Annotated in this window: 79 protein-coding genes and 1 tRNA gene (1 of these 80 cut by a window edge); 36 read left to right on the top strand and 44 right to left on the bottom strand. The window is 47.6% G+C overall.

The features are described from left to right. Positions 1-128: 128 nt before the first annotated feature. The 7 genes from rplI to rnr form a co-directional block, all read right to left on the bottom strand. A complete protein-coding gene (rplI, locus tag DEU30_RS11140; protein ID WP_034822523.1) occupies positions 129-581 on the bottom strand; it encodes a 50S ribosomal protein L9 in 453 nt (150 codons plus the stop codon). A 41-nt stretch (positions 582-622) separates the two neighbouring features. Continuing rightward, a complete protein-coding gene (rpsR, locus tag DEU30_RS11135) occupies positions 623-850 on the bottom strand; it encodes a 30S ribosomal protein S18 (RefSeq protein ID WP_011235166.1) in 228 nt (75 codons plus the stop codon). 10 nt (positions 851-860) lie between these two features. Next, a complete protein-coding gene (priB, locus tag DEU30_RS11130) occupies positions 861-1,160 on the bottom strand; it encodes a primosomal replication protein N (protein ID WP_011235167.1) in 300 nt (99 codons plus the stop codon). 24 nt (positions 1,161-1,184) lie between these two features. Continuing rightward, positions 1,185-1,535 (bottom strand): 30S ribosomal protein S6, encoded by a 351-nt coding sequence (gene rpsF / locus DEU30_RS11125; protein ID WP_011235168.1) that lies wholly within the window; start codon positions 1,533-1,535, stop codon positions 1,185-1,187. Between the two features lie 137 nt (positions 1,536-1,672). Next, complete coding sequence (locus tag DEU30_RS11120) at positions 1,673-2,104, bottom strand: signaling protein (RefSeq protein ID WP_114982152.1); 432 nt, start codon at positions 2,102-2,104, stop codon at positions 1,673-1,675. After that, positions 2,094-2,840, bottom strand: a complete 747-nt coding sequence (gene rlmB, locus DEU30_RS11115) for a 23S rRNA (guanosine(2251)-2'-O)-methyltransferase RlmB (protein WP_110013988.1) — start codon at positions 2,838-2,840, stop codon at positions 2,094-2,096. Before rlmB ends, DEU30_RS11120 begins: the two co-directional genes overlap by 11 nt. Continuing rightward, positions 2,837-5,146: a ribonuclease R gene (gene rnr / locus DEU30_RS11110; protein ID WP_114982153.1), complete on the bottom strand. Its 2,310-nt coding sequence runs from the start codon at positions 5,144-5,146 to the stop codon at positions 2,837-2,839. The genes rlmB and rnr overlap by 4 nt, the downstream gene beginning before the upstream one ends. Before the next feature lie 194 nt (positions 5,147-5,340). Here rnr and DEU30_RS11105 point away from each other — a divergent pair, with 194 nt between their 5' ends. After that, a complete protein-coding gene (locus DEU30_RS11105) occupies positions 5,341-5,697 on the top strand; it encodes a hypothetical protein (protein WP_114982154.1) in 357 nt (118 codons plus the stop codon). Positions 5,698-5,734: 37 nt separating this feature from the next. Beyond that, positions 5,735-6,322 (top strand): hypothetical protein, encoded by a 588-nt coding sequence (locus DEU30_RS11100; RefSeq protein ID WP_114982155.1) that lies wholly within the window; start codon positions 5,735-5,737, stop codon positions 6,320-6,322. Between the two features lie 69 nt (positions 6,323-6,391). Here DEU30_RS11100 and DEU30_RS11095 read toward each other — a convergent pair. After that, positions 6,392-6,477: transfer RNA gene (locus DEU30_RS11095), tRNA-Leu, on the bottom strand. 197 nt (positions 6,478-6,674) lie between these two features. Between DEU30_RS11095 and DEU30_RS11090 the strand changes: the two genes are divergently transcribed. Then, entirely contained in the window at positions 6,675-7,184 is a 510-nt protein-coding gene (locus DEU30_RS11090; RefSeq protein WP_114982156.1) for an RDD family protein, read from the top strand. Between the two features lie 23 nt (positions 7,185-7,207). Here DEU30_RS11090 and lptG read toward each other — a convergent pair whose 3' ends face one another. Together lptG and lptF are read right to left on the bottom strand one after the other, a co-directional pair. Further along, positions 7,208-8,278: an LPS export ABC transporter permease LptG gene (gene lptG, locus DEU30_RS11085; protein WP_114982157.1), complete on the bottom strand. Its 1,071-nt coding sequence runs from the start codon at positions 8,276-8,278 to the stop codon at positions 7,208-7,210. Then, positions 8,278-9,387: an LPS export ABC transporter permease LptF gene (lptF, locus tag DEU30_RS11080; RefSeq protein WP_181396972.1), complete on the bottom strand. Its 1,110-nt coding sequence runs from the start codon at positions 9,385-9,387 to the stop codon at positions 8,278-8,280. Before lptF ends, lptG begins: the two co-directional genes overlap by 1 nt. Positions 9,388-9,520: 133 nt before the next feature. On the opposite strand from lptF, the gene pepA reads away from it, so the two are divergent. Genes pepA through DEU30_RS11065 form a run of 3 tightly spaced genes read left to right on the top strand, consistent with a single transcriptional unit; the run spans position 9,521 to position 14,334 of the window. After that, entirely contained in the window at positions 9,521-11,026 is a 1,506-nt protein-coding gene (gene pepA / locus DEU30_RS11075; protein WP_011235176.1) for a leucyl aminopeptidase, read from the top strand. A 1-nt stretch (position 11,027) separates the two neighbouring features. Further along, on the top strand, positions 11,028-11,477 hold the full coding sequence (locus DEU30_RS11070) for a DNA polymerase III subunit chi (protein WP_114982158.1): 450 nt from the start codon (positions 11,028-11,030) through the stop codon (positions 11,475-11,477). Positions 11,478-11,484: 7 nt separating this feature from the next. Further along, positions 11,485-14,334, top strand: coding sequence for a valine--tRNA ligase (locus tag DEU30_RS11065; protein WP_011235178.1), 2,850 nt, complete (start codon positions 11,485-11,487; stop codon positions 14,332-14,334). Between the two features lie 122 nt (positions 14,335-14,456). On the opposite strand, the gene rraB is transcribed toward DEU30_RS11065, so the two are convergent. From rraB to DEU30_RS11035, 6 genes are all read right to left on the bottom strand, one after another. After that, the gene (gene rraB / locus DEU30_RS11060) at positions 14,457-14,843 is read right to left on the bottom strand and encodes a ribonuclease E inhibitor RraB (protein WP_114982159.1); all 387 of its coding nucleotides are present in this window, start codon (positions 14,841-14,843) and stop codon (positions 14,457-14,459) included. Continuing rightward, positions 14,840-15,580 (bottom strand): 1-acylglycerol-3-phosphate O-acyltransferase, encoded by a 741-nt coding sequence (locus DEU30_RS11055; RefSeq protein WP_011235180.1) that lies wholly within the window; start codon positions 15,578-15,580, stop codon positions 14,840-14,842. Before DEU30_RS11055 ends, rraB begins: the two co-directional genes overlap by 4 nt. Positions 15,581-15,593: 13 nt before the next feature. Further along, the gene (parC, locus tag DEU30_RS11050) at positions 15,594-17,837 is read right to left on the bottom strand and encodes a DNA topoisomerase IV subunit A (protein WP_011235181.1); all 2,244 of its coding nucleotides are present in this window, start codon (positions 17,835-17,837) and stop codon (positions 15,594-15,596) included. 26 nt (positions 17,838-17,863) lie between these two features. Beyond that, complete coding sequence (gene parE, locus DEU30_RS11045; RefSeq protein WP_114982160.1) at positions 17,864-19,756, bottom strand: DNA topoisomerase IV subunit B; 1,893 nt, start codon at positions 19,754-19,756, stop codon at positions 17,864-17,866. A gap of 66 nt (positions 19,757-19,822) precedes the next feature. After that, positions 19,823-20,284: a DUF1249 domain-containing protein gene (locus tag DEU30_RS11040; protein WP_110013979.1), complete on the bottom strand. Its 462-nt coding sequence runs from the start codon at positions 20,282-20,284 to the stop codon at positions 19,823-19,825. 9 nt (positions 20,285-20,293) lie between these two features. Then, positions 20,294-20,911, bottom strand: coding sequence for an NUDIX domain-containing protein (locus DEU30_RS11035; protein WP_114982161.1), 618 nt, complete (start codon positions 20,909-20,911; stop codon positions 20,294-20,296). Positions 20,912-21,096: 185 nt separating this feature from the next. Here DEU30_RS11035 and tolC point away from each other — a divergent pair, with 185 nt between their 5' ends. Next, entirely contained in the window at positions 21,097-22,482 is a 1,386-nt protein-coding gene (gene tolC, locus DEU30_RS11030; RefSeq protein ID WP_114982162.1) for an outer membrane channel protein TolC, read from the top strand. Positions 22,483-22,582: 100 nt separating this feature from the next. After that, positions 22,583-23,524, top strand: a complete 942-nt coding sequence (gene lpxL, locus DEU30_RS11025) for an LpxL/LpxP family Kdo(2)-lipid IV(A) lauroyl/palmitoleoyl acyltransferase (protein ID WP_034822497.1) — start codon at positions 22,583-22,585, stop codon at positions 23,522-23,524. Here the strand turns inward: lpxL and glnE are convergent. Together glnE and DEU30_RS11015 are read right to left on the bottom strand one after the other, a co-directional pair. Continuing rightward, a complete protein-coding gene (gene glnE / locus DEU30_RS11020; protein WP_114982163.1) occupies positions 23,500-26,349 on the bottom strand; it encodes a bifunctional [glutamate--ammonia ligase]-adenylyl-L-tyrosine phosphorylase/[glutamate--ammonia-ligase] adenylyltransferase in 2,850 nt (949 codons plus the stop codon). The two genes, lpxL and glnE, sit on opposite strands and share 25 nt — an antisense overlap. Before the next feature lie 7 nt (positions 26,350-26,356). Next, positions 26,357-27,856, bottom strand: coding sequence for a CYTH and CHAD domain-containing protein (locus tag DEU30_RS11015; protein ID WP_114982164.1), 1,500 nt, complete (start codon positions 27,854-27,856; stop codon positions 26,357-26,359). Between the two features lie 225 nt (positions 27,857-28,081). On the opposite strand from DEU30_RS11015, the gene putA reads away from it, so the two are divergent. Further along, entirely contained in the window at positions 28,082-31,249 is a 3,168-nt protein-coding gene (gene putA, locus DEU30_RS11010) for a bifunctional proline dehydrogenase/L-glutamate gamma-semialdehyde dehydrogenase PutA (protein ID WP_011235189.1), read from the top strand. A gap of 60 nt (positions 31,250-31,309) precedes the next feature. Here the strand turns inward: putA and DEU30_RS11005 are convergent, their stop codons facing one another. The 4 genes from DEU30_RS11005 to DEU30_RS10990 all read right to left on the bottom strand — a co-directional run bounded on the left by DEU30_RS11005 (position 31,310) and on the right by DEU30_RS10990 (position 35,771). Continuing rightward, positions 31,310-31,747, bottom strand: coding sequence for a hypothetical protein (locus tag DEU30_RS11005; protein WP_114982165.1), 438 nt, complete (start codon positions 31,745-31,747; stop codon positions 31,310-31,312). Beyond that, entirely contained in the window at positions 31,737-33,521 is a 1,785-nt protein-coding gene (locus DEU30_RS11000) for an acyl-CoA dehydrogenase C-terminal domain-containing protein (RefSeq protein WP_011235191.1), read from the bottom strand. The genes DEU30_RS11005 and DEU30_RS11000 overlap by 11 nt, the downstream gene beginning before the upstream one ends. A 108-nt stretch (positions 33,522-33,629) precedes the next feature. Next, positions 33,630-34,340, bottom strand: coding sequence for a general secretion pathway protein GspB (locus tag DEU30_RS10995; protein ID WP_011235192.1), 711 nt, complete (start codon positions 34,338-34,340; stop codon positions 33,630-33,632). Between the two features lie 12 nt (positions 34,341-34,352). Beyond that, the gene (locus DEU30_RS10990; RefSeq protein ID WP_114982166.1) at positions 34,353-35,771 is read right to left on the bottom strand and encodes an AAA family ATPase; all 1,419 of its coding nucleotides are present in this window, start codon (positions 35,769-35,771) and stop codon (positions 34,353-34,355) included. A gap of 109 nt (positions 35,772-35,880) precedes the next feature. On the opposite strand from DEU30_RS10990, the gene DEU30_RS10985 reads away from it, so the two are divergent. Continuing rightward, positions 35,881-36,993: a CCA-adding enzyme gene (locus tag DEU30_RS10985; RefSeq protein WP_011235194.1), complete on the top strand. Its 1,113-nt coding sequence runs from the start codon at positions 35,881-35,883 to the stop codon at positions 36,991-36,993. Here DEU30_RS10985 and folK read toward each other — a convergent pair. Both folK and folB read right to left on the bottom strand, forming a co-directional pair. Next, positions 36,990-37,499 (bottom strand): 2-amino-4-hydroxy-6-hydroxymethyldihydropteridine diphosphokinase, encoded by a 510-nt coding sequence (gene folK, locus DEU30_RS10980; protein ID WP_011235195.1) that lies wholly within the window; start codon positions 37,497-37,499, stop codon positions 36,990-36,992. The genes DEU30_RS10985 and folK overlap by 4 nt on opposite strands. 11 nt (positions 37,500-37,510) lie before the next feature. Continuing rightward, on the bottom strand, positions 37,511-37,894 hold the full coding sequence (folB, locus tag DEU30_RS10975; RefSeq protein ID WP_114982167.1) for a dihydroneopterin aldolase: 384 nt from the start codon (positions 37,892-37,894) through the stop codon (positions 37,511-37,513). A gap of 97 nt (positions 37,895-37,991) precedes the next feature. On the opposite strand from folB, the gene plsY reads away from it, so the two are divergent. After that, positions 37,992-38,582 (top strand): glycerol-3-phosphate 1-O-acyltransferase PlsY, encoded by a 591-nt coding sequence (gene plsY / locus DEU30_RS10970; protein ID WP_011235197.1) that lies wholly within the window; start codon positions 37,992-37,994, stop codon positions 38,580-38,582. Here plsY and tsaD read toward each other — a convergent pair. Further along, a complete protein-coding gene (tsaD, locus tag DEU30_RS10965) occupies positions 38,566-39,600 on the bottom strand; it encodes a tRNA (adenosine(37)-N6)-threonylcarbamoyltransferase complex transferase subunit TsaD (RefSeq protein ID WP_114982168.1) in 1,035 nt (344 codons plus the stop codon). The two genes, plsY and tsaD, sit on opposite strands and share 17 nt — an antisense overlap. A 126-nt stretch (positions 39,601-39,726) precedes the next feature. On the opposite strand from tsaD, the gene DEU30_RS10960 reads away from it, so the two are divergent. Further along, positions 39,727-41,283: an amidase gene (locus DEU30_RS10960; protein WP_114982169.1), complete on the top strand. Its 1,557-nt coding sequence runs from the start codon at positions 39,727-39,729 to the stop codon at positions 41,281-41,283. Here DEU30_RS10960 and DEU30_RS10955 read toward each other — a convergent pair. After that, positions 41,261-42,301, bottom strand: a complete 1,041-nt coding sequence (locus tag DEU30_RS10955; RefSeq protein WP_114982170.1) for a phosphodiesterase — start codon at positions 42,299-42,301, stop codon at positions 41,261-41,263. The genes DEU30_RS10960 and DEU30_RS10955 overlap by 23 nt on opposite strands. Then, on the bottom strand, positions 42,301-43,335 hold the full coding sequence (locus DEU30_RS10950; RefSeq protein ID WP_114982171.1) for a type IV pilus twitching motility protein PilT: 1,035 nt from the start codon (positions 43,333-43,335) through the stop codon (positions 42,301-42,303). The genes DEU30_RS10955 and DEU30_RS10950 overlap by 1 nt, the downstream gene beginning before the upstream one ends. Positions 43,336-43,371: 36 nt before the next feature. Between DEU30_RS10950 and DEU30_RS10945 the strand changes: the two genes are divergently transcribed. From DEU30_RS10945 to DEU30_RS10930, 4 genes are read left to right on the top strand one after another with little or no spacing between them, the layout of a single operon-like run. Then, positions 43,372-44,082, top strand: coding sequence for a YggS family pyridoxal phosphate-dependent enzyme (locus DEU30_RS10945; protein WP_114982172.1), 711 nt, complete (start codon positions 43,372-43,374; stop codon positions 44,080-44,082). Beyond that, complete coding sequence (proC, locus tag DEU30_RS10940) at positions 44,082-44,906, top strand: pyrroline-5-carboxylate reductase (protein ID WP_011235203.1); 825 nt, start codon at positions 44,082-44,084, stop codon at positions 44,904-44,906. Before DEU30_RS10945 ends, proC begins: the two co-directional genes overlap by 1 nt. A gap of 8 nt (positions 44,907-44,914) precedes the next feature. Then, positions 44,915-45,442 (top strand): YggT family protein, encoded by a 528-nt coding sequence (locus DEU30_RS10935; protein ID WP_011235204.1) that lies wholly within the window; start codon positions 44,915-44,917, stop codon positions 45,440-45,442. Between the two features lie 22 nt (positions 45,443-45,464). Continuing rightward, positions 45,465-45,887 (top strand): DUF4426 domain-containing protein, encoded by a 423-nt coding sequence (locus tag DEU30_RS10930; protein WP_011235205.1) that lies wholly within the window; start codon positions 45,465-45,467, stop codon positions 45,885-45,887. Positions 45,888-45,889: 2 nt separating this feature from the next. Here the strand turns inward: DEU30_RS10930 and DEU30_RS10925 are convergent, their stop codons facing one another. After that, positions 45,890-47,614 (bottom strand): potassium/proton antiporter, encoded by a 1,725-nt coding sequence (locus tag DEU30_RS10925; RefSeq protein ID WP_011235206.1) that lies wholly within the window; start codon positions 47,612-47,614, stop codon positions 45,890-45,892. A gap of 133 nt (positions 47,615-47,747) precedes the next feature. Here DEU30_RS10925 and rdgB point away from each other — a divergent pair, with 133 nt between their 5' ends. Further along, positions 47,748-48,356, top strand: coding sequence for an RdgB/HAM1 family non-canonical purine NTP pyrophosphatase (rdgB, locus tag DEU30_RS10920; RefSeq protein WP_011235207.1), 609 nt, complete (start codon positions 47,748-47,750; stop codon positions 48,354-48,356). After that, entirely contained in the window at positions 48,353-49,504 is a 1,152-nt protein-coding gene (gene hemW / locus DEU30_RS10915; RefSeq protein WP_011235208.1) for a radical SAM family heme chaperone HemW, read from the top strand. Before rdgB ends, hemW begins: the two co-directional genes overlap by 4 nt. Here hemW and trmB read toward each other — a convergent pair. Beyond that, positions 49,501-50,238, bottom strand: a complete 738-nt coding sequence (gene trmB, locus DEU30_RS10910; protein ID WP_011235209.1) for a tRNA (guanosine(46)-N7)-methyltransferase TrmB — start codon at positions 50,236-50,238, stop codon at positions 49,501-49,503. The genes hemW and trmB overlap by 4 nt on opposite strands. Positions 50,239-50,350: 112 nt before the next feature. After that, complete coding sequence (locus DEU30_RS10905; protein ID WP_011235210.1) at positions 50,351-51,442, bottom strand: OmpA family protein; 1,092 nt, start codon at positions 51,440-51,442, stop codon at positions 50,351-50,353. A 115-nt stretch (positions 51,443-51,557) separates the two neighbouring features. Here DEU30_RS10905 and mutY point away from each other — a divergent pair, with 115 nt between their 5' ends. From mutY to DEU30_RS10885, 4 genes are all read left to right on the top strand, one after another. Further along, positions 51,558-52,598 (top strand): A/G-specific adenine glycosylase, encoded by a 1,041-nt coding sequence (gene mutY, locus DEU30_RS10900; protein ID WP_011235211.1) that lies wholly within the window; start codon positions 51,558-51,560, stop codon positions 52,596-52,598. A gap of 11 nt (positions 52,599-52,609) precedes the next feature. Further along, positions 52,610-52,882: an oxidative damage protection protein gene (locus DEU30_RS10895; protein WP_114982173.1), complete on the top strand. Its 273-nt coding sequence runs from the start codon at positions 52,610-52,612 to the stop codon at positions 52,880-52,882. Positions 52,883-53,038: 156 nt separating this feature from the next. Next, positions 53,039-54,154, top strand: a complete 1,116-nt coding sequence (gene proB / locus DEU30_RS10890) for a glutamate 5-kinase (RefSeq protein ID WP_011235213.1) — start codon at positions 53,039-53,041, stop codon at positions 54,152-54,154. Continuing rightward, positions 54,151-55,404, top strand: coding sequence for a glutamate-5-semialdehyde dehydrogenase (locus DEU30_RS10885; RefSeq protein WP_011235214.1), 1,254 nt, complete (start codon positions 54,151-54,153; stop codon positions 55,402-55,404). The genes proB and DEU30_RS10885 overlap by 4 nt, the downstream gene beginning before the upstream one ends. A 66-nt stretch (positions 55,405-55,470) precedes the next feature. On the opposite strand, the gene DEU30_RS10880 is transcribed toward DEU30_RS10885, so the two are convergent. Both DEU30_RS10880 and DEU30_RS10875 read right to left on the bottom strand, forming a co-directional pair. Then, entirely contained in the window at positions 55,471-57,456 is a 1,986-nt protein-coding gene (locus DEU30_RS10880) for a 3-deoxy-D-manno-octulosonic acid kinase (RefSeq protein ID WP_114982174.1), read from the bottom strand. 5 nt (positions 57,457-57,461) lie between these two features. Continuing rightward, positions 57,462-58,238, bottom strand: a complete 777-nt coding sequence (locus DEU30_RS10875) for a glycosyltransferase (protein ID WP_114982175.1) — start codon at positions 58,236-58,238, stop codon at positions 57,462-57,464. Between the two features lie 119 nt (positions 58,239-58,357). On the opposite strand from DEU30_RS10875, the gene DEU30_RS10870 reads away from it, so the two are divergent. Then, positions 58,358-59,914: a cryptochrome/photolyase family protein gene (locus tag DEU30_RS10870; protein ID WP_114982176.1), complete on the top strand. Its 1,557-nt coding sequence runs from the start codon at positions 58,358-58,360 to the stop codon at positions 59,912-59,914. A gap of 12 nt (positions 59,915-59,926) precedes the next feature. Continuing rightward, complete coding sequence (locus tag DEU30_RS10865; protein ID WP_114982177.1) at positions 59,927-60,463, top strand: lipocalin family protein; 537 nt, start codon at positions 59,927-59,929, stop codon at positions 60,461-60,463. Here the strand turns inward: DEU30_RS10865 and DEU30_RS10860 are convergent. Then, positions 60,460-62,247, bottom strand: a complete 1,788-nt coding sequence (locus DEU30_RS10860; protein ID WP_114982178.1) for a DEAD/DEAH box helicase — start codon at positions 62,245-62,247, stop codon at positions 60,460-60,462. The genes DEU30_RS10865 and DEU30_RS10860 overlap by 4 nt on opposite strands. A 343-nt stretch (positions 62,248-62,590) precedes the next feature. Between DEU30_RS10860 and DEU30_RS10855 the strand changes: the two genes are divergently transcribed. From DEU30_RS10855 to nspC, 9 genes are all read left to right on the top strand, one after another. Next, a complete protein-coding gene (locus DEU30_RS10855; RefSeq protein ID WP_114982244.1) occupies positions 62,591-64,033 on the top strand; it encodes an NAD-dependent succinate-semialdehyde dehydrogenase in 1,443 nt (480 codons plus the stop codon). Next, entirely contained in the window at positions 64,030-65,403 is a 1,374-nt protein-coding gene (locus tag DEU30_RS10850; RefSeq protein WP_011235221.1) for an aldehyde dehydrogenase family protein, read from the top strand. The genes DEU30_RS10855 and DEU30_RS10850 overlap by 4 nt, the downstream gene beginning before the upstream one ends. 82 nt (positions 65,404-65,485) lie before the next feature. After that, on the top strand, positions 65,486-66,337 hold the full coding sequence (gene trxA, locus DEU30_RS10845) for a thioredoxin (RefSeq protein ID WP_114982179.1): 852 nt from the start codon (positions 65,486-65,488) through the stop codon (positions 66,335-66,337). A 93-nt stretch (positions 66,338-66,430) separates the two neighbouring features. Beyond that, positions 66,431-67,552 (top strand): cell division protein ZapE, encoded by a 1,122-nt coding sequence (gene zapE, locus DEU30_RS10840; RefSeq protein WP_114982180.1) that lies wholly within the window; start codon positions 66,431-66,433, stop codon positions 67,550-67,552. A 249-nt stretch (positions 67,553-67,801) separates the two neighbouring features. Further along, positions 67,802-69,220, top strand: a complete 1,419-nt coding sequence (locus tag DEU30_RS10835) for a sodium-dependent transporter (RefSeq protein ID WP_011235224.1) — start codon at positions 67,802-67,804, stop codon at positions 69,218-69,220. Position 69,221: 1 nt separating this feature from the next. Continuing rightward, entirely contained in the window at positions 69,222-71,060 is a 1,839-nt protein-coding gene (locus tag DEU30_RS10830; RefSeq protein WP_114982181.1) for a GNAT family N-acetyltransferase, read from the top strand. Positions 71,061-71,125: 65 nt separating this feature from the next. Continuing rightward, positions 71,126-73,282 carry a prolyl oligopeptidase family serine peptidase gene (locus tag DEU30_RS10825; protein ID WP_114982182.1) on the top strand — a complete coding sequence of 719 codons (2,157 nt, stop codon included), beginning with the start codon at positions 71,126-71,128 and terminating at the stop codon, positions 73,280-73,282. Positions 73,283-73,354: 72 nt separating this feature from the next. Then, positions 73,355-74,554, top strand: a complete 1,200-nt coding sequence (locus DEU30_RS10820) for a saccharopine dehydrogenase family protein (RefSeq protein WP_114982183.1) — start codon at positions 73,355-73,357, stop codon at positions 74,552-74,554. Between the two features lie 15 nt (positions 74,555-74,569). Then, positions 74,570-75,703: a carboxynorspermidine decarboxylase gene (nspC, locus tag DEU30_RS10815; protein ID WP_114982184.1), complete on the top strand. Its 1,134-nt coding sequence runs from the start codon at positions 74,570-74,572 to the stop codon at positions 75,701-75,703. Positions 75,704-75,755: 52 nt separating this feature from the next. Here the strand turns inward: nspC and DEU30_RS10810 are convergent, their stop codons facing one another. The 7 genes from DEU30_RS10810 to acs are packed head-to-tail and all read right to left on the bottom strand — an operon-like array spanning position 75,756 to position 85,249. Beyond that, positions 75,756-76,382 (bottom strand): tetratricopeptide repeat protein, encoded by a 627-nt coding sequence (locus DEU30_RS10810; RefSeq protein WP_114982185.1) that lies wholly within the window; start codon positions 76,380-76,382, stop codon positions 75,756-75,758. A 37-nt stretch (positions 76,383-76,419) separates the two neighbouring features. Next, positions 76,420-77,208 (bottom strand): type III pantothenate kinase, encoded by a 789-nt coding sequence (locus DEU30_RS10805; protein ID WP_114982186.1) that lies wholly within the window; start codon positions 77,206-77,208, stop codon positions 76,420-76,422. Beyond that, entirely contained in the window at positions 77,195-78,190 is a 996-nt protein-coding gene (birA, locus tag DEU30_RS10800; protein WP_114982187.1) for a bifunctional biotin--[acetyl-CoA-carboxylase] ligase/biotin operon repressor BirA, read from the bottom strand. The genes DEU30_RS10805 and birA overlap by 14 nt, the downstream gene beginning before the upstream one ends. Then, positions 78,187-79,188, bottom strand: a complete 1,002-nt coding sequence (gene murB, locus DEU30_RS10795; RefSeq protein WP_114982188.1) for a UDP-N-acetylmuramate dehydrogenase — start codon at positions 79,186-79,188, stop codon at positions 78,187-78,189. Before murB ends, birA begins: the two co-directional genes overlap by 4 nt. Then, positions 79,185-82,658 carry a PAS domain-containing hybrid sensor histidine kinase/response regulator gene (locus DEU30_RS10790; protein ID WP_114982189.1) on the bottom strand — a complete coding sequence of 1,158 codons (3,474 nt, stop codon included), beginning with the start codon at positions 82,656-82,658 and terminating at the stop codon, positions 79,185-79,187. Before DEU30_RS10790 ends, murB begins: the two co-directional genes overlap by 4 nt. Then, positions 82,655-83,287 carry a response regulator transcription factor gene (locus tag DEU30_RS10785; RefSeq protein ID WP_011235234.1) on the bottom strand — a complete coding sequence of 211 codons (633 nt, stop codon included), beginning with the start codon at positions 83,285-83,287 and terminating at the stop codon, positions 82,655-82,657. Before DEU30_RS10785 ends, DEU30_RS10790 begins: the two co-directional genes overlap by 4 nt. 21 nt (positions 83,288-83,308) lie before the next feature. Continuing rightward, on the bottom strand, positions 83,309-85,249 hold the full coding sequence (acs, locus tag DEU30_RS10780) for an acetate--CoA ligase (RefSeq protein WP_114982190.1): 1,941 nt from the start codon (positions 85,247-85,249) through the stop codon (positions 83,309-83,311). Between the two features lie 182 nt (positions 85,250-85,431). On the opposite strand from acs, the gene DEU30_RS10775 reads away from it, so the two are divergent. After that, positions 85,432-86,610 (top strand): DcaP family trimeric outer membrane transporter, encoded by a 1,179-nt coding sequence (locus DEU30_RS10775; RefSeq protein ID WP_011235236.1) that lies wholly within the window; start codon positions 85,432-85,434, stop codon positions 86,608-86,610. A 59-nt stretch (positions 86,611-86,669) separates the two neighbouring features. On the opposite strand, the gene DEU30_RS10770 is transcribed toward DEU30_RS10775, so the two are convergent. From DEU30_RS10770 to xseA, 4 genes are all read right to left on the bottom strand, one after another. Continuing rightward, positions 86,670-88,181, bottom strand: a complete 1,512-nt coding sequence (locus tag DEU30_RS10770; protein ID WP_114982191.1) for an exopolyphosphatase — start codon at positions 88,179-88,181, stop codon at positions 86,670-86,672. Beyond that, on the bottom strand, positions 88,156-90,246 hold the full coding sequence (gene ppk1 / locus DEU30_RS10765; RefSeq protein WP_114982192.1) for a polyphosphate kinase 1: 2,091 nt from the start codon (positions 90,244-90,246) through the stop codon (positions 88,156-88,158). The genes DEU30_RS10770 and ppk1 overlap by 26 nt, the downstream gene beginning before the upstream one ends. 123 nt (positions 90,247-90,369) lie before the next feature. After that, on the bottom strand, positions 90,370-91,677 hold the full coding sequence (locus tag DEU30_RS10760) for an alkaline phosphatase (RefSeq protein WP_114982193.1): 1,308 nt from the start codon (positions 91,675-91,677) through the stop codon (positions 90,370-90,372). A gap of 75 nt (positions 91,678-91,752) precedes the next feature. Beyond that, on the bottom strand, positions 91,753-93,063 hold the full coding sequence (xseA, locus tag DEU30_RS10755; protein ID WP_114982194.1) for an exodeoxyribonuclease VII large subunit: 1,311 nt from the start codon (positions 93,061-93,063) through the stop codon (positions 91,753-91,755). Positions 93,064-93,214: 151 nt separating this feature from the next. Here xseA and DEU30_RS10750 point away from each other — a divergent pair, with 151 nt between their 5' ends. Both DEU30_RS10750 and DEU30_RS10745 read left to right on the top strand, forming a co-directional pair. Next, positions 93,215-94,123: an alpha/beta fold hydrolase gene (locus tag DEU30_RS10750; RefSeq protein ID WP_114982195.1), complete on the top strand. Its 909-nt coding sequence runs from the start codon at positions 93,215-93,217 to the stop codon at positions 94,121-94,123. Next, on the top strand, positions 94,120-94,424 hold the start of the coding sequence (locus DEU30_RS10745; protein WP_114982196.1) for an O-acetylhomoserine aminocarboxypropyltransferase/cysteine synthase. The gene runs 964 nt beyond the window's last position; 305 of the gene's 1,269 nt are visible here — the first part of the coding sequence; its start codon is at positions 94,120-94,122; its stop codon lies beyond the right edge, outside the window. Before DEU30_RS10750 ends, DEU30_RS10745 begins: the two co-directional genes overlap by 4 nt.

Raw genomic sequence — 94,424 nt, 5'->3', positions numbered from 1 at the left:
ATATTACCCTCGTTCAATAAAAAGGCGGCCGCAACGTTATCCGATGCGACCGCCTTCTAAACCGACAGCCAGTTAGCTTAACTGACAAGCATTAGCCCGAAGGCAGCTTTTTCAGACAGTGCACTGACTTATTCAGCCGGTACAACTTTCAATGTAATGTTTGCAAATACATCGGCATGCAAGTGCAGTTCAATATCAAACTCACCTACTTCACGTAATGTACCATGCGGCATTAAAACTTCGCTCTTCTTCACTTCAACGCCGGCAGCTGTTACTGCATCAGCGATGTCGCGAGTACCGATAGAGCCAAATAGTTTGCCTTCATCGCCAGCTTTAGAAGCAATAGTAACAGCTTCCAGAGCGTTAACTTTCTCAGCACGAGCTTGAGCGGCTGCTAATTGATCAGCTAACTTCGCTTCATACTCAGCGCGACGTTGTTCAAATAAATCAACGTTGCTTTTGGTTGCAGGTACAGCTTTTCCCTGAGGGAAAAGGAAGTTACGTGCATAACCAGATTTTACACTGACTTGATCGCCAAGGCTTCCCAAGTTAGCAATTTTATCTAACAAAATGACATTCATTTCTCGCTACCTCTACTTTTGGTAATCGAACCGGTGCTAGCTTACTGATGTGAATCAGTATAAGGCAGCAGTGACAAATAACGAGCACGCTTGATAGCGCGCGCTAACTGACGCTGATACTTAGCGGATGTTCCAGTAATACGGCTAGGAACGATTTTACCAGTTTCAGTAATGTAGTTCTTAAGCGTAGCGATATCTTTATAATCAATTTCTTTTACGCCATCTGCTTTAAAGCGGCAGAATTTGCGGCGACGAAAAAAACGAGCCATGATGGTCTCCTTAAATCAATTCGAGATGCTGAGCATGAAGTACCAAACGAGGTGAGCCATTGCTATCCTCGTGACGGTGCAGAAAACCTTCTGCTAAAACTTCACAACCCACCGTCAATTTTTCTAACCAGTGTTGTAAACCTTCACCACTTAAAACGACCTGAATACGCACATAAGATTGACGATTCATACCAGCTTCCGGTTGCATAGACCGATGCTCAATCACTAATTGTAAATGCTCAATACCTGACGGGCTGGTTTCCAGCTTAGGTACTTTGCCAAGCGTTCCGGTTAAATGCAGTCGATTCATAAGGGTTATTGAAAGTCAGCAAGCTTACGCTGCTTCACTGTCACCTTTACGATCTTCCTTCGGCTTAGTCAGCGGCGAAGGCTCAGTAATAGATTCTTTTTTACGCATGATCATATTGCGCAATACTGCATCGTTATAACGGAATGCAGTTTCAAGCTCTTCCACAACCTCTGCAGAAGCTTCAATGTTCAACAGAACATAGTGTGCTTTGTGCAGTTTGTTGATTGGGTAAGCCAATTGACGACGGCCCCAGTCTTCTAAACGATGGATTTGACCACCACCTTGCTTGATCGTTTCGCTGTAGCGCTCGATCATGCCAGGTACTTGCTCGCTTTGGTCCGGGTGGACCATAAATACGATTTCGTAATGACGCATTACAGTTTCCTTTTGGTTCGTATAGCCTCAGTTTAGCTCAGCCGCACTAACATAGAAGCAAGGAACACATTCAGTAAAATGAAAATATGGCTGATTTAAGCCGCGCGATACTAACTAAAATGAACGCCAATTGCAAATTAATCGGCGTTTTTATGGGCTTTTTCAATGCGGGAGCTGAGTAAAGCAACAATGCGGTCGGCCAATTCGTTTGCTACGGCTTTTTCACCACGAACCACAATGTGATCCACGATTTTGTCCTGGCGACGTGCTGTAGCATCAATTTGTACCGCATCCTGTTGTTCAGCAAACACAAGAGTGACTTGCCATTCAGCATTACTGTCCTCAACTCTGTGCCATTCGTGCCTGACATCAAGTCGATTACTAATATCAAAGGCAAGGTTCTGCACAGACTGAGCTGCGTCACCCTCTACGTCAAAATGAAAAGCGACATAAGGTTTCTCTGAACGCAGCCAGGTAGGCGATTCCCAGTTAGGCGTCCAGCTGACAAACAATACTGCGACCATTGCTAGGGCAATGGCTATAGGGAAAAGGCGACGTTTAAGATCCATTGCGCTGTCTGACAACCTCAAATAAGCAAACACCACTGGCTACAGAAACATTTAAGCTACTGACACTACCAGACAAAGGAATGGAGACTAAATCGTCACAGGTTTCGCGGGTAAGACGTCTCATACCTTTACCTTCGGCACCCATAACCAAAGCGACAGGACCTCTGTAATCGACATCATAAACAGATTGAGTCGCTTCGCCTGCTGTACCGTATACCCACACGCCCAATTCCTGTAAGTCACGAAGCGCCCTGGCTAAGTTGGTGACCACAACAAGAGGAACGTTCTCGGCAGCACCAGACGCCACCTTACGCACGGTCGGGGTAATTTGAGCCGACTTGTCTTTTGGTACAATAACACCCGTAACACCCGCTGCATCGGCCGTGCGCAGACAGGCACCTAAATTATGCGGGTCAGTCACGCCATCGAGTATTAAGAACAATCCGGCTTGCTGGCTTTGTTCCAGTAATTTAGGTAAGTCATGCTCGGTTAAAGTAGGCGGCGACTGAACGGTCGCGACGACGCCCTGATGGTTCCCGCCTTCCGCGCGTTTTTCCAGAGCTTGTTTAGGCACCCATTGAGGTCTGACGCCCGTCGCGTGGCATTGATTGACAATATCACGTACCGAATCATCCTGACGCTCTTTAGAAACATAGAGTTCCACTAAACGATCCGGATGATTTTTTAATATGGCCCGCACCGCGTGCAAGCCAAATACGGTCACTTTTTGACTCATGACTTACTACGTCCTTTATTGCTGCCGCGATTACCACTTTTCCGTTGGCCGCCTTTTCCGCGAGACTGTCCTTTTCTCTTAGCTTTGCCTGAACCTTTAGCTGGCATATTGCGTTTCTGGCCACCCGGACTCGTCGCTTCCAGCAACGTTAAATCAATTTTTCGATCATCCAGATTTACGTCTTTTACTTTGACTTTAACATTGTCACCCAAGCGAAAAACGCTATTGCTGTTTTCGCCTACCAACATACCTTTCTGTTGATCGAAGTGATAATAGTCGTTATCAAGATTACTGATGTGAACCAGCCCATCAATTTGATAGTCACTCAAGCGCACAAACAAGCCAAAGTTAGTTACCGAGGAAATAATACCTTCAAATTCCATGCCGACGTGATCAAGCATAAACTCACATTTCAGCCATTCGTCAACCTGACGGGTGGCGTCATCTGCTCGACGCTCGGTCATTGAGGTATGCACGCCCAGTTCGTCCAGTTGCTTCTCTGAGTACGCCCAGGCACCCACTAAACCTTTCTCTTCGCCTTTTTTCTTGCGTAAAATCGCTTTTATCGCGCGGTGCAGAATAAGATCCGGATAACGACGAATAGGCGAGGTAAAGTGCGCGTAGGATTTTAATGCCAAGCCAAAATGCCCTTTATTCTCTGGTTGATATACCGCCTGCTGCATGGAGCGCAACAACATGGTTTCAATCAGTTCATGATCCTGACGTTCTTTCACTTGCTCAAGTAAAGTCGCGTAGTCTTTTGGAGATGGCTCATCACCGCCTTCCAGGTTCAGACCCAGTTCACCAAGAAAACTGCGGAAGTTGTTCAATCGTTCGTCCGCTGGGGTTTCATGCACGCGGAACAAAGCACCAACTTCTTTATCAGATTCAATAAGCTGAGCAGACGCCACATTTGCCATAATCATGCATTCTTCAATGATTTTATGAGCAACATGGCGCTTAACCGGTTCGATACTTTCTATTTTACGCTGAGCGTTGAAAATAAAGCGGGTTTCCTGCGTATCGAACTCAATAGCTGAGCGACGCTTGCGAGCTGCACTTAATGCGTTATAAAGTCGCTCCAGTTCCTGCACATTGTCCATAACATGCTGGTACTGTTGTTGCAGTTCTTCATCGCCATCAAGTAACTTTTTAACTTTATTGTAAGTCAACCGCGCATGGCTTTTCATTACTGCCGGATAAAATTCCGTAGACTTCAGTTTTCCGCGAGGCCCTAATTCCATTTCAGCAACCATACACAGACGGTCGACATCAGGGTTTAACGAACACAAACCATTGGACAGCTTTTCCGGTAGCATTGGAATAACGTTGCTCGGGAAGTAAACCGAGTTACCGCGTTCCGTTGCCGCTTTATCAAGAACGGTTTCCGGACGAACATAATAAGACACGTCGGCAATTGCGACCCAAAGGCGCCAGCCTTTCTCTTCCTGCACACAACAAACAGCATCATCAAAGTCGCGGGAGTCTTCGCCATCAATAGTGATAAGCGGCAGTTCTCGTAAGTCTTTGCGGCCCTCGTAGGCCTCGGCCGGGACTTCTTCACTATACTTTTTCAGCTCTTCATCAACCTCAGCAGGCCACTCGGTCGGGATATCGTGCTCACGAATCGCTACCTGGATTTCCATACCCGGTGCCATATGTTCACCCAGCACTTCGCTAACCCGGCCAATAGGGCTGGTCCGGCGGCTTGGGCGCCGGGTAATTTCAACGACCACAAGCTGTCCATGACGCGCACCATTTTTATCCGCGTCCGGAATAAGAATATCCTGACTGACACGGCCATCATCCGGTACCACTATGCCCAGACCATGTTCAATGAAGTAACGCCCGACAATATTACTGTCGCGGGGCTCTGTAACTCTTACGATACGGCCTTCGGTGCGACCACGGCTATCTTTGCCGCTGGTTTTGACCAGAACGCGATCACCATGCAAAACTGAATACATTTGATGATGCGGAATAAACAGGTCTTTACCGCCATCTTCAGTCTGACAAAATCCAAAACCGTCTTTATGACCAATAATACGACCTTTGATCAAATCCATACGCTCAGGCAGGCCATAAGCATTCGCTTTGCTGTATATCAGTTGTCCGTCGCGCTCCATAGCGCGCAAACGCCGTTTCAAACCAATTGCCTGTCGTTCATCATCTAAACCAAAGTGACGAATGAACTCATCAAACTGAACCGGCTTACTGTTTGAGGTTACCAGTTCAAGCAATTGCTCACGGCCCGGAATTTCAACTTCATATTCTGGCGTACTGTTGTTCTGTTGATTATCTGACATAGAATCCTATTGTAGTTGCACGGTTAAGGAGAACCGATGGGCAACAGTATACGTGCTGAAAGTCATAATGTCAGTGCTTAGCTTGTATTTTGAACAAAACATACCCATGTATTACTTAATAGGTAAAAAATGAGTTGTCGAATCATCCTATATACTCTAATTTGTGAACTGAGACATTTACTAAGATCAAACAAATGCAAAAATACGCAGTACATAAAGCTGAAATAAACTGGCTCCAAAAAGGATGCTATCAGCTATTGCTGTGCTTATTGCTTGTCGCATTTAGTACTTCCAGCTATGCAGCATCGGCTGAAAACGCCGAAAAACATCTAACAGGTCAGCCAACCCCTGACTCAGTTTTCGTTGCCGATCTCTCATCATCCGTTTTTGAGATTCAGGCTGAAGAGCCCGAATTCGACAAAGCAATAGATGTCTCATCAAGAGTGTTTCAAAGCGTTCAGGCGCTTGTTCCTCCGGCTCAGAGAAAAAGTAAACCAAAACTGACTCAATGGAATTGGCACCTCGTCAGGGGACCACCCGCTCACCTTTAAAAATTCTGTATTTTTCTAATTTTTAAAGGAGTTTGTCATGAGTGAGTTTAAAGAAATTCAATGGTCTTCTGCAGCCGATAAAATTGCAATACACCACAACTATGAGCATCAACCATTAATTAGCTGGCACGATAGCGCTATGCATGTTGTTGATGATTTCACAAAAGTATCTCCTCTCGAAATAAAAGAGGGCACTCTGGTCAGCGACGCCGAGCAAAAACTTCGTGGTGCCAATCGGCGTTATGCCTGCATAAAAAATCAAAGTGATGAAATGACAGGTTTACTTGCGCTGCGTGAGCTTCACGGTCGTAAAGCAACTCAGCTAAGTACCGTCAAACAAATTGGCTGGCGGGAATTAGCAGTAAAAGAGTTGATGTTGCCTCTGGTTGCATTACCACAGGTCAAACTTGAAGACTTAAAGAAAGCGAAAATCGGCGACGCGGCAGCAACGCTCAAAGCCAGTGGTCGTGACTTTCTTCTTGTGATTAACGAGGGAGAAGTCTGTGGCGTAGTGTCATCGCTTAGAATAGCTGAATTAACAGGTGAATCAGTGAACGTTTACCACCTGCCCTCAACTTTTGCTGAAATTATTTCAGCGATAAATCATCATGAGGTCATTGACTGAGATCGGTTATATGTCAGAAGTGCTTTTGCGCTTCTGGCATTTTACCTACTAACGACGAAGGGAAAAACTTGGTGGCGCTGGACGGACTTGAACCGTCACTCCCAGAAGGAACCTGATTTTGAATCAGGCGTGTCTACCAATTCCACCACAGCGCCATGCTTTATAAGGTGAAGGCGTTGCATAACAAAGCAACGGGACGGAATTATACTCGTCCACTCCCTCTAATCAAGCAATAATTCACTAAAACGCCTTATAATCCAACTAACTGCTGATTCCTTGTACAATTGAGATAGCTGTCAGCCCGCTTAGCTCATGATATGATTAAAACACGATTGAGTTAACTGAGTTTCACATGAGTTCCGAAGCGCAAAAATTACACGCCAGTTTCCCCAGTGCTGGCTTCCCCAGACGTTTTGTCTCCTGGGTTTATGACTTTTTAGTCGCAGTAGCTATTATTATGCTCGCTTCAGCTGTGGCTTTACTCTTTGCCGCGCTGCTGACTGCCTTTGACTGGTTAGTGCTGCCAGAAGGAATGGATCACGCCGCCTGGCTGGCTCAGGGACCTTGGTACAGTTTGTATCTTATTTCCGTTGTTTCGCTATTTTTTGGCTGGTTCTGGAAGCGTTCGGGTCAAACCTTAGGCATGCGCGCGTGGCGTCTGAAGCTCCAGAATCGTGATGGTTCACGACTGACTAATCGTCAGGTTTTCATCAGGCTGCTTACCTGTTGTGCTGGCCTTGGAAACCTCTGGGTTCTGGTAGATTTTAAAAACAAACGTGCCTGGCAGGATTATGCTGCCGGCACCGAAGTTGTCACGCTTTCAAAAGAAGCAAACCAGCTGTTCTACTGGAATGAACTTTAGCCTTTAAGAGGTACGGCCAATTGTCAGGCCGTACGCCCCCGCATAAAGTAAACCGCCACTCCGGCAAATAAAATACTGGGTAATAAAGCCCCCACAATAGCCGGAATTTGATAAACCTGAGCCAGCGGACCAAAAATTTCATTACTGACATGGAAGCCAAAACCAGTAATGACACCAAGTAATATACGGGCGCCCATGGTCGTTGAACGAAGCGGACCAAAAATAAAAGACAAGGCCACCAACAACATAACCGCCACCGTTATCGGTGCGAAAAGTTTCCGCCATAACGCCAGTTCGTAGCGCTCCGCAGATTGCTGGTTACTCTCCAGGTAAGTTAAGTAGTCCAGCAACCCCGTAATAGAAAGCGATTCAGGCTTTATGGTCACCACTCCGAGTTTATCGGGCGTTAAGCTCGATTGCCAAACCATACTTGGTTTTTCATCACGTAACATGCGGCTATCATCAAGCTGCGTTACAGTCACTTGCTGCATACGCCATTTGTCACCGCTAAAATTAGCCGTTCGGGCGTAAGTTACTTTTTGCAATTCACGATTGTCATTGAAGTCGTAAATCAATACATCGTTAAGTCGTCCGGTATCCTCGACTTCGCCAATATTGATAAAGTCCGAACCATCTTTTGCCCACACACCCTGTTGAGCGGATATTAAGCTACCGCCGGAAATAGCCTGCGAGCGTATGGCCCGGCCCTGAGCTTCCATCGGTGGCGCTATCCACTCTCCAATGGCCATAACCGCAACCATCATAATAATGGCGGACTTCATTACCGCACCAATAATGTTTAAACGCGATCGCCCGGCGGCCATCATAACCACTAACTCGGAATTACTGGCCAGCATGCCCACGCCAATAAGTCCTCCGAGTAAGGCAGCCATTGGAAAGAAAGTTTCAACATCACGCGGCAGGCTGTAAAACACAAAGAGTACTGCATCCATAACATTGTAGTCGCCGCGACCCACCGCTTTAAGCTGCTCGACAAAGCGGATTAACGAGGAAAGCCCGGTTAATACGGCCAGACTTAGAAGCGATGTCCGTAATACGGAAAGCCCAATGTATTTATCTAGAATACTAAACATCAGTGCCCCCGCGCAGCGCCAAAGCGCAAGTTTGCCAGTAACCTCAACCCGAGCGGACGCCCCTTACCCACCAGAGCCAACCCAAAAATCAGCAAAATGAAGTGTATCCACCACAAGCCAATAATAGGCGGAATAACGCCGTCCCGAATGGCTGACTTAGCTGCCATAAGCAATAAAAAGTACCCCAGATAAATAAGCAGCGCCGGCGCCATTCTTCCGAACTTACCCTGACGCGGGTTTACCCGGCTTAGTGGCACCGCAATAAGTGTCAGTAACGGCATTGCCAGCGGAATAGCAATACGCCACTGTAATTCAGCAATCGCTGCCGGTTCTTTCCGCGATAACAGTTCAACAGTTGGGTAAGCCTCAAGTTTTCGTAATTGCTCACTTGCCTGCTGCTCTTTAATTTGCAATTGATAACTGTCGAACGACATCATCTGATAGCTGTCGTCATCGCCGGCATAACGTTTTCCCTGACCCAGCTCCAGCCATTGCGAGCCGGTTGTTTCACTAATCACTTTGCCGGTTTTGGCCATCACCACACTACCGGACTGTAACTCGCCCTGATTGTGCGTGTGCTGCGCAACAAAAACTTCCTCCAAATCACCCTCATCGCCAACACTTTGTACAAAAATAACCGCCTTCTGGTTGCTGGCTTGCTGAAATCGCCCCGGCATAAGCGCGGTGAGTCCGCTTTCTGAACGAGCTTTATCTTCTAGTTTTTGCTCCTGATCAAGCGACCAGGGCACCAGCCACAAAGTAAAAGACGCGGTGATAATAGCCAGAATCAGTGAGAGCACCAGCGTTACCCGGGTTACGTACCACTCACTGACGCCACAAGCGTGCAAAACGGTCATTTCATTGTCGGCGTAGATACGTCCGTGAGCCAGTAAAATCCCTAAAAACAGGCTAAGAGGCAAAATCAGTGACAATAATGCCGGCAGGTTCAACGACAACAGCTGAAAAATAATAGCGCCCGGTATGTCCCCTTCTGACGCATCCGATAACACACGGACAAATTTCTGACTGACAAAAATTGTCATCAGGATAAAAAGCACAGCAAGCTGCGACTTCAAGGTTTCACTGATCAAATATCGGAATATGCGCACTGGCGTTCACTCATAACTTAGGTTTTTACTGGAATAGCTGTGATTTTTAAGTAAACTTGTTATTTTAACAACAAAGTGTCTTTATAGCGAAACTATAGCAGGCATTGAAGCCACCTGAAACAGGAGCACTGTCATGGAGTTCAGCGTCAAAAGTGGTAATCCGGAAAAACAACGCTCTGCTTGTATCGTTGTTGGCGTATTTGAACCTCGTCGTCTGTCTGGCGTTGCCGAACAATTAGACAAAGTCAGTGATGGTTATTTAAGCAACCTATTACGCCGCGGAGACCTCGAAGGTAAATCCGGCCAGGTTTTGCTGTTACATCATGTCCCGAATATTCTTGCCGAACGAGTTTTACTGGTCGGCTGTGGTAAAGAACGCGAACTCGATGAGCGTCAGTACCGCCAGATTATCGCTCGTACTATGAACACTTTGAACGAAACAGGTTCAATGGAAGCGGTGTGCTTTCTTAGTGAACTGCACGTTAAAGGTCGCGATACCTACTGGAAAGTTCGCCAGGCGGTAGAGTCTGCACGGGCAACATTGTACAACTTTAATGAGCTCAAAAGTAAAAAAGAAGAGCCTCGCCGCCCGTTACGCAAATTGGTTTTTAACGTTCCAAGCCGTAAAGAACTGGCTTTGGGCGAACAAGCTGTGCAGCATGCATTAGCCGTGGCAACCGGAATGGATATTTGCCGCAACGTAGCAAATATGCCGCCTAACATTTGCACGCCTCGTTATCTGGCCGATCAAGCCAAATTAATGGCTGATAATTACGACAATTTAACGGTTGCCACGGTTGAAGAAGCCGAAATGGAAAAGCTGGGTATGAATGCATACTTAGCGGTAGGCCGGGGTTCCGAGCATGAGTCAGTACTCACATTAATGCATTATAAAGGCGCAGCCGATGATCAAGCTCCCATTGTGCTGGTTGGTAAAGGTCTGACATTTGATTCTGGCGGTATTTCAATTAAGCCCTCCGCCAATATGGATGAAATGAAATACGATATGGGCGGCGCAGCTGGTGTTTTAGGTGCCATGCAGGCTCTGGCCGAATTGCAGCTACCTATTAACGTTATTGGCACGGTCGCCGGTTGTGAGAACATGCCAGATGGCAAAGCATACCGCCCGGGTGACATATTAACCACGATGAGCGGCCAAACCGTTGAAGTACTCAATACTGACGCAGAAGGCCGACTGGTATTGTGCGATACCCTCACTTATATTGAGCGGTTTGAACCTGAATCGGTGATTGACTTAGCGACTCTCACAGGCGCCTGCGTTATTGCTTTAGGCAGTCATGCTTCTGCCGTGCTCAGCCAGCACAACCCGCTAGCACACGAAATTCTGAATGCAGCCCAGCAAAGTGGCGATAAAGCCTGGCGCATGCCGCTTTGGGACGAGTATCAGTCGATGCTGGACAGTCCTTTCGCGGATATGGCGAATATTGGCGGTCGTGAAGCTGGTACTATTACTGCTGCCTGTTTCCTCTCGCGTTACACTAAAAAGTACAACTGGGCGCACATGGATATCGCAGGTACTGCCTGGCAAGGTGGTAAAGACAAAGGTTCAACGGGGCGCCCGGTTCCACTGTTAACTCAGTTCTTAATTAACCGGTGCAACACCGAGGCAGCTGAATAAAATGTCGTCAGCCACCTTTTTCTTAATGCCGGGCGAAGCTGAAGATGAGCAAAACCGGCTTATCTGCGATAAGATAGCGCAACTGTACCGAAAGCATAAAAAGTTGCGGGTCTGGGCGCGTAATCAGCAGCAGGCTGAAGCTTTGGACGAACTCTTGTGGCAACAACCAAGTGATGCTTTTATTCCGCATAACTTACACGGCGAAGGCCCGGCCACTGGTGCTCCGGTAGAGTTTTGCTGGCCTGAGGCGGATGCAGTAAAAAACCGTCCGGGTTATGCACTGTTTAACCTGGCGGAAGAGATTCCGGTACAAGCCCAGCAGAGCCAACAGCTCTATGACATTGTTCCAGCCGATGACAATGGCAAAAAAACAGCTCGCGAGCGTTACAAACATTACAGGGCGCGCGGTTGCCAAATGCAAACCGAGCCCCTGACATCCGAACAGAAGTAAGGTCATTATGGATAAAACATACTCCCCTGCAGCGATAGAACAAGATCTCTACCAACAATGGGAAGACAAAGGCTATTTTAAGCCTTCAGGTAAAGGCGATCCCTACTCGATTATGATTCCGCCGCCCAATGTTACCGGCAGTCTGCATATGGGTCATGCCTTCCAACACACGATTATGGATACGCTTACCCGTTACCAGCGCATGGACGGCCTTAATACCCTTTGGCAAGTAGGTTCTGACCACGCCGGTATCGCCACGCAAATGGTTGTTGAGCGCCAGTTAGCGGCTCAGGGACAAACCCGTCAGGAGCTCGGTCGTGACGCGTTCATCGATAAAATCTGGGAGTGGAAAGAACAATCGGGCGGCACTATTACCCAACAAATGCGCCGCCTGGGCGACTCAGTAGACTGGGATCGCGAACGTTTCACTATGGACGAAGGCCTTTCAGATGCGGTCCGTGAAGTGTTCGTAAAACTGCACGAAGACAACCTGATTTACCGTGGTAAGCGCCTGGTAAACTGGGATCCTGCTCTGCAGACCGCTATTTCTGACTTAGAAGTCGAGAACAAAGAACAACAAGGTTATATCTGGTATTTACGCTATCCGCTCGCCGATGGTGAGAAAACGGAAGACGGTAAAGACCATTTGGTGGTCGCGACCACCCGCCCGGAAACCATGTTAGGCGATGTTTGTGTTGCCGTGCATCCCGACGACGAGCGTTTCGCTCATTTAGTCGGTAAATTCCTTGAGTTACCTATTGTTAACCGCCGTATTCCGATAGTTGCCGACCATCACGTTGACAGCGAATTCGGTACCGGTTGCGTAAAGGTAACCCCGGCACATGATTTTAACGACTACGAAATTGGCAAGCGTCATCAAACTGGCATGATTTCCATTTTTGATGACACGGCTCATGTTATGGCAAAAGCCGGCCTTTACACCAGTACGGGTGAAACGCTTGAAGAGCTGAACGGATTTAACGGTATATTACCTGAACAGTACGCTGGTAAAGAGCGTTTCGAGGCTCGTAAACAGCTTGTTGCCGAATTTGACGAGCTTGGTTTACTGGAAAAAATTGAAAAGCACACCAACAAAATACCTTATGGCGACCGTGGTGGTGTTCCTATTGAACCGCATTTGACCGACCAGTGGTATGTCCGCGTTGAACCTATGGCGAAACAGGCTACGGCAGCGGTTGAAGATGGCCGCATTGAGTTTGTGCCCAAGCAGTATGAGAACATGTATTTCAGCTGGATGCGCGACATTCAGGACTGGTGTATTTCGCGTCAGTTATGGTGGGGACACCGCATTCCGGCATGGTACGACGAACAAGGCAATGTCTATGTTGGTCGCACCGAAGAAGAAGTGCGGGAAAAACATAATTTAGGCGATACGCCGTTACAGCAGGACGAAGACGTACTGGATACCTGGTTCTCTTCGGCGTTGTGGACGTTTTCGACTTTAGGGTGGCCCAAAAATACCGAGGACTTAAAAACCTTCCATCCGACCGATGTGCTGGTTACCGGTTTTGACATTATTTTCTTCTGGGTTGCCCGCATGATCATGATGACCATGCACTTTATGAAAGACGAAGAAGGCCAACCGCAAGTACCGTTTAAGAAGGTCTATGTGACCGGTCTTATTCGTGACGAGGAAGGCCAGAAGATGTCTAAGTCTAAAGGTAATGTATTAGATCCGCTGGACATGATTGACGGCATTAGTGCTGACGAGCTGGTCGCTAAACGTACTGCGAATTTGATGCAGCCTAAAATGCGCGAGAAAATTGAAAAGCGCACCCGCAAGGAATTCCCAGAAGGTATCACCGCTCACGGAACCGATGCACTGCGTTTTACATTAACTGCGCTTGCCTCAACAGGTCGCGATATCAATTGGGACATGAAACGCCTGGAGGGTTATCGCAACTTCTGTAACAAGCTGTGGAACGCCAGCCGTTACGTGCTGATGAGCACCGAAGAACATGACTGTGGGCTTGAAAACGACGATATGACCCTGTCACTGGCAGACGAATGGATCATTGCCCGTTTTAACAGCACAGTAAAAGACTTTCGTCAGGCTTTGGATACCTACCGTTTTGATCAGGCTGCGGCTATTGCGTACGAGTTTACCTGGAACCAATTCTGTGACTGGTATCTGGAGCTCACTAAACCGGTGCTGCAAAATGGTACTGAATCACAGCAACGCGGTACCCGCCACACACTGGTGAATGTTTTAGAGCAGTTACTGCGTTTACTACACCCGGTTATGCCTTACATTACCGAAACTATCTGGCAACGTGTTAAACCGCTGGTTGGTAATACAGATGATACTATTATGCTGCAGCCGTTCCCGCGGGTTGAGGACAACGTCAGCCATCAGGCAATGCAGGACATGGAGTGGCTTAAGCGCGTTATTTTGGCTATTCGTAATATTCGCGGTGAAATGGACTTATCACCGAATAAGCCGCTACCGCTGTTACTCTCAAATGCCGATGCAATGGCAAAAGGTCGTATTCAAAACAATGAAAGCTTCCTGAGTAGCCTGGCAAAACTGGAGTCTATTGAGTTTATTGAAAGCGACGATGACGCACCAGCCAGTATGACTGCGCTGGTTGATACGTTGAAGCTACACATTCCAATGGCCGGTTTAATTGATAAAGAAGCTGAGCTGCAACGTCTGCAAAAGTCTATTGAGAAAGCGAATAAAGAGTGGCAGCGCCTGAATGGCAAGTTAAGCAATGATAACTTTGTCAGTAAAGCACCTGAAGCGGTCATTGCCAAAGAACGTGAAAAGCTTTCAGAGGCTGAAACAACGCTAAAACAGTTGCAGGAGCAGCAGGACAAAATTAAAGCTCTCTAATTTTGTACGACGCCATTGCTGAACAAAAAAAGCCCGGATCATTAGATTCGGGCTTTTTTTAACGTCATCTATTCTAAAACAAAACTTGTAACCTTGAATTGCTAATAAAAGCAGAGAGAGGCTCACTCCTCTCTGTCATCTAAGCCTTCATCGTCAAGTTCTTCGTCTTCAATCAGCGTGCCCCAGCCGTCGTATTCAACTTCGCATTCGTCAGCAATAGCGGCTATTTCACGCACCTGACGGTTGAGAATATCGTTATCAAGCTCAGCGTCGGTGACCGCCATAAACGCAAACCAACGCTTGCCACGTTCGTCTTCAAACTCGTCGGCATCGTCCACATGATACCCCTGCTTAACCAGTTCAACAGCGGCTTTTTCCAATTTGGTGAAGTCCTGGCTGGCTAAGTGATGTTCAATTTCATACAAGAGTTCTGTTTCTGCACCATCAGCAATCAAAGCCTGTACAGTTTCTTCACTTTGCGTAAGTAGATCATTAAGATCTCGACTCATGTTTTTTCCTTTTTAGCCTGTTCTTGCTCAATGCTCGCGTTTAACTGCTTAATTTTATCATCCATTTTTTGATGACAGTGAGCACTTAATTCACGTAGGTTCTCTCGCTGATAATTGGCAATTCTCACCGGTTCAAGAAACGCCACTTTTAACACACCGTTGTTCCAGCGGTTCATCTTTATCTTACCGTGTAATTCAGACACGCAGACCGGCACGACATCCACCTGGGCACGAAAAGCAGTATGAAATGCACCGTTTTTAAATGGCAACAAACCACGCCCGTAACTGCGAGTGCCTTCTGGAAACATCCATACCGAAATATCGCGCCGCTTTATTACATCAGCCGTCTGCCCGATTGTGCCATGGGCTTTACCGGCATTTTTTCTGTCTATAAGGATATTGCCTGCCAACCAGTAGAGCCAGCCGAAAAAGGGGATCCACCTAAGGCTCTTCTTGCCAACAGTCACCGTATTTTTTGGCAGCATTGCTGCTATGGTGAAAATTTCCCAGCTATTTTGATGATTACAAATAAAGACATAAGGCCCACCCTTTTCGATATCCGGGTGCCGGCTGACCTCAATTCGCATCCCCAAAACCCGTATTGCCCAACCAAAGATATGGGCAAAACGATAGGTATTGTTACGGTGAAAAGGGCGGACAATGCAAAACAAGCAGCCTACGACACCAAACACCACAACAAAACCGCCAAGAAACAACCATCGCAACAAGGCTAACATTCAAACTCCCCAATTAATCCTTGTTTTCCTCAACCACTATTCCGTCGACACGTTGTAACCCGCGCGGCAGTTTATTGCCCCGGCGACCACGTTCTCCGTAATAATGTTCTAAATCAGCCGGCTTCAGAGTCAGTTTGCGTTTACCTGCAATCAGGGTAATAGCGGCATCCGGCGCGGCGGTAGCTAAAGCAACCACATACTCCTCGCGGGACTGCGCTCTTAAGGCCGGAATACTGATTAACTTATTCCCTTTTCCTTTGCTCAACTGGGGTAAGTCTGCAACCGGGAACACCAACATCCGACCCTCATTGGAAATAACAATGACTTTGTCGTGTTGCAGGTCATTCACGTTATTCGGCGGCAGGATCTTAGCCCCGGTAGGTAATGTAATAATAGCTTTACCATTTTTATTACGGCTGACTAAATCACTAAACTGACAAACAAACCCGTAGCCTGCGTCAGACGCCAGCAGCAAATGGCTTTCATCTTTTGCCATTAAAACATGCTCGACATTCTCACCAGCAACCAGACTGAAACGTCCGGTCAGAGGTTCCCCCTGACTCCGTGCCGATGGAAGTAGATGTGCCTCACAGGAGAAACTCTTACCTGAGCTATCAAGAAAAACGACCGGTTGGTTACTCTTCCCTTCAGCCGAAGCAAGATAGCTGTCGCCCGATTTATAACTGAGCTTATCACCCTCGATATCATGACCTTTGGCTGTACGTACCCAGCCTTTTTTAGAGAGCACAACAGTGACCGCTTCAGCAGGTGTTAAGTCTCGTTCGCTTAGCGCTTTTGCTTCAGAACGTTCAACAATAGGCGAACGACGTTCATCACCATAATTCTCAGCATCCGCCAGCAATTCTTTCTTAATCAAAGTTTTCAGACGACGATCAGAGCCCAGCAAGGTCTCAAGCTTTTCTCGTTCTTTATTCAATTCATCTTGTTCGCCAGTCAGCTTCATTTCTTCCAATTTAGCTAAGTGGCGTAATTTCAATTCAAGAATCGCTTCAGCTTGCTTATCGGTAAGCGCAAAGCGACTCATCAGTTCTTCTTTCGGCTTGTCTTCTGTACGAATAATCTCAATAACTTCATCAATATTCAGATAAGCAATGAGTAAGCCTTCCAGAATATGCAAACGCGCCAGCACTTTATCTAAACGATGCTGCAAACGGCGGGTAACAGTGGTCTGACGGAATTCCAGCCACTCCTTCAAAATGCCCACCAAAGGCTTCACTTTTGGCCGACCGTCTAAGCCGAGAATATTCAGATTAACCCGATACTGCTTCTCTAAATCGGTGGTAGCAAACAAGTGGTTCATTAACTGTTCGGTATCGACTCGATTTGAACGCGGAACCACAACCAACCGGGTCGGATTTTCGTGGTCAGACTCATCCCGCAGGTCAGATACCAGAGGAAGTTTTTTCGCCTGCATCTGATGCGCTATTTGCTCTAAAACCCTTGCACCTGAGGCTTGGTGTGGCAGCGCCGTAATAACAATTTCGCCGTCTTCAACGCTGTAACAAGCTCGCATTTTAATGCTGCCACGCCCGGTTTCATACAGTTTGACGATGTCTTCCGACGGCGTAATGATTTCTGCATCCGTCGGATAATCCGGACCCTTCAACACTTCCATTATATCTTCAAGCTGGCTGCCGGGCTTTTCCAGTAACATCGCACAAGCATTTGCTACTTCACGGGCATTGTGCGGAGGAATATCCGTCGCCATACCAACAGCAATGCCGGTAACGCCGTTCAATAATATATGAGGTAACCGCGCGGGCAGAACCTGTGGTTCTTTCATGGTACCGTCGAAGTTCGGTATCCAGTCAACTGTGCCCTGACCCAGTTCACTCAGCAGCACTTCGCTGAACTTAGACAACCGGGCTTCGGTATAACGCATAGCCGCAAAAGACTTAGGGTCATCCGGAGAACCCCAGTTACCCTGACCATCCACCAGAGGATGACGATAGGTAAAGGGCTGCGCCATTAATACCATTGCTTCATAACAGGCGCTGTCACCATGCGGGTGGAACTTACCCAGCACGTCACCCACGGTACGAGCCGATTTTTTATATTTTGCTAATGCAGACAAACCCAGCTCTGACATTGCGTAAACAATGCGTCGCTGTACCGGTTTCAGGCCATCGCCAATATTTGGCAGTGCCCTGTCCATAATTACGTACATGGAGTAATTAAGGTAGGCCTCTTCGGTAAAGCGACTCAGTGGGCGGGTTTCTGTAACTTCCGTCGTCATTCTGACTTCTCCTTGCTCACAAGTGCTTACAGTTCAGCCAAATCGGCCATGTTACCTTTGCTTTCCAGCCAGGTACGGCGATCACCAGCGCGTTTTTTCGCTAACAGCATATCCATTAACTCTTCCATTACTTCGCCGTCATCAATGGTCAACTGGACTAACCGGCGGGTATTAGGATCCATGGTGGTTTCTCGTAGTGTCAGCGGGTTCATCTCGCCCAGACCTTTGAAACGCTGCACATTGACTTTGCCTTTGCGTTTCTCTGCTTCAATCCGATCCAGAATTCCCTGCTTTTCTGCTTCATCTAACGCATAAAACACTTCTTTGCCCACGTCGACACGATACAACGGCGGCATGGCTACAAAAATATGGCCATGCTCGACCAAAGGTCTGAAATGTTTCACAAACAATGCGCACAATAGGGTGGCAATGTGCAGACCGTCGGAATCGGCGTCAGCAAGAATACAAATTTTTCCATACCGCAACTTGTCTAAATCAACACTGTTTGGGTCGACTCCGACAGCTACCGAAATGTCATGAATTTCCTGCGAGGCTAAAATTTGCTCCGGGTCGACTTCCCAGGTATTTAAGATTTTTCCCCGCAACGGCATCACCGCCTGAAACTCGCGATCGCGGGCTTGCTTAGCAGAGCCTCCTGCCGAGTCCCCTTCCACTAAAAACAATTCACTGCGGCCAGGTTCCTGACTTGAGCAGTCGGTGAGCTTGCCAGGCAGCGCCGGACCCTGAGTTACTTTTTTACGAACAACTTTTTTACTGGCTTTTAAGCGTCGCTGCGCGTTACTAATACACACATCGGCTAAAAGTTCGGCTTGATCGGTATGCTCATTCAGCCACAGGCTAAAAGCGTCTTTTACCACACCGGAAACAAAACTGGCCGACTGACGGGATGACAAACGCTCTTTGGTCTGTCCGGCAAATTGCGGATCCTGCATTTTTGTCGACAGGATATAACTGCAACGCTCCCAGACATCTTCTGGTGTTAATTTGACACCTCTGGGTAACAAATTACGAAACTCACAAAACTCGCGCATGGCTTCCAGCAAGCCCTGACGCAATCCATTAACGTGAGTACCGCCGAGCGTAGTAGGAATGAGGTTAACGTAACTTTCTGAGACCCCTTCACCGCCTTCCGGGAGCCAGGTAACGGCCCAGTCAACACCTTCAGTCTGAGAACTAAAACTTCCGTCAAACGGCATTTCCGGCAACGTCGGTACATCTTTTACCGCTTCCACCAGGTAGTCAGTCAGACCGTCCTGATAGAACCAGGTATCTTCTGTGTCATCTATTTTGTTGCGGAAGGTTATTTTAAGCCCGGGGCAGAGTACCGCCTTAGCTCGCAAAATATGTTTTAGTTTGGTAACCGAGAATTTTGCCGAATCGAAATATTGAGGGTCTGGCCAAAAGTGAACCCGGGTGCCGGTATTTCTCTTGCCTACGGTACCGGTAACCTCCAGCTCGCTGACTTTATCACCGTTTTCATAGGCCATTTCATAAACCTGGCCGTCACGCTTAATAGTCAGCTCAACGCGCTTAGAAAGCGCATTAACAACTGAAATCCCCACACCGTGCAAACCACCGGAGAATTGATAGTTTTTATTTGAAAATTTACCGCCGGCGTGCAGTTTGCTCATAATCAGCTCAACGCCGGGAACCCCCTCTTCCGGGTGGATATCCACCGGCATTCCCCGTCCATCATCTGTCGTTTCGAGAGATTGATCGGGATGCAAAACAACAAGTAATGACTTAGCGTGCCCCGCCAGAGCTTCATCGACACTGTTATCTATAACTTCCTGACCCAAGTGATTAGGTCGAGAGGTGTCAGTGTACATACCGGGGCGGCGCTGAACCGGTTCCAGTCCGTTCAGCACCTCAATGGAGTCGGATTTATAGTCTGTCATGAGTCCCTGTTTTTATTATTGGCTCGATCCGCGAAAAGTGTGCCTCAATTTACCGCTAACTGACGTCTATTTGAAGTAGTAAGGCATAAATTTCTGAACGGCTTCACTGAGTTTTGGTTGAATATGACCTTGCTTTCGACACAAGGTTAACCAGTCAGCCAAAAACTGATTAACCTGATGCTTTTCGTCCCGGTGCCGCATTTCGCGGTTAGGTTGTTGATAACGTGCCGCTAATCGGGTAACACCCTGACTGGATATGATCTCAGCCATACGCACATCATGGTATAATCTTACCGTCATTTTCGCCTGCAAGTAATCCGCCCAGTTTGGCTTTAATTGCTCAATTTCAATATCTGAGGTGTATCGCGATTCACTGACGTTACGTAAATTGAAAGCCAAATTTTCGCCCGCGTAGAGCGTTACCTCAGCTTCAGATTCAAGCTGAGACAGCAGCGGTAAAAGGCCTGCGTAATTTAGTTCGGTTAGTCGGTGCAGTTCCGCAACGTCGACAACATAGCGCTGTTGCATAATAAAACCTCAGTTTTGCTCCTGGTCAGAGAACACCTTATCACGATGTAATAGCAACCATTGTAACCCAATAACACTTGCCGCGTTGTTGATTTCTTCACGTTCGAGCATGCCAATAACTTCTGTTCTGGGTAAAACGTGGACTCGAATATCTTCGTCTTCTTCAGCTAACCCGCCAAAACTGGCAGCCGATTGACTGTCGACTTCGGCAATATAAATAGTCAGTTTCTCGTCGGTACCACCCGGGCTTGAATAATAGCTGGTAGCGTAAATTAGCCGCTTAGCTTTTAATCCAGCTTCTTCCTCTAATTCACGCGTGGCCACTTCCTCTGAGCTCTCGTCCGCGTCAAACATACCGGCAACGAACTCAAACAACCATGGCCCATTTCTGTCGTCGAGTGCACCAACCCTGAACTGCTCCAGAACAACCAGTTCATCGCGGACTGGGTCATAAGGAATAACCACAACAGCGTGCCCGCGTTCCATTAACTCCCTGTTTATCTCCGGACTCCAGTCACCAGAGAACAGCCGATGTTGTAAAGAATAGCGATAAACCGATAAAAAACCTTGATAAAGAGGTGCCTTTTCCTTTACTTTCACATCATTCCGGTGAAAACGAATTGTCATACTTAGTGTCCTTTTTTACATAGGCGGATAAGACAAACATTCTGTTACACTTGAGCGAATTCTGAAACCATGTTTTTCTTAAACTATCTGCGCAAATCATTTACACTGGTAATCATTCAACACTGTATGTAAACTATGCGCAATCATTGAACAATTGCACGTTAAGTAACAGGAAACTGACTACCATGAAAAAGCATATTTTGTCGGCAGCCGTCGGTCTGGCACTGACCACAGTATCTTTTACGTCAAACGCTGAAGATTTGGCTCAAATTTATCGTTTAGCCGTTGATAACGACCCGACCCTATTAAGTGCCGCAGCGGAGCGAAACGCCGCACAAAAAGGCATTGATATTGCCAAGTCAGGATTCCTGCCACAAATTACAGGTGACGCAGGTTACACTGACTCGACCAGCGAATCACCTCTGGTTTTTGAATCCGGCATTCAGGTTTTTGATACTGACAGCAATGGCTGGAGTGCAGGTGTAAGTCTTAATCAAAGCCTTTTTGACTGGAGTGTCTGGAAAAATGCAGATATTGCAGAAAAACAAGCATACCAGGCAGAAGTTGCCTACAGTAACGCTCAGCAAGATTTAATGATCCGTGTTGTTAATGCTTATTTTCAGGCTTTGCAGGCGCGCGACGATTTATCTTTCGCTGAAGCTGAGAAAAAAGCCATTGAACGCCAACTTGAACAAACGAAACAGCGTTTTTCGGTAGGTTTAACAGCTATTACTGATGTCCACGAAGCACAAGCTCAGTATGATAGCGCTGTCGCTAGTGAAATTCAGGCCAAGAATGCAGTCAAAATTGCTTTGGAAGACATTCGTGAAATTACTGGTCGCTACCCACAAGATCTCGCGGCCCTAAACACTGAAACATTTTCTCCGAGCGATCCATCTCCTGACAACATCGAAACATGGGTTAAAAAAGCTGAAAATGCTAACTTGAGTTTACTGGAGAGTCAGGTACAGGTAGAAATTGCAGAGCAACAAATAAAACTGCAGCAAAGTGGACACTACCCTACAGTATCTTTAGAGGCACGCTATTCCACAAGTGATAACGAGCGCACAATTACCGGCGATAATGGACAAGAGCAGACAACGAATTTGCCCCGACTCGACAGCCGTTCGATTGGTCTGAATGTCAGTGTTCCTATTTTCTCCGGGTTCCGCACGTCATCTGAAATTGCGCAAGCACGGGATAACTACGTTGTTAGCAGTCAACAAATGGTGCAGACCCGCCGTAATGTGGAGCGCCAAGTTCGTAACTCTTTTTATGAAGTCTCTGCGTCGATTGCCAGTATTAAAGCATTTCAACAGTCAGTTGTTTCTGCCGAAAGTGCTTTAAAAGCCACAGAAGCAGGGTTTGAAGTAGGTACTCGTACTATTGTTGATGTGCTGGACAGTACTCGTAACCTTTACAATGCAAAACGTAACTTGTCAGAAGCGCGCTATGGCTACATCCGTCAAGTGCTGACTCTGGAAAAAGCCGCTGGACAACTGCAGGAACAAGACCTGATGGCGATTAACAGCAGTCTTTCTGAAAACGTACAAGGCACTGCCGCAGACTAGTTGCGCAGACCGTGGCACCGCCTGACTATTGGCGGTGCCTCATTTTAGAATTTTTATGTTACTATCCGCGGCAAATAGCGAATAATAAGCGACATCAGCTGTGATCGAACCTCCCAAATTTAAATTCTACTTTTTACATCCTAAGTTTTGGCTTACCTGGCTCGGTGTTTTCATCCTGTATAGCGTGTCATGGCTGCCTTATCGGCTACAGCTTGCCATGGGCCGCGGGTTGGGGTTGTTGTTTAAAAAACTCATGCCGCGCCGGGTGAATATAGCCCGTACCAACTTAAAGCTTTGCTTCCCGGAATACAGCAATGAGAAGATCGAGGCATTGCTAACCGAAAATATGAAAAATACCGGAATCGCATACTTTGAAGTTGGCATGGCCTGGTGGTGGCCGAACTGGCGAATTAAACGTAAGCTACACGTCCATGGTGAAGAGCACTTACGTAAGGCGCAGGAGGATGGCAGCGGCGTACTGTTATTGCTCTTTCACTTCCTGAGCTTAGAAGTTCATGCCCGCTTACATGGCTTTGTCGAGCCAGCTGTAGGTCTTTACCGCCCACATAATAATGCGGTCATGGAGTTCTTACAAACCCGCGGCAGAGGGCGTTCAAACAAATATATGATCCAGCGTCGCGATGTTAAAGCGATGATGAGATCACTGACCGAAGGTGATATCGCCGGCTATCTTCCGGATCAGGATTATGGCCGTCGTCGCGTCGAGTTTGTTAAGTTCTTTGAAGTACCAGATGCTTCAACAACCTTGGGTACTATGCTTTTTGCCCGCAACCCGAACTGCAAAGTCATGGTTAGCCGTTGCGTCAGACGTGACGACGGAAGCGGTTACGATCTCTTTTACGAACCGCCCCTTGAAAATTTCCCCACGGGAGACAAGAAAGCGGATGCCGAACGCGTTAATGGTTTGGTGGAAGACGCCATTCTAAAAGCTCCGGCCCAGTACCTCTGGGTTCACCGCAGGTTTAAAACCCGCCCCGACCCTGACATGCCAAGCTACTACAAGTCATCTTCCAATAAATGATTCCAGCAATTGAGCACAGCCTGACGTTCGCTGTCCAGGTTGTGCTCCTCCAATAACTGCTCCCCCTGCAACGCCAGCGAATGACTCTCACAGCGGAAAATCTGAAATGCGTTAATTAAATTCTGAGCGTCCACCTCTGTAAGTAGGTGTAACTGTTGCGCTTCGGTCAGAAGCCTGACGTTATCACTGTATTTGCATAGCTCCGGATATTGATGTGCGTAACGCAGAACCAGGTACTGAGTAATAAATTCAATATCAGCGATACCACCCGGGTCTTGTTTTAAGTCGAACTTCCGACTGTTTCTTTGGGTCAGATGCTCACGCATTTTTTCTCGCATACTAACGATATTCTGACGCAGTTCGTGTTCATCTCGTTGTTGAGAAAGAACACTCCGGCGTATATCCATAACTGTATCCCTTAAAGCCGGAACGCCGAATACAGGCCGCGCACGCACCAGTGCCTGCAACTCCCAGGTCCAGGCGTCGTCGCGCAAATAACGGGCAAAAGAGCTCACCTGCGTCACCAGTAAACCAGCCTGCCCTGACGGGCGCAAGCGTAAATCCACGTCATACAAAATGCCTGCAACGGTACGGGTAGTAAATAAATGCAGAATTCGTTGCGCCAGTCGTAAGTAAAACTGCTGAACTTCAATCGGTCGTTGACCGTCTGTCTGTCCCTGATAATTAGCATCCGTTACAAAAACGAGATCAAGATCGGAACCATAACCCAGCTCCTGCCCGCCTAGTTTCCCATATCCCAATACTGCGAACCCGGTATTATCGATACTGGTTCCCGCGGGCTTCCCATGTTTTTGAGTCAGATGTTGCCAGGCCAGACCGACCACTTGAGAAATAGTGGCTTCTGCCAGCGCACTCAAATGATCACTAACGTTCATCAGTTCCAAAACGCCACTGATATCCGCTGCAGCAATTTTCAGTTGCAGCGCCTGCTTAGCCTGACGCAACGCATCCATTTGAGTTTCCAGATCTTGTTCAGGAATACGTACAAGATATTCGCGCAGCACGGCCGCATAGTCCTTTGACTCAGGTAGGCTGTATAGCTGCTGCGGGTCAATCAGTTCATCCAGAAGTATGGGGTGCAAAGCCAACTGTTCAGAGATCCATGGGCTCGCCATACACAATTTGCAAAGCTGCTCGCGGGCGCCGGGGTTTTCCGCCAGCAGTTCAATGTACGCCGTTCGACTCATAACCGCCTTGATAATAGAAAGCAGCCTTTCCAGTAGCCGCTCCGGGTGCTGATGCTGAATGGCATGCCGGAGCATTATGGGCATTAACCTAGCTAACGCTGAACGCCCTCTTGGGCCCGAACTACGACGGCGGCTCTCCTGGCGAAAGTTTTTAATCAGAGTCCATAATGCCTGAGGTTCATCAACGCCCTCGCTCTCTATGATTTCTATCGCAGCATCATCATCCAGCATGTCCTGCCACAAAACCTGCAAGCCTTGTTCATCCTCGTCATCTTCAGACTCCGCGCCAACCACTTGCTGGAACTCAGCATGAATGCGCTCCATGCACTTGTCTATTTTTCTCTGCAAGGTTTCCCACTCAGGTTCATTCAGCATTGTGCACAACCGTGCGCGGCCAGTTTCATCGCTGGGTAATTGCTGAGTTTGCTGGTCATCAATTTGTTGCAGGCGGTGCTCAATAACCCGCAAATACTCGTAATCTTTTAATAGCTGACTGGCATGCTCCGAGCTTATCAAATCCAGTTCCACCAGGCCGTTCATGGCGATATAAACTGAACGTGTCTGCAGTGATTTTTCCTGCCCCCCGCGGATAAGCTGATGCGCCTGAACAATAAACTCAACTTCACGAATCCCGCCGGCACCCAGCTTGATGTTATTTTTAACTCCCTGTCGGCGGGTTTCCTGGGTAATCAAAAGCTTCATTTTACGCAGCGCTTCAATGGCGCCAAAATCAATATAGCGGCGGTAAACGAAAGGTCGTATCAACTGCTGAAACGCTTGCTCATACTGTTCATCTGCCCCTATCATACGGGCTTTAACCATGGCGTAACGTTCCCAGTCACGCCCCTGCTCCTGATAGTAATGTTCCAGCGCATTCAAACTGGTTACCAGAGGACCCGACTGACCGAAAGGCCTTAACCGCATATCGACCCGAAACACTTGCCCGTCTGCAGTCGTCTCGTCAAGTAACCCAATAAGTGACTGCGCCAGCCGCTTGTAAAAAACCCCGTGCTCCAGATTACGTCCGGGCCCCTGGGTTTCGCCTTGTTCAGGAAAAGCAAAAATAAGGTCAATGTCGGACGAGAAATTCAGCTCTTTTCCGCCCAGCTTGCCCATTCCAATGACCAGCATTGGCATTAGCTGATCATTAGCATCTAGCGGTTTACCGTGACGTTGGACAAAACGTTCAAACAACCACTGCAGACTCTTATTGATTGCTGCATCAGCAAAGGTACTGTAGTGGTGCAAAGATTCTTTTAACGACACTTGCTGCAGGATGTCGGCTGCGGCCAGCTTCGCCATCCAACAGTGCCGTAGCCTGCGGAGGCATTTTTTTGCGTCATCGTCATGCGTTATTTGATTTAACGACTCTGCTATACGGTCACCGTAGCTGTCAGCATCAACCAAACAAATACTCGTTCCACCGTCGTCAAAAAAGTCGGTTAAAAGATGCTCTGGGTAACTTTCCGCAACCCTGCCAATGAACGGGCTGACAGCGAATAATGCCCGTAATATTTGCTCCTGTTCAGCTGTGAGTGTAATACTCTCTGCAACCTCTTTAAAACGTTCCCAGGTTGTTTCAGTCTCGCTCATCAGTTTGTTGTCGGGAGTCTGCATAACCACCTTAATTTAACCAGTATGGTTCACGTTTCAGCGCAGCTTTACGCGAATATTCAAGAGCTTTTAGCAGGGACTCTCGCTGGACTTTTTGCCAGTCCATTAGTTTTTCATCCACTTCGTCGTCGCGGTCCCGAATACGCTCATGTAAAATATGCAATGCGGTAATTTCACGAATACCCCGGGCTAAATCCTGCCACGGCAGCCGGAAGCTTTCTCTCAAGTCAGCATCAAACAAATGTCCGAAGCAAGTTCCCATCAAAAGGCTGTTTTGCAAGGGTGTAAGCAACTTAAGATACCCTTCTTCACTGAGCTTTTCATGCTCAGAAAATGCCGTTTGCACTAGTTGCCAGTCGCTTTTCAAAAGTTGACTACTCCAGGGTAAAACCGGCTGCTCCAGCTCCTCTGTCATTTCTTCTTTCAAGAGAAACTCTGACAATCCCAGTACGGTTTTTTGGTATGCCGCAGAATGCACCAGTTCAGCAACTTCATTCAGGCGAATAACATCCTCCTGACTGTTGACTAAAGATTCATACAATTTGCTGTAACGCTTAAGCGCGCGATGATAAGCACCATCTTCAGCGGTTAACTCATCCAGCCCTTCAAATCGCTTCAACCATTGCAGTTTTGCGGTTATTTGCGAGATGCCGGTCAGCAACCGTCGTTCACCAACCCCGTTCTCAATAAGTTGTTCCAACACAACCCGCACCATTTGCATACCGTCCGCCATTCCCTGTACCGCCCGGACACTGGGTTGGAAGTCCAGGCAGGCTTCATTGTGCTGCCAATGGCGCAAGCCCGATTCCAGCGACCGGTAAAGCGCCTGGCCCACATTTTGCTCAGAGTGGATTGGTACGTAGTGCATTTGTGTAAAAGGCTCCAGCAAGCTTTTTCCGGCCAGCAGATAGCCTCTTGCCGCTTTACTCAACGAGCCTACTCGCGCACCGGCTTTTTTCACTAACTCCTGTGCCAGTCGATAGGCCTCGGTCAAAGAACCTCCCTGTAACTCCAGTTCAATCTCCGCTATTGGCTCTCGCTGCTCGCCCGACTCTATGTATCCCTCATCAAGAACCATTTCGATAACACCTTCACCGCTGGGAAGCCGCCAACGGGTTCGGGTGAAATCGGTAACGAACAAGGTGTCCAAATCGCGCTGAATATCATAAACCGGAAAGTCCTCCGGCCATATTTCGTTATCAAACAAGGTTAAGTCGGGTTTGTCGCTATCAATGTCAATATTATACTCTGGCCTTTGGTGCATGCCGCCCATAACTCGACCAGCCAACTTCACCGTCTGCTCTTTATGATCTTTATCGCTACGTATCCGTAATCCAATATCGAACTGACGTAAACGTAAATCGGACGTGTCAAAATAAGCATTTTTGAGTTCAAACTGCTCTTTGCGGGGTTTTGCCTGATGAGAATCCGCCAACGACTGGCAGACTTCGAGCGCTTTTTCTCGCTGTTCTGGAGCAATCAGTAACTTGAGCTCAACTTCTTGTGACATAAATCGATTCCGATGCGTTTAATAAGTTAGATTAAAGGTACTGGCTTGGCGGCTAACGGTCAACAAACACGGGCATTTAGTTCACTTGACACCAAGGGTGAAAAGTTGCAACGTGAGATCCGACCATGAAGGGTCTTTACCCGCGCAAAAATAAGCTTATACTTGCGCCGATTCCCAACTTTGGGGAAGCACGCCGAGCTTCGGCCTGGCTACACAGGAGATGCTATGTTCAAAGCGAGTGAGGTGCTATCCAAACAGCATCAGGCTGAGGACTTAAAGTCCTTACAGCAGGCAATTACTGACAATTATATTGTTGATGAAGACGAATATATGCGTGAGCTGTTGCCGCTGGTTCCTGCCGATGATGATACGGTTAGCGCAGTAACCGAGCGCGCAGCTAAGTTAGTTGAGCAAGTGAGGGAACAGGCAGATAACGGCGTCGTCGACGCATTTCTGCAAGAGTACAGCCTAGATACCAAAGAAGGTATTATTTTAATGTGCCTTGCCGAGGCACTATTGCGAATTCCTGATGCTTATACAGCCGACGCGTTAATTCAAGATAAACTCTCCGGCGGAGACTGGCAGAAACATATGGGCCAGAGCGCGTCCTGGTTAGTTAACTCAGGTACCTGGGGGCTGGCACTGACAAACAGTGTGACAAACCCTACAGGCAAAGCCATGGAAACACCTCGTGGTGCTTTCCGTCGTCTTGTTCGCAAACTCGGTAAACCCATTATTCGCAAGGCAACCTATACCGCCATGCAAATTATGGGTAAGCAGTTCGTATTGGGACGTACCATTGAGGAAGCCTTGAAAGAAAGCCGTGATAACCGTGACAAGGGTTACACTCACGCTTACGATATGCTTGGCGAAGCCGCATTAACTATGAAGGATGCGGATTACTACAAGCAGCAGTACGTCAACTCAATCAAGACGATCACCAAAGAAGAGTTCAATAACCCGGATGCACCACGGCCAACAATTTCAATTAAATTGTCAGCCTTGCACCCTCGTTATGAAGCATCAAATCACGAACGTGTACTAACTGAACTGGCCACCACTTTGACTGAACTGGTCAAGCTGGCCAAAGAAGCCGATGTTGGTGTGACCATTGATGCCGAAGAAGCCGATCGCCACGAGCTTTCAATGGAGCTGTTTGAGAAAGTCTACCGCAGCGGCGTCTGTAAAGGCTGGCCACGTTTTGGTTTGGTTGTACAGGCCTACTCGAAGCGTGCACTACCAACCTTGTGCTGGATAACCGCACTGGCAAAAGAGTGTGGCGATGAAATTCCTGTTCGTTTGGTAAAAGGGGCTTATTGGGATAACGAAATTAAGTGGACTCAGGAAAACGGTTTACTTGGTTATCCGGTATTTACTCGTAAGTCACACAGCGACATTTCATACCTGGCCTGTGCCCGTTACTTACTAAGTGACGACACTGACGGTGCCATTTATCCGCAATTCGCGACTCACAACGCGCAAACCTTTATGGCCATTCAACAAATGAATGAGACCCACCAGCGTAGAATTGAGTATCAGCGTTTGCACGGCATGGGTGATAGCTTATACGACACCATAATGGAGCAAAATCCAGGTATGGTGGTACGTATCTACGCACCAGTAGGCCCTCACAAAGATTTGTTGCCGTATTTAGTCCGCCGGCTTCTAGAGAACGGTGCTAACTCGTCGTTTGTCCACAAACTGCTAGATGCAGACACACCGGTCAATGACTTAGTCGAGCACCCGATGAAAACCGCGTCCGGCTACGAGAAGTACGCAAACAGCAAAATTCCACTTCCCTCAGAAATGTATGGGGATCGCACAAATTCATTAGGATTGAATATGAATATTCACTCACAAGCAGATGATTTTATTGCAGCGGTTCAACAGTACCGTGACAAACAATGGCAAGGCGGCCCCATCGTCGATGGGAAAACCATAGAAACCGATCACCACGTCAGTATTACCAGCCCTCAGGAAACCTCGAAGCAGGTTGGTAGTATCTACTGGGGTGATAAAAAACTCTCTGAACAGGCACTGAAAAGTGCGAACGCTGCCTACAAATCCTGGCGTAAGGTTCCTACCGACGAGCGAGCGGAATGTTTAGAGAAATTTGCCGACTTAATGGAAGCTAACCGCAACGAGCTTATCGCTCTGTGTTCTGTAGAAGCAGGAAAAGGCTTACAGGACGGGATCGACGAAGTTCGCGAGGCCGTTGATTTCTGTCGCTATTACGCCAATCAGGCGCGTGAACTCATGGGTGGCCCTATTCAGTTACCGGGTCCGACAGGCGAAGACAATGAGCTATTTGTTGAAGGCCGTGGAACTTTCATTTGTATTAGCCCATGGAACTTCCCTCTTGCCATTTTCGTCGGCCAGGTTGCAGCCGCTTTGGTTACCGGTAACTCAGTTATTGCTAAACCGGCAGAGCAAACTGGGCTTATCGCATACCGCGCAGTGCAGCTGGCTTTGGAAGCAGGCATTCCGGGTAACGTATTGCACTTTATGCCTGGCAGTGGTGCCGAGGTCGGTAGCTATTTAACCAGCCAGGAAGACATTGGTGGTGTTTGCTTTACCGGTTCAACTTATACCGCTCAGGCCATTAACCGGGCACTAGCGGCACGTACTGGTCCAATTGTGCCATTGGTTGCTGAAACCGGTGGACAGAACGCCATGATGGTTGACTCTACCGCTCTGCCGGAACAAGTTGTCACCGATATCGTTGCCAGTGCCTTCCAGAGTGCGGGACAGCGTTGTTCAGCCCTGCGAGTTCTATTCGTACAGGATGATGTTGCTGATCGTGTTCTCGACTTACTACGTGGCGCTATGGAAGAGCTGCAAGTTGGTGACCCACTGCTGCATGAAACCGACGTTGGTCCGGTTATAGACGGCATTGCAAAAACCAACCTGGAACAGCACATATCTGATATCCAGCAGGCCGGTCGACTGATTGCTCGCGCGCCACTGCCAGATTACGCTATGGGTGGTACCTTTGTTGCGCCTACAGCGATCGAAATCGACAGTATCAGCCAGCTGGTGAAAGAAAACTTCGGGCCAATTCTGCACGTTATTCGCTTTAAAACAAGTGAAATTGACGAGGTTATCGAGAGTATTAATAACACAGGCTTTGGTTTAACTTTTGGTATTCACAGCCGTAACGAAACCTTTGCTCACGACGTGGCAAGCCGCATTGATGTAGGTAACGTGTACATTAACCGTAACCAGATAGGTGCGATTGTTGGCGTACAACCATTTGGTGGTCGAGGTATGTCAGGTACCGGACCGAAAGCCGGTGGTCCACACTACTTGACCCGCTTTATTACCGAAAAAACGCGTAGTGATAATATTACTGCCGTTGGTGGTAACGCCACCTTGTTGTCTCTGGACGATTAGAGACCAGCAAGAGACAAAAAAGCCAGCGAGAAATCGCTGGCTTTTTACTTTATTCTTCGTTTATTTCTTCGTAACTTTTAGCTCTATCTGGTAATTTTCCAGTTGCGGTTTGAGGCTGTCATTTAAAACGACAATAATTTCCTGCTTGCGCCCTTTTTCATCCACAAAACTCAAACCGGCTAAATCTTTTTCATACTGCTGCAGTACCGGCGGGTGTTCCAACTGATAAGTTCTGGGGGGTAAAATGAGGCGTTTTTCCGTTAACTCAAGATCATTATAAAACGCGGCTGGTTGCAATGGCCTGAATTTCACTACAATTGCCATAACAATAACCATGGTCAGCAGCGCGCCTGTAACAATAATCCACAAGGAAACCGCGTCACCAATATAAATTGCCATCCATATCGCTAAAAAGAAGCCGCCCCAGGCCTGGGGGCGGCGACTATCACGATAAAACGTCAGTGCATTGTTTTCTTTTTTTTCGTCTTTAGAATTCATCGTCACTATGTAAGTAAAGGCTTTCACTACCATCTTTTATCGCAGCTGCCAGGCTATGAATGCGAGGCAAAATGCGGGCAAAATAGAAACGTGCCGTTTTTGCTTTAGTTGCAAGGTATGGCTTGTCGCTTAATAGTGGCTCGGCGGCTATTGCCATTTTCAACCACAGGTAAGCGTAAGAAACATAGCCTACCAGATGCAGATACTCAACCGCCACACTGTTCACTAAGTTCTCATCACCAGCTGCTTTTTGCAGTACTTCCTCACTGACACCATTGAGGATATTTAGCGCCTGCTGCAATTGCTCTCGCTGCTTTATCCATTCGCTGCCAGTAACCGTTTCATCCAGAAAGCTCTGAATTTCTTCATTAAATGGCTGCAGTAGCTGACCTTGTGAACCAAAAACTTTACGACCCAGCAAGTCCAGCGCCTGAATACCATTAGTGCCTTCGTATATTTGAGCTATACGGGTATCGCGAACCAATTGTTCCTGGCCCCATTCTCTGACATAACCGTGCCCGCCAAAAACCTGTTGGCCATGAATGGTCGACTCCAGTCCTGTGTCGGTTAAAAACGCTTTCGCAACAGGCGTCAATAACGCCACCATGGCATCGGCTTTTTGTCTAACCTGATCATCCCCGGCGTATTTTGAACGATCGAGCTGCTGCCCCACCCAGGTAGAAAACGCGCGACCACCTTCGGTCAGAGACTTCATGGTCAGCAACATACGGCGCACGTCACCATGCACTAAAATTGAGTCGGCTTCGGCCTGGTCGTTACGAGTTGCTTTTGCGCCGCGTCCCTGAATACGATCTTTAGCGTATTCCAGAGCATTTTGATACGAACGTTCTGCTGCGCCCAGCCCCTGAATACCAACGCCTAATCGCTCATAGTTCATCATGGTAAACATAGCGGGTAAACCTCGATGAGGCTCACCAACCAGCCAGGCCTTAGCTCCATCAAAGTTCATCACACAGGTTGCTGACGCGTGAATCCCCATTTTGTGTTCAATAGAACCGCAGCTAACATTGTTGCGTTCGGTCAGGTTACCCTGCTCGTCGGATAAAAACTTAGGCACCACAAACAACGATATACCTTTTGTACCCGCCGGTGCGTCAGGCAATTTAGCCAACACCAGGTGGACAATATTGTCGGTTAAGTCATGCTCACCGCCAGTAATAAATATTTTGGTGCCGCTAAGTGAAAAACTGCCGTCTTGCGCGGGAATAGCCTTACTGCGAATAATGCCTAAATCCGTACCGGCATGAGGTTCAGTCAGGCACATGGTACCTGTCCATTCCCCCGAAACCATACGCGGTAAATAATGGTTCTTCAGCTCATCACTGCCATGTGAGTTAATTGCCATGATTGCGCCGGAGGTTAGGCCCGGATATAGAGAGAAAGCGATGTCGGCGCTGCAAAGCATTTCTTCGTACTGAGCAGATAAAGATTTCGGCAAACCCATGCCGCCAAAATCAGGATTTGCCGTTACACCAACCCAGCCACCTTCAGCCAACTGGCGAAAGTTCTCTTTATAGCCTTTAGGTGTTGTCACCTCGCCGTCTTTAAACTTAACACCTTCTTCGTCTGCTTCGCGGGCTATGGGCGCAACCAAGTTTTCCGCAACTTTTGCACCTTCATCAAGAATAGCGCCAGCGGTTTCAACGTCCATCATGTCGGCAAGTTCCGGAGTCTGCTGCCAGTCATCAGCAACGCGGAATACATCATGCAAAACAAAATCCATGTCGTCGCGGGGAGCTCTGTAGTCAGCCATATCATTACCTCTTGTAGAAATTACAAAGCGTTCAAACTAATAATTTAAACGCTTGTTTAAACTGTATCGCACAAGAGTATGAATCCCTTCGCAGGATGTCAATAATTTCTATGGTTGCCAGTCTTCTAAAGCGGGCTGGGAGAATGCCTGTGAGTCTTTCACCAAAACCACCTTTTGCGGTTCTATTCGCAATATTGTCAGCTGATTTAACGCATCGCCCTCGTACAGTCGCTGGCCGTTCAGCTCAATCCACCGCTGAGATGCACTGGAGCGATACATATGGCTGTCGTAACTAAACGCAGGAACCTCTCGCTGAAACGAGCGCGAGAGTTCACTTAATGAAGGGATTACACTAGTATCGGCTCTATTATCATCGCTATTGCTGGTGTCGTTCACTGCCGCTTCAAAACGCTGCAACAAGTCTGGCGAAACAGTAGAAAGATCCAGAGCCTGCCGCTGCGATCCAGCTTGGGCGCTTGGCTCGGGTTCTGATGATTGCTGTTGACCACTGCTTTGTGTGACTTCGGGTTCTTCTTCCGGAACGGGTTCGGGTTCTGCTTCCCATTCAACCGATTCAATACTGGCGGTTTCTCCCCACCGGAAGCCTTCCGCTTCAGGACGTTCAGACTGGTTTGTTTCACCAAGCCAAACAGCTCCGGCAGAGCCCAGCACTGCGCCGAGAATAAGCACCAAAGGCCAAAGTAACCAACTCCAGCTACGGCTGTGTTTATCGTTAGCCATAAGCGAGGCATCAAGCACCGAGGTTTGTTTTAATAATGGCGACTGTTGCTGCTTTAATGCTTTTAATAAGGATGACATTATTTGCTCTCTTTACTCGCTTTTTTCATTCAATCGGGGCCCAAAGTCAGACGCGCGTGATGCCAGCCATGCCATTGTCGCTTCATCTAGTTTCCCGGTTACCCTTAGCCCCTGGCTTTTTTGCAGCTCTTTAAATTGCTCGTCCGATGACTTGCTTTGCCATTTAGAACCCAGGTGTTTTATCAGTTGTTCACGAACCCACTGTTGGTGTGCGTCGTCACTTTCAGCCAGCGGCTGTTGATACAAAATAAGGAAAGCCCCGTTCCAGCCATTAGTATCTATCGCCGTACCATCGGTTATTAAATCGGCGCTTTTATCTCGCCTATAAAGCAATGCCGGGTAATTAATGCTGCGCAGTTGCTGCAGGCTCTGGTTTAACTCAAGACAGACGAGATCATATTGTTCTATCCACTGACAAAAAACAGCATCTACCGGCGGTTCGGGCAAGCCCCAGACACTCGCCAACTCTTTTGCCGCCTGATACTGACTGCTGGACGTTGCGTCCAACGGTTTTTCCGTATCGTTAATCAGGGTGTAACTGCCAACCGCGCTGGCGACAAGAAGCAAAAAAGCCCCCGCCCAACGCCATAAAGCTGAGTGCGGCTGTCTATTCCGACTACCGGTAGTGCCATTCAGCTCAATATGCGCTTGCTTTATATGCCTTGGCAACACTTCGCTACTGGATTCCGTATAAGCTGCCAACAATGCCCGGTCACAATAAAGATTTAATAAGCGGGGAATACCCTGGGTTAATTGGTGTGCCTTCCTTCCTGCAGCAGCAGTAAACAAAGGCCGGTTTGCGCCAGCCACCTGCAGGCGGTAAGCAATGTAGCGTTGCGTGTCCTGCTCTGTCAGCGGCAAAATATGATAGCGGGCGGTAATACGCTGTGCCAGTTGACGAAGCTCCTGTCGGCGCAGTAAGTCCTGTAATTCCGGCTGACCAATTAAAATGACCCGAAGCAATTTACGATCATGAGTTTCTAAGTTGGTCAGTAACCTCAGCTGTTCCAGAACCTGTGGTCGCAAATGCTGAGCTTCATCAATGAGCACCACACATTGGCGGCCATCATCATTAGCTTTCAGAAAAAACTGGCTGAGCTTATCGGTCAGTGTTTTACGGGTCGCAGAGCGCTTTTGATAACGAATACCAAACTCATCGCACAGGCTGGCAAGCAGTTCATCTTCATTCAACATAGGGTTGAGGATGAACGCCGTTTCCGTTGACTCGGGCAACTGCTCCAGTAACGCTCTGGATACCGTGGTTTTACCTGTGCCCACTTCCCCGGTTAACAGAATAAAACCACCGCTGCCTTGTAGCCCCTGTGTAAGATGCGCCAAAGCCTCCTGATGCCGTTCACTCAGGTAAAGGTAATTTGGGTCCGGGGCAATGGAGAAAGGCTCTGCCTGAAGACCAAAATAGTTCTGATACATATCGGCCCGCTACTGTGCTGATAATATTATTTGTTCAACAGTGTAACGACTTGCTTGCACATCGACCAGTGATTCGACATGATCATGCCAAACAAAGTTGAGGTGAACAGTGGACGTATACTTAGTTGGTGGCGCAGTACGCGATAAACTTCTGAAATTACCAGTACACGAACGCGACTGGGTAGTGGTCGGTGCCCGTGCAGAAGACTTGCTGAAACAGGGGTTTCTGCAAGTTGGTAAAGACTTCCCGGTGTTCCTGCACCCCAGTACCCGCGAAGAATACGCACTGGCCCGGACTGAACGAAAATCCGGCAAAGGCCACACCAGCTTTGACGTTTTTGCCTCTCCCGATGTGACTCTGGAAGATGATTTAGCCCGCCGGGATTTAACCATTAACGCCATTGCGCAAAGTGAGGACGGTGAAATAGTCGATCCATACAATGGCGTGCAAGATATTAAAGCGCGCAAGTTACGCCATGTTTCTGAGGCTTTTACTGAGGATCCGCTAAGGGTATTAAGAGTGGCGCGCTTTGCCGCACGTTTTGCCCACTTAGATTTTACCGTCGCCGAAGAGACTCAGCAAATGCTGCAGGAAATGTCAGCCAGTCAGGAACTCAGTCACTTAGTCCCTGAACGGGTCTGGCGGGAATGGGAGAAGTCACTGTTAACCCAAACGCCAACTGTCTTTTTAACTCTGCTTAGAGACATACAGGCGCTTTCTCAGGTGTTACCCGGAATAACCGCCGATGATTCACAACTGCAACGATTGCAAAGAACATCGGCTTATTCCGATTCAGTGACGCTAAGATTTGCCAGCTTATTTATAGAGCAAGAAACCCCTGAGAGCCTGAAGCAGTTCTGCAGGCAACTGGCCATACCGAATCATTATCGTGACAGCGCTTTGCTGGCAAGAAATCATGAAGATTTCATTACCACACCGGAGCTCCCAGAAAAAGCTCAATTGGCTGCACTACTGAAACAAATTGACTACTGGCGCCGACCGGAGAAGCTGGAGCAGTTGCTACAGTTACGGCAAGCTGAATATAGTGAATCTAAGCAGCAGAAAAGTATTGCTGCTCAGCATAAAAAGTTACGTTCGGGGGCAGAAAAAGCCGCAGCGCTTAATGCTGGGACTTTGCAGCAGCAGGGCTTTACCGGTAAAGCCCTGGGCGATGCTTTACGCGAACAGCGTGAGCAGATACTGGCTGAGGCATTGAATTAACCTTCCAGCCAAGAAGTGTCGCTAATAGGCTCTAATTGTTGCGGTGAGTCTTTATGAGTCTGCTGGTATTGCTCCCACAACTGCTCGTAACTCACATTTAAAAGCGGATGCAGGTGGTGCCCGGCTATTTCAGCCAGTGGCCAGAGCACAAAGGCATTTTCAAGAATTTCGCCACGGGGCAACTGCGGTTGTTGCTCCCGAATAACGTCATCATACAATAAGACATCAATGTCTAATGTTCGCGGGCTGAACTTAGCACTGCCCGGAATCCGTCCGTTTTCCTGCTCAATGCGCTTGCATTCAGCCAGAACTTCGGTAACAGAAAGGTTGGTTATTACCTCCACCACCAGATTGTAAAAATCACTTCCGGAAAACCCTACCGAGGCACTGCGAAAAATTCTTGAGCGTTGTTGCCAGGTAAAGCTCTTTGCAATGGCTTTCAACCCTGCCCGAATATGTTTTTCACGATCCGTATTAGAACCTATTCCGAGAAAAACTTGCGCCACAACTTATCCTCTTACCCAAATGGGCTGTCGAAAACACTTCGGCGAACGCTTACAGCCACCGTTTTAGCATTAGGCACAGCTCCGGGTTTAGCCACCCGCACTTCAACGTTCTGCACACCGAATTCATTCAAAATGAGGCTGGCAACGCCTTCAGCAACCGTTTCTATGAGCTGACGCGGCTTCTCTGCTACCCAGGCCGACACTCGCTCGCTCACCATTGCATAATCTAAAGCGTCGTCAATATTGTCAGTAACTGCCGCGCGCTGGTTGTCCCAGCTCATCTGAATATCCAGCACCAACTGCTGTTTTTTTTCTTTTTCCCAGTCATAGACACCAATGATGGTTTCTACGGTTAAGCCTTCAATGCTAACGACATCAATATCTGCTTGTTCCATTTGTGTTAACCCGTGGTAATTGCCCAAAAAACCGCTTATTCTAGGGACATTGAGTTTTAATCGCAGTCTACCTTAACCAACGAGGGATTCGTACCCCATGACAGCGCTTACTTTACTGATGATACTTTCAGCCTACCTTCTGGGCTCTATCAGTAGCGCTGTGGTTATCTGCCGGCTTTGGGGCTTACCTGACCCGCGCAAAGAAGGTTCCGGCAACCCCGGAGCCACGAATGTTTACCGGGTTGGCGGAAAAATCCCTGCGTTATTAACTCTTTGGTTTGATGTTTTAAAAGGTATGGTTCCGGTGTGGGGCTCTTACTTTCTCGGCATTGAGCCCTTTTTCCTTGGGCTAATTGCGGTTGCAGCCTGCCTTGGCCATATTTTTCCGCTTTACTTTCATTTTCGTGGCGGCAAAGCTGTTGCTACCGCCTTAGGTGCTATGTTTCCGGTTGCCTGGGAAATGGCGTTGTTGCTCATTGCCACCTGGTTACTGGTTTTCCGTGTCAGCCGGGTATCCTCTTTAGCGGCTTTAGTAACCGTCTGTCTGGCACCCTTTTATGCCTATTGGATAAAACCCCAATACACAGTGCCGGTTATTATGATTTCGCTATTAATACTCTGGCGTCACCAGGCCAATATTCTGCGCTTGTCCTCCGGCGAAGAAAAAGCCTTTAAACGGCGTCGCTAATATTCACCATGGGTTTCAAATCTGTCATCGGCCATCTTGGGTGTGTTTTCACTGCCAATGGCTCACGTTCTCCCGCTTCTAAACGCAGAGCGCCCGCTAAGGCGATCATCGCACCGTTATCAGTACAAAATTCCGTACGCGGGTAAAATATCTGGCCCTTTTGTTTTTCTAATAAAGCTTCAAGTTTTGCGCGTAAATGCTTATTGGCACTGACCCCACCGGCAACGACCAGACGCTTGTAGCCGGTTTCTTTTAGCGCACGACGACATTTAATAACTAAGGTATCAACCACCGCATCTTCAAATGCCCGGGCAATATCCGCCAGGGTCTGCTCATCATTGTCATTAGCGGCCAGAGTATTAGCCGCAGAAGTTTTCAAACCACTGAAAGAAAAATTAAGGCCTGGTCTGTCTGTCATTGGTCTGGGAAAGGTAAAACGATCGCTGTTGCCCTGTTCAGCCAAAGCAGCCAATCGCGGCCCCCCGGGATAATCAAGCCCCATTAGCTTAGCTGTTTTATCAAAAGCCTCGCCTGCGGCGTCGTCTACTGATTCGCCCAGCAAATGATAATCACCTATACCTTTTACTTGAACCAGTTGAGTATGCCCGCCGGAAACCAACAAGGCGACAAAAGGAAATTCGGGCTGGTTCTCTTCCAGCATAGGCGCCAGCAAATGGCCTTCCATATGATGAACTCCAACCGCGGGTAAATTCCATCCAAAAGCCAGACTACGACCAATACAAGCACCAACTAACAGAGCACCAACCAGCCCAGGCCCCATTGTATAAGCAATACCATCCAGTTGCTGATGCGAAATCCCGGCCTCTTTGAGCGCGGCTTTAATCAGCGGTAGGGTTTTACGTACGTGGTCACGAGATGCCAGCTCGGGCACTACGCCGCCGTAGTCGGCATGCAGTTTCACCTGCGAGTACAACTGGTGGGCTAATAAGCCTTTTTCGGTGTCGTACACCGCAACACCCGTTTCATCACAAGACGTTTCAATACCCAATACCCGCATAATACTAACCAATTCTGCTATTTACCGACAATTGACGCTATTTTACCTGATTTTTATTCGCATGACTCGCCTTACAGGAAAAGTTATGCCACTTTATGAAAACATAAAAACAACAAAGGCTTTAGCATGAGACAACTCGTTGCATTTCTATTTATTCTGACCTTATCGGCTTGTCAGACATCACCGACGGAGCAGGGTAAGTTTTCCTGGCAGGACGCCTCTGTTATCGAATTGCAAAACACCATGACCAATGGTGATTTAAATGCCGAACAACTCACACAGTATTATTTGCAGCGCATCAATACTCATAACCGTCAGGGTGCGAATTTACGAGCGGTAAACAGCGTAAATGAGAATGCTCTGAAAGATGCCAGACGGCTTGATGCCGAGCGCGAACAAGGCAAGGTTCGCGGTCCATTGCACGGCATTCCTGTTCTGTTAAAAGACAACATCGATACCGCCGACGGTATGGCAAATACCGGGGGTTCATTATTGTTCGCAGAAAACTACCCGGAAGATGATGCTTTTCTTGTAGAACAATTGCGTGATGCCGGAGCTATTATTTTAGGCAAAGCCAACTTAAGTGAGTGGGCGAATTTTCGCTCTACCCGCTCCAGTTCGGGCTGGAGTGCTATTGGAGGTCAGGCCGTGAATCCGTATGACACGACTCGCTCTACTTGTGGCTCCAGTGCAGGTTCCGCTACCGCTGTTGCCGCCGATTTAGTCGCACTTGCGGTAGGTACCGAAACCGACGGCTCGTTAACCTGTCCGGCCGCTGTTAATGGCATTGTTACCATCAAGCCAACGCTGGGCCTTATCAGTCGCGACGGCATTATCCCTATTGCGCATAGTCAGGATACTGCAGGCCCAATGGCTCGTAGCGTAGCCGGAGCCACCTTAATGCTGGATGCGATGCAAGCGTACGATCCGAATGACCCCGCGGGCTATCGTACTGAAACGAATTTTGCCTCGCATTTAAAAGCAGACGGACTCAAAGACAAGCGTATTGGTGTGGTTCGTAACTTAATGGGTTACAACAACTTGCTTGACGAACAGTTCGAGCAACAGCTCTTGATTATGGAAGCTCAGGGAGCTGAAATTATTGACGTTGAGATGACAACCTACGGAGAATACGGAGGCGATGAATTTACCGTGCTGCTGTATGAGTTTAAACAGGATATGGCGGCTTACCTGAGCAGCACGAATCTGCCCTATAACAATTTAAGCGATATGATAGCGGCAAATAATGAATTGCCTGAGCAGGAGTTGTCACTATTTGGTCAGGAGCTCTTTGAAATGGCAGAGGCTCAGGATGACGAAGCCGCTTATCAGAAAGCGTTGGCCAAAAGCAAAAAGCTGGCAGGTAAAGAAGGCATCGATGCCATGCTTGAGCAGAACAATATCGACTTACTAATAGCTCCGACAACAAGCCCTGCCTGGAAAATCGATCACGTACTTGGCGACAACTATTCAGGCTCAGCCAGTTCACCGGCGGCCGTTGCCGGATACCCGCACATATCAGTGCCTATGGGTTATATCCAAATTGGAGACGAACCCGCCCTGCCGGTCGGTATCAGTTTCTTCGGCGCTGCACGCTCTGAGGCCACGCTCATAGAAGCGGCTTTCGCCTACGAACAGGCAACAAAGCACCGTAAACCGCCTAATCTGGTTGTAACTGACTAAGGTTGAGTTTACGAGTATCGAGCGGCCGGCCGTCAACATCCCGGAGTGTTAGTTCCAGTTCCGGCTGCTCTTTCCAAATAACTTCAATTTGACCGTAACGACTTTCAGCATAAGCCTCACCGTCGCGATAACTAGATGAGTAAGGCGTTTCACCATCAAAGTTAATGGACCCAGGCGTCACCTGCCAGAGTGGATAAGGCAGGAATTCATCTGACTTAGCGAACTCACCGAACAAGCGGTCACCGCTCGCCAGCAATAAACCTGAAGGTTTCAGTTCCGTTAACAACTCTTTTAAACGGTTTTGTTCGCGCAAGTAAAGTGCCCAGCTATCATAGCCATTGGCAGGAGCTATTACCGGTGTCGCGCTCATAATAATGCGGACTTCGGCAGGCTGTTGTAACTGCTCCGCAAGCCACTGCCATTGCTCATCACCCAGCAAATCGCCCGTATTATTCGACTCATAAGGACCTAAATCAGCATTAAAGCGGCGAGTCTGACGCTCTACCCAGCCCACCTGACTCAGTGGGTCACGGTTCCAGCGACCGTCCAGAACAATAACCTGCACACGTTGCGGTTCATTCCCAAAAATTACGCTCTTTGCAATACCATGACTTTGAAACAGCCGTTCCGAGGTTGCCGGCTCACGCCAGAAGGTAAGAAAGTGGTTGCGAACGGCATAGCGATTCGGGTTATTTTTTCCGCTCTTGCCATCCAGACTGTAATCGTTGCGGTTCCAGACCGACATAACCGCAGAGTTGCGTCGCAGAACCCGTGGCCCGCGGTAACGGTTAAATACCTCATAGGCATCCAGTAAGTCGTCCATGTCGCCGGCGTTCTCATCGATAGTATCACCCAGGAACACAAAGACTTCAGGCTGCGCATGATTAATCGCATCCCAGACTTCCTGTCGCTTGGTATGGTCAATGCAACAGCCAAAAGCCACTCGTGTTGTCTGCTGTGCGGGCGCACTAAACGCCACAGCCAACAGCAGAAGCAGCCAAACGCTCCGTATTAGCATTAGAAATCCTCTTTAGTCACCGCGCAGCGGCGTGCCTCTTCTGCCTCTATATCGCCACGAGCCAGTAATTTCTTGAGTGCCTGATCTAATGTTTGCATGCCCCGCTCTGCTCCAGTTTGAATAGAGGAGTACATTTGCGCCACTTTGTCTTCTCGAATCAAGTTTTTAATAGCTGGCGATGACAGCATAATTTCATGTGCGGCAACACGACCACCGCCAACTCGTTTTAGCAAGCTCTGCGAGATAACCGCACGTAAAGATTCTGACAGCATGGAGCGGATCATCGGTTTATCATCGCCCGGAAATACGTCAATAATGCGGTCGATAGTTTTAGGTGCAGAGGTTGTATGCAAGGTACCTAAAACTAAATGCCCGGTTTCGGCTGCCGTCATAGCTAAACGGATGGTTTCTAAATCGCGCATTTCACCCACCAGAATCACATCAGGATCTTCACGCAGTGCTGAGCGCAGGGCCGCACTGAAACTGCGAGTATCCCTATGAACTTCACGCTGGCTGACCAGGCTTTTTTGGTTGTCGTGAACGAATTCTATGGGGTCTTCAATGGTTAAAATATGCAACGAGCGGTTTTGATTCAAATAATTAACCATGGCCGCCAGTGTGGTTGATTTACCCGAGCCTGTCGGTCCGGTTACTAACACTAAACCCCGGTTGGCACTGACAATGTCCTTAAATATCTCCGGAGCATCCAGCTGCTCTAAAGTGGTGACTTCGGCAGGTATCATACGAAAAGCCGCTGCAATGCCTTTACGCTGGGTAAACACGTTGGCACGGAAACGCGCAACGCCTTCTATTTCAAAGGAAAAATCACACTCAAATTTTTCCTCGAACTCCTGCCACTGGCCTTTGGTCATCACCTCAAACAACATGTCTTTCAGCTCATCCGGCTGATGCTCGGGTTGATTTAGCGGACGAATGTCCCCATCCACTCTAATCATAGGGACACTGCCGGAGGACAAATGTAAGTCCGAGGCATTTTGTTTCACACTGAAGGCCAGTAATTCGTTAACATTCATATATCTTATCCCTGAATAAGTGAGATGACGGTGGCAATGACAACTAAGATAGCAGAAAAGATAACAAATAATCTCGCGGAAATACGTCAGCAATTGCAGATTTTATCTGAAGAATCGCCACACCAGCAGTCGGTCAAATTGCTGGCGGTGAGTAAAAAACATTCTTTAGAAGCGATAAAAGCCGCTATAGCCGCCGGGCAAATGCACTTCGGCGAAAACTATGTTCAGGAAGCCGTCGCTAAAATAACTCAGCTAAAAGAACAAACTACTGATCCGGTACAGTGGCATTTTATCGGCCCGGTTCAGTCGAACAAAACCAAAGATATAGCTCAGCACTTTGACTGGGTACAGAGCGTGGAGCGGGAGAAAATAGCCCGTCGTCTCAATGAGCAGCGCCCCGACGATTCCCAGCAGCTCAACCTATTATTGCAGGTTAATATTGATGATGACGACAACAAATCGGGTTTAGCCCCCGAGCAGGTTGAAGCTTTAGCGGAATACGTTACGAATTGCTCTAAACTAAAATTACGCGGTTTAATGACTATTCTTAAAGCTGGGACAACAGAAGACGAACGCGAAAAAAGCTTTCAGCAGATGTATAAGCTCTACCAACAGTTGCAACAAACTTACGGCGAGCAAATTGATACCTTATCCATGGGGATGTCGGGTGATATGCGACAAGCAGTGCTTGAGGGTGCTAACATGGTACGTATTGGAACAGCAATTTTTGGAGAACGGGAGTCCTAATGAACGACATTCGGAATATTGCCTTCATTGGCGCAGGAAATATGACACAAAGCATTGTCGGCGGTATGTGCAAAAGCGGTTACCCTGCTGACAAAGTCTGGGTCAGTAACCCCAGCGATGCCAAATTAGAAAAAATGAAATCGGAGCTGGGCGTCAATACCAGTAACGATAATCTGGAAGTGGTGAATAACGCTGACGCTATTGTACTGTCGGTTAAGCCTCAGTTAATGGCGGAAGTTTGCGCTCACTTACGTGAAAACGTTCACAATCTGACAGACAAATTAATAATTACCATTGCCGCCGGTATTCGTATTCCTAAATATCGCGAGTATTTAGGCGAAAACATCCGTATTATCCGGGTTATGCCAAATACGCCGTCACTGGTAGGTCAGGGCATGTCAGGTTTAGTTACTGACGATTCCGTTGACGAAGCCGATAAAAACTTTGTAACCGAAGCCTTTAATGGCGTAGGTGAAACACTCTGGGTTAGTGACGAAGATCAGCTCGATATTCTTGGCGCCGTAGCAGGCAGTGGGCCAGCTTACTTTTTCGAGTTTATGGACAGCCTGGCAAAAGCTGCAACCGAGCTTGGTTTTGATGCCGAGAAAGCGCGCGCTATGGTTCAGCAAACCTGCTTAGGTGCAGCTCAAATGGCCAAAGAAAGTGAGTTATCATTGGAAGACTTGCGCAAACAAGTCACCAGTAAAGGCGGCTCAACAGCAAAAGGTGTTGAAGCCTACCAAGACTCTGACTTACACGGCATTTCGGAAAAAGCGGTAAAAGCCGCGGTTAACCGTAATCAGGAAATGGCGAAACTCTTTTAGGAGTCACTATGAATAACGCCCTTACATTTTTAGTCGCAACCATAATTGACCTGTATTTGGTCATAGTACTTTTGCGACTCTGGATGCAGTTAACTCAAGCTGATTTTTATAACCCGGTCAGCCAGTTTGTTTATAAGGCAACCCAGCCTGTCGTGGGCCCGCTGCGCAGCTTTATGCCAATGCTGGGCAAGCTGGACACAGCCAGCTTAATTTTTGCGTTAGCATTAGGCATGCTAAAAGTAGCGGCGCTGGTCTGGCTTAACAACTTAGTTGTTGACCCGCTGGTGATTGTTATTCAGGGAATATTAACGGCTGTAAGCAGTTTGCTGTCAATGTTGTTCTGGGTACTGGTTATTCGGGCAATACTCAGCTGGTTCTCACAGGGGTACAACCCGGTAGAAGCCATGTTGCACCAAATTACAGAGCCGTTATTAGCGCCTGTACGTAAAATTCTTCCTCCAATTGGAGGCTTAGATTTATCGGTACTGGTTGTCATTATTGGACTACAGTTTTTACGCATATTAATTGGTGTTTAATGCTACTGGTGGAGGAAAAGTGATGAGTAAAACATTCTTTGTTAAAACAGTAATGGTCGTTTCTTTAATATTTTCAGGCTTTGTTATGGCTGAACAGAAAGAGACACTAGGCGACTGGGATGTTCACTACAGCGCTTTTAACTCCACCTCTTTATCTCCCGCTATTGCGACGCAATACAACTTAACCCGCAGCGCATCGAAAGGCGTGCTCAATATTGCGGTATTGGATAAAAAGACTCAAAAAGCGCAAACACCCGGGGTAACCGGGCAAGTGGTTAATCCGCTGGGACAAATACAGGAGCTCGACTTTCAACAGGTAACTGAAGGTGATGCCAGTTATTACCTGGCTCAGTTTGAGCACTCTAACGCCGAAACCCTGCGTTTTACCATTCAGGTTGGAGAACAACAGTTTAAATTTAACCAGGAGTTCTGGTTAAATGATTAGCTTTAAACCGGCTTAACGCCTATTGACTGAATATCACCTTTATCACTAATTTTCCTTACCGTCAGAATGACATCGCCCAAACGTATATTGTCACCAATAACAACGCGGCGATGGAATTTCTGAGAGAAGTAATCAGCGATTGTCGTACTCAGTAGAGCATCGTCCAGATTACCCAGAGGATAAAAGCTCCCGACATCAGCCAGCGTCAGGTCGCCACGTAAAGTAAAGTCGCCAAAGAAGTCTTTCTCGGATACTTTTAAGCCCTTACCACCTGATGCGAGAATTCTGCTCACTTCATCAATATCGTTTACCGTCGCGGCGACCAGCAGGCCATCACCCTCTTCCACCATAGGCTGAGTTTCTGGCTGTAACCATTCACCATCGCGAATTAACCCAACGAAGGTAGCCGGAGCCGTTAGTTTTAGCTCCTTCCAGGTATGGTCACAAGCTGGCGAGTTTTTGTCGATTTGATAAAGCCAGACTTCTAACGCTTCCTTACTGGGCACTGAGGACAGCGGCATACGCTGCTGAGGTTTAGCTTTTAACGGCACCTCAAGCCCTAACCAACGCGCTACCGGTGCAATACTCCACCCCTGGATAATGAGTGAGATCATGACCACCACAAAAGCAATATCAAAATACAGTTCTTGATCAGGTACGCCACTTAGCCAGGGGAATAGCGCCAGTATAATAGGAACAGCACCTCTTAAACCCACCCAGCTGATAAACACCTGTTCACGCCAGGGAAAACTGAACGGCAGTAAGCTAACAACGACAGCTAATGGGCGTGCAATAAAAATTAAAGTAAAGGCAATACCAATGGCTACCGGCGCATTAGCCATTAAATGAGAAGGAACAACCAATAACCCCAGAATAAGGAACATAGCTATCTGACTAAGCCAGGCCAGCCCATCCTGCACTTGCAGTATATGCACGAGTTGGGGTAGCCGCGCATTGCCAATAACAAAGCCCATTAAATAGACCGCCAGAAACCCACTGGCATGAAGTTTTGCTGTTAGCGCATAAATGGAAATAGCGCAGGCTACTGCTAGCAATGGAAAAAAGCTGAAACTAAGAGGCAACTTACGCGCCGCAATAATGAATAACCGACCACCTAGCCAACCTATGGTCAGGCCGCCAATTAGCTGCCAGATGACATCAAGACCTACCCAGTACCAGTCAGGGAAGCTGCCGCTGGCTACGGCGCCAGTCATGGTTAAAGTCAGAATAACGGCCATGGGGTCGTTACTGCCCGACTCTATTTCAAGGGTTGATGCGACCCGCTCTTTAATCTGCAACCCGCGGGACTGAAAGATACCAAACACCGCGGCGGCATCTGTTGAACTGAGTATAGCTCCCATTAGTAAAGCCGCAGGCCAGGGTAAACCAAACCAATATACCGCAGCGGAAGCCACCAGAGTACAGGTTAACGCAACACCTATAGTTGCCAGGCTAATAGCGGGCCAGAGGGCTACCCGAAAACGCTCAGGGTGCGTTCGCATCCCACCATCAAACAGGATAATAACCAAAGCTGCAGAGCCAATAAAAAACGCGATATCCGGATTGTTAAATTCGACACCTAATACACCTTGCTCACCCGCTAACATGCCAATTAACAAAAAGGTCAGCAGTACAGGTGCACCCAGCCGGTTGGATGCTACAGCGGCTAAAATGCTGACAACCAGCAGCAAGCCACACAATAAAATCAAGGTGTTAGCCGAATCCAAATAGAATCTCCTTATCTTTGTCTCTGCTTGTTCATCATAGCAGGTTTCACTTGGAGGCTAATGTTAGATTTCAAATCACGTTAAAACCCTTTATCCTGTGCCTCTTGATAATTAGGGTACAGGTTCGCTTATGATGTCACAAAACACCTTAGTGCTGGCTACCGGCAACGCAGGAAAAGTTGCCGAATTGCGTCACATGTTAAGTCAGACACATGCCACCGCCGACTGGCTAGTTCGCCCGCAGTCAGAATGGGACTTCGCTGAGGCTGATGAAACCGGCACCACTTTTGTCGAAAATGCCATTATAAAAGCTCGCCACGCGTGCCAGCAAACGGGGTTACCTGCTATTGCTGATGATTCAGGTCTGGCCGTTACCGCTTTAAATGGCGCTCCGGGCGTTTACTCGGCCCGCTACGCTGGCGGCAATGCCACCGACTCTGACAATATCAATAAACTACTGAAAGCCTTAGAGGGCGTTGAAGAAAGCCAGCGTCAGGCCAGTTTTCATTGCGTACTGGTTTATATGCAAAGTGCGGAAGATCCGACACCAATCATCTGTCAGGGCCGCTGGGACGGACACATATTAACTCACCCGGTTGGAGAAGAAGGTTTCGGCTACGACCCTGTGTTCTGGGTTAAGGAAAAAAACTGTTCCGCAGCGCAGTTAAGCAAAACAGAAAAACAAGCACTCAGCCACCGCGGACAAGCTTTGAAGCAACTGCTGGAGCAGCTGGCTAAATGACTTCTCCTCTGACGCTTCCGCCGTTATCGCTGTATATACACATTCCTTGGTGTATTCAAAAATGCCCTTATTGTGATTTTAACTCACATAAACTGACCGGAGATGTACCTGAAGCAAGCTACGTCGGCCGTCTTTTAGAAGACTTACGAGCCGACATTGACTGGGTTCAGGGTCGGGAAATTCAGTCAATATTTATCGGTGGGGGGACGCCGAGTGTCTTGTCTGCAAAAGCGATACAGCAGTTAATGGACGGCGTTCGTTCAATAGTCGCACTAAGTCCCGATTGCGAAGTGACTATGGAAGCCAACCCGGGAACCTTTGAGACCGAAAAGTTCTCAGCCTTCGTTGCCGCAGGCATAAACCGGTTATCTATTGGTGTCCAGAGCTTACAGGAGCATCAGTTACAACGCCTGGGGCGTATTCACAATCCGCAACAGGCAATAAATGCGGCCGCACACGCAAGTGAACTACCGCTATCCAGTTTTAATCTCGACCTTATGCACGGCTTACCGGATCAAACCGTAGAAATGGCTTTAGACGACCTACGTCAGATCATTGCCCTGAATCCACCGCATATCTCCTGGTATCAGTTGACTATTGAGCCTAACACGCTGTTTGCGAGCCAACCTCCGGAACTACCGGACGACGATACACTGTGGGAAATTTACCAGCAGGGCCATAAACTTCTGGAGGCTGCGGGTTATTCTCAGTACGAAGTGAGCGCTTACGCTAAACCCGGCCATCAAAGCAGGCACAACCGTAACTACTGGCAATATGGCGACTATTTAGGTATTGGTTGCGGAGCCCACAGCAAAGTCACTCTGCCTCAACAAAATAAAATTCTGCGTTGCGAAAAAGTGAAGCACCCCAAAGGCTATTTAGATTTAACCAAGCCTCTGCGCTATCAATTAAAAGAAGTTGCAGTAGAAGACCGCTTGTTTGAGTTTTTCATGAACCAATTCCGCTTACTGGAGCCGGTTAGTAAAAGTAACTTTGAACAAACCACAGCTCTTTCTGCAGAGGTAGCTTCAAAGCAGTTAACGGAAGCGAAAACTCTGGAGCTTGTAACGGAAGACGAGCTTAACTGGCAACTAACTCAACGCGGTCACAGATTTCTAAACTCGGTTCTGGATACGCTTCTGGATTAACCCAGAAGCGTGGCAGATTTATTGGTTTTAAACTGAAGATCCCAAACGCCATGGCCTTTTCCTTCGCCCCGGCGTTCAAACTTGGTTTTTGGGCGGTTCTCAGGACGTGGTACGTAGTCACCTGAAGACGACAAATTGGTTAACCGGGGTTCGTCATTCAGAACTTCCAGCATATGCTCTGCGTAGTTTTCCCAGTCTGTTGCAAGATGAATGACTCCGCCAGTCTCAATTTTCTGAATTAATAATTTCACAAACTCAGGCTGCACAATGCGGCGTTTATGGTGACGCTTCTTATGCCAGGGGTCGGGAAAGAAAATTTGAACACAGTTCAGGCTATTATCCGGAATGCATTGTTTTAATACTTCGACCGCGTCTTCATGAAACACCCGAAAGTTTTCCACCCCTGCTTCCTCTGCCGCCATAAGGCAAGCACCTACACCGGGTTCATGCACTTCTATACCAATAAAGTCACGTTCGGGAGCATTAGCTGCCATCTCAACTAGTGAATGCCCCATACCAAAACCAATTTCCAGCGTTACCGGGGCTTCACGGCCGAAGACCATAGCAAGATCCAGTCGTCCATTTTCCAGCGTTAGTCCAACGGTTGGCCATAGACGTTCAATAGCCGCCGCCTGGCCTTTGGTCAGCCTTCCTTCTCTTTTCACAAAGCTGCGCACTGTTCTCACGTATTTGCCTGCAGCGGCGGCTTCTTCGGCACTTTTAAAATGGCTCATGACTTTCCTGAAAATTAATGACTTAGCGAATACCAAAAAAACAGGCCTGAAAAATCAGGCCTGTTTAGAGTAGAGCTATTATCGCTATTTCAAGCAATCAATACAATCGGTATTAACGAGTTTTAGGTACCCGGTTTACGACTTTCAATGTTGCTTCTATGCGACGGTTTTCCTGTCTGTCAGCAGCGCTGTTCTCACGAACTTTTGGTTGAGATTCACCGTGACCTTTAAAGTCAACGCGGCTCTTCTCAATACCATGTTGCTTAACAAGTGCGTTGGCAACAGCTTCTGCGCGACGCTCAGACAACCACTGGTTATATTTCGCTTCGCCCGTGCTGTCCGTATGTCCGTGAATAGTGATATCCAACTGTGGATGCTCTTTCATGAACTCCGCCATATCCTTAATGTCTGACCGTTCACCACTGCGGATGTTCGAAGAGTTTAAGTCAAACTCTACCAGCAACTCTTCAGTAATGGTCTCGTTTTCATAAAGAATACAACCAGTCTCATCTACTGAGTAATTTTTAGGTGTATTGGCACATTTGTCTTTTGAATCAACAACGCCATCACCATCAGAATCTACAGGTTTAGACTCCGGCTCAGGTGCCGCTTGTTGAGGCTCCGGACGTGGCTCTGGACGTGTTCTTGGTTCAGGGCTGGTATCGCGACCACCAAAGAACCATTGCAAACCAACGTTTGCGAACATTTCTGTGTAGTCTTCTTCCCAACCACGCTGAGCTCCACCTTCCACACGCCAGGCCAGATTATCGGTTATAAAGCTACGATGACCAAGCGTGACTCGCGCAGCAACATCCGTCACATCACCAATTTCAGTGTTGTTTACACCTAAACCAGCATAAAAGTTGTTGTTGAAGTGGTATAGCGCATCAACACCGTAGCTGTCGCCGTAGGCGTCGCCTGCGCCAACCAGATCGGCTTCCATGTAGTCATAATAAATGCGGGCTTCCCATGCCTCAGTAAACATCATGCCGGCTTCAACGCCTGAAGTAATGGTTTTGAAACCGTCATCAACAGAGAATACTTGACCATTTTTTACCGCAACACGATCATCGTCGGCAGAAAATGCGCCTAAACGCGCGCCCAGATAAAAGTCGTTTTGCTCAACCTCAGTTTGTTGTGCAAAAACTGGAGCGGTTAATCCAGCGGTTAGCAAAGATATAGTGATTAGATTTAAGGTTTTCATTGCAAAGCTCCTTTTAATTGCAATAACAATCATGCTCGGAATATGAGACACTGTGTATGACATAAAGACTAGTACATTTTTTGAATAAGTCATTTTTATTTGCAGAGATTTACAGTTGACTCAGACATTTAGCTCACAGGTTCTCAATTGGTTTCAGCAATACGGGCGCAAGCATCTGCCATGGCAGAAAAACGTCACGCCCTATCGCGTCTGGGTGTCAGAAATTATGCTGCAACAAACCCAGGTCACTACCGTTATTCCGTACTTCGAACGTTTTATGGCAACCTTTCCTACGGTTCAGGAACTGGCCTCAGCCCCACAAGACAAAGTATTGAATTTATGGACTGGATTAGGCTATTACGCAAGAGCCCGGAACCTTCATAAAACCGCAAAACTTGTTTGCACTGAATATAACGGTGAATTTCCAAAAAAAGTTCATGAACTCGAACAATTACCTGGGGTTGGCCGCTCAACAGCGGGTGCAATTCGCTCTCTTGGACATGGTGAGTACGCGCCTATTTTAGATGGCAACGTTAAGCGTGTATTAGCACGCCATTTTGCTGTTTCTGGCTGGCCTGGTAAGGCAGATGTTTTGAAGCAGCTGTGGCAACTGAGCGAACAGTTGACCCCGAAGCAAGACTCCGGCGCATACAATCAGGCAATGATGGATATCGGTGCAATGATTTGCACTCGCAGTAAACCGCTTTGCGAGCAATGCCCTGTCAATAGCACCTGTATTGCCAGAGCAACGGACACAATAGCACAGTATCCGGGAAAGAAGCCGAAAAAGATTAAACCAGTAAAAACAACCCACATGCTGCTTTTTCGGCATAATCATCAGTTCTTGCTGGAGAAGCGCCCCCAGTCTGGTATATGGGGCGGGCTTTGGTGCTTTCCACAATGTGATGAGGAAACGGACATTCCTTCCTTAGCCCAACAATACGGTGTCACTGAACTGGCAAGACAGCAACTGACACCTTTTCGTCATACTTTTAGTCACTTCCACCTGGATTGCAAGCCTCTGCTGATTGATGTCGCTCCCTCTGAGATTTTACTCAACGAAGCTCAACATTTATGGGTAAAGGCTGATACCAATCAGGACTTGGGCTTTGCTGCACCAACCGTTAAACTGATGGAGCAGTTAACTACTAAATAGGTGAACACCGCATGAGCCGCACTGTATTTTGTGAGCATTTTCAAAAAGAAGCCGAAGGTCTCGATTTTCAGCTCTACCCCGGCGAGCTGGGCGAGCGTATTTTTAACCACATATCAAAAGAAGCCTGGGCCGAGTGGCAGAAGAAGCAAACTATGCTGATAAACGAAAAACGGTTAAACATGATGGATCCGACCGATCGTGAGTTTCTTGAAAAGCAAATGACAGCCTTTTTATTCGAAGGAAAAGCCCCTGAAATTGAAGGCTACACCCCACCAGAGAGTTAATGCATTACATTAACAAATTTCCGGACTCGACTCTTTTTTCTTGTAAATCGAAATTATTGTCTAATATATTGACAATAGGTATGGCTTATGAGCCTCGCTGGAGCTTAGACAGCCAATCTGTTAGACTACTAACGAATTCAACAAAAGGGAGTCTCTATGAAAGCGCCATCCTGGCGAAGAGCCGTACTGAAAGTGGGGAGTGCGCTCATCGCGCCAGATGAAACTGGGGTTAGCACCAAATACCTATTACCCATAGCTCGTTTTATTAACGAGTGCCGAGAACGCGGGCAAGAAGTTGTCTTAGTCTCGTCAGGCAGCGTTGCTGCCGGCCGCAAACATTTTAACTTTGAACACAAGAAAGTACCGGTTGCTGTGCGTAAAGCAATGTCAGCAGTCGGTCAAAATGAAATGATGGGTTACTGGTCACGCTTTTTCGATTCCCCCTGCGCCCAGTTACTAATGACCCACAGTGACCTACGCGACCGAGCTCGCTACGTCAGCATTAAAAACACCCTGAATAGATTGTTAGAGCACGACATTTTACCCGTGGTAAATGAAAACGATGCTCTGGCTACCGATGAAATGAAAGTCGGCGATAATGACAACTTGTCGGCCATGATCGCGACTTTGGTTGATGCCGACGCCCTGTTTATTTGTTCAGACATCGACGGTCTGTATGACTCAGATCCCAACCTGAACCCGGACGCGAAAAAAATACCGGTGGTTGAACAAATTGACGAAAGTATTTATTCGCTTGCCGGTGGTTCCGTAAGTTCCGTCGGTACCGGAGGAATGCGTACTAAAGTTGAGGCGGCAGAAAAAGCCACTTCACACGGTATCGATACTTACATAGTTAACGGTCGTAAAGGTGAAACTTTTGAATCGTTACTACAGGGGGATATCCCCGGCACATTATTCCGTCGCCAATCTGATCCAATTAGCAATAAAAAGCATTGGTTAAGACATACTCTGGTCGCCCAGGGTGAAATATTGGTTGATGAAGGTGCTGAGAAAGCATTAATTGAGAACGGTGCCTCACTACTGAGTTCAGGCATTGTTGATGTACAAGGTGACTTTGATCGCGGTGACGCCGTGCTGGTTCGCAGCGCTAACGATACTGACGCTATCGCAAAAGGTATTTGTCAGTACAGCGCACATGAACTGATGCACATTAAAGGGCAGCAAACGGAAGATATAGCGGAAAAATTTGGCTATAGCCCAATTACGGAAGTTATTCACCGCGACGATCTAATGATTTTGGAGGATTCATGAGCCAGCAACTAGCAAAAGAAATTTCGCAACGCGCCGCAAAAGCGGCACGCGCTGTAGCAACCTTATCGGAAACGGACAAAAACGCCGTACTTCAAAAAATGGCTGACGCTATTCGCGCACGTCAGGATAAGATTATTGAAGTAAATAAAAAAGATTTGGCCACAGGCAAAGAAAAAGGCCTAAGCGACGCTATGATGGATCGCCTGGAATTAACGCCAGAGCGTGTCGAAGGCATGGCTTCTGCCATTGAAGAGATCATTGCATTGAAAGATCCTGTAGGCGACAGCTACGTTCTCGATGAGCGCCCTAACGGCATGAAAATTGAGAAAATGCGTATTCCTCTCGGCGTTATCTGCATGATTTATGAAGCACGTCCGAATGTCACAGCTGACGCTGGAGCGCTATGCTTTAAGTCTGGTAACGCAGTAATTTTACGTTGTGGCCGGGAAGCCATTGAGAGCAGTAAAGCCATTGCTGAAGCCTTGCACGAAGCTTTAGAAGCCAGCAATCTACCTAAAGACGTTATCACCGTGGTGCCAACACCTGACCGCGAACTGATGACTGAACTTCTGCAACAGAAAGACTATATCGATCTGGTTATTCCTCGCGGCGGTGAAGGTCTGATTCACTTCGTTAGCGATACCAGCAAAATCCCAGTCATTCAACATTACAAAGGTGTTTGCCACCTGTATGTGGATAAAGACGCAGACCTTGATAAAGCTCTGGCAATTTTACTTAACGGTAAAACTCAGCGTACCGGCGTTTGTAATGCGCTCGAAGGTCTACTGGTTCATCAGGACGTTGCTGATAAGTTCTTGCCTATGGCTGCTAAAGCTCTGGCTGAGAAAGACGTAACCATCCATGCAGATAAGCGTTCAGTAAGCTACTTTGATGGCGCTGATGAGATTGCAGACGACGCTTTTGGTGAAGAATATCTAGCCCTTGAGATTGCGGTTCGTACAGTTGATAACTACGAAGGTGCTATTGAGCATATTCAGGAGTTTGGTAGCGGTCATACCGAAGTTATTATCACTGAAAACGATGAAACTGCTAAACGTTTCATTCGTGAAGTAGACTCAGCCGTTACTATGGCAAATGTCTCTTCTCGCTTCTCTGACGGTGGCCAGTTAGGTTTAGGTGCTGAAATTGGTATATCTACCAGTAAGCTGCACGCTTATGGACCAATGGGTCTTGAAGCACTAACAACTGAGAAATTCGTGGTAACCGGTAACGGTCAGGTCCGCGACTAGTATTTCACGCATTAAAAAGCCCCGGTCGCTTCACTTAGTGGCCGGGGCTTTTTTATCTCTTAAAGCTTAACGACGGTAGCCAGTTAATAATTCAGGCCAGTCACGTGACTCCTTCCAGTAGAACGTCTCATTCTTCTCTTTTTCTTTGCGTAAAGAGCGCAATAGCCGTTGGATATTGGCTTCTTTCCAGTCACCATTTTCACGGAAATCACATTTATCAAAATCGACTATCCAGGCTTTGTCTTTGTCATCCAGCATAAGGTTGTGACAATTTAAATCTGAATGGTAGACACCGGTATCGTGCAGCTCTTTAATAACACTTCCCAGCTTTTGCCATAGCTCCGCGGACAGTTTCTTTTCACGCAGTAATCGGAAAACATCGACAGCCCCCGGAATAACTTCTACCAGAATGTCTGCTTTGTAACTGAAAACCGCTGTCTTTTCCATACGAGCTGCTACTGGACGAGGAACTGGTAAACCAATTTCCCGCAACTTCAATAGCAAATCGAACTCATGTATAGCGCGACTTTTTTCCGCAGGTTCACGTAAAAAACGGTCTTTATTAATTTTACCGACTAAACCACCGCGATAATAATGGCGCAGTAAAAGTCCCAAATCGCCCTGCTGAATAAACCAAACTGTTGCGCGTCCCGTTGAGTTTCCTGCAATCGACTTTTGTTGCTGCCAATACTGGGCTGTAAAATGCTTGTCTTCTATCGTTTCAAAAATATCGCTATCGTAGCGAATAAGCCCTTGGGGACTCTGCTCTGTTTTTATCATACCGCTTCCTGTCAGAGTATATTCCAGTGCCCGCTTTAATACTCTTAACGTAGCACCCTGGTGCGTTTGTAAAACGCTTTTAGCAGCTTCATGTTGCGCTTTCATGACAGCTGTCTGCTGCATCAACTCCACAGCTTGTTTAATTTCTCCGGCATTATTAACCCACTGCACGGCGCCAGCTTTTGCCAACTCACCGTAAACCTGTGGGAAATTGAACACGTGCCGCCCTGACATAACATTGGAGCCAGCAGCTATAACTTCAAGGGGGTTATGTCCGCCTCGCTCAATAATACTTCCGCCAACAAAGCTCACCGAGGCTAATTGCCCCCAAAGCATCATTTCGCCCATACTGTCAGCAAGAAAGACATCACAATCTTCAGGTATCACATTACTCTCGGTTCTGCGGGCAAGCTTAAGCCCGGACTCCTGTATCATTTCTGCTACCACCTCAAATTGCTCGGGGTGTCGCGGCGCAATGATAAGACAGGAATCAGGTAAGTCTTGTTGAATCAGTTTGTGTGCTTCTAACAGCACCTCATGCTCGCCAGGATGGCTGCTACTGGCTAACCACACCTGTCGCGACGCAAGACTTTGCTGCCACGCCAAAGCCTTTTCAATGTCAGTAGCACAAAGCTCAATGTCGTACTTAAGGTTTCCGTCGACAAAAAGCACGCCTCTGGGAACACCCAGTACCTCCATTCGTCGCGCGGTTTCTTTATTCTGAACAGAAACCAGTGTCAGTTGTTTCCAGACCTTCTTCATCAACCAATGAAAACGCCGATAACCTGCCGCTGAACGAGCCGAAAGTCGCGCGTTTAACAATGCGACGGGAATATTAGCTCTGGCCAATTGGTTCAACATTTGCGGCCAGAGCTCGGTTTCCATTACCCACACGGCTTTAGGTTTAAACTTACGCACAAAACGCTTCGCGGCACCCGGAGTATCTATTGGCCAATAACGACAACTAACAGCGTCGCCAAAATGCTGCTGAATAAGTTCCCGGGCAGTTGGTGTCATACAGGTAATAAGTATTTTTTGACCTGGTTCCTGACGCAAAAGCTGCTCGATTAAGCGTTTCGCCGCTAAGGTTTCGCCAACGGAAACACTATGAATAACTACACAGCCGTGCTGTTTTTTATCAACAGAGTCCAGCACAAGCCGTTCCGACCAGTTCTGACGGTAGCGGCTGTCTTTTTTGCCGCGTAGCCACAACCAGACAAAAACGGCTGGAGTGACCAGCCGTATTAATACTCCGTAGATCCACAATTGCATATAATTTAGCGCCAGTACTCGGCAATCCACTTAGTCGGCAGAACTTTCCGATACCACTTGCCGCTTCGGCCTTCCAACGCGTCATCCGGGTGCGGTTTGCCATGGAAAATAATAACTTTTGCTTCTTCAGGTATACGTGGCTCTTGGAAAAAGCTTAATGGGAACGGGCGCAGACAATGGCGCTTAAAGCTACGACACCACTTTTCCGGCCAGTACGTCAGCTTGTTTTGGCGGTCAACAAAATGCGTAATGTACTCTTGTTCATTCCGTACGTCAGCGATAGCCGCTTTCGGATCTTTTTTCAGATGCTCTAACGCGTCTTCATGAGCGCCAATATCAAAACGAAATACCGATGTATTCCCGGTAGCGTCAGATTTATCCCACTCTTTGATCACCATAAACTCGCCTTCCGGCTCAAAAAACTCGTCCAGGCTTCCAACAATAATAATATCCAGATCCAGGAATAACGTAGGGCCTTCGAGATCATAAAGCGGGTTCGCAAAGCAAGTAAGCTTTAACCAGCCATGACCTTTTGACCACGGAACTTGTTCGTCAAAGTCTTTAAAGCCAATTTTAGGAATCGCTTTTACTTCAACGTCGTCGTTAATTCCCTCAAAATCATCGGTAAAACAGACAAAACGGAACGGTCGACTAAGGTGACGACTGACCATTGAATGCAATGTATTGACATAATCGGGGCCATACTTTTTACCCCATTTAATGCAAATGACGTTGACCGGTTTTTGCTCTGATGAATTTTCGTTACCCGCTACCTGGTTCATAACTGCTCCTGAATCTGAAACTACCGCGCATAATGCCATATTTTGGGGCATTTAGGTATGCCGATCTGAATCCCTGAATAGAACGTAATAGAGCCATCAACCCTAAATCCTCACTGCTTATGAAAATTCATACTCTACGACTAATACTTGGCGACCAACTCAATGCCAGACATTCGTGGTTCAGACAAAAGGACGCGGGTGTAATTTATGTAATGATGGAGCTCAAACAAGAAACTGATTACGTTGTTCACCACCGGCAGAAGGTATTAGCCTTTTTCGCAGCAATGCGGGCTTTCGGTAACGCTCTAAGCTCTGCTGGACATCAAGTAAACTATATAAAACTTGATGATGACACTAATGAGCAAAGCCTGACTCAGAACCTTCAGCAATTAATGAAAAAGTACGAAGTGACCACTCTGGAATGTCAGCAACCCGACGAATACCGGCTCGATCATCAACTGAAAAGCTGGGCCGGCGCCAATAACATTAATTTGAACTGGTTTGATACAGAACACTTTCTTACCGGCCGCAACTCGCTAAAAGAGTATTTCCCCAATAGCGAAAACTACTTAATGGAAACCTTCTATCGAAAGGTCCGTAAGCAATACGATATTCTAATGGAGGGAAGACGTCCGACTGGTGGCCGCTGGAATTACGATAAAGAAAACCAGAAAAAGATTCCCGCAAATCATGACCTAGAACCGCCTTTAATCTTCTCCAATGACGTATCGGATATAGATGAACTGCTGCGTAGCAGTGAAATTAAAACCATGGGACAAGCGAACGCGGCTCAACTGATATGGCCAGTTAACCGAAAACAGTCTAAGCAGTTGCTTGAACATTTTTGTCAATTCGGACTCCCTGATTTTGGTCGTTATCAGGACACCATGGCAACAGAAAACAACGTTGGGGAATCTCACTGGAGTCTTTATCACTCAAGAATTTCATTTTCTTTAAACACCAAAATGCTGCATCCGTTAGAAGTAGTCAACGCTGCTATTGATGCCTGGTCCAAAAATAAAGACAGCATTTCACTCGCTCAAATTGAAGGCTTCTGCCGGCAGATTATTGGCTGGCGAGAGTTTGTGCGGGGCATTTACTGGGCACATATGCCAGACTATAAAAACCTTAACGATCTTAACCACACCAGAGCGCTACCGGAGTTTTACTGGACGGCTAAGACCAAGATGAACTGCCTGCATTATGCCATTAAGCAGTCGTTAGACTATGCCTACGCCCATCACATACAGCGGTTAATGGTAACCGGAAATTTCGCACTGCTGGCCGGCGTATCACCGGATGCTTTGGATGACTGGTATCTTGGTATTTATATTGATGCCATTGAGTGGGTAGAACTGCCCAATACGCGCGGCATGAGTCAGTATGCCGACGGCGGGCTGATAGCAACCAAACCCTACATTGCCAGTGCCAACTATAAGCAAAAAATGGGGCACTATTGTAAAGAGTGCTATTATGATCCGAAGAAGAAAACCGGTGAAAAAGCTTGTCCTTTTAACAGCCTGTACTGGCATTTTATTGAACGACATAAAGAACGCTTTAAAGATAATCACAGAATGAGCATGATGTATCAGGTGTGGAATAAAAAAACCGAAGAAGAACAGCAGGCGTTAATGAAGCAAGCCGAAACTTATTTGGATAATATCAACGAGTTATAAAAGGAAGCACTAATGAATAAATGGATAGTGTCGTTATTTTTTACGTTTCTACTGAGTGCCTGTAACTCTCAACCAACGCCGGTAGCCGAAGTTGTTGACGACTTTGAAGCCGAGCGCTACCTGGGTAAATGGTACGAAATAGTCCGCATGCCACACAGCTTTGAAGAGGGCTTGCAAGGTGTTACCGCAGAGTATCGCTTAAATGGTGATGGCACGCTGGAAGTGACCAATCGAGGCTATCATGTCAAAAATGAGGAGTGGCAAACCGCTATTGGGTTGGCTGAGCCGGTCGAAAATATGGATGCCGCGTATCAGGTTACCTTCTTCTGGCCCTTTTATGGCGGTTATTACGTAAGTTGGTTAGGTGGTGATTATCAGCAGGCAATAGTAACCAGCGACTCACACGAGTATTTCTGGTTTTTATCGAGAAGTCCTGATGTTTCTCAGGCAGATATTGATTACGCCTTAGCCAAGGCTCATGAGTGGGGATATGACATCGACCAGATGATCATTGTTGATCATCCGGCCGAGTTAAGAGACGCTAATTAACTAAAACGACGCGCGGCACCTTTACCGGAGTTGCGCTTAGGTCCGCCACGAGCATCGCGGTCACGCGGTGGGCGTGGCGCACGTTTAACTTGCTCATCACTTAGTTCCAGACCCATAGGCTGTTGACGCACACGAGCTTTTTTCAGTACATGCATAATGTCTTTTGGCATGCCTTTTGGCAATTGCACTAAAGAGTGATTATCAAACAACTGAATTTGCCCAATATACTTGCTGTCCATTGACGCTTCGTTAGCAATGGCTCCAACAATGTCTCCCGGACGTGCGCCGTGCTCACGACCGACCTGAATCTTATAGGTTTCGAAATCGACATCCGCTGCACGACTGGTGGTGCGCTCTGCACGAGGTTTGCGCTTATCACCACGGTCACTGCGTTCATTACGACCTGAACGCTCGCTACGCTCACTGCGTGCTTCACGTACCTGACGGTCTTCTTTCAGGAACAACGGACGCTGCTCATTATGCTGAGCCAATAACGCTAAAGCAATTTCTTCAGCACTTAACTCTGACTGTTCCAGCCACTCGCCTAGCAGTTTCTCTAGCTTAGGCTTATCGGCGCTTGCGGTTTCAGGAGCCAGTGACGCCTGCAACTTCTCTAACAATTGTTGCTGACGGTACTTGCTCAGTTCATTTGCGTTTGGTACTTCAAAGAACTCAACCGGTGCATTGGTTAAGCGCTCATAGTGACGCAACAAATGACGTTCTTTTGCACGGAAGAAAAGAATCGCTTCACCGGTACGGCCCGCACGACCAGTACGTCCAATACGGTGAACATAAGATTCAGTATCGCTTGGTAAGTCATAGTTAATAACGTGCGTAATTTCAGGAACGTCTAAGCCACGAGCAACAACGTCGGTCCCTACCAGAATTTCGATGTGTCCACTACGTAACTGACTGACAGTCTGCTCACGCTGAGCCTGGTTCAAGTCACCGCTTAATGGCGCCGCTTTAAATCCGTTGCGTTGCAATAATTCAGCCACATCCATCGTATCCTGACGGGTACGTACGAAAATCAGTGCGCGCTGATACGGAGTCACTTCTAACAATCGAGTCAGAGCGGTCATTTTCGTCATGCCCTGAACTTTCCATGCTTTCTGCTTAATCGTCGCTTTTTCGCGGGCAATAGCTTCAATCTGAATGTTCAGCGGATCTTTCAGGAAAGTTTTTGCCAGTTTGCGAATTGCATTCGGCATAGTTGCTGAGAATAACGCGCGTTGCGCCGTATTCGGTACAGCTTTTAGAATCGTCTCGATGTCTTCAATGAAACCCATGTTAAGCATTTCATCAGCTTCATCCAGAACGCCCACTTTCAAACCATCTAGTTGCAGGACGTTTTTATTCAATAAGTCGATAAGACGACCCGGGGTACCAACAACAATAGCGGTTCCCTGCTTCAGGGCTTTAACCTGAGGACCAAATGGAGCGCCACCGTAAACGGTTGCTACGCCAACGCCACGCATTTTCGCAGCAAAGCCTTCAAGCGCTTCAGCTACCTGAATAGCCAGCTCACGAGTTGGAGTTACGACTAATACTTGAGTTTGCTTAACCGACGCATCAATTTTTGCCAGTGCAGGCAGACCGAATGCAGCAGTTTTACCGGTACCGGTCTGAGCTTCGCCCAGCACGTCTTGCCCTTCCAGCAATGCAGGAATAGCCTGTAGCTGAATAGGAGTCGGAGTTAAAAACTGCATTGCGTTTAATTGTTCAAGCACAGCACTAGGTAAGGCCATGTCGTTAAACGACAGACCCGTTTGAGTATTTGACATATTTGTCTCACTTTATTCCCGTTTGCCCATTGGCAAACACAATAAAAAAGGGGTTATGGCCCGGCAACAGGAATCAGTGTTCAGTCTCTAAACTGTCTGGACTGGAATCAGGCGCTGCAACCCCACGAATCAAGGGTGACCGCTGCCTCATCAGTTATGCGGTGTTCCTTGAGGAACGGCGGATTATACGTTTTTTTACTCAAAAAGCAATGCCTTTGACCTTTTTTTCACCAAACGCATCTATTTCCGTCAAAATAATCGAAAAAGTTGAACCATTTCTTTTTATATTGCCTACATTATTAGAGTTATTCTCAAATTTGGAGGAATTATGTCAGCACATTCTATGTCATCCCTGACTAAGAAAGACTGCTTTATTGAAGGTCACTGGGTTCCTACGGACAAACGTTTCTCAGTCACTAACCCGGCAACTGGCGAAGTAATAGCCGAGGTTGCTGACGCTGACGAAGATTTAACTCAACGTGCCATAAACGTTGCAGACACCGCTCTTAAAAGCTGGCGCAAGAAAACCGCCCGTGAACGCGCGATGCTGCTGCGTAAATGGTACGAAGCCATGATGGACAACAAGCAGGCACTGGGTGAATTAATGAGTGCCGAGCAAGGTAAGCCCGTCGCCGAAGCCGTTGGCGAGGTCGAATACGGCGCCAGCTTTGTTGACTGGTTTGCCGGTGAAGCTGAACGCATCGATGGCGATATATTACCCAACGCTGATAGCAGTAAGCGTGTAATGGTCACTAAAGAGCCGGTTGGTGTCTGTGCGGCCATTACCCCATGGAATTTCCCCAACGCCATGATCACTCGTAAAATTGCGCCGGCACTGGCAGCGGGCTGCACTATCGTGGTTAAGCCACCGCAATTAACTCCGCTTTCTAGTCTGGCATTAGCCCAACTGGCTAGTGAAGTTGGCATTCCCGACGGCGTTATTAATATTATTCCGACCAGCGATGCTAAAAGTGTAGGTAAACGTCTGGCGACCTCACCACAGGTTCGCAAGCTGTCATTTACCGGCTCTACAGGTGTCGGGAAAATTCTAATGCAGCAATGTTCAGAGCACGTCACAAAATTGTCTCTTGAGCTTGGTGGTAATGCTCCATTCCTGGTCTTTGACGATGCCGATATAGAGCAAGCCGCGGAACAGCTAATAGCCTGCAAATTCCGCAATGCCGGGCAAACCTGTGTTTCAGCGAACAGGATACTGGTACAACAGTCTGTAGCCGAAAAATTTACCGACGCGGTTGTCAGTAAAGTGAAAGCTCTGAAAGTAGGGCCCGGTACAGAAGAAAATGTCGACCTAGGTCCGCTTATCGATCAGGACGCTGTTGATAAAGTACAACGTTTAGTACTTGCTGCTAAGTCTGACGGTGCAACCATAGAAACTGGCGGTTCAGTAATGACCGAGTTAGGCGATTTATTCTATGCGCCAACGGTCATTACAGGTGTAACCGAAGAAATGGATATTAGTGAAGAAGAAATCTTTGGTCCGGTAGTGGCTATTAATACCTTTGAAACAGAAGAAGAAGGCATTGAAAAAGCCAACAATACTCCATTTGGCCTGGCTTCTTACTTCGCAGCCAAAGACACCGCTCGTATTTTCCGTGTAAGTGATGCGCTTGAATACGGCATGGTTGGTGTGAATACTGGTGGCATATCGCACGCTTATAATCCATTCGGTGGCATCAAAGAATCCGGTGTTGGCCGTGAAGGTTCTAAGTACGGTATTGATGAATATCTTGAGTTAAAAACGGTGACTCTTGGCGGACTTGGATGAACCCGTTTGAAAACACACTGAAGCAATTAAAAAGCCATTTTGACAGCGGGCTCACTCGTCCGCTGTCATGGCGTTTAAATCAACTTCAGCAACTTCAGCGATTTCTTACGGAGAACGAAAAGTCTTTACTGCAAGCTCTAAAGTCTGATCTCAACAAACACCCTAGCGAAGCGCGTTTAACTGAATTACAGTTCCTCCAAAGCGATATTAAGCAGACAATTAAAGCTCTGCCAAAGTGGAGCAAGCCTCGCAAAGTGGGTAATCCTTTACTGGCGTGGCCGGCAACCAGCCAGTTAATTCCTGAACCGCTTGGCGCCGTACTTATTCTGGGAGCCTGGAACTACCCTTTACAATTACTTCTGGCGCCTTTAATTGCAGCCATTGCCGCTGGCAACTGCGCTGTCATAAAGCCCTCTGAACATGCAACAGCAACAGCAGACCTACTGGCTCACCAGTTACCAGACTACCTGGACAATGCCGCAATAAAGCTCGTGACAGGATCCGTAACCGAGTCACAACAACTGACAGCACTGCCCTTCGACCACATTTTCTATACTGGCGGAGAAAACGCAGCCAAAGCAATTATGGCGTCTGCCGCAGAAAACTTAACCCCGGTTACGCTGGAGCTTGGCGGTAAAAGCCCGGCGGTAGTTTTAGCCGACGCACCCATTCAAGTTGCCGCCCGCCGTATTATCTGGGGTAAGTTTCTTAATGCAGGCCAAACCTGTATTGCGCCGGATTATGTGCTGGTAGAGGATAGCGTGAAAGAGCCGTTAATTGCCGCCATGCAGCACGAACTCATCAGTTTTTACGGTGAAGATCCTCAGCACAGCAGTGATTACGGCAGGATCATCCATCAGCAGCACTGGCAGCGCCTGACGCAAATGCTGGAAGGCGAAAACGTGGTTGTCGGTGGAGACTCTGATAAGAGCGAACGTTATATTGCACCCACAATAGTGGATGGTGTAAAAGACGGCAGTGCGCTCATGCAGGAAGAAATTTTTGGTCCAATATTGCCTGTTATAACCATTAAGTCAGCAGCGGATGCCATTGAGGAAATCCGTCGTCATCCAAAACCATTAGCACTCTATGTGTTTAGCAACAATCAGCGCCTGCTTGATTTATTTACACAGCAAGTGTCTGCCGGCAATGTTTGTTACAACGACACACTCATGTTCATGCTGAACGACGAATTGCCTTTTGGTGGCGTTGGTCGCAGTGGTATGGGTCGCTACCATGGTAAATGGGGCTTTGATACCTTCAGCCATTTAAAACCCGTGATGACACGCAGTTTTCGTTTCGACGTCGTTTTGCGCTACCCGCCTTACAGCAAGTTAAAAGATAAAATCTTATCCTGGTTTAGTCATTAACCATTGAAATTATGGACTCGCGTCTGCATATCTCTGATAACAGAGATTAAAGTGGCTTATTAAAACAGGAGCGTCGCAGCTGATGTCCGAATCCAATATCGTTAACCTTGACTTGCAGAACTTTCAGCAAGTTTTGCTGGAAGGCTCAAAAGAAAAACTCATTATTATCGATTTTTGGGCTGACTGGTGTGAACCCTGCAAACAACTTATGCCAGTGCTTGAAAAGCTGGCTATGCAATACAGCGACCAGGTTATTCTGGCCAAAATAAATTGTGATGAACAACAAGAATTAGCCGCCCAGTTTGGTATTCGCAGTTTACCTACCGTAGCCTTTTTTAAAGACGGTCAGCCAGTTGACAGTTTCGGTGGAGTGAAAACCGAAGGTGAAATTCAGGAAATACTAACGAAACACCTGCCCAGTCCGTCAGACGACTTAATTCAACAAGCTCAGACAGCTATGGGCGAAGGTGACGCGAATACGGCTTATACTCTGGCTAAACAAGCTTACGATTTAGACAACACTAATATGCAGGCTCTTAAACTGCTAGCCGAAGCTGCGGTCGATGCTGGCCGGTTGGATCAGGCCAAAGAGCTGGTCGCTAAGATTCCACTGGTAGAGCAAGACGGTGACTACCAACGTATAAAAGGCAAGCTTGAGCTGGCGGAAGACGCCGCTGACTCTCCAGAGCTACGCGCTTTACAGGAGCAAGTAGAAAATACCCCCGATGACCTGGCTTTAAAATTACAGTTAGCACTTAAGTTTCATGAAGCAAGTCGTGATGAAGAAGCCCTGCAGCAGGTTTTCACTGTATTAGGTAAAGACGTCAATTTTGCTGATGCGAAAAAATACGCACTCGACATTATCAATTCATTACCCGATGGTGATCCTCTGGCAGCGACCTATCGTAGAAAGCTTTACAGCACAATGTATTGAAGACCTGTATTGATGGTTGTTCACTAGCAGCAGTGTTTGGCCGGCTTCCCCAGCCGGCTTCTTTTTGTCCTGACGTTTTGTGATAATAAGCTCATGCAGGAAAACTATAATCAAGACATTCAGTCCGGTGCGCTCCAACCCGATAAATATCAGTTAGAGGCGGTAAAGGCGCTGCAGCAACGACTGGACTCACTTTCTCGCGGACATAAACCGAAAAGTCTTTACTTATTTGGCCCGGTCGGCCGGGGGAAAACCCTGCTGATGGACATGTTTTACCAACATCTTCCGAAAGGTCAGTCTATTCGACTGCATTTTCACCATTTTATGGCCAAAATCCACGAAGAACTGAATAGCCTTCAAGGCGAAGCTAACCCTATGCAGATTATTGCTAAGAGGTGGTCGCACCACTATTCAATAATCTGTCTGGATGAGTTTTTCGTTGAAGATATTGGCGACGCAATGATTTTAGCCGGACTATGGCATGCGCTGTTCAACGAGGAAGTTAGTTTAATAACAACCTCGAACGCCCCACCTAATGAGCTTTACAGAGATGGTTTGGCGCGCCATCGCTTCGAACCTACAATAGAGTTGTTGAATAAGGAGTGTGACTGTCTGGACTTGGGTATGGGCGTTGATTATCGCCGACTGCACGAAGCCGATTTACCCTATTACCTTAAGCAAGGCACGCTGCAACAGCTCCGTTCACTCGCAGAGAGTCATTTCGGCCGCACAAAAGAAACCCCCTCCGTTCGGATAATGAAGCGTGAAATTCCGTGCTTATGGCACAACAATAAAGTGATTGGTTTTGACTTTATGTCTCTCTGCTCCGGCCCCAGAAGTCAGCGCGACTATATGGAACTGGCCGATCGTTATGCTGCTATAGCGGTGCATCAGGTTCCGGCTTTTTCTTATATACCAGATAAAGACCTGGTACATGGTGTAGAGGAAACATACCAGCGCGAACATCAGGCAAATATTGTCAGCAAACTGGATAACGAAGCCCGTCGTTTTATAGCTCTGGTCGATGAGTGCTATGACCGAAAGTGTCACTTATTGGTAACCGCCGAAACCGACATCGATAAATTATATCAGGCCAGACAATTGGCTTTTCCTTTCCGGCGTTGCGTTTCACGACTTTTTGAAATGCAGCAATGGGGTGACTCAGTTGCAGGAAACACGCTGGTAAAAAGACGCCAATCTGTTCCAGAGAGTTGAATTCCCTGTATTTACCAGCGTGTTGAAACTGAGTTAATTAAATGTTATATGACTTGCAACAAATTCCAATATTACAATTGTCATGGATGTTAAAATAAGTTTTGTTTCCAAGCCGGATTTCCCGCATTCTGCCGCACAAACAGTAATTAGCTGCTTGCCGTTAAATTAACGCCTTGCTAGGATTGCTGGAATTTGCTGAACAGCAGCGCTTAAAAAGCGTAAAACAAAAACGATAAAAGAAGGTTCAGAATGAGCGAACAACGCGATCAATTTAGCTCTAAGATTGGCTTTATATTAGCGGCGGCAGGTTCTGCCGTCGGCATTGGTAACTTAGTTGGGTTCCCCGTTGCTGCCACTAAAAATGGCGGTGGGGCATTTTTAATTATCTATGCGTTATTCGTTGCCTTTATCTGCGTGCCAGTTATGTTGGCAGAAATGGGCCTGGGCCGACGCGCTCAAAAAAGCCCTCTAGGATCTTACAAAGCATTATCGCCAAACAATAAAGGCTGGCATCTTGCTGGCTTACTGGCAGTTATCACGCCATTTATGATTGCGGTTTTCTACATGGTCATCACGGTGTGGATCTTCGGTTACCTCTGGCATTCAGTTACCGGCAACCTCGATATGCTCGCCGACGCCGAATACTTTGGCCAATTCGTAAACGACTACGGCTTTGTTGGTTTCCTTATTGCAGTGACAATAATCGTCAATGTTATCTTGCTTGGTGGTGTTCGTCAGGGGATAGAGAAAGCCGCGAAATTCCTGATGCCAGCGCTGTTTATTATGCTCATTCTGCTGGTTATCTTTGTTCTGTCACTGGATAACGCCGTGCTCGGACTTGAGTTTTATCTGGTTCCCGACTTTTCAAAAATTGATGGTTCAGTAATCAACGGCGCATTATCACAGGCCTTTTTCTCGTTATCTCTCGGTATGGGCATTTTAATAACCTACGGCTCTTATTTCAGCCGCAGGGACGACATTGTGACCTCTGGTAAACTGGTTGCTTTAACAGATACAGCCGTTGCTTTTACCGCCGGTTTAATGACTCTCCCCGCGATATTCGCCATCAATCCCAATACCAACCCGGATTCATTGAGTGACTCCTCGGTTAGTATGATTTTCTCTTTCTTTCCGCAAATCTTTATCGCTCTGGAAGGCGTTGTCGGCTATGTTGGCGCAAGCATTGCCGCTACTATCTTTTTCCTGCTGACCTTTATTGCTGCTATTACATCTTTGGTTTCTATTCTTGAAGTACCAACCGCAGCGGTTATTGAGCAAGCGAAGATAAGCCGTAAAAAAGCCCTGCTGGTTATGGGTATCGCCGTTACTGTACTGACTCTTATTGCCGCGACCTCTTTTGGTTTTGTTCCGGCATTCACTGAGTTTACTTTCTACGCTGACACGCCTAAGTCAGTTTTTGATGTAATCTACGACGTTTTTTACGACACCATCTTGCCACTGAATGGCCTTTTGATTTGCTTGTTTGTCAGCTTCCACTGGCGCCGTAAAAACCTGGATGCAGAACTTGCTGAAGGCAACCCCGGTTATCCGAATACACTACTGGCCAAATATGTACGTCTATCTATCTGTACATTCATTCCCTTGATATTAGCGGCGGTATTTATTAATACAGTGTTAACTAAATTCTTCGCTTATCCTATTTTCTAAAATGGCAGAGCGCAGCGGTTACCGACAACTTCAACTGCTGCAAGATGCGAGCCTCTGGCGCGAATACTGCGAGGCTCGCTCTGAAAGTTCTATCTACTTATCAAACCTACAGACTCATGCCGATGCCGTACTCTCCCGTTACCGCGATTATCTGGGGCATGAGTTTGAACAAGTCTGGATAGACTGCCACGACGGTTTGCACGCCGACGCCATAGCAGCGCTTTGTGGCACCGTTACCGCCGGTGGTCTGTTGTCTATTTTACTCCCGGCTGAGAGCAACGCCATGAGTCACCGCATGGAGCGTTTTGCCGCAAAGCACTTTGCCGAATCAAACATCAAACCCTATTCATCGGTCAATAAAACTGAAACACGCTCAGCAAATGAGACGCTACAGCTAACGAATGAGCAGAACTCTATTTTTAACGCTCTTACACAAAGCACAGCAAAACCATACGAAACTCATATCATTACCGCCGAACGCGGCCGCGGTAAAAGTACCCTGTTAGGCCAGGCGCTTGCCCAAGCAAAAGAGCACCGCTCGATTATTGTGACGGCACCGCGAAAAGCCAATGCGAAAGTTTTACTACAGCAAGCGCCGGAAGCTCATTTCGTCGCCTGGGATAAGCTGCTGGAACAACCCGGTAATTCGGAAGTAACATTAATTATTGATGAAGCTGCGGGTCTGCCATTGTGGGCAACAGAACAGCTATGCCAAAAATTTAATCCCTGGTTGCTTGCCACAACCGTTGCTGGTTATGAAGGTTGTGGTCGTGGTTTTGCTGTGCACTTTACCGACTGGGCCAGGAAAACCTTGCCACAGGTATCTGTTCACCAGCTAACTCAACCATTACGCTGGCCCGCAAATGATCCATTAGAGCAGTGGCTAACCGAGACTTTTCTACTGAACGAGCAACCAGTAACACAATTCGGGAGCCGGGAGTCCGGCACTTTTATTAAACACGCATCGGAACTTGAAGAAGCTTTGCTGCAACAATGTTTTCAACTTCTTCTCAGCGCACATTACCAAAGTAGCCCGAATGACCTTAACCTGCTGCTGACCGAACCCGGACATAAGCTCGCATATCAGTCCACAAACGGCGAAGTTACTGCGGTTGCCTGGCTTATGAGTGAGGGACCCATTTTATCGCCATTAAAAGAAGAAGTCAGACAAGGGCAAAGACGCCCCAAAGGAAATTTACTGCCTCAGGCCATAGGCTACTTTCTGCAACAGGACTGGGCTATGGATTTACATTGGCTAAGAGTTGCACGTATTGCGGTACCAGCTGCGAAAAGACGACGTAAAGCCGCCTCCGAATTGCTGGCTGAGATTTACCGGTGGGCCCTGGACAACAATTACCAAATGCTGGGCACCAGTTTTGCCTGGTCACAGGGACTGGATAATTTCTGGAAGAAAAATGGCTATGACCTTTGGCGCCTCAGTAGCCGTATAGACAGTGTGTCCGCACGGCCGGCGGCTATTTATGCACTCCCACTAACCAATGAATTCACTGAATTATACCGGGTATGTCAATTGCTCGGTCAGTGGGGACAAAACCAGCTACAATGGTTGTCAGATGGCAAAGAGATGCTGCAACTGACAGACGAACACAATGAGATAAGAACAAGCCTTATTCAAGCCTATCGCAGTAAGACTATCCCGTTTGACGCGGCACATTTTGCCTTAGCTCAGTGGTTCTACTGGCAACATAGTAATCACCCTCTAACCGAACTGCTGTGTAACTCATCGACAACACTCAAACATCTGGGCGAGTATTGGGGTGGAGTATCTCAGCGTCAGGCGAATGAAAATCTCTGTAAAGAAGTATGCTTACTGCACTAATGTGACTTGTTGTTTTGACAGCAAATTCCTATGATCACCGCAGAACCTAAACAGGAAGCCCAACCATGATTCGTTATTCAGCTTTTATTCTTTGTTCAACTGTGTTGATACTGAGTGCCTGTAGCTCGTTTGAACAGGAAAAAGAACAACCTGACGGCCCTTACCCCGAAACTAAAACCGTCGAGCAGCAAGATGATTATCACGGTACCCGAGTTGAAGATCCTTACCGCTGGCTGGAGCAGGACAACCAGGAAGTGTCTAATTGGGTGGATGCGCAAAACCAGTTATCTACTCCTTTATTGCAAAATCTTCCGGCGTTCGCGGACATTAAAGACCGCATGACTGAACTGTGGAATTATGAAAAAGTCAGCACGCCTTTTCGCTATGCCGACCGGTATTTCTACTTCGCAAATGACGGCCTTCAAAATCAGTCCGTGCTATACACCATGACCGATTTAAACAGTGCGCCGGATATTCTGATTAATCCTAATAACTTCAGCGACGACGGAACCGTGTCGCTGGCACGTATTAACGTTTCTCCCGACGCTACCTATGTTGCTTATGCCACTTCTGACGGCGGCAGCGACTGGACGGAAATAAAAGTCCGTAATGTAGAGTCAGGAAAAGACACCAGCGACGTTATTGAAGGGGTTAAATTTACCGAAGTTGCCTGGCTACCAAATGAACGGGGGTTTTATTACAGCCGCTACCCTGAAAATAAAGACGGCAGCTTTGATGATACAAAACCCGTCAGTGTTTATTTTCATAAACTGGGAACCAAACAAAGTGACGATGAGCTGATTTTTGCTTTTGACAACCAGCCCGAACTAAACCCTTACGCCAAAGTATCAGACGACGGTAAATACTTACTTATTGATGTTTTTAAAGGCTACGACGCTAATGCCGTCTACCTGCGTCCGCTAGCACAGGAAAATGCACCTTTTAAAGGGCTTTTCACCAAGTGGGACGGCCAATATCAGTACGTTACCAGCCAAAAAGGCCTGCTGTATTTTAAGACTACTAATGAAGCGTCGACAGGTCGTGTCGTTGCCGTTGATCCTAAACAATCTGAACCTGAGAACTGGACAGAAATTATTGCTGCTAAAACTCATACACTGAAAGACGTACATGCAGTAAATGGTCAACTATTTGCGCATTATTTGCAGTCAGCGCGCTCGCGAGTGGCTATCTTTGATATAAAAGGAACCATGCTTCAGGAGCTGGCTTTACCCGGTATTGGCTCAATTAGCGGTTTTGAAGGCAGCCATAAAGCACCCGATGTATTCTTTTCCTTCAAAAGCTTTACCGAACCGGGAAAAATCTATCGCTACCAGCCTGACCAGCAACGTACCACCTTGTGGTATGAAACCAAAGTGCCAGCCGAATTAGATCAATATACAACTGAGCAAGTGGTATACAACAGTGCCGATGGCACCGAAGTTCCAATGTTTTTAGTGCACGACAAGAACATTGAGCTTAACGGCGAAAACCCAACGCTGTTATATGGTTATGGCGGTTTCAATATTTCTATTACGCCAGATTACGACACAACCCGTCTTGTCTGGTTAGAAATGGGCGGCGTACTAGCCATTCCAAATCTTCGCGGCGGCGGTGAATTTGGTGAAATGTGGCATCAACAAGGCACTAAAGAAAACAAGCAAAACGTCTTTGACGACTTTATTGCCGCGGCTGAATGGTTAATAAACAACAACTACACCAACAAGAACAAGCTGGCTATTCAGGGACGCAGTAACGGCGGTTTATTGGTCGGCGCTACCATGACTCAGCGTCCTGAGTTGTTTGCCGCAGCCCTTCCTGCCGTTGGTGTTATGGATATGCTGAGATACCAACTGCCCAGCGCCAATGCACGAGGCTGGGGTAGTGAATTTGGTTTAAGCGAAAATAAAGAGGAGTTCAAAACTCTTTATGCTTACTCGCCGGTGCACAATACCGAGAGCGGCACCTGTTATCCGGCAACCTTGATCACCACCGGCGATCACGATAATCGAGTGGTTCCATGGCACAGCTACAAGTTTGCAGCTGCACTACAACGTGACCAAAGTTGCGACCAACCCATACTGTTAAATGTAGAGACTCGCGCTGGTCACGGAGCCGGTACACCAACATGGATGCGCATTGAAGAACATGCCGAAAACTGGGCATTTTTACATAAGCATTTAGGCATGAATTCAGAGGCAGCACAAAGCAACGCTTCTGAATGATGATTCCATAAAAATATGCTATCTTTCGCAGCAACTTTATTAGTTAAAAGATTTCTGTGAAGGATAGCATTCATGTCTAAAGTTCTAATTATTGGTGCCGGCGGTGTTGCTGGCGTAGTCGTACAAAAATGTGCAGGCCTACCTGAAGTATTCTCTGAGATTCATCTTGCCAGCCGTACCCTTTCCAAATGTCAGGCTCTGCAGGAAAAAGCCGGTAAAGACCGCGTTGTAGGAGTGTATCAGGTAGACGCCGATGACTCTGCAGAAGTAGTTGAGCTTATTCGCGGCATTAACCCGTCACTGGTTATTAACGTTGCGCTTCCATACCAGGACTTACCTATCATGGATGCGTGCCTCGAAACCGGCGTGCACTACCTGGATACCGCAAACTACGAACCAAAAGACGAAGCGAAATTTGAATATTCGTGGCAGTGGGCTTATCAGGAACGCTTTAAAGAGAAAGGCTTAATGGCCTTGTTGGGTGCCGGTTTTGATCCGGGTGTTACCAACGTATTTACGGCTTATGCCGCCAAGCACTACTTTGACGAAGTGCATTATCTGGACATTGTTGACTGCAACGGTGGTGACCACGGTCAGGCCTTTGCAACCAACTTTAACCCGGAAATTAATATTCGCGAAATTACCCAAAAAGGTAAGTATTGGGAAAACGGCGAATGGCACGAAACCGACCCTATCAGTGTGCGTAAAGATCTGGACTACCCTAATGTTGGTGTTCGCCCGTCTTACCTGTTGTTTCACGAAGAGCTGGAATCGCTGGTTAAGCACTTTCCAACCATTAAACGCGCGCGTTTCTGGATGACTTTCGGTGAGCAGTATCTGACTCACTTACGGGTACTTGAAAACGTTGGCATGACCTCTATCCAGCCGGTAGAGTTTGAAGGCAAAAAAATTGTACCGCTCGAGTTTCTGAAGGCGGTACTGCCTAACCCGGGTTCTCTGGCGGAAGGCTATACCGGAAAAACCTGTATTGGTACCTATGTCACAGGGCTGAAAGACGGTCAAGAGAAGACTATTTTCATCTACAACAACTGTGACCATGCTGAAACGAACAAAGAAGTAGGTGCTCAGGCGGTTTCTTACACCACCGGCGTACCGGCAATGATTGGCGCATCAATGATGTTGCAGGGTCATTGGATGGAACCAGGCGTCTGGAATATGGAACAGTTTGACCCGGACGAGTTTATGGAGCGGCTAAACAAATATGGCCTTCCATGGCAAGTTCTGGAATGCGATAAGCCATTTGAGAAGTAACAGAGAAGACAACGCATGAGTCAATATACATCGCCGGAAATTCCGTCTCCTTGCTATGTGCTGGACGAAAAGCTGCTACGCAAAAACCTCGAGCTGATGCAAAAGGTACAGGAGCAAAGTGGTGCCGACATTATTCTGGCACTGAAAGGCTACGCCATGTGGTCAGCTTTTCCGCTTATTCGTCAATATCTTAAAGGCTGCACAGCCAGTTCTGTCTGGGAGGCAAAGCTGGCAGCGGAGGAATTTTCGCGCGAAGTTCATGCTTATGCGCCAGCTTATAAACAAGAAGACATCGACGAACTGCTGCCGTTAGTGAATCACTTGTCTTTCAACAGTGTCTCTCAATGGCACAAGTACCGCGAACAGACAGCTGATGCCGGAGTTTCCGTTGGTCTGCGTATTAACCCCGAGCATCAGGAAGCTGAAACTGAGCTTTATGATCCCAGCGCACCGGGCTCTCGTCTGGGTATTCGTGCCAGCGAACTTAAGCAGCAGGACTTAACCGGCGTTGAAGGTTTGCACGTGCACAACCTGTGCGAGTGCGACTCTTTTGCCCTTGAGCGCACTCTGGAAGCCGTGGAAAACCGTTTTGGCGAACAGCTAAAACAAATGAAATGGTTAAATCTGGGTGGCGGACATCTCATGACCCGTCAGGGCTACGATGTTGATCATCTGATAAAGCAGTTAAAGCGCCTGCGCGAAACCTACGACCTGCAAGTGATACTGGAGCCCGGCTCTGCCGTTGCCTGGCAAACCGGTCCGCTGGTCTGTGAAGTGGTGGATATTGTTGAGAACCAGGGGCAAATTGCTTTACTGGATATTTCAGCCACGGCACATATGCCGGACGTGCTGGAAATGCCTTATCGCCCGGTCATTACCGGAGCAGGTTTACCAGCAGAAAAAGCCTTCAGTTATCGCTTAGGCGGCAATAGTTGTTTAGCCGGTGATGTTATCGGTGAGTACAGTTTTGATCAGCCGCTGGCTGCTGGCGACCGCTTGGTGTTTGAGGATATGATGCATTACACCATGGTGAAAACGTCTTTCTTTAACGGTGTTCAACACCCAGCCATTGGTATTTTGCGGGAGAATGGACAGTTCGATTGTGTACGACAATTTAGTTACGAAGATTTCCGCAATCGCTTGTCTTAAACACAAATAAGCTTTCGCAGTTCAAATCAAAGGCCACTTAGTCCTATATACTCTAATCAAGTGGCCTTTTTGCTTTCTCAACCACCGAAGGTGGCATTCTCTCAGCCAGCTTTGCAAGCTTCTGTTCAATATCCGCATAAGTCCGCTTATCAGCGGTAATTGAATTATGCAGCCAATGATAAGCTTTTTCATAATCATAAGGGCTGCCTTCATCGGCCAGCAGAATATCGGCAAAGCGTCGTTGCGCAGGCAAATTCCCTAACGATGCGGCTTCACGAAGGTACAGAATGGCACGCTCAATGTCTTTTTGCACCAAAACCCCTTCATGGTAATAGCGACCTAACTGCTCCAGAGCTTCCAGTAAGCCATGCTGAGCTGCTTTCTCCATATACAGCAGGCCAAGTTCGGGGGCACGGTCATAACACACACCCCAGGCCATCATGTCGCCATAAAGAAACTGATAAGTCGGTCGGCGCTCAAGCTCGGCCTGAGCTTCAATATCCTGTGCCAACTGGCAGCGATCGGTATCGCGTACCCGTTTCAGATGCGCATTAGTTGCAAACATCTCAACCAGTTCCGCGTCTGAATATAACTGTACCGCTTCAACATCCTGCGCCTGCGCCTTGTGCATAGCGGTCAATCCGGCTACAGCAATCAGCATTGGAATGACTATCTTCATAAAGTTGCCTGTGGTCTCTCTGAATATACCTAAAAGCTTAACTGCTTAGGTTATCGGCACAGAGTCGCAAACCCTTAAACAACAAATCGTCATAACGACAAAATTCAACCGACAAGGTTCGCATCAAATGCTCACCATCACCACCGGTGACCACCACATCAAAAGGCTGGTCAGAAAAATAGCGGCCGGACAACTGAATCGCTTGTGCAATAGCACCGGTTAAAGCCGCTTCAGCCCCTTGGGTAATACCGTCAAAAGTATCCAGCCCGGCAGCTAAACCATCACGCTCAATATCATTTACCGTAATGCCCTTTAAATTAGCCGTACCCTGACCCAGGGCATTTAGCATTAACTGTCGTCCGGGAACAATCCAGCCGCCAAGATGACGGCCATCAGCCATCAACCAGTCAATGGTCAGCGCAGTACCCGCATCCACAATCAGCGCGTTCTGTTTCACTTGCTCATGACAACCGAGTAAGGCCATCCAGCGGTCCGAGCCGAGGCGCTCAGGTTCTTTAGTGTAACCATTAGTAACCCCTGCTTGCTGTGCTCTGGTTTTTTGCCAGAAAACTTTTATACCCAGTTCCGCCAGCGAGCTATTTAACGTATCCATAACCTGAACAGCGGCCACACTGCAACCAATGGCCTGCTGTTCGCGTTTTAGCTGACGGCCGCTAATAACCTCAAGAAGCAAATCTTTTAGCGGCTGACTTAAATCGTTTAGCCAGCTTTGATGAGAAATAGCTCCCAGAATCTCTATTTTATCGGTGTCAGCATCCCACCATGCAAACTTGCTGCGGGTATTGCCCGCATCAATTAGTAGCATCTTGCGCCCTCAATGAAACTTCACCACCAAAATAACGACGTACGCCCTGCTCATCTTCTACCAGTAACGCACCATTTTCGTCGATTCCACGACAGGTTCCTAAACAAACTCTTTGCCCCATAATGAGCTTCACCGGCTTATCCAAAAAGCAGTCGTATCGGCGCCAGCTTTGCTGAAAAGCAGCCAGCCCGTGTTGTTCGTATTGCTGTAAAGCCGACAGCACAGAGGCACGTACCTGCGCCGCAATATGATTACGCGACATTGGCTGCGGCAATTCAGTGTTCAGATCCGTCCAGGCCTGATCAATGCTCGCACCAACATGCTCTGGCATGGTTAAATTAATGCCAATACCAATAATGCTGTGCGCAGCGCCTTCAGGCGAGGTTTCAAGGTCGACCAGTATTCCGGTCACTTTCTTCCCGCCAATGTAAACATCGTTAGGCCATTTTACGCTAACGCCTTCAATACCCAGGTCGGTAAAACATTCCGCTAAGGCGACCCCGGCCGCAAGGCTTAACCCCATGGCGCCATGAATACCGTCATCTAAAGGCCAGTACACACTAAAGTAAAGGTTATTGCCAAAGGGCGAAATCCATTTTTTCCCACGACGCCCGCGTCCGGCGGTCTGAGCTTCGGCGAAAATAGAAAACCCCGCTTCTAAAGGCCCTTCTTTGGCCAACTCTTTAACCCGGTCGTTACTGGAATCAACCACCGACTTCACTTCAAACTCCGGCGACTGTCGCCACTCTTCCGGGCTTTCCTTTTCAATAACCCCCGCTTGCAAAAGCTCTATCGGCCGGGCAAGCTTATAGCCACGCCCGGTTACCGAAAACAGCTCAAGCCCAAGCTCTTCAAGTTTATGAATGTGTTGGTTTACCGCAGCCCGGGATATAGTCAGAGACTCACCAATTGCCTGCCCGGAATGAAACTCACCATTAGCCAGTAAAGTAATTAACTGATCAAGACGTTCTGCCTGCTTCATTTCTCTACCGCCAACTGCACAAGACCATGTTGGCCTACCAGACGAACTTCAGGTTCGAGCATAATGCCACTGGAATCCGCCACTTGTTTCATAATTTTTAGTGCCAGTTGCTTAATATCACTGCCCGTGGCCTGTGCTTTATTAATCAACACCAATGCCTGATACGGGTTAACCGCAGCATCGCCGACAAATGCTGACTTCAAACCTAAATGCTCAATGAGCCATCCAGCCGCCACTTTCACCTGGTTATCGGCTACCGGGAAATAGACCATGTCAGGCCATTTCAGCAACAGCTGATCAAGCTGAGCTTTGGTGATAACCGGGTTTTTGAAAAAGCTGCCGGCATTGGGTATAACTTTTGGATCCGGTAACTTTCTCTGGCGCACTTCCACAACCGTATCGAAAATTTTCTGGGCACTCACATGCCCCTGAAGTTGGTTCAACGGAGCATAGTGGGTAACCGGCTGCCAGTCTTTGGGCAACCGAAACACCACGGAAGTTATCAACCAACGGCCAGGGTGTTGCTTGAATACACTGTCGCGATACGCGAACTGGCAGGCTTCTCTGTTCATAGAAACCCAGCACTTTTCTTTAATGTCCCAGGCGGTTACCTGCTCAATAAAGGTTGCCACCTCGACCCCATAAGCCCCAACATTTTGCACTGGGGCAGCACCGACTGAGCCCGGAATTAGCGCTAAGTTCTCCAGCCCGTCGATACTTCTTGCGCGTAAGTCAGCAACAAAGTTATGCCAGTTCTCGCCTGCTGCGGAAGTAATTAAATAAGAGCTTTCCTGTTCTTCAATGCAGACACCCAGTAGCCGGTTGCAAATGACGGTTCCATAGAAGTTATCGACAAATAAGGTGTTACTACCCTCACCAAGCAAATAATAAGGTTCCTCAAATGCTAAATCCTCGACGTCGTCGCTGCTTTTCAGTTCAATTAAGGAACGGCATTGTGCCGGGAGTTTAAATGTGTGTCGCTCGGCAAGCTCTATCAACTTCTGGCTCCTCCCGCCTTTCGGGTACTAATGTATTTTAAAAATGCTTTTAATGCGGCAGGCTTAGCCGGCTTAGGTAAAAACTGCAGACCGCTTTTGCGGGCGGCCTGCTTCACAGAATCATCGCGCATGGCTGTTACCAAAGCGGCCGGTATCTGTTGCTGCCAAATATCACGTAATTCCTGCGCCAACTGCAAGCCGTCACCGTCACCTAACTGATAGTCTAATAACAGTCCGTGCGGGGCTTTGTTCTGGCTGTGAGCCTTAGCATAAGCTAAAGCTTTACTATAGCGATTAAAGGTCAGGGCTTCGCACCCCCACTTATTCAGTAGCGCACTCAACGCGCTTAGGTTTTCATTGTCGTCATCGACTACAATAAGCTGTAAAGGATCAGATAACGCGTCTTCCAGTTGTTTTTTCGGCCGGCTGACAACCTGAGCAGCATTACCTAAGGGCACTCGTACCGAAAAACACGAGCCTTTACCTTCAACCGACTCAACCTGTACGTCACAGTTCAACTGCTCACCCATACGTTGCGCGACACTTAATCCAAGGCCGACACCGTCTACAGTTTGGTTCTGCACCCGATAAAATGCATCAAACACTTTATTCTGCTGCTGAGCCGCAATACCTGGCCCGGTATCCCACACGGCTATCTGAAGCTCATCTCCGCGCTTGCGCACACCCAACAACACGCTGCCTCTTTGGGTGTATTTTATGGCATTAGATAAAAAGTTCTGCACAATTCGGCGCAAATACGTTGGGTCAGTGTACACCGGCCGGTCTTTATAAAATGCACGAAAATCCAGCTTCCGCTGCTCGGCCAGCACCGCATATTCTTCAACCAGCGGTTCCAGTAATGAGCTAAGCTGCACATGCCGGAACTGCGGTTTTAAAGCTCCCTGATCCATTTTTGCTATCGACAATAAGGTCGAGAGTAAATGCTCAGTTGACCCAAGCGCAGTATCCAGCTTGCCAACTAACGACAAGTTCCGCTCCGAAAGTTCTTTTTCCTGAATAGCCGAAAGGTATAAACGCGCCGCATTAAGAGGCTGTAAAATATCATGACTGGCCAGCGCCAGAAAACGCGTTTTAGAAGCATTGGCCGCTTCCGCTTCGGCCTTGGCTTTTTTCAGCTCGTCCTCAACTTGTCGGCGCCTGTCTATTTCTGCTGTCAGCTCCTGGTTTATCTCGCGTATTTCCTGGGTCCGAACGTCAACCCGCTGTTCCAGATCAATATTGGCATCTTCCAGTGCCTGCTGGGTTTCAACGTGCGACGTAATGTCGGTAAAGCTGGTAACGAAGCCGCCGGTCGGCAAAGGGTTACCTACCATTTCTATCACCCGGCCATCGGCGCGGCGACGAATAAAACGGTGTGGCGACCCCAACTGCATATAACGCAAACGCTTATTAACCAATCCGTCAACGTCACCAGGACCACATTCTCCGCGCTCTGCGTTATAACGGATAAGGGTGGCTATAGGCTGTCCGGGTTTCACCATGCCCTCAGGGTACTGGAATAAATCCATATAGCGTTTATTCCAGGCCACCAGTCTCAGCTCTGCATCGACAACACTAATGCCCTGAGCCAAATTCTCCAGCGAGCTAAACAAAATAGATTGCTGAGTTTGCAGAGCTTGCGTTGTATCGTCAAAGAAGTGAACAACTTCTTCTAAATTTAGCTGCTTATCGCGCAGTGCAGCATCGACAAGAGAGCGCGCCGTGGCAGAGCCAAGTACACCAGCTATCGCTCTTTCCACAAAACTGATAAAGGTTTTTTCAGCCACACCTTCCAGCGGAAGCTCAGTGTTTTCCGGACGCTGATAATACTGCATTAACTGCTGAGCCCGTTCCGCCCCTAAAAAGGTCCTTAACAGCAACAACATATCGGCATTGGTAGCACTGTCATTTTTGTTGAAATGTAAATCGGGTAAAGCGGCTCGGGGTTTAACAAAAGCCGTAGCCTGAATACGGTCAACCAGGCGAGGTTTTGCCAACAATGAAAATACAATGAACCCGAAGCAATTTAAAGCTAAAGAAACTACAGTACCGCGGGTTATTATTTCTACATCGGTGAGCTGAAGGTCGGTGTATAAAGGTATTAGTACCGCTAAAACCCAGCCGACTGAACCTGCAGCCAACCCGGCGTAAACACCCCGCGCGTGGCCTTTACGCCAATACAGAGCGGCCAGCAACGCCGGCAGCAACTGCAACACCAACGAGAACGCCAACAAACCAATACTGACCAGGTTAGTCCGGGCTGCCCAGAAGTAATAACATAGAAACGACAGCACCATAGTAACGGCAATAGCCACACGCCGAATTAATAGTAATGCCCTGTCGTATTCACGGCGCCGATGTTTTAGCGGCAAGCGCGACTCGCGCTGCAGCAAAATGGGCATGATAACGTCGTTAGTTATCATGGTGCTTAAGGTTACGGACGCGATAATCACCATGGCTGTTGCTGCGGATATACCACCAATAAAAATAACCAGTGATAACCAAAGCTGGTCTTTGAGTAACGGCAGTTGCAGCGCAAACGTTGAACCGTCGGTGGTTGCTGACAAATAGAAAGTTCCTGCAATAGCAATGGGGACAATTGCGGCAGCGGTCAGCGCCAGATACAGAGGAAAGCCCCAACGAGCCGTGCGTAAATGCCGGACATCAACATTGTCCACTACCGCCACATGAAACTGTCTGGGTAAACACAAAATTGCCCCGGCCGCCATTAGGGTTTGTACAATGAACTCAAACTCGCCAAAGGCTGCAAATGACCACTGAGGTTTCGTTGCGTCACTGAATGAACTGAATAAGTCCGATTGCGCGTCTCCCTGAATCAGGAACCAGGCAAAAACACCAGCTGCCAGCAATGCAACCAGTTTGATCATCGACTCAACAGCAATAGCCAGTATCATGCCACTGCGATATTCAGTGACTTCGACGTGGCGGGTACCAAACAACATAGCAAAAATTGCCATTAGCGCAGCAGCACCCAGTTCTTTTATCGAAAACTGTGCCATCACTCCAGAGCTTTCAGTCAGAACCGCAAAGCTAATGCCCACAGCTTTTAACTGAAGCGCAATGTAAGGAATAATAGCAACGGCAGCAATGGCGGTAACAGCCACGGCAAGCCGGCGGCGTTTACCAAAGCGGGAAGAAATAAAGTCGGCTATTGAAGTAATATTTTGTTGTTTACTAACCGAAACCAGCTTTTCCAGAATTCGGATACCAAACAAGAACAGCAAAATTGGCCCGAGCAAAATAGGAAAGAACGCCCAACCGTCAACTGCTGCATTACCCACAGCGCCGTAATACGTCCAGGACGTGCAGTAGATGGCCAGCGACATAGAGTAGACAACTGGCTTGTGACTGATTTTATTCGCCCACGAGCCTAAACGGTCGCCCCAGGTGGCAACTGCGAAGAGGAAAATCACATAAGCCAGCGAGGCAAATATCAGTAACCAGGTCATAATTGCAGACGTTCAGCCACCAAAACTGCCTGGGTACGACTGTACACTCCCAGTTTGCGGAAAATTGCCGTAATGTGTGCTTTGACTGTTGCTTCAGTAATGCCCAGTTGATAGGCAATTTGTTTGTTCAGCAAGCCTTCATGAAGAAAGTGCAAAACCCGGTACTGCTGCGGGGTAAGCTCCGAAACCTTTTGTGCAAGCTGCTGATCTTCGTCCGAAATCACATCGAGACGTTCTCTGTTTTCTTTCGGAACCCAGGTGTCGCCCTGCAGGATGGTATCTATTGCTTCGGCTATTTCTGCAGAGGGTAATGATTTTGGAATAAAGCCCAAAGCCCCAAAGCCAATGCACTTGGCCACAATCGAGGAATCCTCACTACCGGAGATGATGGCAACAGGAAGCAGCGGATAGTCTTCTCTGACACGAATAAGACCATACAAGTCACCACTGCCGGGCATGTGTAAGTCCAGCAGCAATAAATCGACATCGTCGTCGTTATTCAGTGCAGTCAGAGTTGAGTCTAAGTCTTCAGCTTCGCGTAAGGTCAGCTCAGAAAAGTGATTCGCGAGAGCGCCCTGCAGCGCCTCGCGAAACAATGGGTGGTCATCTGCGATTAAAAATTTCGCCATGAGATTCCAGATTAAGTGACATTATTTATTCATTCGATTCTCTATCAAAGAATCTACCACACTTGGATCGGCAAGCGTAGAGGTGTCACCAAGGTTTTCGTACTCATTAGCGGCAATTTTACGCAGAATACGACGCATAATTTTACCGGAGCGGGTTTTTGGTAAGCCTGTAGTCCAGTGAATTAAGTCTGGAGTTGCAATTGGGCTAAGTTCAGAGCGAACCCAGTTACGAACTTCTTTAGTCAGCTCATCAGTAACTTCAACACCTTCAACCGGCGTGACATAAACGTAGATGCCCTGACCTTTTAAGTCGTGCGGATATCCGACAACAGCTGCTTCGGCTACCGCTTTATGCGAAACCAGAGCACTTTCAATTTCAGCGGTACCCAGGCGATGGCCGGAAACGTTCAGTACATCGTCCATACGACCGGTTATCCAGTAATAGCCATCGGCATCGCGGCGTGCGCCGTCGCCACTAAAGTACATACCTTTAAAGGTAGAGAAGTAGGTTTGCTCAAAGCGCTCATGGTCACCCCATAATGTGCGCATTTGACCCGGCCAGGAGTCTTTAATAACCAACCCGCCTTCGGCTTCACCTTCCTGAATGTTGCCTTCGCTATCAACCAGCGCGGGCTGAATACCGAAGAAAGGACGAGTTGCAGAACCCGGCTTCAAATCCGTGGCGCCCGGCAGCGGAGTAATCAAAATACCGCCGTTCTCGGTCTGCCACCAAGTATCCATAATTGGGCACTTACCGTTACCAATAGCGCGGTGATACCACTCCCAGGCTTCAGGGTTAATCGGCTCGCCCACGCTGCCCAAAATACGCAAGCTTTCGCGGGTTGAGGTTTTGGCCGCTTCGTCGCCTTTAGCCATTAACGCGCGAATAGCGGTTGGCGCCGTATAAAGAATATTCACTTTGTGTTTATCGACAATTTCGCCAATACGACCAACACCGGGATAAGTAGGCACACCTTCAAACATCAGGGTCGTTGCGCCGTTTGCTAATGGTCCGTAAACAATATAAGAATGGCCTGTAATCCAGCCAACGTCCGCTGCACACCAATAGACTTCGTCTTCATGATAATCAAAAACATACTCGTGGGTCATGGATGCGTACACCATATAACCACCGGTGGTGTGCACAACCCCTTTAGGTTTTCCGGTTGAACCCGAGGTATAAAGAATGAATAGCGGATCTTCGGCATTCATCACTTCTGCCTGACACTCGTCGCTGACGTTGCCAACCAGCTCGTGCCACCAAACATCACGACCCTCAGTCCAGTCAACATCACCCTCTGTTACACGGCACACAATGCTGTGCTCCAGCGTTGGACAAGCATCGTCAGCAATGGCTTTATCAACATTAGCTTTCAAACCAATGGTGCCGCCACCACGACGACCTTCATCAGCGGTAATAATGGCTTTTGCCTGACAGTCGTTAATACGGTCAGCAATGGCATTAGGTGAAAAGCCGCCAAAAATCACCGAATGAACCGCACCAATGCGCGCGCAAGCTAACATGGCGTATGCCGCTTCCGGTACCATGGGCATATAAATAGCCACTCGGTCACCTTTACTAATACCTAGTTTTTTCAGGCCATTAGCAAAACGGGATACCTCTTTATGTAGCTCGCGATAAGTGATGTGTTTGTCTACACTAGGGTCGTCGCCTTCCCAGATAATCGCGGTTTTATCTGCTTTATTCGCAAGATGGCGGTCGACACAGTTATAACAAGCGTTTAAAGTGCCGTCTTCGTACCACTTGACGCTGACTTTTCCTGATTCGAAACTGGTATTTTTTACTTTGTTATAAGGTGTGAACCAGGTAATACGCTTCCCGTGTTCACTCCAAAATCCTTCAGGATCGTCTATAGACTGTTGGTAAAGTTTTTTGTAACCGTCATTATCGATTTTGGCTTTAGCTTTGATATGTTCAGGAACTGAATACAGTTGCGACATTACCTCTTCCTCCTTATTCGCAAGATGGTATCTGTTGTACGTTTTAAAGGGCTTAAACACTATTAGACCATAGTCTAGATTGATAAAAATTGACCAGTTAACGAGAATTAACAGCGTTTATCTTTGGCATAACAATAAAATGCACGATCAAAACGAACACTTGGCTTACAGGGGAGAACACCATGGCTAAAGCAAGTATCGCAAAGAAATTCACCGTATCAGCAGCAAGCGCTGCCGTACTCGGTGTTATGAGCTTAGGAGCTCAGGCAAACGAAACTGACATCGATTTTGGTGGTTTTGTTAAACTGGACATGATGGTATCGGACTACACCGATGGTCAGGCACCTTCAAGCGGCAGTATCGCTCGGCAACAGTATATTCCAAGCCTCACCCCTGTGGGTGGTGAAGGCGACGACATGGTCACCGATTTTCACGCACGTCAGTCGCGTTTTTTCCTTACCACCGACACTGAGTTAGATAATGGTGAAACGCTGACCGGCCATATCGAAATGGATTTTATGTTGACCCCTGACGGTGACCAACGTATTTCAAACTCTTATAATCCGCGTCTACGTCACGCATTTTTAAAATATGGGAAATGGACTTTTGGTCAAACCTGGTCTAACTTTCAGGACCTAAACATTCTGGCTGAATCCGTCGACTTTATCGGCATCACCGATGGCATTATCTTCAACCGCCAGGCACAAATTCGTTACACCTCCGGTGGCTTTAGCGCCTCAATTGAAAACCCTGAAACAACCGTAACACCGGTTGGTGGCGGTCGTATTATTTCCAGTGACGGTTTTGCACCGGACGTAACCTTTAAATATACCGGTAAAACTGACAACTTAACCTGGCAGGCTTCCGCACTTTTACGCCAATTAACGTACGATGTCAGTCAAACTGGCGATGATGAAACCACCTTTGGTTACGGTGTCAGCTTTGGCGCTAAATACACCTTCGGCATGGATGATATCCGCGCATCAGTTACCACAGGTTCAGGTTTAGGTCGTTATTTAGGTCTAAACACCTGGAATGGTGCTTATATTGACAGCAATGGTGAGTTAGAAGCCATTGACTCAACCGGTGTATCCTTTGCTTATCGCCACTTCTGGTCAGAGAAACTACGTTCAAACGTGGTTTACTCGCGTGGCTGGGCAGATAACGATGAAGAGTTATTAGCATCTGTCAACCCAGCGACTTACACTGAATACACGCAACGTCTGGCATTTAACCTGATGTATTCACCAGCGTCTAACCTGACTTTTGGTGCTGAAATTTCACAAGCGAACCGTGAAACTGAAGCCAATGTCGACGGTGACTTAAACCGTTTACAGCTGATGGCTATGTATAAGTTTTAATCAATAAAATAAATACGGGCGCACAAAGAAATGTGTTTTACTTTGTGCGTCTGCTGTTTTCAACAAACTAGCAGTTCATAACCTAATTTCTGCATAACGTTGGCCTCGGACTCAAGTTGCATAGTAAGCACTGAATCCTCTTTAGCAGAGCCTTTCAGCTGCAGTTTCAACGCCCCGTCTTCAATAACAGCCTTATCCAATGAGCTCGAGTTTTGTCTGTCGCTATTTAAAATAACGCCCAGACGCATAATTATCAGCATTTTAATAAGCTGATTCTGACTAAACAGAATCAGATCCGGGAATTCAGCGGTTTGTATTTTTTTACGAAAGTATCGAACAATAGTAGATAAAAACCGTTGCTCTTCGGCATTAAACCCGGGCATATAAGCGTGAGCTAAAATATAGCCGGAGTGCTTTTGTACACCACTGGCACTAATGCTTAGTCCAACCTCGTGTAACTTAGCAGCACCTTCTAATAACACTTCCAAGTCTTGTCCGGTGAGTCCCCAGTTTTCAGCTACACCACCCCAAATCTTCTGCACCGTAGATAACACCCGTTGGGCTTGAGCCGAATCAACCGAATAGCGTTGCGCCAAACTGTTAATAGTGCGTTCCCGTACGTCCTGATGCAGCAAGACTTCGCCCGCCAGTTCATACAAAACACCTTCTCTTAGCGCCGAGTCGTGAGGAACCAGACGCTCAATTCCCAGCTCTTCGAAAATCCCCAATAGCACCGCAACACCACCGGCAATGGACTCCCTGCGCTCTGGCGAGACCCATTCTTTATTCAGTTTTTTTACTGACTCAGCAGTAATAAGGTCAGCCCGGCATCCCTGAAGCTGGGAATAGGTTATGCCCAAAGGTTGCTCGCCATCGCGCTTCACAATCCATTGATAAATAGCCTTGATGGTTCCCGACGTACCGAAAACGCTTTCTACCGGGTGCTCAGCCAAATAATTCGCTATGGGTTCAACATGCTGACGAGCGGATACAACCGCCTTATCAAAACGTTTAGAGGTAATTTTCCCTGATGAGAAAAACTCTTTCGAGAAAGCCAGGCTGCCAATACTTCGTGAACTTAAAAACTTCGGCTGGCGATTCATTCCAATAGCAAACTCAGTGCTGCCTCCGCCAATATCAATAACCAACTGAGAACCGGCAGATTCGGAACTGGTTTCTGCCACGCCCCGAAAAATTAACCGGGCTTCTTCCCGACCTGAAATCACTTCGATAGGAAAGGGTAATACTTTGGCCGCTTCTGCCAAAAAGCGCTTACGATTCTTAGCTTTTCGCAAGGTGTGTGTAGCCACAACTTTCACGGTATCGCGATGGAAACCTTCCAGCCGAACAGCGCATTGCCGGAGTGCTTCAACACCACGGTAAAGCGCAGCATCACTCAGGTGCCGGTTAGAGAGGCCTTCTCCCAGTTGTACGGGTTGCTTGAATTTGAAAATGGGCTGAAGCTGACCTTCCACTAAACGCGCAATAATTAAATGAAAGCTATTGGAGCCAATATCCAAAGCAGCAAACTGCTTCGGGTCATTATTAGAGGTCTTTTTGTTGGCTTTCATAATCTCTCTTACGTCGCTTAAGATATCGGTAAATAGCGACTTGTGAAGGCACCAGCGAGCGGCCTTTAGGAGGAGCTAGCCGATCCGGCTCAAAACAGTATTTGTTCTGTTGTTCCGCATCAATAAAGCGTGACTTGGCTTTATCCTGCCACTGCAAGTTCATAATTTTCAAAATATCAGTTTTCACCTCATCATCATAGATGGGTGCGGCAACTTCCACACGATGATCTAAGTTACGTGTCATTAAGTCGGCCGAAGCAATAAAGACTTCTTTCTTGCCGGCGTGCTCAAAAACGTACACCCGGGCATGCTCCAGATAGCGGTCAACAATACTACGAATTTCAATGTTCTCGCTGAGATTTTCAATTCCAGGGCGCAAAGAACACATGCCTCGCACTATTCCTCTAATTTTAACACCGGCACGCGACGCTCTATAAAGTTGCACAATCAGTCTTTCGTCTTCTAAGTTATTCACTTTAAAAAACAGTTCTGCGGGTTTACCGGCTTTGGCCTGATCTATCTCGAACTCGATAAGATCATTTATTCTTTGGCGCATATTTACCGGCGCCACCATTAAATGGCGGAACTTATGTGCCCGATAGGGTTGCTCAAGGTAGTGAAATACCGATTCAACATCGTTACAAATATCCGGCTGACAGGTAAATAAACTAAAATCGGTATAAATTTGTGCCGTTCCCTCGTGAAAGTTCCCGGTTCCAATGACCGCATAACGCCGGTCAAGGTTACCTTCATTGCGATGAATCAGCACCAGCTTTGAGTGCACTTTAAGCCCATGAATGCCAAAACTGACCCGGACACCTGAGTCGGTTAATTCCTTTGCCCATTCAATGTTGGCTTCTTCATCGAACCGAGCCTGAAGCTCAACCATAACGGTCACATGCTTACCGTTTTGCACAGCATCCATCAAGGAACGTATTACCCGTGAATTGGGCGCCACCCGATAAATACACATTGAGATTCGGGTCACTTTAGGGTCATAAGCAGCCTGCCGGACAAATTCCGTAAAATGCGAAAACCGATGGTACGGGTAATACAACGCTATATCGCTTTTCTGAATAGCATCAAACACATTATCAAAGTGTGAGAATTTTGGGTGAAACAACGCCGGCAGAACTTTGTGCGTCAGTGATTTTTTGCCTAAGTGAGGGAACTTAGCGAAATCCCGTGTGTTACGATAACGGCCACCGGCGACAAAGGAATCGAACTGAGTTAGCTGCAGCTTTTCACTCAAAAAAGAGAGCATTTCTTCCGGCATTGCACGGTCATAAACTAAACGCACAGGATCAGCCTTCACCCTTTGCTTTAAGCCTTCTTCCATACGTTCAAGCAAGCTTCGTTCAATATCATCTGAAGGACGATATTCCGCGTCCCGGGTGGTTTTAAATGAAAAAGCCCGCAGTTGTTTGAATGGAATAATTCCCTTAAACAGCACTTCTAAATTTAACTGCATAATGTCGTCTAAAAAGAGAAGCTTATGTTTCTTACTGTGCCCCTTAGCAGGCAACTTAATAAAGCGATCCATCTGATCAGAAGGCACTTCCAGCAGCGCATACTGTTTGTCATCAGAGTTTATAATTTCAACACAAAGGTAGGTTTCATCTTCACGGATAATATTAGAAAGGTTCCCTTTACCATTGACCCATATAGGCACAATAAAACGCTGTACTTTTTCTGTGAAAAAGCGCTTCAGCCTTTGCTTTTCTTCCTCGTTCAACTGGTCAATACTTAGTAGCGAGATACCATTTTTTCTTAAGGTTGCTAATACTTCTTCCAGTACTTCATCAAAGCGTTTTTGCAGCAACACAACCTTTTTTTGCAACTGTGCCATTAGCTGCTCATACTGTTCTCGCTCTTCTGTCGCCTGACTAAAGAAAATGCGACGCTTTACGTCAGCCACACGCACCTGAAAAAACTCATCCATATTGCTGGAAAAAATTCCGAGAAAGCGAATTCGTTCAATTGCCGGAACCGTGCTGTCAGCAGCTTCTTGCAGCACCCGTTCATTAAAGGAAAGCCAGCTTAGTTCTTTATTAAAAAATTTCATAGCGTAGACATGGCAACAGATACATCATGCGACTAGCCTAGCGTACTCGGGCTGTATTTTTATGACAGTAATATGACAGTCGCGTTATAAAACGCGACTGTCGGGGAAACTTACAAGAAGAGGTTATTTGACGAGTTTTATTAGCTGCTTGCCAATGTCCGTATTATCCATATAGCCGCCGAAGTTTTCGCTATAAGGGCCGACAGCAAAGACCGGAACATCAACACCGGTATGCCCGCTGGTTGTCCAGCCGGTACCGGTAATATCGCCAGTTATATAGACCAGTGCCTGATGTAAAGCGTCTTGTTGTTCTTCACCCTCTGCTTCAGCGGCAATAGCAAGCTCATCAAGATACTCCTGAGTCAGCTCAAAGTTAACTTTGTCAGCTACATACTCCGCCCAGCTCTCTGTATCCATGGCAAGCATCTCTTTACTCATGAAAGCAATTGAATTTTCAATCGCCATCACACGATCAGAATACCAGGCGTAGTCACCATCACGCCCTAGAGTCAGGCCACCAGTTGAATGATCAGCCGTCATAACAATCAAGGTATTGGGATTCTTCTCGCGGTACTCACTCACCACCTTCAATGCGCGATTTAGTCCATCCATTTCGTGGACGGCACAAGCGATGTCATTGGCATGACCACACCAGTCAATTTCGCTGCCTTCAATCATTAAAGCAAACGGCTGCTGCTTTTTATCCAATAAGCGCAAAGCGGTACGTGTCATATTGGCCAGCGCATCAACATCGCCGTCAATCGCGTGCGGCAAACCTTTTTCCGCAAAAAGTCCCATCACGGGCGTGGTGTCAACCGAGTTCAGCTTTTGCATATCGGTTACTACCTGCATGCCGTGCTCCGGCAAGACATCCAGCCAGTTTTTGTCGTCACGGTTAAAATAGCTTTGTCCGCCACCTAGCATCACATCAAAAGACGGCTGACCTTCAACCACCTGAGTCGCAATTTTGTCGGCTATTTGGTTATATTCGTAGCGCGACGGGTGATGGGTGAAAAACGATGCCGGCGTTGCATGGTTAACTTGTGAGGTGGATACCGAGCCGGTTGACCAGCTATTCTCACGAGCCAATTCCATAATGCTTTGCAGTGGGTATTTATCTGAATCGACCGCAATAGCCCCGTTGTAGCTTTTCACACCCGTGGCCAAAGCGGTTGCACCTGCGGCTGAGTCGGTAACCCAGGTATTATCATCCGGATAGGTGGTTGCGGCGCCTTTCAGCATGGCATCAAACTCAGTTTCAGCAATCGTTTTGCTGTCTAAATCAGACATGGCATAACGGTACGCGCTAATATATTCAAACCCCATACCATCACCAATAATATAAATAATATTGGGTTTCTGTTCTTCTGCCTGCACCATTGTAGATGCCAAAGCCAGCCCAATGCCGGCTACCAATGCTTTGAGTTTCATACCACCACTCCTTTGTGAATAACCTAACCAGTATACCAAAGCGCGAATGTCAGGAATATGACAATAGCCGCAGAATCATTGCCGTTTAGCGGTAATATTCCCGTCAGCCAGACGAACTTCTATTGATTCACCCACAGCCACTTGCTTCTCGCTACGAACCACATCGCCGTTTTCTGTACGGACAATAGCGTAGCCCCTTTCCAGAGTATTCAAAGGGCTGACAAGGTTCAGAGACTGCATCAACTGTTGCTGCTGAGTTCGCTTGTCTTTTAAAACTCGTTGCATAACCTGCGGCAATCGTTGCTGCTGCGTCTGAAGTTTTTGCTGCAAACGCTGTAACTCTTTTTGCGGATGCATAGCCTGCAGGCGGCCGTGTAAATAAGACACTTGCTGCTTTTGCCGCGCCAGGCGGTTCTGTAACGCCCGGTTAGCTCTGGCTTGCAGTTCATCGGCTAATTGCGACTGTTGTTGCAATTGTCGTTGCGGGTGCTGCTGTTGCAGCCGGGTTTGTAAAAATTGCCAACGCTGCTGTAAACGTTGCAACAATCTTTGCTGCGCCAGACCTAAGCGCTGTTGCAGCGCCTGCGCTTTTTGCCGTTGTTGTTGTTGATCTCTGGTAACTAACTCAGCGGCAGCTGAAGGTGTCGGAGCACGAACATCGGCAACAAAGTCGGCAATAGTGAAATCAATTTCATGTCCAACAGCGCTAATGGTTGGCATGGGCGCTGTTGCCAAAAGACGCGCAAAAGTCTCATCGTTGAAACACCACAAGTCTTCCAGAGAACCACCGCCACGGCTGACTAACAGTACATCCACTTCATTACGCTCAAATGCCGTTTTTAGCATAGCCTGCAACTGCGGAACGGCTGCCTCTCCCTGTACCGCGCTCGGGTAAATAACCACTTCGACGCCGGGGTCCCGGCGTTTCATCACCGCCAGTATGTCTTTTATCGCAGCACCGGTGGGTGAGGTCAGCACGCCGACTTTGCGAATATGCTCGGGTAGTAAGCGCTTACGTTCCGCCGCAAATAACCCTTCAGCGGACAGTTTCTCTTTTAGTTGCTCATAACGCTGCTGTAAAAGCCCCTGACCGGCGTCTTCAACCTGCTCAATAATCAGTTGGTAGTCGCCCCGCGGTTCGTAAACCGTGACTTTTGCGCGTACCAGTACCTGCATACCATTTTGCGGCCGAACCTTTGCACGCTGATTCGCATTGCGGAACATAGCGCAGCGAACCTGAGCCCGCTCGTCTTTTAAAGTGAAATACCAGTGTCCTGAACCCGGCGCGGCAAAATTTGAGATTTCTCCAACCAGGCTTATTTGACCAAAGCCTTGCTCTAACAGTTGTCGAATCTCAGTATTTAACTGGCTGACCGAATACACCATGGGCATCACTCTTATTTCGAAATGAAAGATAAATCATACCATATTCCGCTCGCACTCAAATACGCCTGTCCAATTTGGACGTCTAAATGTCTTGACGTCCTGATATCTATTTATTACAGTCAAAACCTCACTCAGAATATTGAGGTTAACTATGGTTCAGCCAGTTGCCCGCAGTTTTTACGCAGACACTCCTTTCGCGCGTCTTAAAGGTTATCGCTATGGCGATCCTGATAAACCGGTCGTTGTTGTTCAAGGCGGGATCAGTGCCAGTGGCCAAATCTGGAAAGCTGATGAAAGTGGTTGGTGGCAGTCGCTGCATCCGCTCTTTTCAGAGCTGACTGATGTGCAAGTCATCAGCTTCGATTACCCCGGCGGCATAGGAGGATCAGAGTGTCCGTCGGTGCCTTTAACGGTGCAGCAACACAGTGAAGCCATACGACACGCACTTAAACAGGAAACCGACAACTTACAGGCATGGATCGGGGGGTCTTTCGGTGGCGTTCTAGGACTTCAGTATGCCGCTGACCACCCAACTGAGTTGCCACGTTTAAGTGCTATTGGCGCCGCTCATAAGCCGTCAGTACATTCAGCGTTACTGCGCTACTTTCAGCAAGCGCTCATTCAACGATGCGATGATAAACAGTCAGGCATTATTCTGGCGCGGGCGCTGGCCATGCTGAGTTATCGCACCGCGGAAGAATTCGAACAACGTTTTAATCATGCGGACGATGCCTTTGAATACTTACTGTATCAGGGCGAAAAACTGTTAAAGCAAAACGGCAACGGCTGCCGCAGCTTATTCACGCACCTTACGCCAATACTCAATGATTACAGTATTGATCCAACCCGCGTGCAGGCAAAAGTGCAGCTAGTCGACTTTAACAACGACGCTATTGCCCCGCCCAGCCTGGTGAATGAACTGGAAAGCTTACTTCCCAACCCATTTGGCCGGGTCACTATTGAAACGCCGTTCGGCCACGACGGGTTTATCAAGAATGTTGAACAGTACCAATCGGCTTTAACGCATTTTTTAACTGAATCTGAACTGGAGTCCGTATGAAAGACGAAACATTGGCCATCCACCACGGCTATGAAACTGACCCAACGACTAAGTCAGTAGCTACTCCCATTTACCAAACCGTTTCCTACGAGTTTGATAACGCACAGCATGGCGCTGACCTGTTTGACCTGGCAGTTGAAGGGAATATTTATACCCGCATTATGAACCCGACCAACGATGTTCTGGAAAAACGTGTCGCAGAACTTGAACATGGTGTCGCCGCACTTGCCGTAGCCTCTGGCATGGCAGCCATTGAGTACGCATTAATTACGCTTGCCCGTCAGGGCGATAACATAGTGAC

The sequence above is a fragment of the Idiomarina sp. 017G genome (genome assembly GCF_004362265.1).
Lineage (GTDB): Bacteria > Pseudomonadota > Gammaproteobacteria > Enterobacterales > Alteromonadaceae > Idiomarina > Idiomarina loihiensis.
This window is presented reverse-complemented; position numbering and strand designations above follow the sequence as displayed.

Excerpts from the sequence above, each read along its gene's own strand:
- rplI (WP_034822523.1), bottom strand. The coding sequence starts at position 581 with ATGAATGTCATTTTGTTAGATAAAATTGCTAACTTGGGAAGCCTTGGC.
- rpsR (WP_011235166.1), bottom strand. The coding sequence starts at position 850 with ATGGCTCGTTTTTTTCGTCGCCGCAAATTCTGCCGCTTTAAAGCAGAT.
- priB (WP_011235167.1), bottom strand. The coding sequence starts at position 1,160 with ATGAATCGACTGCATTTAACCGGAACGCTTGGCAAAGTACCTAAGCTG.
- rpsF (WP_011235168.1), bottom strand. The coding sequence starts at position 1,535 with ATGCGTCATTACGAAATCGTATTTATGGTCCACCCGGACCAAAGCGAG.
- DEU30_RS11120 (WP_114982152.1), bottom strand. The coding sequence starts at position 2,104 with ATGGATCTTAAACGTCGCCTTTTCCCTATAGCCATTGCCCTAGCAATG.
- rlmB (WP_110013988.1), bottom strand. The coding sequence starts at position 2,840 with ATGAGTCAAAAAGTGACCGTATTTGGCTTGCACGCGGTGCGGGCCATA.
- rnr (WP_114982153.1), bottom strand. The coding sequence starts at position 5,146 with ATGTCAGATAATCAACAGAACAACAGTACGCCAGAATATGAAGTTGAA.
- DEU30_RS11105 (WP_114982154.1), top strand. The coding sequence starts at position 5,341 with ATGCAAAAATACGCAGTACATAAAGCTGAAATAAACTGGCTCCAAAAA.
- DEU30_RS11100 (WP_114982155.1), top strand. The coding sequence starts at position 5,735 with ATGAGTGAGTTTAAAGAAATTCAATGGTCTTCTGCAGCCGATAAAATT.
- DEU30_RS11090 (WP_114982156.1), top strand. The coding sequence starts at position 6,675 with ATGAGTTCCGAAGCGCAAAAATTACACGCCAGTTTCCCCAGTGCTGGC.
- lptG (WP_114982157.1), bottom strand. The coding sequence starts at position 8,278 with ATGTTTAGTATTCTAGATAAATACATTGGGCTTTCCGTATTACGGACA.
- pepA (WP_011235176.1), top strand. The coding sequence starts at position 9,521 with ATGGAGTTCAGCGTCAAAAGTGGTAATCCGGAAAAACAACGCTCTGCT.
- DEU30_RS11070 (WP_114982158.1), top strand. The coding sequence starts at position 11,028 with ATGTCGTCAGCCACCTTTTTCTTAATGCCGGGCGAAGCTGAAGATGAG.
- DEU30_RS11065 (WP_011235178.1), top strand. The coding sequence starts at position 11,485 with ATGGATAAAACATACTCCCCTGCAGCGATAGAACAAGATCTCTACCAA.
- rraB (WP_114982159.1), bottom strand. The coding sequence starts at position 14,843 with ATGAGTCGAGATCTTAATGATCTACTTACGCAAAGTGAAGAAACTGTA.
- DEU30_RS11055 (WP_011235180.1), bottom strand. The coding sequence starts at position 15,580 with ATGTTAGCCTTGTTGCGATGGTTGTTTCTTGGCGGTTTTGTTGTGGTG.
- parC (WP_011235181.1), bottom strand. The coding sequence starts at position 17,837 with ATGACGACGGAAGTTACAGAAACCCGCCCACTGAGTCGCTTTACCGAA.
- parE (WP_114982160.1), bottom strand. The coding sequence starts at position 19,756 with ATGACAGACTATAAATCCGACTCCATTGAGGTGCTGAACGGACTGGAA.
- DEU30_RS11040 (WP_110013979.1), bottom strand. The coding sequence starts at position 20,284 with ATGCAACAGCGCTATGTTGTCGACGTTGCGGAACTGCACCGACTAACC.
- DEU30_RS11035 (WP_114982161.1), bottom strand. The coding sequence starts at position 20,911 with ATGACAATTCGTTTTCACCGGAATGATGTGAAAGTAAAGGAAAAGGCA.
- tolC (WP_114982162.1), top strand. The coding sequence starts at position 21,097 with ATGAAAAAGCATATTTTGTCGGCAGCCGTCGGTCTGGCACTGACCACA.
- glnE (WP_114982163.1), bottom strand. The coding sequence starts at position 26,349 with ATGCAGACTCCCGACAACAAACTGATGAGCGAGACTGAAACAACCTGG.
- DEU30_RS11015 (WP_114982164.1), bottom strand. The coding sequence starts at position 27,856 with ATGTCACAAGAAGTTGAGCTCAAGTTACTGATTGCTCCAGAACAGCGA.
- putA (WP_011235189.1), top strand. The coding sequence starts at position 28,082 with ATGTTCAAAGCGAGTGAGGTGCTATCCAAACAGCATCAGGCTGAGGAC.
- DEU30_RS11005 (WP_114982165.1), bottom strand. The coding sequence starts at position 31,747 with ATGAATTCTAAAGACGAAAAAAAAGAAAACAATGCACTGACGTTTTAT.
- DEU30_RS11000 (WP_011235191.1), bottom strand. The coding sequence starts at position 33,521 with ATGGCTGACTACAGAGCTCCCCGCGACGACATGGATTTTGTTTTGCAT.
- DEU30_RS10995 (WP_011235192.1), bottom strand. The coding sequence starts at position 34,340 with ATGTCATCCTTATTAAAAGCATTAAAGCAGCAACAGTCGCCATTATTA.
- DEU30_RS10990 (WP_114982166.1), bottom strand. The coding sequence starts at position 35,771 with ATGTATCAGAACTATTTTGGTCTTCAGGCAGAGCCTTTCTCCATTGCC.
- folB (WP_114982167.1), bottom strand. The coding sequence starts at position 37,894 with ATGGAACAAGCAGATATTGATGTCGTTAGCATTGAAGGCTTAACCGTA.
- plsY (WP_011235197.1), top strand. The coding sequence starts at position 37,992 with ATGACAGCGCTTACTTTACTGATGATACTTTCAGCCTACCTTCTGGGC.
- tsaD (WP_114982168.1), bottom strand. The coding sequence starts at position 39,600 with ATGCGGGTATTGGGTATTGAAACGTCTTGTGATGAAACGGGTGTTGCG.
- DEU30_RS10960 (WP_114982169.1), top strand. The coding sequence starts at position 39,727 with ATGAGACAACTCGTTGCATTTCTATTTATTCTGACCTTATCGGCTTGT.
- DEU30_RS10955 (WP_114982170.1), bottom strand. The coding sequence starts at position 42,301 with ATGCTAATACGGAGCGTTTGGCTGCTTCTGCTGTTGGCTGTGGCGTTT.
- DEU30_RS10950 (WP_114982171.1), bottom strand. The coding sequence starts at position 43,335 with ATGAATGTTAACGAATTACTGGCCTTCAGTGTGAAACAAAATGCCTCG.
- DEU30_RS10945 (WP_114982172.1), top strand. The coding sequence starts at position 43,372 with ATGACAACTAAGATAGCAGAAAAGATAACAAATAATCTCGCGGAAATA.
- proC (WP_011235203.1), top strand. The coding sequence starts at position 44,082 with ATGAACGACATTCGGAATATTGCCTTCATTGGCGCAGGAAATATGACA.
- DEU30_RS10935 (WP_011235204.1), top strand. The coding sequence starts at position 44,915 with ATGAATAACGCCCTTACATTTTTAGTCGCAACCATAATTGACCTGTAT.
- DEU30_RS10930 (WP_011235205.1), top strand. The coding sequence starts at position 45,465 with ATGAGTAAAACATTCTTTGTTAAAACAGTAATGGTCGTTTCTTTAATA.
- rdgB (WP_011235207.1), top strand. The coding sequence starts at position 47,748 with ATGTCACAAAACACCTTAGTGCTGGCTACCGGCAACGCAGGAAAAGTT.
- hemW (WP_011235208.1), top strand. The coding sequence starts at position 48,353 with ATGACTTCTCCTCTGACGCTTCCGCCGTTATCGCTGTATATACACATT.
- trmB (WP_011235209.1), bottom strand. The coding sequence starts at position 50,238 with ATGAGCCATTTTAAAAGTGCCGAAGAAGCCGCCGCTGCAGGCAAATAC.
- DEU30_RS10905 (WP_011235210.1), bottom strand. The coding sequence starts at position 51,442 with ATGAAAACCTTAAATCTAATCACTATATCTTTGCTAACCGCTGGATTA.
- DEU30_RS10895 (WP_114982173.1), top strand. The coding sequence starts at position 52,610 with ATGAGCCGCACTGTATTTTGTGAGCATTTTCAAAAAGAAGCCGAAGGT.
- proB (WP_011235213.1), top strand. The coding sequence starts at position 53,039 with ATGAAAGCGCCATCCTGGCGAAGAGCCGTACTGAAAGTGGGGAGTGCG.
- DEU30_RS10885 (WP_011235214.1), top strand. The coding sequence starts at position 54,151 with ATGAGCCAGCAACTAGCAAAAGAAATTTCGCAACGCGCCGCAAAAGCG.
- DEU30_RS10880 (WP_114982174.1), bottom strand. The coding sequence starts at position 57,456 with ATGCAATTGTGGATCTACGGAGTATTAATACGGCTGGTCACTCCAGCC.
- DEU30_RS10875 (WP_114982175.1), bottom strand. The coding sequence starts at position 58,238 with ATGAACCAGGTAGCGGGTAACGAAAATTCATCAGAGCAAAAACCGGTC.
- DEU30_RS10870 (WP_114982176.1), top strand. The coding sequence starts at position 58,358 with ATGAAAATTCATACTCTACGACTAATACTTGGCGACCAACTCAATGCC.
- DEU30_RS10865 (WP_114982177.1), top strand. The coding sequence starts at position 59,927 with ATGAATAAATGGATAGTGTCGTTATTTTTTACGTTTCTACTGAGTGCC.
- DEU30_RS10860 (WP_114982178.1), bottom strand. The coding sequence starts at position 62,247 with ATGTCAAATACTCAAACGGGTCTGTCGTTTAACGACATGGCCTTACCT.
- DEU30_RS10855 (WP_114982244.1), top strand. The coding sequence starts at position 62,591 with ATGTCATCCCTGACTAAGAAAGACTGCTTTATTGAAGGTCACTGGGTT.
- DEU30_RS10850 (WP_011235221.1), top strand. The coding sequence starts at position 64,030 with ATGAACCCGTTTGAAAACACACTGAAGCAATTAAAAAGCCATTTTGAC.
- trxA (WP_114982179.1), top strand. The coding sequence starts at position 65,486 with ATGTCCGAATCCAATATCGTTAACCTTGACTTGCAGAACTTTCAGCAA.
- zapE (WP_114982180.1), top strand. The coding sequence starts at position 66,431 with ATGCAGGAAAACTATAATCAAGACATTCAGTCCGGTGCGCTCCAACCC.
- DEU30_RS10835 (WP_011235224.1), top strand. The coding sequence starts at position 67,802 with ATGAGCGAACAACGCGATCAATTTAGCTCTAAGATTGGCTTTATATTA.
- DEU30_RS10830 (WP_114982181.1), top strand. The coding sequence starts at position 69,222 with ATGGCAGAGCGCAGCGGTTACCGACAACTTCAACTGCTGCAAGATGCG.
- DEU30_RS10825 (WP_114982182.1), top strand. The coding sequence starts at position 71,126 with ATGATTCGTTATTCAGCTTTTATTCTTTGTTCAACTGTGTTGATACTG.
- DEU30_RS10820 (WP_114982183.1), top strand. The coding sequence starts at position 73,355 with ATGTCTAAAGTTCTAATTATTGGTGCCGGCGGTGTTGCTGGCGTAGTC.
- nspC (WP_114982184.1), top strand. The coding sequence starts at position 74,570 with ATGAGTCAATATACATCGCCGGAAATTCCGTCTCCTTGCTATGTGCTG.
- DEU30_RS10810 (WP_114982185.1), bottom strand. The coding sequence starts at position 76,382 with ATGAAGATAGTCATTCCAATGCTGATTGCTGTAGCCGGATTGACCGCT.
- DEU30_RS10805 (WP_114982186.1), bottom strand. The coding sequence starts at position 77,208 with ATGCTACTAATTGATGCGGGCAATACCCGCAGCAAGTTTGCATGGTGG.
- birA (WP_114982187.1), bottom strand. The coding sequence starts at position 78,190 with ATGAAGCAGGCAGAACGTCTTGATCAGTTAATTACTTTACTGGCTAAT.
- DEU30_RS10790 (WP_114982189.1), bottom strand. The coding sequence starts at position 82,658 with ATGACCTGGTTACTGATATTTGCCTCGCTGGCTTATGTGATTTTCCTC.
- DEU30_RS10785 (WP_011235234.1), bottom strand. The coding sequence starts at position 83,287 with ATGGCGAAATTTTTAATCGCAGATGACCACCCATTGTTTCGCGAGGCG.
- acs (WP_114982190.1), bottom strand. The coding sequence starts at position 85,249 with ATGTCGCAACTGTATTCAGTTCCTGAACATATCAAAGCTAAAGCCAAA.
- DEU30_RS10775 (WP_011235236.1), top strand. The coding sequence starts at position 85,432 with ATGGCTAAAGCAAGTATCGCAAAGAAATTCACCGTATCAGCAGCAAGC.
- DEU30_RS10770 (WP_114982191.1), bottom strand. The coding sequence starts at position 88,181 with ATGAAAGCCAACAAAAAGACCTCTAATAATGACCCGAAGCAGTTTGCT.
- ppk1 (WP_114982192.1), bottom strand. The coding sequence starts at position 90,246 with ATGAAATTTTTTAATAAAGAACTAAGCTGGCTTTCCTTTAATGAACGG.
- DEU30_RS10760 (WP_114982193.1), bottom strand. The coding sequence starts at position 91,677 with ATGAAACTCAAAGCATTGGTAGCCGGCATTGGGCTGGCTTTGGCATCT.
- xseA (WP_114982194.1), bottom strand. The coding sequence starts at position 93,063 with ATGGTGTATTCGGTCAGCCAGTTAAATACTGAGATTCGACAACTGTTA.
- DEU30_RS10750 (WP_114982195.1), top strand. The coding sequence starts at position 93,215 with ATGGTTCAGCCAGTTGCCCGCAGTTTTTACGCAGACACTCCTTTCGCG.